The organism is Sphingomonas phyllosphaerae FA2 (assembly GCF_000427645.1).
Lineage (GTDB): Bacteria > Pseudomonadota > Alphaproteobacteria > Sphingomonadales > Sphingomonadaceae > Sphingomonas > Sphingomonas phyllosphaerae.
Window position 1 is genome coordinate 2,734,782 of sequence record NZ_KE386571.1, and the last position, 113,687, is coordinate 2,848,468.

Below are 113,687 nucleotides of genomic sequence, written 5' to 3' on the forward strand. Positions count from 1 at the left end.
ACGTGGCGACATCGCGACCGGCGATCGCGAGACAGCGGAGGGCATTGGTCTGGCAAAGGCGATCGATGCGCTGATCGGCGGACAGCAGGAAACGCTCGCCAGCTGGATCGGCGATGCGCGCGCCTATGGCGATACGCCTGCCGAACAGCGCCGTTTCGAGGAGGATGCCAAGGCGCAGGTCACGATCTGGGGCGGCGCCGGGCATCTCGGTGATTATGCCTCCAAGGCTTGGGCGGGGCTGTACGCCGATTACTACCTGCCGCGCTGGAGGATGTATCTCGACGACGCGCGCGCCGCGGCGCTCGCCAAGCGGCCGGTCGACGATGCGGCGTTCCTCAAGCGCTTGCGCGCGTGGGAGGATCGCTGGGTCGCCGATGGTCGCCGCTACCGCGCCAGCGCGCCTGCCGACACGATCGGCGCGGCGCGCGCGGTGATGGCGCAGGTGTCGCAGCCATGATCGCCCCGCCGCGTCCCGAGCGGTTCGCCTCGCTCGACATGTTCCGCGGCGCGACGATCTTCCTGATGATCGTCGTCAATACCGCGGGCGCGGGCCAGCCGTTCACGCAGCTCGTCCATGCCCCGTGGATCGGCTTCACGCTCGCCGATCTCGTCTACCCATCGTTCCTGTTCGCGGTCGGCAATGCGATGAGCTTCGCGCTGACCCGGCCGATGCCGGATGGTGTGTTCCTGCGGCGGATCTTCAAGCGGGCGGCGCTGATCTTCCTGCTCGGCTTCCTGATGTACTGGTACCCGTTCGTCACGCATGCGGCGGACGGCACGTGGTCGGTGAAGCCGTTCGCACAGACGCGCGTCACCGGCGTGCTGCAACGGATCGCGCTCTGCTATCTGCTCGCCGGATTGCTCGCACGGTACCTGTCGCCACGCTGGCTGCTGGTTGCCGCGGTCGCACTGGTCGGCGCGCACTGGGCGATCCTCGCCGGCTTCAGCCCGCCGGGCGAGGCGTTCGGGCGTTATCGCAATGCCGGCACCCTGCTCGACCTGTGGCTGATCGGCCCCGAACATCTGTATCGGAAGGATCACGGGTTCGATCCCGAGGGGCTGCTCGGCACCCTGCCCGCCACTGCCAATGTCATCGCGGGGTACCTGGCGGGCGTGGCGATCCAGCGCTGGGGGAAGCATGCCGCGACGGTCGTGCGGATGGCGGCGATCGGCGCCGGTCTCGTCATCGCTGCGGTGCTGCTCGCGCCCGTGCTGCCAATCGCGAAGAAATTGTGGACCGGGCCGTTCGTCCTGCTGACCGTCGGGCTCGACATGATCCTGCTCGGCGGCGTGATCGGCGCGGTCGAGGTGAAGGGCGCGCGCATCGGGCGCGCGTTCCTGCAAATGCTCGGGCGCAATCCGCTGGCGATCTATCTGTTCTCGGAGCTGCTGGTCGTCACGATCGAGCTGATCCATGTCCGGCCCGGCGTCGGCCTGTATCGCTGGATCGGCGAGACATGGTTCCAGACGCTGGCGCCCGGGCCGGTGGGATCCTTGCTGTGCGCACTAGCCTATACTTTGGTGTGTTGCTGGTTCGGCCGCGCGCTCGATCGCAGGGGAATCATCCTGAAGGTGTGAGCGCGCCAAAACGAGCGACGCTCGCCCCGGTCGAAAACCGGGACGGGCGTCGCGACGTCTGTCAGGCGATGCGTCAGAACTTGATTGCACCCTCCAGCCCGATCGTGCGCGGCGGGTTGAAGTTGGCGTAATCGCCGAGCACGCCGCCGTAGTTGAGCGACCCGTTGTTGTTCAACGACGGCGAAGAGTTGGCCGCGGAGCGACGATAGATGTGCGTCTCGTCGAACAGGTTGCGCACCCACAGCGACAGCGTCACCTTGGTGCCGGCATCGTTCAGCGGCAGATCGGCCAGTGCCAATCGGCCGTTGACGATGAAGCTGCTGTCGGTTTTCGTCGGCTCGTTCTGGAAGCTGTACATCGCATCCGAATAATTGCCGTCGATGTGGAAGCGTGCCTTCGCTTCGCCGATCGCCACCGGCAGCTCGTAGTCGAGCGACGCCGAAGCGGCATTGCGCGGCGTGAACACCACGAACACCTTGGTCAGCGCGTTGTTCTTGAACGGGTTCGCCGTCGCCGGCACGTCGGTGTAGGTATAGGCGTACGACCCGGTGAGCGTCAGCCCGTCGACCGGATTGATGGTCACGTCGGCTTCGACGCCGCGGATCTTCGACTTGCCCGGCGCATTGCGCGTTTCCTCGGTGTGGTTGCCGAAGGTCGGGCTGGCGGAGTTGGTGTCGACGTTGTCGAAGTCGATCTGCGTCCCGGTGCGATCCATAATGTAGCCGGCCAGGTTCAACCGGACATGCCGGTCGAGCAGGTCCATCTTCGACCCGACCTCGTACGACTTCACCACTTCCGGCCCGAACGACGCGAACGTCTGCGAGCGCGAGTTGGCGCCGCCGGCGCGATAGCCGGTCGCATATTTGGCGTAGAGGTGGATGGTATCGCTGGCGTCGACCGCCGCGGTGACCATCGGATCGAAGCGGCTCTTGTCGAACGTGAACGGGAAGTTCGTCGTCTTGCCCTGCACCAAGAACAGCGTGCCCTCGCGCTTGTCCTTGGTGTAGCGGCCGCCGACCGTCAGGTGGAAGGCGTCGAACGCGTCAGGCGTGAAGGTGGCCTGTGCGAAGGCGGCATAGCTGTGCGCGTTGGCGCGGCTGCCGCGTTGCAGGAAGCGCGAACCGGGCGCCCAGCCCTGATTGCCGCTGGCGATCGTGCCGGTGACGATCGGGCTGAGGATGGTGTAGGCGGTGCCATCCGCATTCCACTGGTTGCTGCTGGGCGTCGCTGCCGTCTCTTCCGCCTTTTCGGTGTAGTAATAGAGGCCGGCGGTGTAATCGAGCTGCGGCACGCTGCCGACCGCCTGGAATTCCTGGCTGAACTGGTGCTGGTCCATCCACGACAGGCTGTAGCGGCTGAACTTTGCGTTCGGCAGGAACACGGTGCGGTGGCCGCCGCCCGAATTGTCCCACTGATCGGTGCTGACGCCGCGCCATGCGGTGATCGAGCGCAGCTCCAGCGACGGCGCCACTTCCCACTTGATCGTCGACGACACGCCATGCGTGCGGTCGGTGCTCAGCTGCTGCGGCACGCCGATGTCGGCGCGCGTCATGCGACGATCACCCGCCACGACCACCAGCGGCGACAGCGGGGCGATCGTGTTCGCGGGCAGCTTGCCGGCGTTGGCGTTGATCTGCGCCAGCGTGGCGACCGTGTACTTGTTGGGATTGTAATTGACCAGCTGGCTGTAGAACGGCGTGTTCTCGTCCTTCGCCTGGTCATAGGCGACGGTCACCGACAAGCCCGGCGCCGGCTTCCACAGCGCAGTCGCGCGACCACCGACGCGGTTGTAATAGTTCCAGCCGTAGCTGCCCGGCAGCGGGTTGCTGACGGTTGCGTCCTGGTGCTGGCTGACGCCGTCGAACTTCAGCGAGATGTTCGCGAATTCGGGCAGGTTGACGTGGAACTGGCCGTTATAGGCGCCGAAGTTGCCGAAGCCGGCGGTCAACGTGCCGTCGAACTTGCCGGTCGGGGCGGCGGTGACGATCGACAGTGCGCCGCCTTCGGTGTTGCGACCGAACAGCGTGCCCTGCGGCCCGCGCAGCACCTCGATCCGCGCGACGTCGAACAGCGCGGCGTTCAGGCCCTGCGAACGGCCGAGATACACGCCGTCGACATAAACGCCGACGCCGGTGTCGCGCGCGGTCTGGTTCTGGTCGAACGGCACGATGCCGCGGATGCCGATCGTCAGCGCCGACTGGCGCGCCTCGAAGGTGGCGACGCGCAGCGACGGGATCGCGCCGTCACCCAGATCGAGCAGGCTCTGGACGTGGCGGTCCTTGATGATGACGGGATCGATCACCGAGATGGCGATCGGGGTCTTCTGGAGGTTCGTCTCGCGGCGGGTGGCGGTGACGACGATGTCGGTCAGACCCTGCCCTTCCGAGGTGTCGGTCGCATCGGTCGCGGGATCGGCGGCGGCCGCGGGGGTGGCGGCCGGGGTTTCGGCGTGCGCGGCCAAAGGCAGCGTCAGTGCGGCAATTCCGGTGAGCAGACGCAGGCGCATCCGCGAAGCATTCGACATGTTGATTATCCCCTTTCGGCCAATCGGCCTGACGGGGCGCGTCTAATTTGATTCCACTGCAAGATCGTGACGCAACGATGACAGCGAAATCCGATGCAATTTCACGCTGTTTTCATCTTCGCATCTTTACCAATATTGCCGCCCTAAACACGGAAAAGCAATCCACCGGCGGGTAAACCGATGAATTGCTTTGTCGTTTGAATGATCCAGGCAGATTATTGGGGCGGACTGATCCGACCGCCGACCGCCGCGAACAGTGCTACGGTGTCGGTCAGCCGCGCGGCGCGGGCCTGCACCAGTTGCGCACGCGCTTCGGCGTCGGCGGCGCTGGCGTTGAGGAGCGTCAGCGTGTCGATATCGCCCAGCGCCAGCCGCCGCCGCGCGAAGGTCAGCGCCTGGTTCGCGGCATTCGCGGCACGGGTCGCGGCGTCGAGCGCGACCGCGTCGGTGGACAGGCCGGTGAGCGCGTCGGACACGTCACCGAAGGCGGTCAGCACCGCGGTGCGATAGCCGGCCTTGGCACCGTCGAGCGCCGCCTCCGCTGCGCGCTGTTGATGGCGTAGCTGTCCGGCGTGGAACAGCGGCTGCGTCATCCCGCCGATCAGCGTCCAAAATGGGTTACCATTCTTGAACATATCGCCAAAGCGCTGCGCCGAGCCGCCGGCATTGGCGCTGAGCGTGATCGACGGCAGGCGCGCGGCGATCGCGGTCTGGACGTCGGCGCCAGCGCCTTCGAGCTGGGCGCGTGCCGCCTGCACGTCGGGGCGCTGCGCGACGAGGTCGGACGGGAGCACCGCTGGCAGTTGCGTCGGCAACGTCAACTGCGCGAGCGTCGGCAAGTCGGGCAAGGCATCGCCAGCCGCGCGACCGAGAAGCGTTGCAATCACAACGCGTTGATGCGCTTCCTGACGCACCAGCGCGGGGAGCGCGCCCTCGGCGGCGGCGAGCGCGGTCTGTTGGGTGACCACATCGGCGGCACCGACCGCGCCCAATTTCTGGCGGAGTTGCAGGCGGTTGAGGATGTCGCGGTTGACCGTTACCGCCGTTCGCGCGGCGTCGAGCTGGTCGGCGAGCGCCGCGCGCTGGATCACCGCCTGCACCAAGTTACTGACAACGCTGGTTCTTGCCGCATCCAATCGGCTGCGCTGGACGGCGGCCTGGGCGCGGGCGGAGCGGAGGCGGCTGCGGGTGCCGCCGAAGGCGTCGAGGGTGTAGCTAACGTTCACCTGCGCGGTGTGCAGCGTGTACAATTGCTGGTTCTGGTTCGCGATTACCGGCGAGATCGCGTTCGATACCCTCGTCCTTTCAGCCTGATAGCTGGCATCGGCCTGTGGCAGCAGCGCACCGCCGGCGGCGCGCGCCTGCTCCGCGGCCTGCCGCAGGGAGGCGTCGGCGGTGGCGATGTCGTTGTTGTGGCGGAGCGCTTCGGTGACGAGACCATCGAGTTGCGGACTGGCAAATGCGGCCCACCATCCCGCCGGGGACGCGGACGACCCCGAAAATACCTGCCCCGGGCCGCTGTCGGGCGCAATCGGGGCGGGCGTGGTGGCGGCCGGTAGCGCGATATGCGCATCCAGATCACGCGGGCCGACGGTGCACGCCGAAATCGCGGTGCAGCCAAGCAGCAGGGCGAGCGTGCGGGTCATGCGATCACCTCCGATCCGCCGTCATGGTGGTGGCCGACGTCGCGGCCATGCGCGCCGCGATCAGCGGGGGCGACGCGTTTCGAGAAGCGGTCGATCAGCACCGGCAGGATCAGCAGGATAAGCACCGGCGCCAGCGTCATCCCGCCGACCACGACCAGCGCGAGCGGCTTCTGCACCTGGCTGCCGATCCCGTGCGACATCGCGGCGGGGAGCAGACCGATCGCCGCGACCAGGCAGGTCATCACCACCGGGCGCAGCGAGTGGCGGACGGTCGTCGCGATCGCCCCCGCCCGGTCGACGCCTTCATCGATCGCATTGTTGAAGGTGGTGACGACGAGAATGCCGTCCATCACCGCGATCCCGAACAGCGCCACGAAGCCGATCGCCGCCGAGATGCTGAACGCGGTGCCGGTCAGCGCCAGCGCCAGCACCCCGCCGACCACCGCGAGCGGGATCGCGGCGAAAGCGAGCAGGCTGTCGCGGATCGACCCGAAATTGGCGTAGAGCAAGAGCAGCATCAGCAGCAAGCTGATCGGCACGACGATCTCAAGCCGCGCGATCGCATTGTTGAGATTGTCCAGCTCCCCCGCCCATTCGAGATGATAGCCAGCGGGCAGATGCACCTCGCGCTGGATCCGCGCGCGCGCCTCATCGACCGCGCCGCCCAGATCGCGGCCGCGGACCGAGAATTTGATCGGGATGTAGCGTTCCTGATGCTCGCGATAGATGAACGACGCACCCGAGGTCAGGCGGACGTTCGCCACCTCGGCCAGCGGCACCTGAATCGTCTGCGCGCTGCCGTCGAGCGCGGGTGCGCCGATCGTGATCCGGCGCAACGCCTCCAGCGAGTCACGCTGTTCGGATTTCAGCCGCACGACGATCGGGAAGTGGCGGTCGGTGCCGGCCTCATAGAGATCGGCGGCGGTGCTGCCGCCGATCGCCGCGGCAACGACGCCGTTCACGTCGTCGGGCGTCAGCCCGTAGCGCGCGGCGCGGGCGCGATCGACGTCGATGCGGACGGTCGGCTGGCCGAGCGACTGGAAGACGCCGAGATCCTCGATCCCGCGCACCTTGCCCATCTGATCCTTGATCTGGTTGGCGTATTTTTCGAGCGTCGGCAGATCGGGGCCGAACAGCTTGATCGAGTTCGCGCCCTTCACCCCCGAGGCGGCTTCCTCGACGTTATCCTCGATGATCTGCGAGAAGGAGAAATCGACGCCGGGATATTTGGCGCTGAGCCGCTTCGACAACTCGTCGATCAGCTTCTCTTTGGTCATGCCCGACGGCCATTCGTCGGCGGGCTTGAGCGGCACGAAGAATTCGGCGTTGAAGAAGCCGGTCGCGTCGGTGCCGTCGTCGGGGCGGCCATGCGCGGAGAGCACCGCGGTCGCCTCGGGATATTGCGCGATGATCCGCCGGATGCCGTTGACGGTCGGCTCGCCCGCCTCGAGGCTGATCGACGCCGGCAAGGTGGCGCGAATGTACATATTGCCTTCCTCCAGATGCGGGAGGAATTCGATGCCGAGCGAACGCACCCCGACCATCGCGACCAGCAGCAGCAGCACGCCGCCGCCGAGCGCGAGCACGCGGTTGCCGAGCGCGAAGGCGGCGGCGGGTTCGTAGACGCGGCGCAGCTTGCCGACGATGAACGTCTCCACCTCCGACAATTTGTCCGGCAGCAGCAAGGTCGCCAGCACGGGCGCGACCGTGAAGGTCGCGAGCAGCCCGCCGGTGATCGCATAGGCATAGGTCTTGGCCATCGGGCCGAAGATGTGCCCCTCGACCCCGGTCAGCGTGAACAGCGGCAGGAAGCTGGCGATGATGATCGCGGCGGCGAAGAAGATGCCGCGGCTGACCTCGCTCGACGCACCCAGCACCGCCGAGAAGCGGCTGGCGAGCGAATAATGCCCCTTGCCGCTTTCGACGTTCGCCGATCGCTCGACCATGTGGCGGAAGATATTCTCGACCATGATCACGCAGGCGTCGACGACGAGGCCGAAGTCGAGCGCGCCGACCGACAACAGGTTCGCGCTTTCGCCCTGCAACACGAGGATCAGGATCGCGAAGGCGAGCGCGAACGGGATCGTCGCCGCGACGATGATCGCGCTGCGCAAATTGCCGAGGAACAGCCATTGCAGCGCAAAGATCAGCAGGATGCCGACCACCATGTTTTCGAGCACGGTGTGGATCGTCAGCTTGATGAGATCCGAACGGTCGTAGATCCGCTCAAGGTGGACGCCCGGGGGCAGGACGCCCGAATCGTTGATCTCGGCGACTTCCTTCTGGACGCGCTCGATCGTCGGCATCGACTGCGCCCCGCGCTGCATCAGCACGATGCCCTGCACGATATCGTCCTGATCGTTGTAACCGGCGATGCCGAGCCGCGGCGTGTTGCCGATCGTGACCTTCGCCACGTCCTTCAGCAGCACTGGCTGCCCGCCGGCGGTGCCGACCAGCACGTTCTCGATCCCTGACGGCGACTGGATCAGCCCGACGCCGCGGACGATCGCGGCCTGTGCGCCGAAGTTGATCGTCTGCCCGCCGACGTTGCCGTCGCTCTTGGCGATCGCCTGCAACACCTGGTTGACGGTGACGCCGTGCGCGGAGAGGCGGTCGTTGTCGATCACCACGTCATAGGCGCGCAGCTTGCCGCCCCAGCCGGTGACGTCGATCACGCCGGGGATGCGCTTGAAGCGGCGTTGCAGCACCCAATCCTGCAACGTCTTGAGGTCCATGACCGAATAGCCCTTGGGCGCGGCGATCCGGTAGCGATAGATTTCCCCGACCGGGCTGGTCGGCGACAGCGTCGGCTGCGCGCCGCCGGTCAGCGGCGGCAGCTGCGACAGGCGGTTGATGACCTGCTGCCGCGCCTGTTCGTTGGTGTAATCGTAGCTGAACTGGATCTTGATGTCCGACAGGCCGAACAGGCTGATCGCGCGGATCGCGGTCAGATGCGGGATGCCCGCCATCTGCACCTCGATCGGGATGGTGACGTTGCGCTCCATCTCCTCGGCGGACAGGCCCTGCGTCTGGGTGATGACCTCCACCATCGGTGGGACGGGATCGGGATAGGCCTCGATATTAAGGTTCAGGAAGCCGATGACGCCCGCCACCAGCATGGTGACGAAGACGCCGACGATCAGCAGCCGCTGACGCAGCGCGAATCCTACGATGCGGTTCACTCGCCCAGCCCCGCTTCGTTGACGAACAGCGCACCGGCGGTGACGATCCGCTCGCCGGGGGCGAGCCCCTTGACGATCGCGACCTGCCCGTCCTGGCTGTCGCCGGTGACGACGTCGCGCGAGGCGAGCACGCCGTGCGGCTGGACGACCCAGACGCGTGCCTGTTCGCCCTCGTGGATCACCGCGGCGGCGGGGACGCGCATCTCGGCGCCCGCGCTGGCGCGGCGGATCGCGAAGCTGGCGAACATCTGCGGCTTGAGCGCGCCGCCGGGATTGGCGATCGCGGCGCGCACCGGCAGGCGGTGCGTGACCGGATCGAGCGCTGCGCCGACCAGATCGATCCGTGCGCTGAACGTGCGGCCCGGCAGCGCCGGGGTGGTGACGGTGGCGGCATCGCCGACATGGATCGATTCCGCATCGCCCTCCGCGACCTGCGCGACCAGCCAGACGCGCGACGGATCGGTGATCGTCATCACCGGCTTGTCGCCGCCCTGCCCGACATATTGCCCGGCGGACACGTCGCGCGAGGCGATCAGCCCGCTGATCGGCGCGTGGAGTGTGGTGACGTCGTGGATGCCCGCAACTTCGCTGACATTTTCCAGCCGGCGGATTTCGGCGGGCGACTTGCCGAGCACCGCCAGCTTGTCGCGCGCCGCGCCCAGCGAGGCGGCGGCGGTGCGCGCGCTGGCCTGTGCGGCGGCGAGATCGACCTGCGCCTGCTGATAATCCTTCAGCGCACCACCGGCGGTTTCGTAGATCTGCTTCTGCCGATCCGCCGCGCGCTGCGCCGCGACCAGCTGCGCCTGCGCGTTCTGATAGGCGGCGCGCGCGGCGAACAGCCCGCTGCGCGCGTCGACGAAATCGCCGGTGCGCACCAGCATCAGCGGCTGGCCCTGCGCGACGCGCTCGCCGGCCTCGACCAACACCTTCACGACCTGACCCGCATAGGGCATCAGGACGGGCGTGCTGCGGTCGCCGTCGACGGTGATCGCGCCGCTCGCCAGCAATTGCTCGGCCGACGACCCTTCGCCGACGCGCATCGTCTGCAGCCCGGCGAGCTGCGTCGGCGTCGGGCGGAAGGTGCCGGGCGGCGGCGGGGGCGGCGGCGCCTCTTCCTTGTGCGTCCATTTGCCGATCAGCGTGACGAGCAGCACCACGCCGACCAAGGCGGCGGCGGCGATCGCCAGCCAGCGCCACTGCGCCGGGCGCGACAGGCGGTTCGCGGGGGGAAGCGGAACGGATTCGTCGGCTGCGTGCATGATCGACTCTGCGTACGGTGAACCGTAAGGCGCGTAGCGAGGCCGGCTTACATGTACCTGACGATTGCTGCGCTGCGGGGGAATCTTGCGCATATTATTGATCGAGGATGACAGGGCGTTGGCGGAGGCGCTGACCGCGGCGCTGCTGCAACGCGGGCTGACCGTGGATCATGCCGCGTCGCTGGACGAGGCGGAGGCGTATATGGCGGCGGTCGACCATGCCGCGATCCTGCTCGACCTGGGGCTGCCCGACGGTGACGGGCTGGCGTGGCTGCGGCGCCGACGCGCGAGCGGCGAGACGCGGCCGGTGCTGGCGCTGACCGCACGCGGCAGCGTCGAGGCGCGGGTCCGCGGGCTGCACGACGGGGCGGACGATTATATCGTGAAGCCGTTCGATGCCGACGAGTTGCATGCGCGGTTGCTGGCGGTGCTGCGGCGACAGGGCGGGTATCTGGGCGTGTCGCTGACCTGTGCGCGGCTGACCTTCGATGTCGAGACGCGGACGGTGCGGGTCGGCGAGACGGTGCTGACGCTGTCGACGCGCGAGACCGAGTTGCTGGAGTTGCTGCTGCGGCGCGCGGGCAATGTCGTGCCCAAGCGCGTCGTGGAGGACCAGTTGTTCGGCGCGGGTGGCGATCAGGGATCGAAGAACGCGGTCGAGGTCTATGTCCATCGGCTGCGCAAGCGGCTCGACGAGGCGGGGACCGGCGCGCGGATCGATACCGTGCGCGGGGTCGGCTATCTGCTGCGCAACGCGGCATGAGGCGGTGGTGGCCGCGGTCGCTGTTCGGGCAGCTGGCGCTGCTCCACATCGCGATCGCGCTGGCCGCCGCGGTGACGTTGCCGCTGGCGGTGGGGGCGCTGCTCCACCGCGTCGCGCGGCATTACCAGCATGAGGTGCTTCATCAGCAGGCGCAGCGGGTCGCCGACCGGCTGAACGCCGATCACGGCGATGCGCGGCGCGCGATGGCCAGCGTCGACTTGCTGGCGGGCGGGCTGTCGCTGGCGATCGTCGATGCCGGGCGGCAGGTGATCGCCGCGCGCGGGGTGACGGTGCCGGCGGCGGTGCCGCTGGCGCAGCAGCCGGAACTGGTGCGGCGCGGGCGGATCGCAGTGCTCAGCCGGCCGGCGGGCGCGCGGTGGATCGTCGTGGCGCAGGACAGCACCGCGCCCGAGGTGGTGACCGACGATATCGTCACGACCTTCCTCAAGCGCTTCGTGCTGTTGCTGCTGCCGTTCGTGATGCTGGGGCCGTTGATGGCGGCGTGGCTGACGCGCGGGATCCGGCGGCGGATGCGGCGCGCGGCGCAGACGGCCGCCGCGATCGGGCCGGCGACGCTCGACCGGCGGCTACCGCGGGGGACGCTCCCCGCCGAGATCGAGCCGCTGGCGGTGGCGACCAATGCCGCGCTCGACCGGCTGGAGCAGGCGTTCGCGGCACAGGCGGCGTTCGCGGCAGATGTCGCGCATGAGCTGCGCACGCCGCTGGCGACAATCCGACTGCGCGCGGATGCGGTGGCGGACGTGGCGGCGCGCGCGGCCTTGTTGCAGCAGGTCGACCGCGCGGCGCGGGTGATCGCGCAGTTGCTGAGCCTCGCCGATCTGGAGCGGCCGGTGCAGGACGATGGCGCGGTGGTCGATCTCGGTGCGCTGGCCGGGGAGGTGGTGGCGGAGCGCGCGCCGGCGGTGCTCGCCTCGGGGCGGACGATCGAATTGCGTGTCGACCGAGCTGCGGCGATCCCCGGCCAGCCGGCGGCGATCGTGCTGGCGCTGGAGAATCTGATCGACAATGCGGTGCGGCACACGCCGGCGGGGGCGCGGATCGCGGTTTCAGCCGGGCCGGGCGCGCGGCTGTGCGTGTGCGACGACGGCGCGCCGATCCCGCCCGAGCGGCTGGTGAAGATGCGCGAGCGGTTCTGGAAGGGCGAGGCGCGCAGCGGCGGATCGGGGCTGGGGCTGTCGATCGTCGCGCGGATCGCCGCGGCGCATGGCGGGGGGTTGACGCTTGCGCCGGGCGAGGACGGGCGCGGGTTGCGGGCGTCTCTGGTGTTGGGCGGCGCTTCATCGTCATTGCGAGCGTAGCGAAGCAATCCAGTGTCGGACCAGGACGCCCTGGATTGCTTCGCTACGCTCGCAATGACGGCCTCTTACTGCGCCACCGGAACGATCGGGAGCAGCACCGCGCTGGGGCTCGCGCCGCCGCGTTCGATCGTGACCGTCGCCTTCTTGTAGTCGCCCGGCTGCGCGAAGAAGATGTTCTTCACATAGGTCTGCGGGTTGCGGTCGTAGAGCGGGAACAGGCTCGACTGGACCTGCACCATCACGCGGTGCCCCGGCTGGAAGACGTGGTTCACGGTCGGCAGCCGGAAGCGATAGCGCTGCACCTTGCCGGCCGGGATCGCGCTGGGCTTCGCGAAGCTGTCGCGGTAGCGGCCGCGGAAGATGTCGAGGCTGATCGGCAGCTGATAGCCGCCCATCTTCGCGTCGGCGACGTTCGGCGGGAGCACGTCGATGATCTTGACCACGAAGTCGCCGTCGGTGCCGGTCGTCTTCGCGTAGAGGTCGGCGATCGGCGCGCCCGAGACGCGCATCGGCTGGGTCAGCACCGGCGTCATATAGGTCATCACGTCGGTGCGGCCATCGGCGGGACGCTGGTCGCTGACCAGCCAGTCGCCCCAACGGCCGTCGTCGAAATTGACCGGGCGCGGCAGATGCGGGACCGGCTTGGCGGGGTCCGAGACATAAGCGTCGCCGCCGGCCGCGCCCTTCGCCAGCGACAGCCCGCCGTCCGCTTGCAGATACATCGGGGTCAGCGGCGCAGCGCAGCCCTGTTCGCACGCCAGCGGCCAGGTGGCGAAGCGGTCCCAATGGTTCTCGCCGGTGTTGTAGATCGCGGCGGTCGGCAGGTTCGCAGGCGCGCCGTCCTTGAGATACTGGTCGAACAGCGGGCGCACCATCTGTTCGCGGAATTGCGCGGCGGTGTCGCCGTTCCACTGGAACGGGCCGAGGCTGCGCCCCTCGCGGTTGACCTGGCTGTGCCGCCACGGCCCCATCACGAGGAAGTTGTTGCCGGTCTTGCCCTTGGCCTTCAGCGCCTCCCATGCGGTGATCGCGCCGTACATGTCCTCCTGATCCCAAAGCCCCTGTTCCCAGAGCGTCGGGACGTTCGAGGGGTTCGCGGCGAGCAACTTGTCGAGCGCCTGCCCCTGCCAGAAGGCGTCATAGGCAGGGTGCTGCGACATGCGCGTCCAGTACGGAAGCTGGTCGTAGCTCGACTGCTTCGCCCAGTCGCCCGCCGACTTGTCGCGGAAATTGTCGTAATCGTCATAGCCGCCGGTCGGCGGGAGCGGGCCACCGCTCTTGTAGCCGGTCTGCCCGCCCAGCCATGCGATATTGGCGAGCCGGAACGCGCCGTAATGGAACCAGTCGTCGCCCATCCAGCCGTCGATCATCGGACTTTCGGGCGCGGCGACCTTCAACGCGGGATGCGGCGCGAGCAGCGCCATCACGACGGTGAAGCCCTCGTAGGACGAACCGATCATCCCGACGCGGCCGTTCGACTGCGGCAGATTGGCCTTGTTCACCAGCCAGTCGATCGTGTCGTACGCGTCGGTGACGTGATCGACCCCAATCTTGCCAGGGGGGGTCGGGTTGAGCGGGCCGATGACGGGACGCGTCACGACATAATCGCCCTCCGAGCCATATTTGCCGCGCACGTCCTGATAGACGCGGATGTAGCCGCCCTTCACGAAGATCTCGTCGGCGAGCGGCAAGGCGTTCAGCATCGACGGGCTGTCGCTGCGGTTCGCGCGCGCCGAGGCGTTATAGGGCGTGCGCGTCAGCACGATCGGCGCGTTGGTCGCGTCCTTCGGGATGACGATGACGGTGTGGAGCTTCACCCCGTCGCGCATCGGGATCATCACCTCCTGCTTGATATAGTCGCGCGCGACCGTCGGCAGGCGGAAGTTCGCGGGGATGTCGCCCCCGGCGGGCGGCTGGGTCTTTGTTCCGGTCTGAGGCGCCTGCGCCGCGACGGTGGCAAGAGCGATGAGCGGCAGCGACAGCACGGAACGACGCATGGAAAACTCCGGCAGGATTGTTGTCGCGATCTGTGCGGCAGGACGCGGGCCACCGCAAGCGTGTCGAAAGGGGGTGGCCATGCACCGGGTCACGCGGCATGATCGTGAAAACCAGTTCTCAAAACAACGAATTATCGTGAGAGGAGCAGCCCCATGAAGGTGACACGCAGGCAGGCGCTGGGCGCGGGTGCGACCGCAGGAGCGCTGGCGGCGGTGCCCGCGGGTGCAGCGAGCGCGGGCACATGCGCCTATAGCACCCGGCCCGGCGGCAAGCGCGCGGTGCGCGTCCCCGCCCCGCGCGCCTTCACCGGCGACTGGCGATCGTTGACCGACGGCTACAGCGTGCCCAACTGGTTCCGCGACGCCAAGTTCGGGATCTGGGCGCACTGGACCGCGCAATGCGTGCCCGCCGCAGGCGACTGGTATGCGCGCAACATGTACCTGCAGGGGTCGTCGCAATATGCGCACCACCTGAAGAATTACGGCCACCCCGCCGACACCGGCTTCATGGAAATCCAGAACCGCTGGAAGGCCGAGAAGTGGGACCCGGTGCGGTTGATCGACCTCTATCAAAAGGCCGGTGCGCGCTATTTCATGGCGCTCGCCAACCATCACGACAATCTCGATTGCTATGCCTCGACGCATCACGCGTGGAACAGCACGCGCGTCGGGCCGAAACGCGACATCGTCGGGACATGGGAGAAACTGGCGCGCGAGCGCGGGTTGCGTTTCGGTGTATCGAACCATTCGGCGCACGCCTGGCACTGGAATCAGGCCGCCTATGGCTATGACCCGGAGGGGCCGCGGCGTGGGCAGCGCTATGACGCGTTCCGGCTGACCGTCGCCGACGGCAAGGGCAAATGGTGGGAGGGGCTCGACCCGCAACAGCTGTACACCGGGCGCGACGACATCATGCCCGACGGGATCGAGACGCTGCTGGAGGCCGATGCGTGGCACGAGGCGCACGACCGGATGTGGAACGAGGGCACGCCCGCCAATCCGGCGTTCGTGCGCAACTGGTATCTGCGCTGTCAGGAGCTGATCGACCGCTATCGCCCCGATCTGGTCTATTTCGACAATTTCGACCTGCCGCTCGAACAGGCCGGGCTCGACATCACCGCCTATTTCTACAACCGCAGCATGGCGTGGAACCGCGGGCAGGTGCAGGCGGTGGTGACGGGCAAGAACATCCCGCCGCAGCGGCGGATGGGGATCGTCGACGACGTCGAGCGCGGCGGCAAGACCTATATCGAGCGCTTCCCGTGGCAGACCGATACCTGCATCGGCGAATGGCATTACGATCAGGCGGTCTACGATCAGGACCGCTACAAGTCCGCCGCGACCGTCATCCACACGCTGTGCGACGTAGTGTCGAAGAACGGCAATCTGATGGTCAACGTGCCGCTGCGCGGCGACGGGACGATCGACGACAAGGAAGAGCGGATCGTCGAGGGGATCGCGGCGTGGATGCAGCGCTATGGCGAGGCGATCTATGCCACCCGCCCGTGGCGCGTGCATGGCGAGGGGCCACGCAACGGTGGCGGCGGGTTGTTCTCCGAGGGCGGGCCGAAGTCGCTCTATGGCGCCAAGGACATTCGTTACGTGACGAAGGGCGAGCGGTTGCACGCGCTGGTGCTCGGCTGGCCCGACGACGGCGTCGCGCGGCTGACGTTGCTCGCGAAGGACAATCGCGTCGGGCGCGGGACGGTGCAGCGCGTGACGGTGCCGGGCAGCGCTGCGCCGCTGCGCTTCGTGCGCACCGGCGACGCGCTGGAGGTGACGCTGCCGCCCGCGCTGCGCAACGACATCGGCGTCGCGCTGATCCTCAGCGGGTCGGGGCTGACCGAGGGATCGGTGGTGTAGTCCTTCTTCCGTCGCCCCGGCCTTGAGCCGGGGCCCCGCTTCTTCCCGCGCCCCAGGAAGAAAAAGAAGAAGCGGGATCCCGGATCAAGTCCGGGATGACGGAAAGAGGAAGGTGGCGGTTTCAACATCGACCTTAACGCAGGATAACGGACGCATTCAGTCTCCGCTCAATCGCGCGAGTCTATCCCCGTCATTGTCGCAGCCGCTTCGGCCTGCGTCGGTGATGCGTGAGGGGAGCTGGATCATGCTCAAGAAGATGTCGATGGGTCTCGGTTCTGCGGCGCTGGCGATCGTGGCACTGACCCCGGTCGCGGCGCAGGCGCAGCGGTGGGAGCAGCGTGAGTATTACGAGCGCGACTATCGCGGTTATGACGACGACGGGTATCGCGACCACGACCGCGCCTATCGCAGCGCGTATCGTGAAGGCTGGAACCGTGGTCCGCGCTATGCCGAATACGATCGTGGCGGCTACGACCGCGACGATCGCTACCGCGGCTACGATCGCGACGACCGTCGCTATCGCTATCGTTCGCGCTGCCAGAGCGGGACGACCGGCACGGTGCTGGGCGCGATCGCCGGCGGGCTGCTCGGCCGCACGATCGATCGCGGCGGTGACCGAACTTTGGGCACCGTGATCGGTGCGGGCGCGGGTGCGCTGGCCGGCAACGCGGTCGAGCGTTCGGACAACCCGCGTTATTGCCAGCGCTGACCGTCTTTCCTTTCCTGTCGGAGGTCGATCGCCCTGCGGTCCCTTCGCCCCCCTGAGCCCTCTTCCCGACGGAAGGGGGCTCTTTCGTATTGCGCCGCAACATGTTTAAGGACAAGCGCATGGCGGCCGCGCCACAAATCCGGCATGGCGCGCGGCGTTTCGTCGAAGAGGAAGATCGTGGCGCGTCCAGCGGTTCTCAACACGCTCAGTCTGGCGATCTCCAGCGGGCTGAACTTCATCTCCCTGCTGCTCTGGGTGCGGCTGCTGCCGCCGGTCGAATTCGGGCAGTTCACGCTCATCACCACGACCGCGCTGCTCATTAACGCGATCCTGTTCGAATGGGCGCGGATCGTCAGCGCACGGACGCTCTATTCGCCGACCGCCGCGACCCGCATCGATCCGGCGCGGGCCGATGCGCTGTTCACGATCGTCTTCGGGCTGATCCTGTTGCTCGGAATCCTGACCGCGGTGCTGTCGATCTCGGGGCACACGATCTTCGGGCTGGGGCCGCGGTGGATGTGGGTGCTGTTCGTCTTCCTCGTCAGCGAGGTCGCGTTGACGCAGCTCAACGTCATCAGCCGTGCGCGCCACGCGGCGTGGCACACCTTCTGGGTGATCGTCACGCGCTCGGCGCTGTCGCTGGTCATCGGGCTGGCGCTGGTGCTGGGGTATGGGCTGGGCCTGTCGGGGGTGCTGCTCGGGCTGGTGATCGGACAGGCGGTCGCGGTGATCGGCGGGATCGCCACCGATGCGGTCTGGCGGCGGCTGCGCATCGCCGGGGCGCGCGCCGAGGATCGCGAAGTGATGGGCGGGATGCTGAAGCTGGGCGCGCCGCTGATGCTCAGTTCGGGGCTGTCGTACGGCGTCGGGGTGCTCGACCGCTATCAGGTCGAACACATTCTCGGCACGTCCAGCGTCGCTTATTACGCGGCGCCGTCCGACCTGCTGCAGAAGACGCTGGGCTTCGCGATGCTGGCGGTCAACATCACCATGTATCCCGCGATGGTGCGCGCCTATGAGGACGAGGGGCCCGACAAGGCGCGCGTGCTGCTGGAGGGCAACGCCGTCATGTACGTCGCGATGTGCCTGCCGGTGCTGGTCGCCGCGACGGTGCTGGCCGGGCCAGTCAGCCACCTGTTGCTCGGCGCGCGGCTCGCGCCGCAGAGTGCTCCGCTGCTGCCGCTCGTCACCGCGGCGGCGCTGTTACGGTTGCTGACCATCTATCACTTGCAGGTCGCGTTCCAGCTGACGCGGCACATGCGGCTGCTGATGATCGCGCCGGCGCTGGCGATCGCGACGTTCGTGGCGCTGGGGCCGCTGGCGCTCCACCGCTACGGGCTGATCGGGATCGCGGGCGTGTCGCTGCTGGCGCAGGCCGGCGGCTATACGGTCAGCGCGGTCATGGCGCGGCGGACCTTCGGCATCCGGCTGCTGGGGCGCGACAATGCCAAGGTGCTGGTGGCCGGCGCGGCGATGGCGGCGGCGCTGCTGCCGTTCGCGCATGTCACCGGCGTGCCGATGACATTGGTCGCGCTCGCCGCCGGGGGGCTGGTCTATGCCGCCGCGATCCTGCTGCTGCGGCTGGATCAGGTGCGCACGATCAAGGCGAAGTTCGTGCGCCGCTGACCACCGCGATCAGACCGCAATCGACAGGTCGCCCGGTCGCGACGACGACAGCCGCTGCTCGCTTTCCGCCCACCAGTCGCCCATCATGCGATCGGCCGAGCTCGGCGAGAAGCGCTCCAGCCCCGCCCCCGGTGCGAAGGTGATCTCGCCGAACATCGGCCCGGCCTCCAGATCGTAGAAGTCGATCCGCGCGAACGCGAAGCCCGACGACAGTTCCTCGACCAGTTCGATCATGCGCGCCAGATGTCGCGGCGCGGGCATCTCGCCCTCGATCTGGTCGTGCGCCAGGCTGAACGGCATCTGCTGCCAGTCGCGATCGTAGAAGCTGCGGCGGTGATCGGTGAAGCGCCCGGCGTCGACCTGGACAGCGCGGACCTGCCCGTTGAAGCAGAAGAACTTATAATCGTTCAGGTTTTCGCCGATCATCGGCTCGATCAGCAACAGCCGGTCGATCTCGTTGTACCACCATTCGTGCAGGAACGGATACCAGTCGTTCTCCAGCCACGTCTTGCTGGTGACGCGAAGCTGTTGCCACGTCGCATCGTCATAGGTGCGGATGAACGCGTTCCAGCCCGACGAATGGTTGGCCTTCACCACGAACGGCGCCGCACACGGCACCTGCGCGGGCAGCACCTTGCCCGACCACAGCGTCGGGATCACCACGTCGCGGCCGACGCGTTCCGCCACCCAGTCCTTCACCCGCACCTTGTCGGCGAGCAGCGGGAGCAACGGATTGCGCGGCGCGAGCTTCAGCGCCTGCACCCGCTCGTTGAAAGTCTTCGGCTGGTCGAGGTCGGGCCATTCGCCGAGCGCCTTGAGGTACTGCGCCTGCAAGGATTGCTTGGCGGGCAGCGCGGTAAAAACCGCCCGCATCACGGACTGCAGCAGGTTCGCCAACGTACCTCTCCCACCGAGCCATTGCATCTCGGCTGCCCCTCGAGCCCCTGCCCGCAGACGGCAGCGCCATAGACGCTTGTCGACGGCGGCGGAATGTCGGTTTTTTACAATTCTTCAGGCCTGCGTCACAGCGACACCTACACCTTGGGCAGCACCGGCACGCACGACCGGCCGCGCACCGTCTGCGGCAGCGGCAACAGCTTTGCGACCGGCGACCCGAAATTGACCGTCAGGGTAACCAGCAACGCGCCGCTCACGCCGTTACAGGTCGCCGCGGGATCGATGACGACGTTGGCGGGATTGACCGTGATGCCGTTCGCCTTCGCGCGCTGCACCGCATAGGTCACTTGCTTGGCCGCGCTGTCGCACGCGACGCTGGCGATCGTGCGGCAGCGCGCGGTGCTGTAGGCGGCCTGATCGAGCGCCTGATCCATCCACACGAGCCGCGCGCCCTCGATCAGCCCGAACAGCGCCATCAGCAACAGCGGCAGGATCAGCGCGAACTCGATCACAGTCGCGCCGCGTTCGTCGCGGATCATTGCAGCCGTACCGTCGTGCTCTGCGACACCACGCCATTCCCCAGCATCCCCCGTGGCAGCAGCGCCGGGCGGAAGGGATAGGAGGCGGTCATCTTCATATAATAGCCCGACTGGCTGTTCGCCGACGCGCCGCTGCCGCACGGCGCGCCGCAACTGCCCGCGGCCACCAACGTCGCGGTCGAGGTGAGGCACGAGCAGGTGCGCGAGGTGTTGACGCAATTGTCCTGCCCGCCGTTGCAACCGATCGTCACTGTCAGCGCGCCCGGCGTCGTGACCCCGGCGGCGCTGCGCAGGTAGGCGGGCAAGGCGGTGAAGTTCACCGTATCGCGCGACTTGAACGCGGCGATCGACGCGCCGCTCATCGCCTGCGCCAGCCGCGCGCGCTCGACCGAGAACGACCCGATGTCGAGCGCGGCGAGCATCGTGATGAAGAACAGCACCATCCACAGCGCGAATTCCGCCGCGGCGATGCCGCGACGATCGCACGACAGGCGACGGAAAGGCGTGATGCGCAGGCTCATGAGATCAAATCCACCGTTCCGCTGCCCCCGGCGCCGGTGCCGAGCCCCGTGCAGGTCGACCCCGCCGTCGCGCCGCCGGTCAGCGTCACCCGATAGGCGACCAGCATGAAGCACCGCGCGCTCGAACTCGTACTGTTGCCGCCGCTGCTGGTCAGCGCCGAATTGGGGAGATGCACCGCGCCGCTGAACACATTGGTCGCCCCTGCGCTCCAGCTGGTGTCGGCCGAGGTCAGGCTGTCGATCAGGATGTCGGCGATCGCGCCGCCACTGGTCGTCGCGGCGGGCGCGAGCAGCATCGTCTTCGCGCCGCCGCCCAGATTGATCGTCCCCGACAGGATGAAGCTGACGTTGACCCCGGCCATGTCAGCGTCGCCGACGCTGACGCCTTCGAGACTGCTCCCCCACGTCTGGTTGGTGATCGGCGAGGTATAAGGCCAGGACGGCGTGCCATTGTTCGCGCCGCCAGTGCCGTTCGCGAAGCCGCCCTTGATCGTATAGCGGCCGGCACCGAACAACACCGCGCCGGATGCCAACAGATCGCCGTTGATGAGGTGATTGGCGGTCTTGCCGAACGCCAGCCGGCTGCCCCCGCCCGTCACGATCGATCCATTGGCGCTGAACAGGCCGTCGCCCATGAAGAAGTAGGCGCCGCCGTCCACGAAGATCGCGCGGTCGCCGGGATTGGAGATCGTCACGTTGCCCGCGCCCGCGATGATCGTCGACCCGCCGCCGACCGACACTCCGCCGGCCACGTCGAGCGACCCGTCGCCCATCGTCAGCCAGCTGCCGCCGCCAACCGATATGCCGCCGAAGGCATGCGCCCCCGCGCCGATCGCCAGCGTGGTCCCGCCGCTGAGCGACAGCGGCGCGTTGATCGTTACCGGCCCGGTGCCGATCCGGTTGGTGCCGCCGAAGCTGACGGTCCCCTGCCCAATTGACAGTTCCCCGTCACCAAACGTCACGCCGCTTCCCGTGAAGCCACCATTGATCCGGTAGGTACCGTTGCCGAAGACGACCGTCGCCCCGCCGGTGATCGACACGCCGCGCGCCACCGTCACCGTCGAGCCCGCGCTGAAGGTCACACTGACCCCGCCGGAAGCGTCCATCGAGTCGATCGTGTAATTGCCCGACGGCACGGTGAAGTTGCTGCTGTTGCCCTTGCGGAACCCGGCGACCGCCAGCGACGGCGAGCTGCTGAACGACCACACCGCCCCGCCGCCAGGCGTCGTCGGATTGGCGAGCGTGACGGGCGCGCGCCAGTTGCCGATCAACGAGCGCGCGCTGCTGAGATCGAGATTGTCGGCCAGCGGATCGCCGACGGTGGAGCCTTGCTTCACCCGCTTGTCGGCGCTGGGAACGTTGGCGTTCCAGTCCGGGTTCGTGAAATTCCCGGCGTAGCGCAGCAGATCGGCGGCGAGCGTGCCGTAATTGTTCACGATGTCGCCCGCGCCCGAGATGATGTTCTTCGCGGTGATCGCATTGCCGTTGTTCGCGACCGTGCCGACCCCCGCCACCGCGCAGGCCGGTGCGTTGATCGACGCCCCGCCCTGCGTTTCGATTGCATTGCCCGAACTGGCCAGCCCGACGATGCACCCCGCGGTGGATTGCGTCGCGAGGCTCGCGGTCGCGACCGTCTTGACCGGATAGCTCGCGCCGAGCCCGAGCACGCGGCCGAGCGTGACGGTCATCGGCACGGTGATCGTCACCTGCACCGCCTTCGCCCCCGGCGTCGGCACGTCGGTGACCAGTTGCGCGACGACGGTGCCGGTGGTGATGCCGTTGATCCTGGCGAGATCCTGCGCGGTCGGCTGAAGGATCGTCTCGTTCTTCGCCGCGCTATAGGCGACGCCCGCGGCGAGCGCCGCCATGTCGGCGACGCGCTGGTTGGCGACCATCGTCTCGTAGCCGCGATTGAGATCGACCGCGAAGCTCGCCATCCCGATCACGCTGACCGCGGACAGCGCCGCAAGCACGCTGACGCCGCCGCCACGATGGTGGAGGAGGGTCTTCAGCCACGAGGGCAAGCGTAGGCTTCGTTTCCGCACGCTCCGTTTGCTAACGTGGTTTCGTAAATAAATTCGGATCGGAACCTACTGAAAGCAGGTCCTAAAGCGCAGGGGCATCACGCTGACGGTCGATCTCACGTCGCCATGATGGACCGGTAGGAGCGGCGACCGCCGCGATCAAAGCCGCTCGACGACGCCCGCTGCGACGACCGGCCCGGTCGGCTGCCCGGTCGGGGAGCCGCCGCGCCGTTCGATCGAGATCGCCAGCGTGCTGCCGGTCGCGGGCAGGTTTGCCTGCGCCACGCGGATCGCGGGCGCGGCGTCGCGGGGCAACAGCCCGAGCGACACCGGCTTTCCGCCGACCGGGATCCGCCACAATTCGCCGACGCGACCCGCCGGCGTGTCGACCCCGCGGGTGAGCCGCAGCGCGCCGCTGGCCGGATCGACGACCGCCACCGGCGCGGGCGCCGTCGCCTTGTCGGTCCACGCCAGTTGCGCGATCAGCAGCCGCGCCGGTGCGGTCGGCGCGCTGACCGGTGGCACCGGCGTGGTCACGGTCGCCGGCGTCAGGAGCCAGGCGGCGATCAAGGCCGCCAGCGCGCCTACCGCCGCCCCGAGCGAAAGCGAGCGCCACGGGAGGCGCGCGGCGCGCGGCGCGACATGCGGCACGTCCAGCAACGCCTCGATCCGCGCCGCGATATAGGGCGGCGGCGTGACCTCGCGGTAGCGATCGAGCAGCGGCGCGAGGCGCGTCTCCCACCATTCGACCTCCGCAGCGAACGCGGGCTCGTCCGTGCGGCGCTGTTCGGCGCGTGCGGCCTCTTCGGCGGTCAGCAGACCGACGACCAGCTCGGCCGCGAGGATGCGGTCGTCAGGCGTCATCGTTCAGGCACTCCCGCAAACGGATCAGCGCACGGCGGATGATGCTCTTCATCGTCGGCAGCGGCACCCCGACGCGCAGCGCGACATCGGCATAGGTGAGCCCGTCGAGGAAGGCGGAACGAATCGCATGGCGCGGGCGCTCGTCGAGCCGGTCCATGCAATCGTCCAGCCGGCGTCCGTCCTCTCCCGCCACGATTCGCTGATCGGCGAGCGGCGCGTCGTCGACCGTTTCTTCGGCCTCGACAGGATCGGCCACCGCGCCGCGCGCGCGCGGCGAACGCCGCCAGTCGAGCGAGCGGTTGCGCGCGATCGTCGCCAGCCACGTCACGGGATGGCTGCGCTCCGGCCGGTAGGTAGCGGCGCGGCGCCAGACGATCAGATACACCTCCTGCAACACGTCCTCCGCGGCCTGTCGCTCGCCACAGATACGCAGGCAGATGCCGAATAGCTTCGCGGCGGTCAGTTCGTACACGCGCCGGAACGCCTCCCGATCGCCGGTCGCGCTCAGCGTCAGCGCGGCGGCGAGCGCGGCGCGCGGCCCGTCCGCCTGTGTCCCGTTGCCCGTCACCGCATCACTCCGCCGGCAGGATCAATTATTTATCGTCGCGCGCGACCGACCCTGCATCCTGATTCAAGTTCATCCCGTATCTGTTTAGCCCACGTCGAGGAAGATGCTTCCGTGTCACCCCCGTGGGTTGGGAGGTGCAAAGTGACGATGCAAGACGCCCGAACCGAGCAGGATCTGCTGATCGAAACCTTCGACGGCCGCGCGAGGCGGCGCGAGAACCGCCGCGCCTTCTTCACCGCCGCGCTGGGGGTCGCCGCCGTCGGCGGCGCCTTTGCCTATGCCGATCCGGCGCTGGCGCAGACGACGGTCACCGACAGCGACGTTCTGAACTTCGCCCTCAACCTCGAATATCTCGAGGCGCAATTCTACCTCTATGCCGTCAACGGCAGCGGTTTGACCAGCGACCTGACCGCGAGCGGCAGCGGCGCGGCCGGCGGCACCGTCACCGGCGGCGCCCCGGTGAGGTTCGTGGACGATCCACTGGTCGGCGCCTATGCGCGCGAGATCGCCGCCGACGAGCTGGCGCACGTCAAGTTCCTCCGCACGGCGCTCGGCACTGCCGCGGTCGCGATGCCGAACATCAATATCAGCGGTGCCGCGGACGGGCCGTTCACCGCCGCCGCGCGTGCCGCCGGGGTGGTCGACAAGGATACCGGCATATTCAACCCGTATGAATCGCCGACCAATTTCCTGCTCGGCGCCTTCATCTTCGAGGACGTCGGGGTGACCGCCTACAAGGGCGCGGCACCACTGCTCAGCAACAAGACCTTCCTTGAGGCCGCTGCGGGCATTCTCGCCGTCGAGGCATATCACGCCGCGATCGTGCGGACGACGCTCTATTCGAAGGGCGTACAGGGATTGATCGACGCCACCGAGAAGATCGCCGCGGCGCGTGATTCGCTGGACGGTGCGCCGGCCGAGGACAAGGTGCGCGGCATCGGCCCGGTCGACGACCAGGGCATCGCGCCGTCCGGGACGGGCGACGCGCTGACCGCCAATCTGTCGCCGCTCAACACCAATGGCCTCGCGTTCAGCCGCACGCCGGGACAGGTGCTCAACATCGTCTATCTCAACGCCGGCACCGCGACGATGGGCGGCTTCTTCCCCAACGGCGTCAACGGAAACATCAAGTCGACGACCTGAGCGAAGCGGCGCTTCCGATGATGTTCCCCTGACGCTTTCAAGGACTCTTCCCCATGATCGATCCGTTCAAGGCTCTCGAAATCCTGTCCGCCGCCGACGCGCGGCGCGCGGCCCGTCGCGGCTTCCTCAAGGCTGCCGGTGGCGGCGCGGTGCTGCTGGGTGGCGCGTCGCTGTTGTCGGGCTGCTACGGCGATTACGGCGATTCGGTGGACCCGACACCGACGCCCTCGCCCACCCCGACCCCGACACCGACCGCGATCACCGACAGCGACGTGCTGAACCTGGCGCTCAACCTCGAATATCTGGAGGCGCAATTCTATCTTTACGCGGTCAACGGCACCGGCCTGTCCGCCGCACAGACCGCCAGCGGCAGCGGCACTGCCGGTGGCACCGTGACCGGCGGGTCGAAGGTCGATTTCACCAAGGATCCGATGGTCGGCGCTTATGCCCGCGAGATCGCCGCGGACGAAGCGGCGCACGTCGCGTTCCTTCGCGCCGCGCTCGGCTCGGCGGCGGTGGCGATGCCGAACATCAACATCGCCGGCGGCGCAAACGGCGCTTTCACCGCCGCGGCGCGCGCGGCCGGCGTCATTACGATGACCGACACGTTCGATCCCTATTCCTCGCCGGAGAACTTCCTGCTGGGGGCGTTCCTGTTCGAGGACGTCGGCGTCACCGCCTACAAGGGCGCGGCACCGCTGCTGACGAACAAGACCTATCTGGAGGCGGCGGCCGGGATCCTCGCGGCCGAGGCGTATCACGCCGGGATCGTGCGCACCGTCCTCTACGCCAAGGGCATGTCGACCGCCGCGTTGATCGACGCGACCACCAAGATCTCCGACGCGCGCGACCTGCTGGACGGCAAGCCGACCGACGATACCACGCGCGGCATCGGCTCCGACGACGATCAGGGGCTGCTCGACGACAACAAGGCCGCCAATCTGGTGCCGGCGAACGTCAACGGCCTCGCCTACAGCCGCAGCAGCGAGCAGGTGCACAACATCGTGTACCTGAACGCGACCGGCGCGAACCGCACCGGCGGCGGGTTCTTCCCGAACGGGACGAACAACCCCAACGCCGCGCTGCGCGTCGGGCTGTCGTCGTAACGCACGCGCGCCGTCCGGGTGGCATCACCCGGGCGGCCGCCTGCTACGGCAACAGCAGGCTCGCGTCGCCGTAGGAATAGAAGCGATAATCGTGCGCGATCGCATAAGCGTACGCGGCCTGCATCCTGTCGAGCCCCATCAGCGCCGACACCAGCATGAACAATGTCGAGCGCGGCAGATGGAAGTTGGTCACCAGCCCGTCGATCCCGCGAAAGCGGTAGCCGGGGGTGATGAAGATCGCGGTATCGCCCTCGAACGGCCGGATACGGCCATCCTGATCGGTTGCGCTCTCGATCAGACGTAACGACGTGGTGCCGACTGCGATCACCCGCCCGCCGCCATCGCGCACCGCGTTCAGCCGATCCGCCGTGACGGCGTCGATCCGCCCCCATTCGGCGTGCATCCGGTGGTCGGCGGTATCCTCGGCCTTGACCGGCAGGAAGGTGCCCGCGCCGACATGGAGCGTCAGCGTCGCGTGTTCGATCCCGGCCGCTGCCAACGCGTCCAGCAGCGCGGGGGTGAAGTGCAGCGCCGCCGTCGGTGCCGCGACCGCGCCGGGTTCGGCGGCGAACATCGTCTGGTAATCCTGCGCGTCGCGCGCGTCGGTGTCGCGCTTGCCCGCGATATAGGGCGGCAGCGGCATCCGTCCGGCACGTTCGAGCAGCAGCTCGACCGGTTCGTCGCCCGCGAAGACCAGCGCCCAGCTGCCGTCCTCGGCGCGATCGTGCGCGGTCGCGGTCACGTCGTGGCCGAAGTCGATCGCGTCGCCGTCGCGCAGCCGCCGCGCGTTGCGGACGAACGCGCGCCAGCGGCGCGGCCCCTCGCGCTTGTGGAGCGTCGCGCCGATCCGCGCCGATCCGCGCGTGCCTTCGAGCTGCGCGGGGATCACGCGGGTGTCGTTGAAGACCAGCAGGTCGCCCGCGCGCAGCTGACCCGGCAAGTCGGCGACGATGCGGTCGGCCAGCCCCTCGGGCGTCACCACCAGCATCCGCGCCGCATCGCGCGGCGCGACGGGACGCAATGCGATCCGCTCCGGCGGGAGCGTGAAGTCGAACAGATCGACGTTCATCGTCTCAGCGGCGGGTAGCGGACTTCTTCGGCGCAGGCTTCGCCGCGGCCCGCGTGGTGCCGGGCAGCGTCGGGAGCGTCGCCGGCAGCGTTGGCGCGGCCGCGGCGGGCAGCGGCTGATAGGCCGGGGGATTGTCCGACGCGATATAGGCGTGGACGATCCGCGACGGATTCTGCGGCGGCTCGCCCTTCTCGATCGCGTCGACATAGTTCATGCCGGTCAGCACGCGGCCGAACACGGTGTACTTCTTGTCGAGCTGGAAGCGCGGTTGCAGCACGATGTAGAACTGGCTGTTCGCGCTGTCTTCCTTCTCGGCGCGCGCCGCCGCCACCGCGCCGCGGACGTGCGGCAGATAGTTGAACTCAGCGGGCAGGTCGGGAAGCGTGCTGCCGCCGGTGCCGTCGCCCTTGGGATCGCCGCCCTGCGCCATGAAGCCGTCGATGACGCGGTGGAAGACGAGCCCGTCGTAGAAATGCTGGCGGGTCAGCGTCTTGATCCGGTCGACCATCTTGGGCGCGACATCGGGGCGCAGCGCCACCTCGACCCGGCCGCCGGTCGAGAGATCGAGCACCCAGATGTTGGTCTTGTCGCCCAGCGGCGGGGCGGGAAGCCGGTCCTGCGCGGCGACGGGGGTAGCGACAGACACGGTCGCGGCGAGCGCGGCGGCGAAAAGGGCGAACGGGCGCATCGGGTCTTTCGGATCGGATCAGTGGGTTCTGTGTCGCCCTAGACCAGAAACGCGCTTGCGCCAAACTGAACGCGCGCGGGCGTGAGACAGGAATCCGCGCCTGTCATCCCCGCGCAGGCGGGGATCCAGACGCGCAGGTCCTTCGATAGAGTCGCAGGCTTCAGAGGTTCTGGATTCCCGCCTGCGCGGGAATGACGAAGAAGGCTGGATCGACCCTTACGCCACCCTGCTCTCCGTCCGTCATCCCGGACTTGATCGAGACCTCTGCGAAAATGTGCTGACGTTTCGGCATGGATATGATTCGATGCTGTGGGAGGATCGGCGTCGATGGAACAGCGGGGATTTGCGGAGGCGTTTTTGCCGGCGGGGTTTGGCCGGAATGCGCGGTTGGAGCGGATCGCGGCGCTGATCGACTGGGCGCCGGTGGAGGCGCTGGTGCGGCGGGTGCGGCCCGGGACGACGGGACGTCCGCCGTACCGGGCGCTGGCGATGGTGCGGGCGCTGCTGCTGCAGCAATGGTATGGCTTGTCAGACCCGGGGCTGGAGGAGGCGCTATCCGACCGGGTATCGTTCCGGCGGTTCTGCGGCCTGGCGCTGGAGGAGCCGACGCCGGATGAGACGACCTTGTGCCGCTTCCGGCTGGCGCTGGTCGAGGCGGGGCTGGGCGAGGCGCTGTTCGTCGAGGTGCAGCGTCAGCTCGATGCGGCAGGCTTCCTGGTCAAGTCCGGTACGTTGATCGACGCCACGCTGGTGGAGGCGGCGGTCCGTTGTCCGCCGCGCAGTGCCCGGCCGGCGGAAGGCGGGGAGAGCCGTTCGGCCAACGACCCCGACGCCAGCTGGACGCGCGTCGACCGGGGACGCCGGCTGTTCTTCGGCTATAAGGTGCATGTCGGTGTCGACCAGGGTTCGGGGTTGATCCGCAACCGGCGGGTGACGCCGGCCAAGACCTATGAGAGCGAAGTGGCCGACGACCTCATCCTGGGCGACGAGCGCGCCGTCTATGCCGACAAGGCGTACGAGAAGCGCGCCCGGCGCGAGGCGCTCAAGGCGCGCGGCATCAAGGACCGCATCCAGCATCGCCGCGTGCGCGGGCAACCGACGCTTCCCCCTTGGCAGGCGGTGCGCAACAAGCTGATCGGACGGATACGCGGCGCCGTCGAGCGGACCTTTTCCGAACTCAANCGCGGTTCCTACGGCCTGGTCAGAATGCGCTACCGCGGCCTCGAACGATGCCGCCTCCAGGTCGACCTTGCCGCCATCGCCTATAATCTGCGGCGGGCTGCTGCTTGAACGACCCGTTCGAGGCTTCTCGGCAGGGGACATACACCCACCTACCTGCACGCTTGACGGCTCCCCCCATCGGCCAGAAAAGCCTTACCCGCCTTCTCGGGCGCCTTTCGCAGAGGTCTCGGCTTGACCCGGGGTCCCGCTGTCTCAACCCGCCGGGCAAGAAGAAGCGGGGCCCCGGATCAAGTCCGGGGCGACGAGCGAATGGAATGTCCGCATCGAAAATAACGACGGCTCGGGGCGGAAGCCCGGAGGATTGATCCCGGCGGCTCAGCTTCCCCGCCGACCGTCTCGCTCGACGCGCGCCACCACGTCGTCGCAGACCGCCGGGCTGACGAACTTGCCGATATGTCCGCCGAAGATCGCGATTTCCTTCACCAGCCGCGACGCGATCGGTTGCAGGCAGACGTCGGCCATCAGGAAGACCGTCTCAATCCGGTCGTTCAGCTGCTGGTTCATCCCCGCCATCTGATATTCGTATTCGAAGTCGGCAACGGCGCGTAAGCCCCGGACGATCATCGTCGCGCGTTCACGCTCGGCGAAGTCCATCAGCAGCGAATCGAAGGAGACGACGCGAATGTCGCCCCCGATGTCGGCGACCTCGCGCTCGACCATCGCCATCCGCTCGTCGAGCGCGAACATCGGCGACTTGCCGGGATTGGTGGTGACGCCGACCACCAATCGGTCGACCAGCTTCGCGCCGCGCCGGATAATGTCCATATGTCCCAGCGTGATCGGATCGAAGGTGCCGGGGTAGACGCCGATACGCATGGAAAAGCCTTCCGGTCAGCCGCGACGATCGATGACGAAACGAGCGATCGCGCGGAGCAATTCGGCTTCCTCGCCATAGCTGCGCAAATGGTCGATCGCCTGATCGACCAGCATCCGCGATTGCTGGCGCGCCCGCTCCACGCCGAGCAGCGAGACGAAAGTCTCCTTGCCCTGTTCGCCGTCCTTGCGCAGCTTCTTGCCCGCGAGTTCCTCGTCACCCTCGACGTCGAGCAGGTCGTCGACGATCTGGAAGGCGAGCCCAAGGTCGTGGGCGTAGCCGCGCAGGTGGCGGCGCCCCTCCGGCGGGATCCGCCCGAGGATCGCACCGCCCTCGACCGCCGCACCGATCAGCGCGCCGGTCTTCATCTGCTGAAGCCGGGTGACGGTGTTCAGGTCGAAGCGCGTGCCATCGGCCTTGAGGTCCATCGCCTGCCCGCCCGCCATCCCCGACGGACCCGAGGCGCGCGCGAGATCGGCGATCAACTCGGCGCGGACGAACGGATCGGCGTGCGTCGCCGGATCGGCGAGCACCTCGAACGCCAAGGCGTGGAGGCAGTCGCCGGCCAGGATCGCGGTCGCCTCGTCGAACGCCTTGTGGACGGTCGCCTTGCCGTGGCGCAGGTCGTCGTCATCCATCGCGGGCAGATCGTCGTGGATCAGCGAATAGACGTGGATCGCCTCCAGCGCGACCGCGACGCGCGCCGCGGCATCGCGCGCGACGTCGAACAGCCGCGCGGTCGCGAACACCAGCAACGGGCGCAGCCGCTTGCCGCCGCCGATCGTGGCGTGGCGCATCGCGCGGTACAGGTCCGCGCGCGGATCGTTCGGGATCGGCAGCAGCGCGTCAAAGCGCCGGTCCATCTCCGCCGACACTTCCTTGAGCGCCGCTTTCAGCTGCGGCGAGGCGTTGGCGGCGACGCTCATCCGGCGGCGAACGGCTCGACCGCAGCGGGGCGCCCGTCGGCACCGGTACGGATCGCCTCGATCCGCGCCTGTGCGGCATCCAGCCGGTCGGCGCAGCGTTGCCGCAGCACGCTGCCGCGCTCGTACAGGCGGATCGCCTCCTCCAGCGGGGTATCCCCGGATTCGAGCCGCGCGACGATCTCCTCGAGTTCGCGCAGACCGGCTTCGAAGGACAGCGTCTCGGTCGAATTCTCCATGACCGGGCTATGCGCCGCGCAAGCGCGACGGGTCAAGGAGATGCCGCAGGTTAGGCCGCGCGGCGCTGCATCCCGCCCAGGACGTCGCGCGCGGCGCGCTGCGCATTGGCGATCTCGCGGGCGGTCATGTCCTCGGCGATTTCCGAGCGCGCGGCGGCGGCGGCATCGTTGCCCCAGGCGGCGGCCAGGTTGAACCACTTGTGCGCTTCGATCAGGTCGAGCGTGGCACCCACGGTGCCGGTCGAATAGGCGACGCCCAGATCATAGGCGGCGTCGGAATCGCCGCGGGTCGCTTCGTTGGTGCGGCGCGCTAACAGCGCGATGTCGAATTCGGTTACCATCGGATCACCCCTCCATCCTTCAATGTAAGAGGGGTTGTGCACCGATTCGGCTCACCAAATGGTTAAGGCCGCGATCACTCAAGTCGCTGATCGTAAACGCGCCGGAAGGTCAGCCCGGATCGACCGCGAGATTGTCGATCAGCCGCGTGTTGCCCAGCCGCGCTGCCGCCAGCAACTGGCGTCTGCGGCCCGGGGCGGGGTCGCTTTGCAGCGTCTCTGCATCGACCAGCGCGACATAATCGACCGCAAAGCCCGCTGCGACGAGCATGGCGGTCGCATCCGCCAGCGCCTTGTCGACATCGCCGCCGCCGAGCACCGCGCGCGCCGCGACGCCCAGCGCGCGGGGCAGCGCCACCGCCTTCTGGCGTTCCTCGGGCAAGAGGTAGACGTTGCGCGAGGACAGCGCGAGCCCGTCGTCCTCGCGCTGCGTCGGCACGCCGGTGATCTCGATATCGAAATCGAGGTCGGCGACCATCCGGCGGATCACCGCCAGCTGCTGGAAATCCTTCTCGCCGAAATAGGCGCGGGTCGGGCGGACCTGGTTGAACAATTTGGCGACGACGGTCGCGACCCCGTCGAAATGCCCCGGCCGCGCCGCGCCGTCCCAGCCGTCGCTGACGCCCGAGACCGACACGTTGGTGGCGAAGCCGGCCGGATACATCTGCTCGACCGGGGGCAGCCACAGCACGTCGCAGCCCGCATCGGTCAGCATCGCGATGTCGCTGACTTCCTTGCGCGGATAGCGCGACAGGTCCTCGTTCGCCCCGAATTGCTTCGGGTTCACGAAGATCGACGCGACGACCAGCGCACCGGGACGCCGCGCCGCCTCGACCAGCGCGATGTGGCCGGCATGGAGCGCGCCCATCGTCGGCACCAGCGCCACCTCACGCCCGCCGACGCGCGCCGTTTCCAGCGCGGCGCGCAGGCCGGCGAGATCACGATACACTTCCACCCGTTACCCCTCGAAACTCGCGGTCGGGGGTTCTATGGTCGGGGCAGGACGCAATCAATCGAGGATGCGACGAATTGTCCGAAACGGGGACGGAAGCGCAACACGTTCGCACGGATGTGCCACGCACGCATGTGATCGTGTTCGCCAACGAAAAGGGTGGCACGGGCAAGTCGACGACGGCGGTTCACGTCGCGATCGCCTTGGCCGCGAAAGGCGCGCGGGTGGCGTGCATCGACCTCGACCATCGCCAGCGGACGCTGGGGCGCTATCTCGACAATCGCGAGGCGACGGTGAAGCGCGCCGGGATCGACCTGGCGCTGCCCGTTCACGCCACCGGGGACGGGCGCGCCGACGGCAATTTCCCGGAAATGTACCGCGCCTTCACCGACGGCTACGACTTCCTCGTCATCGACACGCCGGGGCGTGACGACCCGGCGGCGCGGATCGCGGCGGCGCTGGCGGATACGCTGGTGACGCCGATGAACGACAGTTTCGTCGATTTCGACCTGATCGGGCAGGTCGATCCCGAAACCTACAAGGTGGTGCGCCCCAGCTTCTATTCGGAGCTGATCTGGGACGCGCGCAAGGCCCGTGCGCGGGAGGACGGGACGACGATCGACTGGGTCGTGCTGCGCAACCGCCTGCAATATCTGGAGGCGCGCAACATGCGCCGCGTGTCCGAGGCGCTCGACCAGCTGGCGCGGCGCGTCGGCTTCCGCATCATCCCCGGTCTGGGCGAGCGCGTGATCTATCGCGAACTATTCCCCAAGGGGCTGACGCTGCTCGACGCCAAGGAATTCGGCGGAATGGGGCTGAGCCATGTCGCCGCGCGGCAGGAGCTGCGCGAGATGATGGCGGCGCTGGCGCTGCCAGAGGTCGGCGCGACGCAGGCGGCCTGACGATGCTGATGAAATGGATCGTCGCGGCGCTGATCGTGTGGGGCGTATGGGTGCTGCTGCGCAAGCCGGCGAAGAAGCGCCCCTCCCCGCTCGGCGAGGCGCGGCGGGTGCTGGGGGTCGACGCGCGGGCCGATGCGGGCGAGATCCGCGCCGCGCACCGCCGGCTGATGACCGAGCTGCACCCCGATCGCGGCGGCTCCGAACAGCGCGCCCGGCGCGTCAATGCGGCGCGCGACACGCTGCTGGCGGCGCTCAAGGACCCGCTATGACGCACCGGCTCTCGCCCGAGATCCTGCGCGCCTACGACATTCGCGGGCGCGTCGGCGACACGCTGACCGAGGCGGATGCCTGGGCGGTCGGGCGCGGCTTCGCGACGCGCATCCGGCGCGCGGGCGGGGCGCGCGTCGCGGTCGGCTATGACGGGCGAACGCATTCGCCGATGCTGGAGGCGGCGCTGGTCGCGGGGTTGACCGCCTCGGGCGTCGACGTCGTCCGCATCGGCGTCGGCCCGTCGCCGATGCTCTATTATGCCGCTGCGACGCTAGAGGTGGATGGCGGCGTACAGGTAACCGGCAGCCATAATCCCCGCGAGGACAATGGCTTCAAGCTGGTGATGCAGGGGAACAGCTTCTGCGGGCCGGACGTGCGCGATCTCGCGCGGCTCGCCGAGGCTGGCGATTGGGAGAGCGGCACCGGCATCGTCACCCAGGCCGACGTGCTCGACCTGTACGTCGGCCGGCTGCTCGCCGGTTATGCGGGCGGCACGTACCGGATCGCGTGGGACGCCGGCAACGGCGCGGCGGGGCCGGCGATCCGTGCGCTCACCGCGCAGCTTCCGGGCGAACATCATCTGCTGTTCTGCGACATCGACGGCACCTTCCCCAACCACCATCCCGATCCGACGGTGGAGGCCAATCTCGCACAGCTTCAGGCGCTGGTGGCGGAGAAGAAGCTCAATTTCGGACTGGCTTTCGATGGCGACGGCGACCGGATCGGCGCGGTCGATGCGCACGGCCGCGTGCTGTGGGGCGACGAGATCCTGTCGATACTGGTCGGGCCGATCCTCGCCGCACTGCCGGGCAGCACGATCGTCGCCGACGTGAAATCGAGCGATGCGCTGTTCGAGCGGATCGCCGCGCTGGGCGGCACGCCGGTGATGTGGCGGACCGGGCACAGCGAGATCAAGACGAAGATGAAGGCGCTGGGCGCGCCGCTGGCCGGCGAGCTGTCCGGCCATATCTTCTTCGCGCATGAATATTACGGGTTCGACGACGCGCTCTATGCCGCGGTGCGGCTGATCCACGCCGTGCATCTGTCCGGGCGCTCGCTGACCGAGCTGCGCGAGGGCACGTCCGCACGCGTCGCAACCCCCGAATGGCGCGTGCCGGTCGCGGAGGCACGCAAGATGGCGGTGGTCGAAGAGGTCGCCACGCGACTGTCCGAGCAGGGCGCGCGCGTGACGATGACCGACGGCGTGCGCGTCTCGACCGACGACGGCTGGTGGCTGCTGCGCGCCTCGAACACGCAGGCCGCGCTGACGCTGCGCGCCGAGGGACGCGACGCCGACGCGCTGGCGCGGCTGGTCGCGGCGATCGACGCGCAACTGGCGGTGTGCGGTCTGTCGCGCAGCGGCAACTGACAGTCCGACCAACCCCATCGTCGCCCCGGACTTGATCCGGGGCCCCGCTTCTTCTTTACGGACGAGGCAAGAAGACAGCGGGATCCCGGATCAAGTCCGGGATGACGGTCGAGTGGTGTTCTGGCTACGCCTGCTGCACCTCGGGCAACCACGACAGGTCGCCTCCCTCGCCGCGATCGTTGCGCCCGGCGGCGCGGCGCAGCCCCGCTTCGTCGAGGATCGTCACCCGCCCGCCCGTACGCGCGATCAGCGCCTGATCCTCGAGCTGGCGGAGCATCCGGTTGACGTGCACCGCCGTCAGCCCGACCGCGTCGCCGATCTCCTCCTGCGTCAGACCCGGCGTGAAGCTGTCGCCGATCGCGGGATCGCCACGCCGCATCCGTCCGCGGATTTCGATCAACATTCCCGCCACCCGCGCGCGCGCAGGCAATTTCGCCACGGCCGCCAGCCGGTCCGCCAGCGACGCGCTTTCGATCTGCTCCAGCGCCGTCAGCGCCAGCGCCAGCCGCGGATGGCGCAGCGCCGCATTCGCCAGGGCAGCGCGATCGATCGGCGAGACGACGCTGTCGGCCGCCGCCACCAGCGTCTGTTGCGCCTTGCCGAATACCATCACCTGCGTCCCGAACAGATCGCCCGGAAAGATCAGCCGCAGGATCTGGCGGCTGCCGTCGCCGAGCAGGACGTAGCCCATCATCATCCCGCTTTTCAGCGCGAACAGATCGGTCCCGCGTTCGTTCTGACGCACGAGCGTTGCGCCGCGGCGCAGCGGGCGTTCCCGCTCCGCAAGCCCGGCGAGCACCCCACGCTCCACCGCGGAAAGAGAGAGAAAGTCGCCGACCCGATCGGCGAAACTAAGCGCTGGCACCCAATGTTGATCCTCAAATTCTTTGGATCGTTACGCGGCCGTGGGCAGTAGCCGCATTAAAACCGATCAACCGCGCGGATGCGTTCGCTCGCTTGGCGTGGGCACGCGGCTTCGATAGAGCGTGGCTGATGGACCGTATCATCATCCGCGGCGGCCGCCGCCTGACCGGCAAGCTCCCCGTTTCCGGCGCCAAGAACGCTGCGCTGACCCTGATGCCCTGCGCGTTGCTCACCGACGAGCCGCTGACGCTGCGCAACCTGCCGCGGCTCGCCGACGTCGACGGCTTCGGGCATCTGCTCAACCAACTGGGTGCGTCGACCCGGATCGAGGGCAGCAAGCCCGACGAATTCGGCCGCGTGATGACGATCCGCGCCGGGCAACTGACCTCAACCGAGGCCCCCTATGACATCGTGCGCAAGATGCGCGCGTCGATCCTCGTCCTTGGCCCGATCCTCGCGCGCGCCGGGCAGGCACGCGTCTCGCTGCCGGGCGGGTGCGCGATCGGCAACCGCCCGATCGACCTTCATCTGAAGGCATTGGAGGCGATCGGCGCGACGCTGGAGATGAGCGCGGGCTATGTCACCGCCACCGCGCCCGGCGGGCGGCTCTCGGGCGGCAGCTATACGTTTCCCGTCGTCTCCGTCGGCGCGACCGAGAACGTCATCATGGCCGCAGTGACTGCGAAGGGCAGCAGCCGTATCGACAATGCCGCACGCGAGCCCGAGATCGTCGACCTGTGCCGCTGCCTGATCGCGATGGGGGCGCGGATCGAGGGGGTCGGCACCGGCACGCTGGAGATCGAGGGCGTCGATGAGCTGCACGGCGCGACCTATGCCGTGATGCCCGACCGGATCGAGGCGGGCAGCTATGCCTGCGCGGTCGCCGTCACCGGCGGTGCGGTCGAGCTGACCAACGTCAACGCTGCCGACATGGGCGCAACGCTCGACGCGCTGCGCGAGGCCGGGGTCGGGATCGAGGAGCGGCGCGGGTCGATCATGGTCACGTCCGAGGCGGAGTTGAAGCCGCTGTCGCTGTCGACCGCGCCCTACCCGGGCTTCGCCACCGACATGCAGGCGCAGTTCATGGCGATGCTGTGCAAGGCGCCGGGCACCAGCACGCTGACCGAGACGATTTTCGAGAACCGCTACATGCACGTTCCCGAACTGGCGCGGATGGGCGCGGACATCAGCGTGCGCGGGCGCACCGCCGAGGTGACCGGGGTCGACCGGCTGGTCGGCGCACCGGTGATGGCGACCGACCTGCGCGCGTCGATGAGCCTGATCATCGCCGGGCTGGTCGCGGATGGCGAGACGACCGTCTCGCGCGTCTATCACCTCGATCGCGGGTACGAGCGGCTGGAGGAGAAACTGCAGGCGGTCGGCGCGGACATCGAGCGCGACGGCGGCGGCTGACCGGGCGCTTCGCCGTGCGGCGTTAACGGTTCGTCAACCAATTTCGATCAAGATCACGGCGGGGCGTTGACGAACCGGCGCGCAGTCGTTCCTGTCTCGGCCCTGCGGCGACACGAGTCGCCCGCACGCCCGAGGGTGGGAAACGATGGACGCGATGATGGGCGGTGCGCCGTCCGAGCAACTGGCAACGATCCTGTGGAGCGCCCGCAGCGCCGGCGCGACTCTCATCATCTCGCGCGGTCAGGACCCGGCGACGATCCGGCTGCTGCTCGACGAAGGCTTGGTGCGCGAGCGGCTGGGGCATCTGGTGCTGACGCTGAAGGGCTTGCAACGCCGACGGGCGTGCGCGCCGTATTGAAGGCGACGGTCGGCCCCACACGCCCCGCCATTCCCGCGAAGGCGGGAATCCAGAACGTCTGACGTTTATGGCTCGCGCGAAGACCTGCGCGTCTGGATTACCGCCGGCTTGGGGATCACGGGACGTGGTGGGCAGCGGACCGACCGCTTCCGGGAAGGCGAGTGGCGATAGTCGATCCTGGGCAGCTGCCGCCTTTCCCGAAAAGGATCGAGCTTCGGGAAAGGTGGCTAGATCGCCAGCGACAGGATCGGACGGCTCCACGTTGCCTTCATTGTCGGTGGTTTCGTGCCGACGACGACCGCGCCCATCGCCTCATAGAAACCGACCGAGGGTGGATGGGAAACGATCTTGATCGAGGCGATGCCCCGCCACCTCGCTTCCGCCATCATGTGCCGGAACAGCATAGACCCCACGCCGCTACCCTGAACGCCATCTGCTACGAACATCAGGTCCAGTTCGGGTTCACCGTCGAGGGTCAGACTGTAAAATCCGCACAAGGTATCGCCACGTTCAGCGATATGGAAAACATCTTTCTCGATCTGCGAGGGTGTGACCGCATAACCGTCGAGGATGCTTGCGTAATTACCGCTGTAAGCGGCTGAACCCTGCATCAGGTCGGTAAGTGCTTCCGCATCATCGGGCACGGCAGGGCGGATTGTAATCACGCCTGCTCCCTATCACCGGCTAGCCGTCCCCCACAATCGAGCGCGATGCAGGCAAGGCCACTTTCCCGTTTGGGAACCCGTAGCGGGGGAGGCCGCCCTGCCAGTCGCGCCTACAGGCGTCCGGAGCAGCCGCTTTCCCAAAATCTGTTCTGGATTGCTTTTTCCCGAAATGACCTGTCGGAGATGGAGAAACGAGAAAGATCGCGCTTAAAGGATGGCCGCTATTGGGAGCCCGGATTGCGCGCCTGAACGACCGGCTTTGGGCGGCTTCAGCGGTCCCTACAAAGCATCGAAATCAATTACCCCATACCGGTCCAGCCGCTGCTCCGCCGCCGGCATCGGATACTTCAACCCCGTCGCGCAATTGAACAGCACGACCTCTTCCTCCTCGTCGACCAGCCCGTCACGCAGCGCCTGCCGATACGCCGCCAGCGTCGCGCCGCCCTCCGGGCACAGCAACAACCCGTCCTTGCGCGCGCACTCGTCAACCGCCTTCAGGATCGCGGGATCGCCGACCGCCACCGCCCTGCCGCCGCTCTCGCGCACCGCGCGCAGGATCAGGAAGTCGCCGACCGCGCGCGGCACGCGGATGCCCGCGGCGACGGTATGCGCATCCTCCCAACGCTCGGCATGTTCCTCGCCCGCCTCATAGGCGCGTACGATCGGCGCACATCCCGCGGCCTGTACCGCAAACATCCGCGGCCGTTCCGCACCGATCCAGCCCAGCTTCTCCAGCTCGTCGAACGCCTTCCACATCCCGATCAATCCGGTTCCACCGCCGGTCGGATAGAAGATCGCTTTGGGCAGCCGCCAGCCGAGCTGCGCGGCCAGTTCCAGCCCCATCGTCTTCTTGCCCTCGACCCGGTACGGCTCCTTCAGGGTCGAAAAGTCGAACCACCGCCCCTCTGCGGCACCTTTGCCAACAATCGCGCCGCAATCGTCGATCAACCCGTTGACGCGCCACACCTTTGCGCCCTGTGCGGCGATCTCGCGGACATTCACCTCGGGTGTGTCCTCCGGGCAGAAGACGATCGTCTCGATCCCGACCCGCGTGGCATAGGCGGCGAGCGCGGCGCCGGCATTGCCGTTGGTCGGCATCGCGATCCGGGTGACGCCCAGTTCCTTCGCCATCGCCACCGCCATCACCAGCCCGCGCGCCTTGAAGCTGCCGGTCGGCAAGCGGCCCTCGTCCTTGACCCAGACGTTGGGGCCGGCGCTGGCAGGGATCGGGATCAGCGGCGTTTCGATTTCGCCGAGGCTGACGACATTGCGCGTCGCGCGCACGGGCAGCAGCTCGCGCCAGCGCCACAGATCGGTGGCGCGCCCGGCGAGCGTCTCGCGCGGGAGCGCGGCGCGGACCGCGTCGAGGTCGTAGCGCACGAGCAACGGCCGCCCGGCGCGGGAGAGATTGTGGAGCTGGTCCGCCACATACCGCTCGCCGGTCAGCGAGCATTCGAGATGCGTGATGAACGTCGGGCGGTCGGCGGAGAGGTTTTCGTTCATGCCGGTGGGTTTAACGGACGGGTGCGCGGGCGTCACCCTGCACGCACGCCGGTCACTCCCGCCTTTGCGACCTCACCCCAAAATATGCATCCACAGCGGTTCGCCGGTCAGGCTCTGCGATCCGCGGAGCCGTTCAAGCGCAGCAGCGACGCAGCGTTCCGGGCCGTCGTGCGTGACGATCGCGACCAGCACGCTGCCATCGGCGTGCGCGCCACGCTGGATCAGGCTTTCGATCGACACGCCCGCGTCGCGCATCGCCGCCGCGATCTCCGCGAGCACGCCGACGCGGTCCGCGACCGCGAAGCGCAGATAGGCGCGGCCGCGCCGCTCGCCGCTGTCCGCCGCCGCGGCCGTCGCCAGCGCATCGGCAGGCATCGCAAACGGCGGGCCGGACTCGCCGCGTGCGATGTCGATCAGGTCGGCGACCACCGCGCTGGCGGTCGGCCCCTCGCCCGCACCCGCGCCCTGGAAAAGCAGCCGGCCGACGAAATTGCCTTCGGCTACCACCGCATTGGTCGCGCCGGTGACGTGCGCGAGGGGATGGTCGTTGGGGACGAGGTGCGCGTGGACGCGCTGGAACAGCTTCTCGCCGTCCGCCTCGGCGACCCCGACCAGCCGCACGCGGTAGCCGAGCGCAGCCGCCTCCGCGATATCGGCGGCAAGCAAGTGGCGAATGCCGCTGATCGCGACGTCGCCGAACGCCGGCGCAGTGCCGAAGGCGAGGCTGGCAAGGATCGACAATTTGTGCGCCGCGTCGACGCCGTCGATGTCGAATGACGGATCGGCCTCGGCGAAGCCGAGCGCCTGCGCCTCGGCGAGCACCTCGGCGAAGTCGCGCCCCTCGGCCTCCATTTTGGAGACGATGAAATTGCACGTCCCGTTGAGGATGCCATAGACACGCGCGATCGCATTCGCCGCCGCGCCCTCGCGCAGCCCCTTGATGACCGGGATGCCGCCCGCGACCGCGGCCTCGAACTTCAGCGGCACGCCCGCGCCTTCCGCGACGCGCGCCAGTTCGAGCCCGTGATGCGCGAGCATCGCCTTGTTGGCGGTGACGAATCCCTTGCCCGCCGCCAGCGTGCGGCGCGCGAGGGCGAGCGCCGGGCCATCCGAGCCGCCGATCAGCTCGACCACGACATCGGCGTCCGCCTCGGCGAGCGACGCGGTGTCATCGACCCACGAAAAGCGCGACAGGTCGACCCCGCGATCCTTGGATCGATCACGCGCGGACACCGCCACGACCTCGATCGGGCGACCGGCACGGCGGGTAATCAGCGCGCGGTTCTCGTCAAGCACGCGGATCACGCCGCCCCCGACCGTCCCCAGCCCCGCCAATGCCACCCGCAACGCCTGCGCCATGTTCGCCTCCGTATCTGTAGCCCGCGCTGCTAGGCGGTGCGGCTGATGCTGTCGAGCGCGTTGAAATCAGGCGGGTTGCAATTCCTGCAATCAAGATGGGAATTATTGCACTTGCGTCCTAGCGTGTTGCGGCGCAAAAAAGGTGTGCCTTTCAGGCATCCTCTCCTAAAAACTTTTACAGCCGGGCCTTGCCCGGCTTTTTTTTGGCCCCGACGTCCGCTAGGCAGCGACTCGCCGCACCGAAGAGCGCGGACGAACAGGAAAAAACAGGACAGGATGCGCCGGTCGAACCGGCAGCGGAGCGGGGGACGGTCGGCGGGCCGTTCCCCGGGCGGGGCGCTTCACAGCGAGCGGAACATTACCAAAGCGTCCACCGGCCCCAGCGTCGGATGCCGGAACGCACCGGGTAGCCGCCCGACGATCGCAAATCCAAGCGACTGCCACAGATCGACCGCGCGGCGATTGCTCGACACCACGAAATTGAATTGCATCGCGGTGAAGCCGGCGGCTCGCGCGCGATCGAACGAATCGTGCGCCATCGCGCGCGCGACGCCGCGGCCCTGCGCGGCGCGGTCGACCATATAGCCGGCATTGGCGACGTGATCACCGCCGCCCGCCTGGTTGGCGCGAAGAAAATAGCTGCCGAGCAGCCGCCCTTCCTCTTCGAGAACAAAGGTTTGGCGATCCGCGCCACACCAATAGGCCACGGCCGCCGCCGCATCCATGTCGCACGGCAAGGCATAGGTTTCGCCGGCTGCGATTTCAGGAAGGATCAGCGTGGCGATCGCCGCCGCATCATCGGGCGAGGCAGGACGGATCATCATCGGCAGCGTCTTTAGAACGACGCGGGACGCTCATCAAATCGCAACGCAACTTGCGCGCTGCTGACACGAAGCGCGGGCATGGGCGTCGCAGGCAAGCTGCGGGGTCCGGCCATGAACCGTCGATGGATGCGATCGGGAACGACCCTCGCCCTGTTGTTGCTGTCGAGCCTGTCGGTCGCCGCCGCGCCGCAGACCGCCGAGGACGAGGTAGAGGGGGCGCGGTTTCGCGGCGCCACGGCGCTGGATGGCGAGGTCTTCCACATTCAGGGTCTGGCCTTGCAGGGGCAGCGCGTGTGGGTGACCTCGGTCGATCGCTTCACCCGGCGCGGCTTCCTGCATCTGTTCGACCGAGGGACGGGGCGGTTCGTGCGTCGGGTCGAGCTGACCGATGGTGCGCGCTATCATCCCGGCGGAATTTCGGTCGACGGGCACTCGCTGTGGGTGCCGGTCGCCGAGTTGCGCGCGGACAGCTCCGCGGTGCTGGTCGAGCTGGATACAGAGACCCTCCGGGTACGGCGGCGCATCCGGGTCGCCGATCATCTCGGCTGCGTTGCGGCGCAGGGGCGCTGGCTGGTGGCGGGCAATTGGAACAGCCGCTTGCTGTACGTCATCGACCGCGATGCGCCGTCTCGGATGCGGGTCGTCCCCAATCCCTCGCCGACGCGCTATCAGGACATCAAGTTCGCGGGCGGGCAATTGGTCGCGGGTGGCCCGCGATCATGGTGGAGCGGGACGGTCGACTGGCTCGACTGGCCGAAAATGACGCTGCGGCGCTCGATCGACGCGGGGGCCTATACCGCCGAGGGCATGGCGATCGAGGGCCGCGACCTGTATTTTGCGCCGGAGGACGGGCCGGGTCGCCTGTACCGCTTCCGACTGAAGGACGGCGCGTCGGCGTAACGGCTCAATCGAGCGGGATCAGACCGGCGACATCGTGCTGGTCCGCCGCACGCAGCCCGTCGGCGACACCGACGCGGTCCTCTCGACTGCGGTTCTGGCTGACCTTCCATTTGCCTTCAAGACGATCGACAGCGATCTCCACCCCGACAATACCTTTCAGCTGCGCCCGGATGAAGTCCGCCGGCGCATCCGCGACCGTCCACGGATCGGCTTGATCTTTCTCCGCCGCGGCCGTCAGCGTGGCGGTCTGCTCCAGCAACCATGCGGGATCGTCGACGGTTCGCGCCCTGCCCCGCGCTTGCACGATCACGTAATTCCACGTGGGCACGACCTTTCCGTGAACGCGCTTGCTCGGATACCATGACGGACTGACATAGGCTTGCGGCCCCTGGAACACGACGAGCGCCGGCGCACCCGCGCGAAGGTCGGCCACCTGCTCGTTCGCCCGGGCGAGATGCGCGCGGAGCACGTCACCTTGTGCCGTAACCTCGAGGCTGAAAGGAACGACGTTCGCGACGATGCCGTTGCAGCTCGCCGTCACGAGCGTCGCCAGCGGATGCGCGTGGATCGCCGCCCGGAGCACCTCCGGCCGATCTTCGCGGAAAGCAGGGGGCCGGTACATGGACCGGTTGTACGGAAGCGCATCGGCGTTGACCATCGTGGGTGTGCCCGCCCTGTAACAGGCCGCGGACTTGTGGCACGGAGGCGGCATGGCTTCCGCTCCCCTCCGCTCCCCCGTCGAACTCACGCTGCGTGGCGTGCTGCTCGGCGGCGTCATCACGCTGCTGTTCACCGCCGCCAACGTTTATCTGGGGCTCAAGATCGGGCTGACCTTTGCCACCTCGATCCCCGCCGCGGTGATCTCGATGGCGGTGCTGCGCGCATTTCGCGATTCGACGATCCTCGAAAACAATATCGTCCAGACCGTCGCCTCGGCGGCGGGGACGCTGGCGGCGATCATCTTCGTGCTGCCGGGACTGGTGATGATCGGCTGGTGGCAGGGTTTTCCCTTCGTCACGACCGCGACGATCACCGCGACCGGCGGCATCCTGGGCGTGATGTTCTCGGTCCCGCTGCGGCGGGCGCTGGTGGTCGATACCGTGCTGCCGTTCCCCGAGGGCCGTGCCGCGGCCGAGGTGCTGAAGGTCGGTGAGGAGAGCCGCCACGGCGGGGCGGAGAGCGCCAAGGGGCTGTCTGCGATCGTCGCCAGCACGCTCGCCGCTGCGGGCTTCTCCATCCTGACGCAGACGCGGTTAATCGCGGGCGAGGCCGCGCAATTCTTCCGCGTCGGCGCAGGCGCGACGGGCGTGAGCGCCGGGCTGTCGTTCGCGCTGCTGGGCGCGGGGCATCTGATCGGGCTGTCGGCCGGGCTTGCGATCCTGCTCGGCGTCGTGGTCGGCTGGTGGGTCGTGTTGCCGATCCTGACCGCCGCCGCCCCGCAGGCCGGCGACGTCGCGGCCTGGGCGAACGCCGTGTTTCGCAGCGACGTGCGCTTTTTCGGCGCGGGCGTGATTGGAGTCGCAGCGATCTGGACGTTGTTGCGCATCGCCAAGCCGGTGATCGGCGGGCTGCGCGCCTCGCTGACCGCCGCGCGCGGTGACAGCGTCGCCATCGAGGAACGCGACCTGCCGATCGGGATCGTCGCGGCGGTGAGCCTCGTGACGCTGGTGCCGATCGCGGTGCTGCTCCACTCAGTGGTGAGCGGCGGGCCGCTCGCCGGGCACGAATGGGCGCTGGTGGTGGGCAGCCTGTTGTTCGTGGCGGTCATCGGACTCGTGATCGCGGCGGTGTGCGGCTATATGGCCGGGCTGATCGGCGCGTCGAACTCGCCGGTGTCGGGGATTGGAATCCTGTCGGTGATCGCGGCGGCGACCTTGCTGGTCGGTCTGTTCGGACGCGGTGGCGAGGTGGCGCAGACGCAGGCGTTGGTCGCTTATGCGCTGATCGTGACCGGGATCGTATTCGGCGTGGCGACGATCTCGAACGACAATCTGCAGGATCTAAAGACCGGACAACTGGTCGGCGCAACGCCGTGGAGGCAGCAGGTCGCGCTGGTGATCGGCGTGTGCTTCGGCTCGGTGGTGGTGCCGCCGGTGATGCAGTTGCTTTATACGTCGTTCGGCTTTGCGGGGATGCCGGGCGCGGGGCCGAATGCGCTGGCCGCGCCGCAGGCGGCGCTGATCTCGGCGCTGGCGCAGGGCGTGCTGGGCGGCAATCTCAACTGGATGATGATCGGCTGGGGCGCGCTGGCCGGGGTCGCCGCGATCGCGCTCGACGAAGCGCTGGGGCGCGCTGGGCGGCTGCGACTGCCACCGCTGGGTGTCGGGCTCGGCATCTATCTGCCGATGAGTGCGACGCTGACGGTGGTGGTCGGCGCGGTGATCGGGCACTTCTATGACAAGCGCGCCGACACGCTGCCCGATGCCGAGGCGGCGAAGCGGCTCGGTGTGCTGACTGCCACCGGGATGATCGTCGGCGAGAGCCTGTGGAATGTCGTCTTCGCCGGGATCGTCTACGAGACCGGCACCGAGACGCCGCTCGCGCTGGTCGACGGGTTCGAGGGACCGGCGCTGATCGCGGGGACATTGCTGTTCGCGCTGGTCGCGTGGTGGCTCTATCGCCGCACGCGAAAACTGCACGCGGCGTGACGCGCGTCCGGCTGCGCTGGACCGGCAATCGCGGCGTAGGCACCGCCGGCTATACTACCTATGCGCGCGACCATGAGATTGCGGCGGACGGCAAGCCGGTGATCGCCGGCTCGTCGGACCCGCGCTTCCGCGGCGACGCGACACGCTGGAACCCCGAGGAACTGCTGCTCGGTGCAATCAGCGCCTGCCATCAATTATGGTATCTGCACCTGTGCGCCGATGCCGGCATCGTCGTCACCGCCTATCATGACGAGGCGGACGCGGTGCTGACACTCGACGCGGACGGCAATGGGCAGGTGACCGAGGCGACCTTGCGCCCGCACGTCACGATCGCCGCGGGCGGCAATGCCGCGCTGGCCGGGACGCTTCATGCGGAGGCGCAGCGGCGCTGCTTCATCGCGCGATCGGTCGCCTTCCCGGTGCGCCATGTGGCGGTGATCGCAGTCGCCGCGGTATGTTCTGGTTAACCATCTCCCGATAAGATGCGGGGCATGGTCATTGTTGTTCGTCATTGCGAGCGCAGCGAAGCAATCCAGGGCGTCCTGATCCGGCACTGGATTGCTTCGCTGCGCTCGCAATGACGGAGCTGCTGTGGTGAGCGGGATCCGCGCACGATCGACGTTGTTCGCGGTCGTGGCCGCGCTGGCATTGCTGGTGCGGTTGCTGGTGCCGGCCGGGTTCATGCCGCAGGTCGCGCACGGACAGGTCGCGATCGTCGCCTGCCCGGGCATGGCGATGGCGAGCACCGCGCATCACCACGGGCATGACACGCCCGCCCATAACGGTTTCGAGCGGCCGTGCGCCTTCGCCGCGGTCGCCGCGCCGGCTACGTTGCTCGCGATCGTGCTCTTGCTGGTACTGCCCTTGGCGGCAGTGGCCCGACGCCTTCTACTTCCAGAAAGCCAGCCTGCCTCGCGCATCGCGCTGCGCTGGCGTCCCCCACTCCGCGCCCCACCGACGATCCTCCCGACCCGCTGACCTGCTGTCGCGGCGCCCATCACGCGCGCCGAACCCGAGGACCCGTCATGACCCCTTCCCGTCCGGCTGCGATCGCGGCCGAACTCCAGCGCGCGGTGTGGCGCTGGCACTTTTTCGCCGGCCTACTCGTGCTGCCGTTCCTGCTGTGGCTGGCCGTTACCGGCGCACTGTATCTCTACAAGCCCGAGATCGAGCGGCAGGTCTATGCCGACTGGATTCACGTCACGCCAGGGCGCGGGACGCTCCCGCTCGAGACGCTCGCCGCGCGCGTCGGGGCCTCGGTCGGCGGCACGGTGATGCAGGTGCAGAAGCCCGCGCTTCTCGACGAAAGCTGGCGCGTCACGATCCGGCGCAGCAACGGCGAACTGCGAATGGCGTTCGTCGATCCGCATGACGCGCGGGTGTTCGGCACCACCAACCCCGGCGGCGTGATGCAGACCGTCAAGCATCTCCACAGCCTCGCGATCACTGGATGGATCGGCAATTGGCTGATCGAGATCGCCGCCGGCTGGTCGATCATCCTCGTCGTCAGCGGGCTGTACCTGTGGTGGGGGCGCGGGCGGACGGTGACGGTGCGCGGGCGCGCGAGCGGGCGGTTGTTCTGGCGCGACCTCCATGCGATGACCGGGCTGTTCGCGGGCGGGCTGATCCTGTTCCTCGCGCTCAGCGGAATGCCGTGGAGCGCGGTGTGGGGGCATAATGTGCAGGCGGGGGTCGCCGGCGCGGGCTGGGGTCGCCCCGCCGCACCCGGCGGCGAGGGCCATGCCGGGCACGACCTGCCGTGGTCGCTCCAGCAACATGCGATGCCGATGGGGCATGACGAGCCGCGTGTCTCCGCCGACCGCGCGCTGGCGGCGGCGCAGGCGCGCGGCATGGCGCCCGACTGGACGCTGACGTGGCCGGAGAGACCGGGCGCCCCGTATCTGGTCAGCGCGACGCTCGGGCCTTCGGAAGCGGCGCATGTCGTCTATGTCGATGCTGGGTCCGGGCGCGTGTTGCAGGACGCCGGGTTCAGCGACTTCGGCCGCCCCGGTCAGGTGATCGAGTGGAGCGCCGCGGTCCACCAGGGCAAGGAATATGGCGAGGCCAATCGGCTCATCATGCTCTTTGCCTGCACCGCGCTAGCGCTGCTGACGATCACCGCGCCGGTGATGTGGTGGAAGCGGGGTCCGCGCGGGCGAACGACGCTCCCCGACGCACGCACCGGCACCGGGTTGCTGGCGATCATGGGCGTCGCGGGGCTGCTGTTTCCGCTGACCGGGCTGACGATGCTCGCCGCGCTCGGCTATGGTCGGGTCAAGGCGGTGCTGGCCGCGGCTCAGGCGAGCCGGGCACGGAAGAGCTGGCCCTCCTCCACGACATAGACGATCACGAACGCCGCGACACCGATCGCGAGATAGCCAATCGTCAGCGGCAGCGTGGTGCCGGCATAGGATTGGCCGATCGCCGATCCGACCAGCACCGCGCCGACGCTGGTGATGAAGCCCTGCACCGAGGAGGCGGTGCCCGCGATCCGCCCGACCGGCTCCATCGCCATCGCGCCGAAGTTCGACCCGCACAGGCCGATGCAGGTCATGCTCAGCGACTGGAAAACCATGTAGCTGGCGAGCGTCTCCCAGCCCATCCACACCACCGACAGGTGCAGCACCGACAGCACGATCAGCGCCAGCACCGCGGTCTGCGAGATCAGCCGCGTGCCGAGCCGCTCGACCAGCCGGCTGTTCATGAACGACGCCACCCCCATCGCGCCCGCGCAGATCGCGAACAGGACGGTAAAGCGGTCGCCCGCGCCGAATTCGTCGACAAACACCTGCTGCGCCGAGGAGACGAACGCGATGATCCCGCCGAAGGTCAGCGACGCGGCAAGCGCATAGCCGAGCGAATAGCGGTTGGTGAGCGTCAGCCGGTAGCTGCTGGAAAGATTGGCGAGCGAGATCGCGGTGCGGCGCTCGACCGGCAGTGTCTCGGGCAGCCGGGTCAGCGTCCAGATTAGCACCAGCCCCGCAAAGCCGCCGAGTGCGTAGAAGACGAACCGCCACGGCCCGATCACCAGCAATCCCTGCCCGATCGTCGGCGCGAGGATCGGCACGAGGAAGAAGATCATCTGCGCCACCGACATCGTGCGCGCCATCGCGCGGCCCGAGGCATTGTCGCGCACCACCGCGACCGCGATCACGCGCGTCGAGGCGGACATCAGCCCCTGCAACACCCGCGCGCCGAGCAGGGCCGCGAACGTCGCCGAGGCGGCGGCGAAGACGCTCGCCCCGACGAACCCGATCAAGGTCGCGACCAGCACCGGCTTGCGCCCGTAGCGATCGGCGAGCGGGCCGTAGAGCAGCTGCCCGACGCCGAAGCCAAGCACATAGGCGGTCACCACCCATTGCCGGTGGTTGGCCTGATCGATCGCGAGATCGCGCCCGATATCGGCGAGCGCGGGGAGCATCAGGTCAACCCCCAGCGCGTTGACCGCCATGACCGCCGCGACGAAGATGACGAACTCGGTCGCGTGCATGCCCGGAGGCGCGGCGTGGGGCTTCATGTAAATTGTGTCCGTTTTCAATCGAATGGGCGGTCGATACTCGGTTGTGGCTCGGTAAACCACGCCGCTCCAGCGTCCGTGACGTAGAAATGATCCTCCAGACGGATCCCGAATCGCTCGGGCACCACGATCATCGGCTCGTTCGAGAAGCACATGCCCGGCGCGAGCGGGGTCCTGTCGCCGCGCACCAGATAGGCAGGCTCGTGAATCGACAGCCCGATCCCGTGTCCGGTGCGATGCGGCAGGCCAGGCAGGCGATAGTCCGGCCCCAGCCCCTCGCGCACCAGCACCGCGCGCGCCGCGTCGTCGATCTCCTCGCACGGCACGCCCGGCGCGACCGCAGCGAAGGCGGCGGCCTGTGCAGCATGTTCGATGTCCCAGATCGCCCGCATTTCGTCGGCGACTTTGCCAAAGGCATAGGTGCGGGTGATGTCGGAATGATAGCCGTGGACGCGGCAACCAGCGTCGACCAGCACCAGATCGCCCTCTGCCAAGGCACGATCGCCTGGCAGACCGTGCGGATAGGCGGTCGCCTGCCCGAATTGCACCGCGCAAAAATAGGACGGCCCGCCGCCGATCGCGCGATGCGCATCGTCGATGAACCGCACCACCTCGCTCTCGCGGATGCCGGGGCGCAGGATGCGCGCGGCGGCGGCGTGGACCGCCAGCGTCATCCGCATCGCCTGCGTCATCAGCGCGATCTCGGCGGGCGACTTGACCATCCGGCAGCCGTCGATCGCAGGCGCGCCGTCGACGGTGGTCAGCCCCGCCCCCACCAGCCGACGTGCCCAGCTGTAGAAAAGCATCGGATCGAGCGCGAGCGTCGCACCGGCCGGCAGCGCGTCGGCGACCAGCGCGACCGGGTCCTCATCCTCTTCCCACAGCGCCAGATCGGCGCTGATGGCGAGTTCCGCCTCCAGCGATCCGCGCTCGAACGCCGGGCAGATCAGCCGCGGGGTGCCCGCGACGGGCAACAGCAGCGCGACCAGCCGCTCGCTCGGGTTCCACGGCACGCCGGTGAAATAATGGAGCGACGGGCCGGCCTGCACCAGCAGCGCATCGGCGCCCAGTCCGGCGGTCAGCGCGCGGGCACGCTCCAGCCGCGCGTTGCGCTCGGCCGCGTCGATCGGCGGGGCCTTGTTCGCCCAGGGAGTGATAGCGGCAAGTTCCGCCGCCGCGCTGGATCCGCCGATCGTCATGCCATGCTCCGTATCATTGGGTCATGTCGCCGCATCGGCGGCGGACAATAACATAGGTGGTTACCGCTTGTTTACTCCTGCCCCCCTAGACCAAGCACAGGGATAAGAAGTGAGAAGGGGCCATGGCATCCAAACCGCTGATCGACAACCGTCGGGAGCCACGCATTCCGGCCGAGTGCCGCGGCCTCGCGCGGCTGGCCGTATCGATCGAGATCCTCGACGCTTCGGCGGCCGGGTTGCGCGCGCGCGCCGGCATGTCGCTGGCAGCGGGGGCGCTGTTGAAGCTGACGCTGCCGGGCGGCGCTGAGCGCCATGCACGCATCGCATGGGTGGACGATCACGTCTTCGGCTGCGAGTTCATGAAGCCGTTGAACAGCAAGGAGTTGCGCGATCTCGTCGATGCGACCGCCAACGCCGCGCCTTATGCGATCTGCGCGTGACCGGTCAGCGTGACGCGGCGCGCGGCGCGATCGACGGTGATCGTCGCATCGCGTAGCCGCAGGACGAAGCCGGGCGCGTCGCGCCAATCGTCGTCGCGCATCGGCTGACCGTCGAGCCGTAGCCACGTCGCATCATGCGCGATCGCCGGGTCGGCGAGCGACGCGCACGCCGCGCGCTGCTGCGCGAGATCGGCGACGAACGACTCGAGTGCGCGGTCGCGGCCCTCCCAGTCGAGCCACAACAGTTCGTCCTGCGCGTAACCGTTGTTGTTGCCGGCCTGCGTGCGCCCGAACTCGTCACCGGCGGTCAGCATGATCGTGCCGCGCGTCGCAAACAATGTCGCGAGCAGCGCGCGCACGTCGGCGTCGCGCGCATCGCGGATCGCGGGGTCATCGCTGTCGCCCTCGGCACCATTGTTCCACGCGATCTCGCCGGCATGGCCATCGCGATTGTCCTCGCCATTGGCGTGATTGTGGCGCGTGGCGAAGGCGACGGTATCGGCGAGCGTGAAGCCGTCATGCGCGGCGACGAAGCCGACCCCGCGCGTGCGGTTGCCGAACACATCGCTGGAACCCATCATCCGCGTCGCCAGCGCACCGGCACTGCCGTCCCCGCGCCAGAAGCGACGCACATCGTCGCGATAACGGTCGTTCCATTCCAGCCAGTCGGCCGGGAAGCTGCCGAATTGATAGCCGCCGGGGCCGATGTCCCACGGCTCGGCGATCAGCACGCGGTCCCGCAGCACCGGGTCGGCGGAGATTTCAGCGAAGATCGGGGCGGCGGGGTCGAAGCCGGGACCGCGCGCCATCACGGTTGCGAGGTCGAAGCGGAAGCCGTCGATCCCGGCTTGGCGGACGAAGTGCCGCAGTGTGTCGAGCGCCAGCGCGCGCACCGCGGGATCGGCGAAGTCGAGCGTGTTGCCGGTGCCCGCGTCGTTGATGAGCGACCCGTCGGGCGCGCGCGCGTAAGCGGCATCGTCGAGCCCGCGCAGCGACAGCGTCGGGCCGAGCAGGTCGCTCTCGCCGGTGTGGTTGAGCACGAGGTCGAGGATCGTCCCGATCCCCGCCGCGCGCAAGGCCAGGACGGTGGCGCGCAGTTCGGCGATGCCGCCGGGGACGAGCCGCGGGTCGAGCGCCATCGGCACGACCGGGTTATAGCCCCATCCATTGCCCAACCCGAGCGGGGGCAAGTGGCGCTCGTCGATCCACGCCACGATCGGCATCAGCTCGACCGCCCCGACGCCGATGCGGCGAAGATGCGCGATCACCGCCGGGTGCGCGAGCGCAGCGATCGTCCCGCGCTGCGCTTCCGGCACGTCGGGGTGGCGCATCGTGAAGGCGCGAACGTTGACCTCGTAGATCAGCTCGCCGGGACGGAACAGCGTGGGCAAGTCGAGCGGCGCAAGCGGCGCGGTGACGATCGCCTTCGGAACCAGCGCCGCGGTATCGATCCGCGGTTCGCGCAGATGCGGGTCGTAGACGAAGTGCCCGTCGAGCGTCACCGCATGCGGATCGACCAGCAGCTTGGCCGAATCCGCATCGGTGCGGAAACCGTAGCGCGTTCCCTCCGCCGCCCCGGCGACATAAGCGTGCCAGTCCTCGCCGCTGCGCCCCATCGCGACGCGTCGCTCGGTATCGCCGTCAAAGAGGGACAGCCAGACCGCCTCCGCGCGCGGCGCGCGGACGGTGAAGTCGACGCCGCCCGCGACGATCGTCGCGGTCACGTCACGACGTCGGGCTGCTCGCGTCCGGTATGCGCGCGGATGCCGGCGATCTCCTCCGCCGCGGCAACGATATCCGCCAGCATTGCGCCCGTCTCGGCATCGAGATCACCACCGATCGGCTCATAGCGTTCGAGGTACACGCGCAAGGTCGCGCCGCTCGTGCCGGTGCCCGACAGGCGGAAGACGACGCGGCTGCCGCCCTCGAACAGGACGCGCACGCCCTGGTTGCGGCTCACCGAACCGTCGGTCGGGTCCTCATAGGCGAAGTCGTCCGCCGCCGCGACGGTCAGCGCGCCGAACGACGTGCCCGGCAGCGTGGCGAGCTTGCCGCGCAACTCCGCCATCAGCGTGTCGGCGGCGGCGCTGTCGACGCCCTCGTAATCGTGGCGGGCGTAGTAGTTGCGGCCATATTCCGCCCAGTGATCGCGCGCGATCCGGTCGACGCTCTTGCCGGTCGCCGCGAGGATGTTGAGCCACAGCAGCACCGCCCACAGCCCGTCCTTCTCGCGGACATGGTCGCTGCCGGTCCCAGCGCTTTCCTCGCCGCAGATCGTCGCCATCCCGGCGTCGAGCAGATTGCCGAAGAACTTCCAGCCGGTCGGCGTCTCGTACGACGGGATGCCGAGCTTCTCCGCCACGCGATCCGCCGCGGCGCTGGTCGGCATCGAGCGCGCGATCCCCTTCAGCCCGGCGGCATAGCCGGGCGCGAGATGCGCGTTGGCGGCGAGCATCGCGAGGCTGTCCGACGGGGTCACGAAGCGCCCGCGCCCGATGATGAGGTTGCGGTCGCCGTCACCGTCCGACGCCGCGCCGAAATCGGGCGCGTCGGCCGCCATCATCGTCTCGTAGAGTTCGTGCGCGTGGACCAGATTGGGGTCGGGGTGATGCCCGCCGAAGTCCTCCAGCGGCGTGCCGTTGCGCACGGTGCCCGGCGCGAAGCCGAGCCTTTTCTCAAGGATCTCGGTCGCATACGGGCCGGTCACCGCGCTCATCGCGTCGAACGCCATCGTCAGCTTCGCGGCGCGGATTGCGTCAAAGTCGAACAGCGTCTCCATCAGTTCGGCGTAATCGGCGACCGGATCGATCACCTCGACCGTCAATCCCTCGACCTGCGTCTCGCCGGGCGTGTCGAGATCGATATCGGCGGTGTCGGCGGCGTGCCATTCCGCGATCGACAGCGTGCGCGCGTGGATCGCCTCGGTCACTTTCTCGGGCGCGGGGCCGCCGTTCGACACATTGTACTTGATCCCAAAATCCTCGTCGGGCCCGCCGGGATTGTGGCTTGCCGACAGCACCAGCCCGCCAAGCGCGCCGCGCTTGCGGATCACGTTCGAGGCGGCGGGGGTCGACAGGATGCCGCCCTGCCCGACCACGACGCGCGCGAAGCCCGCCGCCGCCGCCATGCGGATCGCGGTCTGGATGACCTCGCGGTTGAGATACCGGCCGTCACCGCCGATCACCAGCGTCGCGCCCTCCTTGCCCTCGACCACGTCGAAGACCGACTGGATGAAATTCTCGGCATAGTTGGGCTGCTGGAACACCTTCACCTTCTTGCGCAGCCCGGATGTGCCGGGCTTCTGGTCGGTGAAGGGCGAGGTCGAAACGGTACGGATCATGCGGACAGCAGCTCCCGGTAAAGATCGGCATAGCGGCGCCCGCTGGTCGCCCAGGAGAAGTCCGCCGCCATGCCCGCGCGCTGGATCGAGGCCCAGCGATCGGGCGTGGCAAATAGCCGTAACGCAAGCGCAATGGCCTGCGCCAGTGACTCGTGCGTGACGGCATCGAACTGGATGCCGGTCGCCACGCCGGCGTCGAGCGCCGCATCATTGGCGTGGATCACGGTGTCGGCCAACCCGCCGGTGCGCGCGACGACCGGCACGCAGCCATAGGCAAGGCCATAGAGCTGGGTCAGCCCGCACGGCTCGAACCGCGACGGGATCAGGATGGCGTCGGCGCCGCCCTGCATCAGATGCGACAGCGCCTCGTCATAGCCGATCCGCACCCCGATCCGGCCGGGGTGCCGCGCCGCCGCCTCCTGAAAGGCATGTTCGAGCCACGCATCGCCCGAGCCGAGCAACGCCAGCCGTCCGCCGCCCGCGACCAGCGCGTCGAGCGTGTCGGCGAGCACGTCCATGCCCTTCTGCCACGTCAGTCGCGACACGACGCAGAACAGCGGCCCGTCGCCCGGTTCGAGCGCAAATGCCTGTTCCAGCGCGTCTTTGTTGATCGAGCGCAGCGCCAGGTTGCTGGCGTCGTAGCGCTCGGGAAGCGCCGCGTCCGCCGCCGGGTTCCACACCGCCGGGTCGATGCCGTTGACGATCCCCGACACGCGGTCGCGGCGCGCGCGGATAAGTCCTTCGAGTCCCATGCCGAAATCGGAGTGCAGGATCTCGGCGGCGTAAGTGGGGCTGACGGTGGTGATCGCGTCGGCGGCCTCCAGCCCGGCCTTCAGATAGCCGACCCCACCATAATATTCGACGCCATCGACCGCGAAAGCACGGTCCGGGAGCGCAAGTGACCCGAAAATACCGGCGTCGTAGCGCCCCTGGAACGCGATATTGTGGATCGTCATCACCGATTTCGCAGCCCGGGCGCGGGCGGGCGCAAAACGGAGATAAGCCGGCGCCAGCCCCGACTGCCAATCGTGCGCGTGAAGCACGTCGAAGCGGAAGCCCTTGACCGCGCCCGAGGCGAGATCGGCCGCCGCGCGCCCGAACGCGGCGAAGCGTCGCCAATTGTCGTCCCAGTCGCGCCCCGACGGATCGCCATAGGGCCCGCCCTCGCGCGCGAAATAGCCGGGCGCATCAAGCACCAGCAATTTGTGTCCGCCGATCGCGCCCGACAGCAGCCGCGCCGGCGCGCCGATCAGGTCCGGCCAGTCGTGGAGCGCCGCCGATCCCTGGATCGCTGCCATCACGCGCGGATAGCCGGGGACGAGCGTGACGACGTTCACGTCATGCGGCATCAACGCCGCGGGCAGCGCGCCGACCACGTCGCCGAGCCCACCGGTCTTGACGAGCGGATAGGCTTCGGAGGCGACCGACAGGACCGAGATCGTCATGCCGTCACAGCTCCAGCCGGTCGATCATCGGCTGGGTGACGAGGCACACGCCCTTGTCGGTGCGGCGGAAGCGGTGCCCGTCGAGCACCGGGTCCTCACCGACCACCAGCCCGTCGGGAATGATGACGCCGCGGTCGAGCACCACCTTGCTCAACCGGGCGTTGCGGCCGATCTTGCAATAGGGCAGCACCACCGCCTCATCGAGCGACGAGTAACTGTGCGTGCGCACGCCCGTCGAGATCAGGCTGCGGTGCACGTTCGACCCGGAGATGATCGTGTCGCCCGCCACGAGGCTCGACACCGCCTGCCCCCGCCGCCCCTCGATATCATGGACGAATTTGGCGGGCGGGGTCAGCTCCGAATAGGTCCACAGCGGCCACTCGCGATCGTAGAGGTCGAGCTGCGGGACGACATCGGTCAGGTCGATATTCGCCTCCCAATACGCGTCGACCGTTCCGACGTCGCGCCAATAGGCGGCGGGCTCTTCGGGCGAGCGGACGCAGCTCGCCGAGAAGCGGTGCGCATGGGCATGGCCGTGCTTGACCAGATACGGAATGATATCCTTGCCGAAATCGCGCGATGACCCTTCGGTCGCGGCATCACGGCGCAATTCCTCGATCAGCAGCTTCGTGTTGAAGACATAGATGCCGAGGCTGGCGAGCGCGATATCGGGCTGACCGGGGATCGACGGCGGATCGGCAGGCTTTTCGACGAAGTCGACGATCCGGTCGTTGCCGTCGACGTGCATGACGCCGAACGCGACCGCCTCCATCCGCGGGACTTCCATGCACGCGACCGTGACATCGGCACCGCTGTCGCAGTGCTGTCGCAGCATGATCTCATAGTCCATCTTGTAGATATGGTCGCCGGCGAGGATGACCATGAATTCCGGCGCGCTCTCGGCAATGATGTCGATGTTCTGGTAGACCGCGTCGGCAGTGCCCTCATACCATTGAAATTCGCTGATCCGCTGTGAAGCGGGCAGGATGTCGAAGCTCTCGTTCCGCTCGGGCCGCAAGAAGTTCCACCCGCGCTGCAGATGGCGGATCAATGAATGCGCCTTGTACTGCGTCGCAACGCCGATACGGCGAATACCCGAGTTGATCGCGTTCGACAAAGCGAAGTCAATAATCCGGCTCTTACCACCGAAGTAGACAGCTGGTTTCGCACGCGTATCGGTTAGTTCCTTTAACCGGCTGCCCCTGCCCCCGGCGAGGACATAGGCCATTGCATCGCGCGCCAGCGGCTGACCTTTGCGTTCGTCCACGTCAGGCTCTCCTTCCCTGCATCTTTACTTGTCGTTCATCAGGCGTTAACCATGTTGTCACGGTCTTGACGCCAAAAGGCGCGGGTAACGTGAGTGTGTGCGTAGCCAGAACACGACGACTATCGAGAGGATCGCCGATGCACCCCGCCTGCCAACCCCGTTCCGCCGACGGTTTGATCCGCGGCGTCGCCTGTGCGCTCGTCCCGTCGCTGCTTGCCTGGGGCGCGATCTTCGCGCTCGTCGGCCGGATCGTCTGAACCGGGGTCACGCCTCCGGTTCCCATTCGAGCATCACCGTCGCCAGCGGCGGCAGCGTCACTTCCGCATGACCGCCGCTCGCGACCACGCCACCGAGATTGCCCAGCCCCGAGCCCCAGTAATCGTGCGCGTCGGAATTGAGCACCTCGCGCCAGCGGCCGTCGTGCGGCAGCGGGACGCGATACGGCATCCGCGCCACCGGAGTCATGTTGACGATCACCGCGATCGGTGCCGCGCCCGGTGCCGAGCGTAGCCAGACGAACACCGAATTGGCGGCATCGTCCCGCACCAGCCAGCGGAAGCCGTCGCGCTCGCAATCGCGGGCATGGAGCGCGCGCTTCTCGCGGTAGAGGCGGTTGAGATCGCGGACCAGCTTTCGGACGCCATCATGCGCGTGCGAGTGGAGCAGATCCCAGTCGAGCGACCGCTCCTCGCTCCATTCGGCGCGCTGCGCGAACTCCTGCCCCATGAACAGCAGCTTCTTGCCGGGATAGCCCCACATCATCGCATAATAGGTGCGGAGATTGGCGAACTTCTGCCAATCGTCGCCGGGCATCTTGGTCAGCATCGAGCCCTTGCCGTGCACGACCTCGTCATGGCTGATCGGCAGCACGAAATTCTCGTCGAAGGCATAGACCAGCCCGAAGGTGATCGCGTCGTGGTGATGCTTCCGGTGGACCGGCTCACGCGCCATGTACTTCAGCGTGTCGTGCATCCAGCCCATGTTCCACTTGAACCCAAAGCCGAGCGCGGTGCGCGGGGCCTCGTCATAGGCGGGGGCGGAGACGCCGGGCCAGCTGGTCGATTCCTCGGCGACGGTGAACACGCCGGGCTCGCGGGCGTAGAGCGCGCGATTGGCGGCGCGCATGAAGTCGACCGCCTCCCAATTCTCGCGCCCGCCCTCGCGATTGGCGATCCACTCGCCATCCTTGCGCGAATAATCGCGGTACAGCATCGAGGCGACCGCATCGACGCGCAGGCCGTCGACATGATAGCGCTCGGCCCAGAAGAGCGCGTTGTTGACGAGGAACGCCGACACCTCGCGCCGCCCGAAATTGTAGATCGCGGTGTTCCAGTCGGGGTGGTAGCCGAGCCGCGGGTCCTCATGTTCGTACAGCGCGGTGCCGTCGAAGCGAGACAGGCCATGCGCGTCGGTCGGGAAATGCGCCGGCACCCAATCGAGCAGGACGCCGATCCCGGCGCGATGCGCGCCGTCGACGAAGCGCGCGAAGCCCTCGTGATCGCCGAACCGCGCGCTGGGGGCATAGAGGCCGGTGGTCTGATAGCCCCAGCTCGGATCATAGGGATGCTCCGAGATCGGCATGAACTCGATGTGCGTAAAGCCCATCGACGCCGCATACGGGATCAAGCGTTCGGCCAACTGGTCCCACGTCAGGAACCAGCCGTTCTCGTCGCGCTGCCAGCTGCCGGGATGGACCTCGTAGATGCTGATCGGCGCGCGACGCGGATCGACCGACGCCCAAGCCTCGCGATGCGCGGCGTCGCCCCATTCATGGTGCATCGGCGCGGTGGTCAGCGAGGCGGTCTTGGGGCGCAGCTCGGCGGCGAAGGCATAAGGATCGGCCTTGAGCGGCTGGAGCGTGCCATCGGGACCGGTAATCGCATATTTATAGGCACGGCCCGCGCCGATGTCGGGCAGGAACAGCTCCCAGACGCCGGTGTCGCTGCGCCGGCGCATCCCGTGGCGGCGCAGATCCCAGTCGTTGAAGTCACCGACCACCGCCACGCGCCGGGCATTGGGCGCCCAGACCGCGAAATGGACGCCCTCCGCACCCTCGTGCACGATCAGGTGCGCGCCCATCTTGTCGTGAAGGCGGAAATGCGTGCCTTCGTTCATCAGGAAATCGTCGGTCGGCCCGAGCACCGGGCCGAAACTATACGGGTCGGTCACCCACCATTCCGCGCCACCGCCCTGCGCGACATAGCGCAGCGGTTGCGGATCGCCGTCGATCACCCCCTCGAACAGTCCGCGATCGTCGACCCGCGTCAGCGTCCCAAGCGCCTCGCCCGCCAGTGTATGCGCGACCGCGACATCCGCCCCCGGTATCCAGACGCGCGCGAACGTGCCCTCCGGCCCGTGATGCGGGCCGAGCAGCGCAAAGGGATCCTCGTTGGTGCCGTCCAGCAGCGCATCGATCGCGGCGGCGGGCGGCTTCACTTCACGCCCCAGATCTCGTGTGCATATTCGCCGATCGTGCGATCCGACGAGAACCAGCCCATGTTCGCGACGTTGCGGATCGCACTGCGGCTCCACCCGTCACGATCCGCCCAGCGCGCATCGACGTCGCGCTGCGCAGCGGCATAGGCGTCGAAATCGGCCGCCACCATGAACCAGTCATGGTCGTACAGGCCGTTCATGAGATCGCGGTAGCGGTCGTGGTCATCTGGTGAAAACACACCGGACGCGATCGCGTTCACCGCCTGCGCGAGTTCCGCCGAATTTTCGATGACCTCACGCGGGTTGTAGCCACCGGCACGCTTTGCCGCGACCTCGTCGGCGGTCAGGCCGAAGATCACGATATTGTCGGCACCGACATGATCGCGAATCTCGACGTTCGCGCCGTCGAGCGTGCCGATCGTCAGCGCGCCGTTGAGCGCGAATTTCATGTTGCCAGTGCCCGATGCCTCCATGCCGGCGGTCGAGATTTGCTCGGACAGGTCGGCGGCCGGCACCATCCGCTCGGCGAGGCTGACGTTGTAATTGGGGACGAACGCGACCTTGAGCAGCCCGCCGATCGACGGATCGGCGTTGACGCGCCGCGCGACGTCGCCGGCCAGCTTGATGATGAGCTTGGCCTGATGATAGCTCGACGCCGCCTTGCCCGCGAACAGCTTGACGCGCGGCGTCCAGTCGCGTTCCGGGTGGCTGCGGATCTGATCGTAGAGCGCCACCGTTTCGATGATGTTGAGCAACTGGCGCTTGTATTCGTGGATGCGCTTGATCTGCACGTCGAAGATCGCCGACGGATCGAGCCGCACGCCCATCTCGGTGCGCAGATAGTCCGATAGTGCGGCCTTGTTCGCGCGCTTCACCGCCGCGAAGCGTTCGCGGAACGACGCATCCTCGGCGAACGGCGCGAGTGCGGTCAGCCGCTGCGCATCGTCCATGAAGCCGTCACCGATCGCCTCGCGGATCAGCGACGTCAGCCCCGGATTGCATTCCTGCAACCAGCGGCGCGGGGTGATGCCGTTGGTCTTGTTGTTGATCCGTTCGGGGTAAAGGTGATGGAGGTCGGCGAAGACCGTCGTCTTCATCAGGCCCGTATGCAGCGCCGCCACGCCGTTGACGCTGTGCGAACCGGCAAAGGCGAGATTGGCCATGCGGACGCGCCGCTCGCCGCCCTCGTCGATCAGGCTGATCGCGGCGATCGCGCGGTCGTCCAGCCCGTCCGCTTGCCGCGCGGCGCGAAGCAATCGGGCGTTGATCGCATAGACCAATTGCATGTGGCGCGGCAGCAGCCGTTCGAACAGCGGCAGCGGCCAGCTCTCCAGCGCCTCGGGCAAGAGCGTGTGGTTGGTGTAGCCGAACGTCGCCTGCGTGATCTCCCACGCCTCGTCGAAGGCGAGGCCGTGCTCGTCGAGCAGCAGCCGCATCAGCTCGGCGACCGATACCGCCGGATGCGTGTCGTTGAGCTGGATCGCGGCGCGGGTCGGCAGCGTGCGGATGTCGCCGAAATACTGGACGTGGCGGCGGACGATGTCCTGGATCGAGGCGGAGGAGAAGAAATATTCCTGCCGCAGCCGCAGCTCCTGCCCCGCCGCGGTCGTATCATTGGGGTAGAGGACGCGCACCAGGGTTTCGGCGCGCAGCTGGTCGGCCATTGCGCCCGCGAAATCGCCCTGGTTGAACGCGTCGAGCTTGAACGGATCGAGGCTGCGCGCGGTCCACAGCCGCAGTGTGTTGACGCGCCGCCCGCGCCAGCCGACCACCGGCGTGTCGACCGCCATCGCCTCGACGATTTCGCCCGGCTTCCACGTCACCGCGCCGCTTTCGTCGCCGTGCACCTCGCCGCCGAAGCCGATCACGTACGCGCTTTCGCGGCGGCGGAATTCCCACGGGTTGCCGTATTGCAGCCACGTCTCGGGCAGTTCGACCTGCCAGCCGTCATCAATCCGCTGGCGGAACATGCCGTTCACGTAGCGGATGCCGTAGCCGTAGGCGGGCAGGTCGAGCGTGGCGAGGCTCTCCATGAAGCACGCCGCCAGCCGGCCGAGGCCACCGTTGCCGAGTGCGGCGTCAGGCTCAATTTCCTCCAGCGCGGCGAGATCGACGCCCAGTTCGCGCAGCGCTGCCGCCACCTCCTCGCGCGCCGACAGATTAGCGAGCGTGTCGCGCAGCAGTCGTCCGATCAGGAATTCGAGGCTGAGATAATAGACGCGCTTCGCCCCCGCGGCATGCGCGGCCTTCGTGGAGACCATCCAGCGTTCGATGATCTCGTTACGGACGGTGAGGATCGTCGCCGCCAGCCAGTCATGCGGACGCGCGGCCTGCTCGTCCTTGCCGATGCGATGCACCAGCGTGTCGAGGATATTGAGCGCCAGCGGACCCCGCTGCTGCACGGTTTCGGTCTCGATCACCCCTACCCCCTTGTTCGTACGTGCAATGCCTAGGCGGTCGCCGGTGTCCCAGCAACGCTTTCCGCCGACCGGCCGCGATACGCCTGCACGTCGAGCGCGGCGCCGAGCAGGAAGGCGTAGACGCTGAGCCACAGCCACGTCAGCGCGACGATGATCGCCCCGAGCGACCCATAGGTCGCGCCGTAATTGCCGAAGTTCGCGACGTAGAGGCTGAAACCGGTGGTCGCGAGCAGCCAGACGAGCGTCGCGGTCACCGTCCCCGGCGTCGCCCAGCGGAGTCGCGCGCCGTGGCGGTACGGGCCGAAGCGGAAGAGCAGCGACGCGCCGGTGATGACGATCGTCGCGAGCAGCGCATAGGTGGCAATGCGGATCAGCGCGAGGACGATGCCCGGGAACCACGGGATCAGCGTACCGATTAACGCCACCACCGCGCTGGCGGCGATGCCAAGAAAGATCAGCACGATCCCGCCGAGCACGATTGCGAACGAGGTCAGTGTCCAGACGATGAAGTTGCGCTTCTCCTTCACCTCATAGGCGACGTTGAGCGCGGTCATCATCGCGGTCGCCGCCTTGCTGCCGCCGTAGAGCGCGATCAGCAGCGCGACGATCAATCCCAGGCCCTTGCGTCCCTGCGACCCGGAGGTGACGATATCGAGCTGTTCCCCGATCAACGTCGCGACATCGCCGGGGAGCGAGACGAACAGCGCCCGAATGTCCTCCTGCACCGTCGAAGGATCGGCGAACAGGCCGTAGGTGAAGACCGTCACCGCCAGGATCGGGGCGATCGACGAGATGATGTAGAAGGCAGCACCGGCCGCGATCAGCCCGAGATTGTCGTCGTTCGACGCGGCGTAGGCGGCTTTCATCTGGCCCCACCAGTCACGCCGGAAGGATCGCCAGAGATCGGTCGAGGATAGATCGATGTTCATTACGGGGGCGAACGCAGCGGCGCGGCGTAGGCTCCCGGTGGACGGGTTGTTTTGGGTTAGTCTGTCCTTCGTCAGTCCCGCGCACGCGGGAATCCAGAACCTCTGGCGTTTCGCTTCTATCGACAGGCCTGCGCGTCTGGATTCCCGCCTTCGCGGGAATGACGGAGATGAGGGTCGTGATCGCCGCCCCAGCCTCCGTCGCCCCTGCGGAGGCAGGGGCCTATGGCCGTATCGTATGCCGGTCGGCCTGACACAGGATCGCCGTGCCATGTGTCAGATGTTATTCGACATTCCACAGACATGGGCCCCTGCCTACGCAGGGGCGACGGCTATACCGTGAAGCTCTCGCCGCAGCCGCAGGCGCCCTTGGCGTTGGGGTTGTTGAAGACGAAGCCGGCGGTGAAATCGTCCTCGACCCAGTTCATCGTCGAGCCGATCAGATACAGGATCGACCCGCCGTCGACGAACAGGGTGCCGCCCGGCGTCTCGATCCGTTCGTCCATCGGCGTGGCCTGGGTGACGTAATCGACCGAATAGGCGAGCCCCGAACAGCCGCGGCGCGGGGTCGACAGCTTGACGCCGATCGCCCCCTCGGGTGCCTTGGCCATCAGATCGGCGATGCGCGCCTCGGCGGTCGGCGTCAGCAGCAGCGGCGCGGGGCGCGCGCGGAGCGTGGTGGCCATCACAACATCCCCAGTTCGAGCCGCGCGTCGTCGGACATCTTCTGCGGGTCCCACGGCGGATCCCAGACGAGGTTGACGTCGGCAAACGCAATGCCCGGCACCGCGGCGACGCGCATCTCGACCTCGCCGGGCATCGACTCAGCAACCGGGCAGTGCGGCGTGGTTAGCGTCATCGTCACCGCGGCATGGCCGTCCTCGGTGACGTCGACGCCGTAGATCAGCCCGAGGTCGTAGATATTAACCGGGATTTCGGGGTCGAAAATGTCCTTGAGCGCATCGATCACCGCCTCGTACAGCGCGCCGCCGGGTTCGTGCGCGGCCTCCCCGCTCGGCTTCTGCGCAAGGAATCCCGACAGATAGTCGCGCTGCCGTTCCGCCCCCGTATCGACTGCGTCGGACACCTGCGCGCGCGGCGGCTTGTCGACCGCCTCGACCGTTTCGCTCCTCACCGAGTCGCTCATCCGAAAATCCTCTTCACTCGCTCGATTCCGGCCGCCAGCGCCGCCACGTCCTCGGGGCCGTTGTAGACCGCGAAGCTGGCGCGCGCGGTCGCCTCGACGCCCAGCGCCGCCATCAGCGGCTGGGCGCAATGATGCCCGGCGCGGATCGCGACCCGGCTCTCGTCCAAGATGGTGCCGATGTCGTGCGGATGCACCCCCTCCATCACGAAGGAGACGATCCCGGCGCTGTCGTCCGGCCCGAGCACGCGGATCGAGTTGACGTGCGACAGCGCCGCACGCGCTTCGCGCACCAGCGCGGTTTCGTGCGCGTGGATGCGGTCGAGTCCGATCGCGCGGACGTAATCGACCGCCGCCGACAGACCGAGCGCGCCGACGATATGCGGCGTCCCCGCCTCGAAGCGCGTCGGCGCGGGAGCGTAGGTGGTGCGCTCGAACGAGACGCGGTCGATCATCGACCCGCCGCCCTGATAGGGTGGCATCGCGTCGAGCAGCTCGGCGCGCGCCCACAGCACGCCGATGCCAGTCGGGCCGTAGAGCTTGTGCCCGGAGAAGACGTAGAAATCGCAGCCGAGCGCGGCGACGTCTACGCGCACGCGCGGCACCGCCTGACAGCCGTCGATCAGGATCTTCGCACCGACCGCATGCGCGATCGCGCTGGCCTTCGCCACGTCGAGAATCGAGCCGAGCACGTTCGAGACATGCGCCAGCGCGACGAGCTTGTGTTCGGGGCGGATCATCGCCGCCATCGCGTCGAGGTCGATGCGATGATCGTGCGTGAGCGGGATCACGTCGATCGCGGCGCCGACGCGCTCGGCGACCATCTGCCACGGCACGATGTTACTGTGATGCTCGAGCATCGACAGCAGGATGCGGTCGCCGGCCTTGAGATTCTGTGCCGCCCATGACTGCGCGACGAGGTTGATCGCCTCGGTCGCGCCGCGCACGAACACGATCTCGTTCGCGGGCGCGCCGATCAGGTCGGCGATGTTGGCGCGCGCGGCCTCATAGGCCAGCGTCATGTCCGCCGAACGCTGGTACACGCCGCGGTGGACGGTGGCGTAGGTGGTGTCGTAGCCGCGGGTGATCGCGTCGATCACGGGCTTCGGCTTCTGCGCGGTCGCGGCGGTGTCGAGATACGCCCAACCCTCCGGGATCGCGGGAAAATCTGTGACCAGATCGAGCGGGGCGTCGAGCGTGGTCATACTCCCCTCCCTGCAAGGGAGGGGCTGGGGGTGGGTTGCGTGCTCATGCTACGGCTCCGACGGGGTGAGGCGACCGTATCTCCCGGACGCCACCCACCCCCGGCCCCTCCCTTGCAGGGAGGGGAGATCACAACGCGCTCTCCAGCCATGCATCAGCATCGGCGGCGAAGGCGTCGCGGACCGTCTCGTCGCCGATCCGGTCGAGCGCATCGGCGACGAAGGCGCGGGTCAGCAGCGCCTTGGCGCGCGGTGCGGGGATGCCGCGGCTTTCCATGTAGAACAGCGCGCGCGCGTCGAGTTCACCGACCGTCGCGCCGTGCGCGCACTTCACGTCGTCGGCGAAGATCTCCAGCTCGGGCTTGAGGTTGACGGTCGCGGTGCGGTGCAGGAGCAGCCCGCGCAACGATTGCTCGCCGTCGGTCTTCTGCGCGTGACGCGCGACCTCGACCGCGGCGGCGAGGCTCGCCTGCGACTGGTCGGCGGCGACCGCGCGCCACAATTGATGCGACTGGCCGTTGGGCTCGGCGTGGCGGACCCGCACCGCGCATTCCTGCTTGAGCCGGTCGCGGGTCAGCAGCGCGCCGCCGTACTCGGCATAGCCGCCCTCGCCCGCCAGCGTGATCGCGGCGTCGATGCGGACGCCCTGATCGCCCGCCGCGAGCATCGTGCCGATCAGGCTTGCGCCCTCGCCCAGCTCCGCCTCGTCGCGGAGCGTGACGAAGCCCGCACCCTGCGTCATGCGGACCGCGCGCATCAGCCGCGCCGCCTTGCCGAGCCGGATGCGGGTGTTGCGGTTCGACCAGCCCGCGCCGACGAACGTCTCGACGACCTGCGCCGAGGTGTCGGTGTCGAGCACGATCTCGGCGGCGACGTGGTTGTCGCCGCCGGTCGCGACATGCACGACCTGCACCGGGTGCGCGACCGCCTGCGCATCGAGGTGGAGCGACCAGCCGCGCGTGGCGCGCTTGCCGAGCGCGTGCGCGCCGGGGGCGAGGTCGCCGACGCGGACGCGGTGGAGGTCGCTGGCGGCGTCATCGAGGACGCCGTCGACGAACAGCAATTTCGCGCCGGGCAGGTCGAGGAACTGCGCTTGCGGACGCGTGATCGGCGTGAGCGCGGCGGCGGCGGCGATCCCGCCGAGATCCGCCCAGCGCCACGCTTCCTCACGGTTGGAGGGGAGATCGAGGGTCATGCGATGGGGCCTTGGATGTCGTGCGACGCAGTGAGGGCGCGGATCGGGGTGGTTCGCGCAGAGCACGCAGAGGGCGCAGAGTGGTGCCGCGCTGCCGCGTCAGCGGCTCTCATCACTACCAGCCGCGACGATGCAAGCGCGCCGCCGCGCGCGGAACCGCTCTGCGCCCTTGGCGTGCTCTGCGCGAACCACTTCACGCCGCCACCTCGGCATAACCCTGCCGCTCTAGCTCGTGCGCCAGCTCCGGGCCACCCGAGCGCGTGATGCGGCCGTCGGCGAGGACGTGGACGCGGTCGGGCTGCACGTAATCGAGCAGGCGCTGATAGTGGGTGATGAGCAGCACCGCCTTGGTCGGCTGGCGCATGATGCGGTTGATGCCGTCGCCGACGATCCGCAGCGCGTCGATGTCGAGCCCCGAGTCGGTCTCGTCGAGGATGGCGAAGGCGGGGTCGATGATGCCCATCTGCACCATCTCGTTGCGCTTCTTCTCGCCGCCCGAGAAGCCGACGTTGACCGGGCGCTTGAGCATGTCCTGCTGGAGCCCGAGCGCGTCGGCCTGTGCGCGCGCGAGCTTGAGGAATTCGGCGCCCGACAGCGGCTTCTCGCCGCGGCTGGTGCGCTGCGCGTTGAGCGATTCGCGCAGGAACTGGACGTTCGAGACGCCGGGGATCTCGACCGGATACTGGAAGCCTAGGAACACGCCGGCGGCGGCGCGCTCGTGGGGTTCCTTCTCCAGCAGGTCTTCGCCGTTGAAGGTGATCGAGCCTTCGGTCACCTCGTAGCCGGGGCGGCCGCCGAGGACATAGCCGAGCGTCGACTTGCCCGCGCCGTTCGGCCCCATGATCGCGTGGATCTCGCCCGCGTTCACCTCGAGCGACAGGCCCTTGAGGATTTCCTTGCCGTCGATTTCGGCGTGGAGGTTTTCAATCTTTAACATCGTCATCCCGGCGTAGGCCGGGATCCAGTCCCGACCGGTGTAACTGGACCCCGGCCTTCGCCGGGGTGACGGAAGGGATTAGCCTACCGAACCCTCAAGGCTGATCCCGAGCAGCTTCTGCGCCTCGACCGCGAACTCCATCGGGAGTTGTTGCAGCACCTCGCGCGCGAAGCCGTTGACGATCAGCGCGACCGCCGCCTCGGCATCCAGCCCGCGCGACATCGCGTAGAACAATTGGTCCTCGCTGATCTTGCTGGTCGTCGCCTCATGCTCGATCTGCGCGCTGGGGTTCTTCACCTCGATATACGGCACGGTGTGTGCGCCGCACTGGTCGCTGAGCAGCAGCGAGTCGCATTGCGTGAAGTTGCGGACGTTCTCCGCGCTCGCCGCCACGCGCACCAGCCCGCGATAGGTGTTGTCCGAACGCCCGGCGCTGATCCCCTTCGACACGATCGTCGACTTGGTGTTCTTGCCGAGGTGGATCATCTTGGTGCCGGTGTCGGCCTGCTGGCGGTTGTTCGTGACCGCCACCGAATAGAATTCGCCGACCGAGCCGTCGCCGGCCAGCACGCACGACGGATACTTCCAGGTGATCGCGCTGCCGGTTTCGACCTGCGTCCAGCTGACCTTGCTATTGCGGCCCTGACACAGCGCGCGCTTGGTGACGAAATTGTAGATGCCGCCGACGCCGTTCTCGTCGCCGGGGTACCAGTTCTGGACGGTCGAATATTTGATCTCGGCATCGTCCATCGCGACCAGCTCGACCACCGCGGCGTGGAGCTGGTTCTCGTCGCGCATCGGCGCGGTGCAGCCTTCGAGATAGGAGACATACGCGCCCTCGTCGGCGACGATCAGCGTGCGTTCGAATTGGCCGGTGTTCTCGGCGTTGATGCGGAAATAGGTGCTCAGCTCCATCGGGCAGCGCACGCCCTTCGGCACATAGACGAACGTTCCGTCGGAGAAGACCGCCGAGTTGAGCGTCGCGAAATAATTGTCGCGCTGCGGGACGACCTTGCCGAGCCACTTCTTCACCAGCTCGGGATATTCGCGGATCGCCTCGCTGATCGACAGAAAAATCACCCCCGCCGCCTTCAGCTCGGCGCGGAAGGTGGTGGCGACCGAGACGCTGTCGAACACCGCGTCGACCGCGACCTTGCGCGCGCCCTCGACGCCCGCCAGCACTTCCTGCTCGGCGATCGGGATGCCGAGCTTCTCATAGGTGCGGCGGATTTCGGGATCGAGCTCGTCGAGCGAGGCGATCGTCTTCTTCACCTTCGGCTCGGCGTAATAATACGCATCCTGATAGTCGATCGGCGGCACGTTGAGCTTCGCCCAGTCGGGCGCCTCAAGCGTCTGCCAGACGCGAAACGCCTTCAGTCGCCAGTCGAGCATCCATTCGGGCTCGTTCTTCTTCGCCGAGATGTAGCGGACGGTGTCTTCGTTCAGCCCCTTGGGCGCGAAGTCCTGCTCGATATCGGTCGCGAAGCCCCATTCGTACTTCTTGGCGACGGCGGCGTGTGCCTCGGCGTTCTTGGTGGCCATGATTATGCCTCAACCTTCATCTGCTGCTGCGCCGTCGCCGGCGCGTCTGCGGCGAGTTGCGCCAGCGTGATCCCCGCCAGCGCCCCGCGCACCGCCCGGTTGACCGCACCCCAGTGCGGCTTCACCCGGCAATTTCCCTCGATCGCGCAATCGTGATTCTCGGCGTCGACGCACGAGGTCATCGCGATCGGCCCCTCGACCGCCTCGACGATGTCGGCGAGCGTGATCGACGCCGGCGGGCGCGACAGACGGAAACCGCCGCCCTGCCCGCGCGCGCTGTCGATCAGCCCCGCCGCCGCCAGCTTGCTGACCAGCTTCTGCGCGGTCGGCAGCGGCACGCCCGTCTCCTCGGCGAGCGAGGTCGCATTCTGCCGCGCCATCCCGCCGCAATGCCGCGCGGCGGCGCCGAGCAGCACCACGGCATAGTCGGTCAGGCTGGAAAGACGCATCAGTTGCGAACCACTCTCAAATCGGATCGAATTGTTCCGATTGGCAGATGGTCGTTTGCGCGCGCGAAATCAACCGTTGCGTGCGGATCAAAAAAAGGGCCCGGCATCGCTGCCGGGCCCTCCAGGAAAGAGACTTCCCTGAGGAAGCCCTTCGGGTCGCAGGGATCTTATGCCGCTGATTCGGCCGCAAAGATTGGATGGATGCGACGCCGCGTCCGGCAAAACTTACAATTGCTGCGCGCTTGATCTCCCCGCGCGGGAAGGCGAAACGACGCTTTATGGCCGATCTGCTCTCCCGCCTCGCGCATGCGCTCGACCCCGAAACCGCGCATGTCTGGGCGATTCGCGCGCTCGGCGGCTGGGGGCGGAGCGGCGCGCCGCTGGCGGGCGCGATGCCGCGGCTGGAGACGACGGTCGCGGGCGTCCGCTTTCCCAACCCGGTCGGGCTGGCGGCGGGGCTCGACAAGGATGCGCGCGCGATCACCGGGCTGATGGCGCTGGGGTTCGGGTCGATCGAGGTCGGGACGCTGACGCCGCGCGCGCAGGCGGGCAATCCGAAGCCGCGGCTGTTCCGGCTGGTCGAGGATCGCGCGGTCATCAACCGGATGGGGTTCAACAACGGCGGACTAACGGACGGCGTCGCGCGCGCCAAGGCGGCGAACCGGCGCGGCGGGGTGCTGGGGATCAACGTCGGCGCGAACAAGGACGCGACCGATCGCGTCGCCGATTATGTCGCGGGCGTGCGCGCGGCGGCACCGGTCGCCGATTATGTGACGATCAACATCAGCTCGCCCAACACGCCGGGGCTGCGCGACCTTCAGGAAGGCACGGCGCTCGACGAATTGCTCGCGGCGTGCGTCGCGGAGCGCGGGGCGACGCCGCTGTTCCTGAAGATCGCGCCCGATCTCGACGCAGGCGGGATCGACGGCGTCGCAAAGGCAGCGATCGCGCGCGGGGTCGATGCTTTGGTGATCGGCAACACGACGATCTCGCGGCCGCCGCTGCGCAGTGTTCATGGCGGAGAGACGGGTGGGCTGTCGGGCGCGCCGCTGCGCACGCTGGCGGCGGCGAAGCTGGCTGAGGTGCGCGCGGCGACCGGCGGACAGATCGCGCTGGTCGCGGCCGGCGGAATCGACAGCGGCGCGGAGGCTTATGCGCGGATCAGAGCGGGGGCGAGCCTGGTGCAGCTATATTCGGCGCTGGTGTATGAAGGTGCCGGGTTGCCGCGGCGGGTGGTGAGCGAGCTGGCGACGTGCCTGGCGCGCGACGGGTTCAAGAGCGTGGCGGAGGCGGTAGGGGCCTAGCAGACCCGTCATCCCGGACTTGATCCGGGATCCCGCTCTCTGCCCGGTCGACAGGAAGAAGCGGGGCCCCGGATCAAGTCCGGGGCGACGAAGTAGTGGGGGTGTCGCCTCTTACGGTCGCCCCGGCGCCGGCTCGATCGCGACCTTGCCCTCGCGGCGCGGGTCGTAGCCGCCGTCGAGGCGACCGTCGCGCAGGATGATGCCGTGGAGGCCCGAATCCTCGCCCTGCCCGGGCCGCACGACGATGCCGCGCGCCGCCAGTCCATCGCGTACCGCCGGGGGAAAGCGCGACGCCTCGCCCTGATAGGCGTCGCCCTTCGCGATCAGGTTCGGCAGCGCCAATGCGTCCTGCATCGGCAGTTTCCAGTCGATCGCCGCCACCGCCGCCTTGCCGACATAGGCGAGGATCGCATTGCCCCCCGCCGAGCCGAGCGCGCCGACGAAGCCGCGCGCGCCGTCGAGCAGCACCAGCGGCGTCATCGACGAGCGCGGGCGCTTGCCCGCCGCGACCGCATTGGCGGCGGGGCGGCCAGCGGCGTCGCGCGGGCTGAACGAGAAATCGGTCATCTGGTTGTTGAGGAAGAAGCCGTCGACCATCCGGCCCGAGCCGAAGATCGATTCGACCGTGGTGGTGATCGACACGACATTGCCGCCCGCATCGCCGATGACGAAATGCGAGGTGCCGGTCGGCTCGAGCGTGCGGTCGGCGGCGGCGGCCGGCGCGCCGGCGGGTGTGCCGGGCGCGGGCGCCGGGCCGGCGCGGGTGCCGATCAGTTGCGCGCGCTTCGCGAGATAGTCGGGGGCGAGCAGCCCGGCGACCGGCACGTCGACGAACGCGGGATCGCCGACGTAGCGGTCACGGTCGGCGTACATCAACCGGCTCGCCTCGGCGAACAGGAACCATGCCTGCGGGTCGTTCGGCCCGCGCGTCGCGATGTCGGTGCGCTCGAGCAGCCCGAGCAATTCGAGCAGCCCGACCCCGCTGGCGGGCGGCGGCGGCGCGCAGACCAGCAGCACCCGGTACGGCGCGCAGACCGGCTCGCGCACCACCGGGCGATAGGCGGCGAGATCGGCGAGCGTCATCGTGCCGGCGAGCGGCCCCTGCATGGTGCGCGCGACGATCCGCCGCGCGGTTTCGCCGGTGTAGAGCGCGTCGGGGCCTTGCTGGGCCAGCCGCGTCAGGAAGGCGGCATAAGCGGGGTTGCGGAGCCGGTCGCCCGCGTGCAGCAGCCCGCCGCCGGGCCGCGCGAAATAGGCGCGCACGTCGGGCGCGCCCAGTTCGGCGTAATTACCCCCGAGAAAGCGCGCGAGCCGCGGCGAGACGGTGAACCCGTCCTTCGCGGTACGGCGGGCATCGCCGAACAACTCGTTCCACTGCAGCCGGCCATGTTCGGCCTGCACCATCGCCAGCATCTTCACCGCGCCGGGCACGCCGGTCGCGCGGCCGCTGAGCACCGCCTGCGCAAAGGGCAGCGGCTGGCCGTTATCGTCGAGGAACATGTCGGGTGTCGCACCCGCCGGGGCGGTTTCGCGCCCGTCGTAGATGCGGACCTGCCGTGCGGCGGCGTCGTAATACGTCAGGAACGCCCCGCCCCCGACGCCGGAGCTTTGCGGCTCGACCAGCGACAGCATCGCCTGCACCGCCACCGCCGCATCCGCCGCCGAGCCGCCGCGGCGCAGCACCGCCATGCCAGCGTCGGTGGCGAGCGGGTTGGCCGAGACGACGAACATCTGCGCGGCGTGCGGCGCGGCCGTCGATGCCGAAGGCGCGACCGCGCGCTGCGGCGTGGCGCACGCACCGAGCAACAAGGTCGCCCCGAACAGGATCAGGCGGCGGCACAGGGGAGCGGTTCTCGGATCGATCATCGGCCCGGCGATAGCCCCGCGCCGGGACAGCGTCCATGCTGGCGCGGCGTGGAAATCCTTGGCATGACGCAAGGGAAAGGGCGACACGCCCGCAAGGAGAGGAGCGGCATCATTATCCGTCGGCTGGAACCATTCCCCAATCTGGTGACGATGTTCTTCACCCGCGCCGCGGAGAAGGGCGACGCGCCGTTCCTGTGGCAGAAGCGCGACGGCAAATGGGTGTCGACGAGCTGGCGACAGGCCGCCGAGACGGTCGCTCGGCTGGCGACCGGGCTTCGCGCGGTCGGGCTGGAGCGCGGCGACCGCGTGATGCTGGTCAGCGAGAACCGCCCGGAATGGTGCCTGTCCGATCTGGCGATCATGGCCGCGGGCTGCGTGACCGTGCCGACCTATACCACCAATACGGAGCGCGACCACGCGCATATCATCGAGAATTCGGGCGCAAAGGCGGTGATCGTCTCGACCGCGAAGCTCGCCAAGGCGTTGATGCCCGCGATCCTGCGCTCGATCCGGCCGCAGATGCTGATCGGGATCGACGCGATGCGGCTGGGGCAGACCGCGATCGACGTCCACGACTGGCGGACGCTGATCGACCGGCATCCCGCGGACGTGGCGACCGTCGCGGCGCAGGCCGATTTCGCGCGCGGCGATCTGGCGTGCATCATCTACACCAGCGGCACCGGCGGCGCGCCGCGCGGGGTGATGCAGCATCACGGCGCGATCCTGCACAATGTCGCGGGCTGCTCGGCGGTGGTCGCGGAGGATTTCGGCTGGGGCGACGAGGTGTTCCTGTCGTTCCTGCCGCTCAGCCACGCTTATGAACATACCGGCGGACAGTTCTTCCCGATCGGGATGGGCGGGCAGATCTATTACGCCGAGGGGATCGACAAGCTCGCCGCCAATATCGAGGAGGTGCGGCCGACGATCATGTTCGTCGTGCCGCGGCTGTTCGAGGTGCTGCGCACGCGGATCAGCAAGGCGATCGAGCGGCAGGGCGGCGTGCCCGCCAAATTGCTCGCCGCCGCGCTGGATATCGGAGCGAAGCGCGATGCCGGGCGGCTGCGGCTTACCGACCGGCCCAAGGCGTTGTTGGTCGACACGCTGTTCAAGCCCAAGATCGCGCGCAAGTTCGGCGGGCGGATGAAGGCGATGATCTCGGGCGGCGCGCCGCTGACCCCGGAGGTGGGGGTGTTCTTCCAGTCGCTGGGGGTCACCTTCCTGCAGGGCTATGGCCAGACCGAGGCGGCGCCGGTGATCTCGTGCAACCGCCCCAGCGCCGGGGTGACGATGGACTCGGTCGGACCGCCGCTGGATGCGACCGAAGTGAGGATCGCCGAGGATGGCGAGATTCTCGTCAAGGGCGAGCTGGTGATGCACGGCTATTGGCGCAACGAGGCTGAGACCGCGCGGGTGCTGAAGGACGGGTGGCTGCACACCGGCGATATCGGCGAGATCGATCCTGCCGGGCGCATCCGCATCACCGATCGCAAGAAAGACCTGATCATCAACGACAAGGGCGAGAATGTCGCGCCGCAGAAGGTCGAGGGGCTGCTGACGCTCCAGCCCGAGATCGGGCAGGCGATGATCGCGGGCGACCGCAAGCCGCATATGGTGGCGGTGCTGGTGCCGGATGCCGAGTGGAGCGCGGAATGGGCGGCGGCGCACGGCAAGCGCGACGCGGTGCTGGCGGAGGATTCGGCGTATCGGTCTGCGGTGCAGGCGGCGGTGGATCGGACGAACGCGATGCTGTCGGTGACCGAGCGGGTGCGTCGGTGGATTTTGGCGGACGCACCGTTCTCGATCGAGAACGAGCAGCTGACGCCGAGTTTGAAGATCCGCCGGCATGTGTTGCGGCAGGTGTATGGGAAACGGCTGGATGCGCTTTATGGGGCGGGGTGAGGGTTTAGCCTAGCGCCGTCGCCCCTGCGGAGGCAGGGGCCTATGGCTGTTCAGTCGGCGTGTGCGGGTTCGGACACATGGGTCGATCGTGTGTCTAAACGGTCCCGCGTGACGCGACAGACATGGGCCCCTGCCTTCGCAGGGGCGACGGTGGGTGGGTTACATGTTGATCTTTTCCCACAGGTCTTCCCAATCGGGGTTCATCTTACCGATCAGGTTGAGCTTCCACGCGCGCTTCCATTTCTTCAGCGCCTTCTCACGGGCGATCGCGTTGATCATCGTGTCGTGATGTTCAACGTAGACAAGCCGTGTCAGGCCGTGCTCGCGACAGAAGTCGGAACCCTACCCTCGCGGTGTTGCTGGACGCGCGCCGCGAGGTTGCCCGTCACACCGGTGTAGAGCGTGCCGCTGGGTTCATCGGTCATGATGTACACCCACGGCATCAGGCGGCAGCGTTCCGGGAGAGAGACATGGGCCCCTGCCTGCGCAGGGGCGACGGTCAGTTGCCCGCGCTGACCCGCCAGATCGTGTTGCCGACGTCGTCCGCGACCAGCAGCGCGCCCGCCTTGTCGGTGATGACGCCGACCGGGCGGCCGTGCGCCTCGTCGTCCTTGTTGAGGAAGCCGGTCAGCACGTCGACGGGCTTGGCGCCCTTCACCGGCCAACCGTTCGCGTCGAAGGGCACGAAGACCACCTTGTAACCCGACAGCGGCTTGCGGTTCCACGAGCCATGCTCGCCGATGAACGCCCCGCGCGCGAAGCGGTCGCCGAGCCTGGCGTCCGCCGCGAAGGTCAGCCCGAGCGCGGCGACGTGCGGGCCCAGCGCATAATCGGGACGCTTCACATATTGCTGCAATTGCGGGTTCTTCGGCTCGACGCGCGTGTCGATATAGCCGCCCCAGTAATACCACGGCCAACCGAAGTTGTCGCCGAGTTCGACCGCGGTCAGATAGTCGGGGACGAGGTCGGAGCCGAGCATGTCGCGCTCGTTGACGACGGACCACAACCGGTTGGTGCCGGGCACCAGCGCCATGCCGTTGGCGTTGCGGATGCCGGCGGCGAAGACGCGGTATTTCTTGTTGTCGGGATAGACCTGCAGGATCGCGGCGCGGTCGTGCTCGGCGTCTAGCCCGTCCTCGGCGACGTTGGTGGCCGAGCCGACCGAGACGTAGAGCGTCTTGCCGTCCTCGGCGACGATCACATTGCGCGACCAGTGATTGCCGCCGCCGGGATAGCGGACGACCGTCTCGGGGCGGGCGGTGATCTTCGTTTCGCCGTCGCGATAGGGTACGCGGACCAGCGCGTCGGTGTTGGCGATATAGAGCTGGCCGTTCAGCAGCGCCATGCCCGAGGGCGAATTGAGCCCGGTGAGGAACGGGGTCTTCACCTCCGCGACGCCATCGCCGTTCGCGTCGCGCAGCAGCGTGATACGGTTGGCGGACGGCACGCCCGCGCCGACCTTGCCGAGCAGGTGACGCATCACCCAACCCTTGATCCCGCCGCCCGAGCGCGGCGGCGAATTGGTTTCGGCGACCAGCACGTCGCCGTTGGGCAGGCGGTAGAGCCAGCGCGGATGATCGAGCCCCGTCGCGAACGCGGCGGTCTTGAGCCCGGCGGCGGCGGTCGGCGCCTCGCCGGCCTTCCAGCCGATCGGGTCGGCGGTCTTGACGGTGGGGAGCACCTGTTCGCGCGGCGGGGTGATGTCAGGGCGGGCGCCGGTCACCGCCGCCACGTCGCGGCGGGCGGTGTCAGGCCACGACAGATAGAGGAAGATCGCGACGCCGAGGGCGATCAGCAGGCCGATGACGGCGAGGACGTGTTTGCGCATGACGCGAATGTAGGCGCGCAGGCCGGGGGACGCTACCGGGTTCGTTGTCGGCGTGCCTTAGGCTGCGTCGGCGAAAAGAAGAAGCGGGGCCCCGGATCAAGTCCGGGACGACGGGGGTTATTCGTCGACCCCCTCGGGCACCGGCACCGGCGGGTGGAGGCGCAGGCGGTTGATGCGGCGTTCGTCGGCGTCGGTCACCTCGATTCGCCAGCCGCTGGGATGGTCGATGCACGTCCCCGCCTCGGGCACGTGCCCGGCGAGCACCGCGGTGAGCCCGCCGATCGTATCGACGTCGCTTTCCGCCTCGGCCAGCCGCGCGTCGACGGTGGTGCCGACGTCCTCCAGCTCGACGCGCGCATCGACATCCCATGCGCCGCCGTCGAGCGGCACGAGCAGCACCTCGGGGGCGTCGTCATGCTCGTCCTCGATCTCGCCGACGATCTCCTCGATCAGGTCCTCGATCGTCACCAGCCCCTCGGTGCCCGAATATTCGTCGAGCACGATCGCGAGATGGCTGCGCGACTGGCGCATGTCGGCGAGCAGGTCGAGCGTGCCGCGGCTCATGGGGACGTAGAGCGGCTGGCGGATCAACGCGTGGATGTCGGTCGGGCGTTCGCCGCCCGCCGCGAGGATCGCGAACACGTCCTTGAGGTGCACCATCCCGACGACATGGTCGAGATTGCCGCGATAGACCGGCAGGCGGCTGACCCCGGCTTCGTGGAAGACGTGCACCAGATGATCGAAGGTCGTCGCTTCCTCGACCGCGATCACGTCGGCGCGCGGCACGCCGACATCGCCGGCGTCGCGCTCGCTGAAATGCAGCAGGTTGCGGACCATCTGCCGCTCGAGCTGAGTCAGGTCGCCCTTGATCTCGGGCGCGGGATCTTCCTCGTAACGGTCGATCGCCTTCTCCAGCAATTCGCGCAAGGTCGCCTCGCGCGGCTCGCCGAAGATCATGTTGCGCAGGCCGGTCCACAGCCCGCCTTCATGGTGCTCGCCGCCGTTCGCGGCGCTACTTCGGTCGTCGGCCATGGCCGTGGTGTTCAATCCTCGCGAATCAGATAGGGGTCGGCGATGCCCAGATCGGCCAGGGCGTCGCGCTCGATCTGCTCCATCGCGTCACCCTCGTCGTCGGTCATGTGATCATAGCCTAGCAGATGCAGGCAGCCATGCACCACCAGATGCGTGAAATGATCCGCGGGCGTGATGTTCCGCTCCGCCGCCTCGCGTTCGCAGACGCCGTGCGCGAGGACGATGTCGCCGAGCAGCACCTCGCCGTCGTCGCTGTTCTGGCTGACGGTGTCGATCAGGTCGGCCTGCACCATCGGGAAGGACAGGACGTTGGTCGGCTTGTCCTTCTGCCGGTACTGGCGGTTGAGCCCCTGCACCTCGTCGTCGGTGGCGAGGCGGACGCTGATCTCGACATGCGCGGGGGTGGTGATGAGGTCGCCATAGGGCGTCCGCGCGATCGCGGCGCGCGCGGCGGCGAGCGCGCGCGCCTCCCAGTCGATGTCGGACCACGGGTCTTCGCGGGTGAGTTCGATGTGGATCATGTCAGCCGAGGTCCGTCTGGGAGAAGTCGTCGCCCTTGTAGAGCAATATGGCATCGTTGGTCTTCGCGCAGGCATAGGCGAAGCAATCACCCATGTTGAGCTTGGCGGGATGTTTCGACAGCTTGCCATAACGCGCAGCAGCGTCGATCGCGATGCTGCGCTCTGCGTCGTCGACGGGCACCAGCCGCAGCCCGGCCTGGTGCGCGAAGTCGGTGACGATCGCGGCAGCGGTCATCAGGTCGATCTTCCGGACGCGTGCCACTGCGTGCGCCGCCTCCCACGCCCCGACGGCACAATAGCAACGATCGTTGTGCTCTTCGATCGCGTCGGCGAAATCGTCCGCCTCCGGTTCGCCCGCGATGATCGCAACGATCGCCGACGCATCGACGAAGATGGTCAATCGCCGTCCTCGTCGCTGAGCGAGTCGTAAAAAGCCTTATCTGCTACGAGTCCGGTCGGTTCGCCGAGCGGCTGGGTCTTGCGCCACGCCGCCAGCCGCTCGCGGAGCGGGATATGCACCTCGTCGCGCGCCAGTTCATGCTGGAGCGCCAGCTTCACGGCCATCGTCTTGGAAATGCCGCGACGATTGGCCAGCCGGGCGGCCAGCGCATTCGCTTCCTCATCCTTGATGTACAGCGATGCCATCTCGCGCTCCAGAATATCCCGGTAAGCTATGAAGGATATACCACCGCGTCAACCAGACACCCCCTCATACGCCTCGACGATCCGCCCGACGATCGGATGGCGCACCACGTCGGCGGCGGTGAAGCGGCACAGCGAGATGCCTTCCACCCCCTCCAGCCGCGTCGTAGCATCGGCGAGCCCGCTCGCACCGACGCCGCCGGGAAGATCGGTCTGATTGGGATCGCCGCAGATCACCATCCGGCTGTTCTGCCCAAAGCGGGTCAGGAACATCTTCATTTGCGCCGGCGTGGTGTTCTGCGCCTCGTCGAGGATCACGAACGCGTCGCCGAGCGTCCGTCCGCGCATGAAGGCGATCGGCGCGATTTCGATCTCGCCGCTCGCGATCCGCCGCTCGACCTGCTCGGCGGGCAGGCAGTCGTAGAGCGCGTCGTAGAGCGGGCGGAGATAGGGATCGACCTTCTCCTTCATGTCGCCGGGCAGGAAGCCGAGCCGCTCGCCCGCCTCGACCGCAGGACGCGACAGGATCAGCCGCTGGACGCTGCCCGAAATCAGCTGCGCCACCGCCTGCGCGACCGCGATATAGGTCTTGCCGGTGCCCGCCGGCCCCAGCGCGAAGATCATGTCGTGGGTGGTCAGCTCGCGCATGTAATGCGCCTGTGCGGGCGTGCGCGGGACGATCGTCTTCTTGCGCGTGCGGATCATCACCGACGGGGTCGGGCTGCGCTCGGCCGAGATGATCCCGTCGAGCACCGGCTCGGCCGCCATCGCGATCGACGCGTCGACGAGGCCGGTGTCGACCTCCTCGCCGCGCTGGATGCGGGCATAGAGATCGTGGAGCACGTCGCGCGCCAGCGCCACCTGCTCGGCGGTCCCCTCCAGCCCAACGCGGTTGCCGCGCGCGGTGATATAGACCCCCAGCCGGTTCTCCAGCGCCACCAGATGCTGGTCGTACTGGCCGAACAGCCGGCTCAGCAATTGCGGGCGGTCGAAGACGACCTCGACGCGCGAACGCTCGCCCGCCTGGGCGGGGACGGGTTTACGGCTCATGCGGCTCCTGTGGCGATGGGCGACACGCGGCAGATCGCCGCAAGGGGCGAGATAGGTGCAGCGCGTGACGGCACAATGGCATCGCAGGCGAATGTGGCAGGCGATGCCCGCAGGGGGAAGGTGGAATCGTCATGATGTTCGTCACCCCCGGACCTGGTCTGGGGGGGACGCAGGGTTACGCCGCCGCCAGCGCACGCACCTCGCCGGTCAGCGATAGCGGGCCGGCCTGCGTCAGCGTCACGTCGAGCACGTCACCGATCGCGTGTGGGCCGACGACGTGGACCGATTGCAGCCACGGCGACTTGCCAAGCCATTGCCCGTCGCGCTTGCCGCGGCGCTCGATCAGCACGCTGCACTCCCGACCGACCGAGGCGGCGTTGAACGCGGCCTGATCGCGGTTGAGCGCCGCCTGCAAGCGCTGGAGGCGCTCGTCCATGACCTCGGCGGCGATCTGCTCGCCAAGCGTCGCGGCCGGGGTGCCGGGGCGCGGCGAGTATTTGAAGCTGTACGCCTGCGCATAGCCGACCGCGTCGACGAGGCTGAGCGTCTCGGCGAACTCGGCCTCGGTCTCGCCGGGGAAGCCGACGATGAAGTCGCCCGACAGCGCGATGTCGGGGCGCGCGGCGCGGATGCGGTCGAGCAGCCGCAGGTAGCCGTCACGGGTGTGTTGGCGGTTCATCGCGCGCAGCACGCGGTCGCTGCCCGCCTGGACCGGCAGATGGAGGAACGGCATGAGGCTCTCGACATCGCGGTGCGCGTCGATCAATCCCTGCGCCATGTCATTGGGATGGCTGGTCGTGTAGCGAATTCGCGCCAGCCCGTGGATGCGGTCGAGCGCGCGGATCAGGTCGTGGAGCCCCCGCCCGTCCCCATCGGTCCAGGCGTTGACGTTCTGCCCGAGCAACGTGATCTCGCGCGCGCCAGCATCGACCAGCGCCTTCGCCTCGTCGACGATCGCCGCGAACGGACGGCTAATCTCCGCCCCGCGCGTATAAGGGACGACGCAATAGGTGCAGAATTTGTCGCAGCCTTCCTGCACGGTCAGGAACGCGCCGGGTGCGACCTTCCGCCGCGCCGGGAGCGCCGCGAACTTGGAGGCGAGCGGCATGTCGGTGTCGAGCGCGGCGGTGCCGCTGACCGCATCCGCCACCAGCTTCGGCAGATTGTGGTACGCCTGCGGGCCGACCACGACGTCGACCTTGGCGCGGCGGACGATCTCCTCGCCCTCGGCCTGCGCGACGCAGCCAGCGACCGCGATCATCGGCGTGCGGCCCTCCGCGCCCGCGACCTTGCGGACGCGGCCGATGTCCGAGTAGACCTTCTCGGTCGCCTTCTCGCGGATGTGGCAGGTGTTGAGCACGACGAGATCGGCGGTATGGGCATCGTCGGTGGCGACCATCCCCTCCGCCGCCATCAATTCGGCCATCCGCTCGCCATCATAGACGTTCATCTGGCAACCGAACGATTTGACGTGGAAGGTTTTCGGCGAAGTCTTCTGGGGCGGAGTCTTGGCGGGCACGGACATGCCGCGCGCCTTAGCGGAAACGGGTCAGGCTGGCCAGCGCGCCGCTCAGCGCTGCGTCTTGAGATAGGCGATCAGATCGGCGCGCGCGAGCGGATCATGGACGCCGGCGAACGTCATCGTCGTGCCCGGCACATTGTCGCGCGGATCGGTGAGCCAGGCGTTTAGCCGCTGGTCGTCCCACACGCCACGTTGCGCCTGAAGCGCATCAGTATAGCCGAAGCGCGGGCGGTTCTGCGCGATCGGCGCGCCATAGACGCCGTGCAGGTTCGGTCCGTTGCGATCCGCCCCGCCCGCCGCGATCGAATGGCAGGCGGCGCATTGCCCGAAGCGGCGCGCGCCTTCCTGTGCATCGGCGACCTGCATGAACTGCGCGAAGGTCGGGTTCGGCCCGAGCCGCGCGCGCCGCTCGGCGCTATCGTCGCGCGAACAGGCGGCAAGCGCGAAGCCAAGGAACCCGAACAATCGCTCAACTCGAACCATGACCCGTGCTAACCGAGCCGCAGCGCATGTTCCAGCGTCACCGGTTTAGCGTGACGCCGTCTGGGACAGAGGTTTGTCCTGCTTCTTCTGCACCCACTCCAGAAAGCCTTTACGATAGGCTTCGCGGAGCCCGGACTGCGCGGCAGCGACCATGTCGGGGGTTTTCGGCGGGAAATCACGGGCCGAATTCTTCACCTGCCCTTTCGAAACCACTGGCCTTGTCGCGCCATTCCGACCGAAATCGCGCAGGGTCCAGCCAGTGTACAACTGACTGCCGTAGATCGGGTCCTTCTGGTAATAGATACGGGTGCCGATCAACTCGGCGTAACAAGGCGCCGCCGCATCGCTCAATCGACCGGAGCCATTGAGCGACGCTTTCATTGCGTCGCGACGTTGCTTGAGCGACGGATCCGCCTTTGCCGCTTCTTTGGAGGAGATCGGTTGCTCGACGACGATCCGATAGTCCGGCAAGCCGAGTGCGCGGGCAGCGTCAGCAGCGCGTAGTTCCTCGATTTGCGCCTCTGGAGACAAATAGTCCCGCAGCGACGCTTTGATGGTCCGGTTCTTTCCGTCGTGCATTGACACATCGGCAGCGGCACCGATCAAACCGAACCCCGTAAGCAAGCCGCGTTGCGCGCCATCGTGATCGTCGGACGGCCAGATGTGTAGCTCGCAAGAACCCGCTGACGGCATATCTTGGGCCTGGGCGGCGGAACAACACGATAATGCCATGCCCGCCATGATGATCTTCGTTGTCTTCATCAAGCTTCTCCCCTGTTTGGCGTTCAAACGGGGAAAGTGCGAATTGGCAGCACCACTTTGGGTCAGTTCAAACCAAATTGGAGATTTTAGCAGACGCCTTCGCAGCTAAATCGAACGGCGTCCGTCATTTGCGCGCTTCTCCGCTACGGGCGAGAATGCGTGCGCGAGCTTCGGCGGCGATCGCCTTGCGGTCACCTGCGGGCACGAACGGCGCGAGGAAGTGCAACGTCACCGCGAACGTGCCGCGGCGGTTGAGGACGCGTCTGGCATGGTCCGCGCCGTCCTCGGCGCCGACCCACGCCACGTCTGGGGTCGCCGCGCCATAGTCGATCCGCACCGGCTGGACGCGCACGCCGGGCGGCGGCGGGGCGAGCGCGGCGAGCAGCCCGGCCTTGAACGGCCCCAGTGTCACGCCGTCGCCGGTCGTGCCCTCGGGGAAGATCGCGATCGGCTGCGGCCCGGCGAGCTGGTCGCGGAGTGCGGCGACCTGCGCGTCGATCCCCATCCGGTCCCCGCGTCGAACGAACAGCGTGTTGTTGAGCGTGCACAGCCAGCCGACCAGCGGCGCATCGCGCAGCTCGGCCTTGGCGACGAACGCCGCCCCGCTCGCCCCGGCCAGCGCGAGGATGTCGATCCAGGTTACGTGGTTGGCAAGCAATACCGCGTCGCGGCGCAGCGGCGTGCCGATCACGCGCACCCGCGCCCCGACGATCCGCGCCACCCAGCCGAGGAAACGCCGCGGCCACGGCGAGCGGAGCCGGAACAGTCGCCACGTCCCGTGCAGGACGAGCGCGACGATCAGCGCCGCGATGAGCGTGACGAGCCGTGCCCAGCCTCGCGCGTTCAGCCGCACCTCAGTCCTTGCGGAGCGCGACGCCGTACAATTCCATGCGGTGGTCGACCAGCCGGAAGCCGAGCCGCTCGGCGATCGCCTTTTGCAGCAATTCCAGCTCAGGATCGACGAACTCGATTACCTTGCCGGTCTCGACGTCGATCAGATGGTCGTGATGCGCCTCGGGCGAGGGTTCGTAGCGGGCGCGGCCATCGCCGAAATCGTGACGGTCGAGGATACCTGCCTCCTCGAACAACCGCACGGTGCGGTAGACCGTCGCGATCGAGATGCCGGGATCGATCGCGGAGGCACGCGCATAGACCTTCTCGACGTCAGGATGGTCTTCCGCCTCCGACAGAACGCGCGCGATGACGCGGCGCTGTTCGGTAATACGCAGGCCCTTTTCGTGACACAGCGCTTCGAGATCGATCTTGCGAGCCATGCCTGCCATGTAATGGATCGCGCTTGTTGCGAAAAGCGCTACCGACTCGCAAAAACCGATTATCGATGGATTTCGAGCGCGCGCGCATAGGTGTGCGCGTCGAATGCCTGCCCATCGCGCCCGCGGTAATAGTTGCGGCGTACGCCGGCGTGGCGGAACCCGTGCGCGGCGTAGAGCGAGACCGCCGGGTTGTTGGCGCGCACTTCCAGATGCAGCTTCGCCACCCCGCGTCCCTCGCATTCGGCGATCACCCCGCGCAGCAGCGCCGCGCCGACGCCGCTGCGGCGCGCGGGCGGGTCAACCGCGATCAGCAGCAGCTCGGCCTCGTCCATGATCGCGCGGACCAGCGCGAAGCCGACCACCACGTCGTCGACGCGCGCCAGCGTCAGCCAGACGCCGGGCATCGCGAGGATGCCGATGCACTGGCTGCGCGTCCATGCCTCGCCATAGCGCGGATCGAAGGCGGCGAGCATGATGCGGTCGACCACCTCGGCATCGCCTGCGCCGCCCGGTACCAGCTCGATCAGCCGCACCCGCGTGCTCATGCGGCGGGCGCGGCCGCGGCGGCCGGCAGCTTCGCGTCGGGGGCGCGGCCGTAGAAGGGCACTGGCGGCAGCGCCCGCGACGCCGGCGGAAGCAGCAGCGCGTAACGCGCGTCGGGCAAGGTGTCGTCGACGGGCACCTCGGCATCGAGCGCTGCGAGCCAGCGCGTGCCGCTGCCGATCGCGCGGCGACCGTCCAACGCCGCCAGCGCCGCCGCCGGGGTGAGCGAGCGGGGCGCGTCGAGCGCGGCGAAGGGAGCGGTGAAGCCCTGCATGAAGACCTCACCGTGCCCGCCTTCCATCACCACCGCAAGCGGGCGCGGATCGTCAGCGAGCGCGGCAACCGCGACCAGCGACGGCGCGCCATAGCCGGCGACCTCCGCGCCCCAGCCAAAGGCGAGCGCGCGCGCGGCGGCAATTCCGACGCGGATGCCGGTGAAGCTGCCCGGTCCGACATCGACCAACACGCGGTCGGCGCGTCCGCCGTCGGGCAAAGCGGCGATCATCGGCACCAGCCGCTCGGCATGGCCGCGCCCGACCACGTCATGCGTGTGCGCGATCAGTTGCTCATCCTCGAACAGCGCGACCGAGCAGGCGGCGGTCGCAGTGTCGATCACCAACGTGCGCATCAGGCGATTCGGTTGAACGTCTCGAACGTTGGGCGCGGGTTGCGCGGGTGGAGCGTCGCCGGATCGCCATAGCCGAGCGTCGCGATGAAATTGGTGCGCACCGCCGGCGTGTCGGCGAAGAACGCCTTGTCGACCGCGCCGGCGTCGAAGCCGGACATCGGCCCGACGTCGAGCCCGAGCGCGCGTGCGGCGAGGATCAGATAGCCGCCTTGCAGCGACGAGTTACGGAACGCAGACGCCTCGCGCAGCTCGCGATTGCCGTCGAACCAACTCTTGGCATCGACGTGCGGGAACAGCTCCGGCAGATGTTCGTGAAACTCGACATCCATGCCGAGGATGACGCTGACCGGCGCCTTCAGCACCTTGTCGCGATTGGTGTCCGAGCAGGCGGCGGCGAGTGTCGCCTTGGCCTCATCGGTCACGCACCACACCAGCCGCGCGGGCAGCTGGTTGGCCGAGGTCGGCCCCATCTTCACCAGCTCCCACAGCGCGCGGAGCGTGTCCTCGCCGACCGGTTCGTCGCGATAATGGTTGAAGGTGCGCGCGGTGCGGAACAGCTGGTCGAGCGCCTGGTCGTCGAGCGGGGTGGCCATCGGAAACTCCAGTTATCGGGAAGGTTGGCGCGCGATCAGACCGCGCGTACCTCGGTCACCTCGGGGACGTAATAACGCAGCAGCTGCTCGATGCCGTTCTTGAGCGTCGCGCTCGACGATGGGCAGCCGGCGCACGCACCCTGCATCCGCAGGAACACCTTGCCCTTGTCGAAACCGCGATAGACGATGTCGCCGCCGTCGTTGGCAACCGCCGGGCGGACGCGCGTCTCGATCAATTCCTTGATCTGCGCGACGATGTCCGCGTCCTCCGGGTTGTCGGCGAAGTTTTCTTCCTCGGCCGGGACGCTGAACCCGGCGCCGCCGGTGCGGAACAGCGGCATCTGCGCGGTGAAATGGTCCATCAGAATCGCGAGGACGTCGGGCTTGAGCGTGTGCCACTCGACGCCGGGCGCGGCGGTAACCGAGACGAAGTCGCGCCCGAAGAACACGCCCGTCACGTCGCCGAGCCCGAACAGCGCGTCGGCAAGCGGGCTGGCCTCCGCCTCTTCGGGAGTGGCGAAGTCGCGCGTGCCGGCATCCATGACGGTGCGGCCGGGCAGGAACTTGAGCGTCGCCGGGTTGGGCGTGGCTTCGGTTTCGATCAACATCGCGGCGATGTGGCGCGTGCGGCGCGCCGGATCAAGCGCACAGGGCGAAAGCGATCGTTTCGGGGGGGATAGGCGGAGAGTGCGCGCTCCGACTCGTCATTCCCGCGGAGGCGGGAATCCAGAACCTCTGACGTTTCGCTTCTATCGCCGGACCTGCGCGTCTGGATCCCCGCCTTCGCGGGGATGACGATGGGCACTAGGAGAACGGGGCGACCCCGTCAGCCGTCCATCTGCTCCACCGCCGCGTTCCATTTCGCGACATTGGCCCGCGCCTCCTGGACGAAGGCAGAGCGCCGGACCGCGCCGAGGAACAGGTCCGCGATCCATTTGCCGGGACGGCGCAGCGGGCGTTCGAACTGGATCAGCAACACCACGCGTGTGCCGCCAGTGTCGTTCCACACCTCATGATCGTAGGTGTCGTCGAACACGAGCGTCTCGCCTTCCGACCACCGGACGATCCGGTCGCCGACGCGCATCCGCACGTCGCCGTCGCGCGGCACAATCAGCGCGAGATGGCAGGTGATCAGCCCCTTCGACACACCGCGGTGCGGCGGGATGTGCGTTCCCGGCGCGAGGATCGAGAAAAAGGCGGTGGTCAGCCCCGGCACGCGCGCCAGCACGTCGCGGGTCCGCGGGCAGCGGGTGAGATTGTCGTCGATGCGATAGCCATAGCCCCACAGGAAATAGGATCGCCACTTGCCGACCTCGGCAATCGCGCGGTGATCGGGGGAGATGGTGGCGAGGCTGGGCGAGGCATTGCAGACCAGCGCGACCGCACGCGCCTCGGCGAGAATGTCATGCCAATGATCGCGGAGCAGCGCGGTCCAGGCGAAGTCGCGCACGTCGAGCACCGGCGCATTGGCGACCAGCGACGACCCCGCGATCAGCCGGTCGAACGTCCCGCGCAGCCGCTTGCCGACGCGCACCGGCCAGGGGCGACCGGGCTGCGCGGTCAGCGCCGACGACGACCGGGCGGCCAGCGATCCCGCCGGGGAAAGTGTCAGATCCAACCTCGTCATCTGCTTTTCGATCAACCCGTTGCCCGCCCCCGAACGACTGGAAAGCGGCGGCAAGTACACGCGCATCGCGGCCAGAACGTGGCGCAGAACGGCAAAGGAAAGGCGCGCGGGCGTTGCCGCGGGTCGCGACGCACCCTACAATCGCCGAATGCATCCTTATTCGCGCGTGCTCGCGAAGCCGCTCGTCGCCCTCCTGCTCGTCTCCGTCGCGCTGCCGCTTCCCGCGCAGCAGCGCGCGCGGCGCGCTCCGGTCGCGGCCTCCACCGTCCCAACGCAGGCGGCCGCGCCGATCACGGTCGATACCCGGCCGTGGCTGTTCGCCGATTCGGATATTCCGCCCGATACCAACTGGCATTTCGGCGCGCTGCCCAGCGGATTGCGCTATGCGGTGCGGCGCAATTCGGTGCCGCCGGGGCAGGTGGCGGTGCGCGTGCGGATCGACGCCGGCTCGCTGTACGAAACCGACGCCGAACAGGGCTTCGCGCATTTGATCGAGCATCTGTCGTTCCGCGGCTCGAAATACGTGCCCGACGGCGAGGCCAAGCGCGTGTGGCAGCGGTTCGGCGCGACCTTTGGCAGCGATTCGAACGCCTCGACCACGCCGACGCAGACCGTCTACAAGCTCGACCTGCCCGGCGCGACCGACGTGAAGCTGGACGAGAGCCTCAAGATCTTTTCGGGCATGATGGCTGCGCCAGCGATCAGCGACGCCGGGCTTGCCGCCGAGCGCCCCGCGGTGCTCGCCGAGCAGCGCGAGGCGCCGGGGCCGCAGGTCCGCTACGGCGACGCGCTCCGCCAGACGTTCTTCGCCGGGCAACCGCTCGCCAGCCGCTCGCCGATCGGCACGATCAAGACGCTGGAGGCGGCGAATCCGGCGAGCGTGCAGGCGTTCCACGACAAATGGTATCGCCCGTCGCGCGCGGTGGTCATCATCTCGGGCGACATCGATCCCGATGTCGCCGCCAAGCTGGTGGTGAAGAATTTCGGCGGCTGGCAGGGCAAGGGCGCCAATCCCGCGGACCCCGATTTCGGTACGCCGCAGACCGGCGACCCGATCGCCAAGACGATCGCCGAGCCGTCGCTGCCGCCGATCGTCGCCACCGCGGTGCTGCGCCCGTGGAAATATCAAAGCGATACGATCGTCTTCAACCAGAAGCGGATGGTCGACCAGCTCGCGATGCGGCTGATCAACCGCCGGCTGGAGACGCGCGCGCGCGCCGGGGGCAGCTTCCTGCAGGCGTCGGTCAACCTCGACGACGTGTCGCGCTCCGCCAACGGCACCTTCACCAACGTCATTCCGATCGGAACCGACTGGGAAGGCGCGCTGAAGGACGTGCGCGCAGTGATCGCCGACGCCATGGCCACCCCGCCAACGCAGGGCGAGATCGATCGCGAGCTGGCCGAGTTCGACGCCGCGATGAAGAACGACGTCGACACCTCGCGGGTCGAGGCCGGTGCGAAACAGGCCGACGACATGGTCAGCGCGCTCGACATCCGCGAGACGGTCGCGGGGCCGCAGACCAGCTATGACATCCTCAAGCAGGCGCGCGCGAAGGGCATGTTCACGCCCGCCGCGATGGTCGAATCGACCAATCGGCTGTTCAAGGGCGACGCCAACCGCGCGCTGGTCAACACTCGCACCCCGGACGAGGGCGCGGCGGCGAAGCTGGCGGCGGCGATGAAGGCCGACGTGTCGAAGCTGGCCGGCAAGCGCACCCAGCAGGCGGCGGTCGATTTCTCGCGGGTCCCGAAACTCGGCCAGCCAGGCAAGACCGTTGCGCAGGCGCGGGTCGGCGACCCGCCGATGGAGCAGGTGACGTTCGCCAACGGCGTACGCGCGCTGATCTATTCCAACGCCTCCGAGACGGGCCGGGTCTATCTGCGTGTGCGGTTCGGGCGCGGCTATCAGGCGCTGCCGTCCGACCGACCGACTCCGGCCTGGGCGGGCGACACCGCGCTGATCGCCAGCGGGATCGGATCGCTCGACCAGAGCGACCTCGACCAGCTGACCACCGGGCGGCGCATGGGGCTGGACTTCGACATCGGCGATGATGCGTTCCTGTTCGGCGCGCAGACGACGCCCGGTGATTATGCCGACAATCTGACGTTGATGGCCGCCAAGCTGGCCGCGCCGCGCTGGGACAAGGCGCCGGTGGCGCGTGCGCGTGCCGCGATGCTGGCGGGCTATGCCGGGCTGTCGTCGTCACCGGACGGCGTGCTGGCGCGCGATCTGGAAGGCTTGCTGCGTGACGGCGACCCGCGCTGGGGCGTGCCGACGCTGGAGCAGATCGAGAAGCTCGACGCCGCGTCGTTCAAGAAGCTGTGGCAGCCGCTGCTCGCGACGGGGCCGATCGAGGTCGATATCTTCGGCGACGTGAAGGGTGACGAGGCGATCGCGGCGGTGGCCAAGAGCTTCGGCGCGCTCAAGACGCGGCGCGCGGACGATCCGCGCTCCCCGACGGTGCGTTTCCCCGCGCATGTCGCGCAGCCGGTAATGCGCACGCACGACGGCGACGACAATCAGGCGGCGGCGGTGATCGCGTGGCCGACCGGCGGCGGATCGGCGGATCATGCCGAGCAACGGCGGTTGGACGTGCTGGCGGCGGTGTTCAACGACCGGCTGTTCGACCGGCTGCGTTCGGTGGCGGGGGCGAGCTATTCGCCGAGCGCGCAGAGCCAGTGGCCGGTGGGGCAGCCCGGCGGCGGGCGGCTGATCGCGATCGGCAAGGTCGCACCCGACAAGGTGCCGCTGTTCTTCCAGCTCTCGCGCCAGATCGCGAGCGAGCTGGTGTCGACCCCGGTCAGCGAGGACGAGCTGCGCCGCACGATCGTGCCGATGCTGCAATATATGGCACGTGCCTCATCGGGGAACCAGTTCTGGCTGCTCCAGACCAGCGGCGGGACGTTCGATCCCAAGCGGATCGAGGCGAGCCAGAGCCTGGTGAGCGACTTTACGACGATCACCCCCGCGCTGTTGCAGGCAACGGCGGCGAAGTATCTGAAGCCGGAGAAAGACTGGACGATGGCGGTGGTGCCGAAGGGAGCCGCGGCGGCGAAGTGAGGGCGTGGAGGGTAGGTTCGTCCCCTGCCCCACACGCCGTCGCCCCTGCGCAGGCAGGGGCCTATCGCTGTCTGGTGGGTCGATCAGGCTGACACATGGAGCAACGCCCGTGTGTCAGATGACGCGCGGCACGATACAGGCATGGGCCCCTGCCTCCGCAGGGGCGACGGTGGGTTTGGCGGCGGCTACGCCAGCAGTTTCGGGCCGTCCTTCTGCAGCTTCGCACGTAATTGCTCGCCGAACATCCCGAGCAGACCCGGCAGCTCGAACAAGGCGTGGACGTTGCGCTCGGTAACGTCGAGCTGGACCGCGACGCGCTGGCCCATGCCCTCGATCACGAAATGCAGCGTGTCGCCATCCCAGCGATGCTCGCTGACGTGCCCGCCGGGGATGTAGCCGGCGAGTTTGTCGAACCCGCCCTCGATCCGCGCGCGGGCACCGGCAACGCCGAGCTGGTGCGGCAGGTCCACTTCGATCGGCTTGCTCATGCGCTCCATCCATGACGTGTCATGCTGCACTGATACGCCTCGCAACCGTCATCGTCACGCCCTACCTCGTGCGGATGGCTTGCGATGACGCGCGGGGCGTCGCAGGAGGCGTCGACACCTGCGCGAAGGAAGCCCTGCCCTGTCCTATCGTTCATCGATCGAAGCGTTTCCGCGGCGCTATCCGGCGCTGGCCGCCTTGCTGCTGGGCGTCGCCGCGGCGTGCGGGTTCGCGCCGCTGGAATATTGGTGGCTGGCGATCGCCGCCTTCGCGGGCTGGATCGCGCTGGTCCATGCCGCGCCGACACGCCGGCAGGCGTTGTGGCGCAGCTGGGCGTTTGGGGTCGGGCATTTCACGATCAACGACAATTGGTTCCAGCACGCCTTCACCTTCCAGGACCAGATGCCGCACTGGCTGGGCTATGCCGCGCCGCTGGCGCTGGCGCTGTATCTGGCGGTGTTTCCGGCACTGTGCGCGGGGCTGGCGTGGCGCGGACGGGCCGTGCGGGTCGATGCCGGGTTCGTGCTGCTGTTCGGCGCTTGCTGGATCCTGACCGAGTGGATGCGGAGCTGGCTGTTCACCGGTTACGCGTGGGACCCGCTGGCCGTGATGTGGGTGCCGGTGCAGCCGGTGGCGTGGCTGGCGACCCTCGTGGGCACCTATGCGCTGTCCGGGCTTACCGTTTCGGCGGCCGGCGGGCTGTTGTTGCTGCCCGCGGGTCGCAAGCAGATCGGCATCGGCGTGGTCGCGTTCGCGATCCTGACCGTGGCCGAGTTGCTGAGTTATCGGTCGGGACCGGCGCCCGCCGCCGCGGACGCGCCGAAACTGGTGGTCGTGCAGCCGAACGTGCCACAGGACCAGCGCGGCGAGAGCGATCAGGCGATGATGCTCGCGCGGCTGTTGCGGCTGTCCGGGACGCCCGGCGCCACGCCGCGGCTGGTGATGTGGCCCGAGGGCGTGATCCGCGACTTCATCGAGGACGATTATCCCTTTTGGGTCTACGGCAATACCAGTCCGTGGCTGACACGGACGCGGATGGCATCGGTGCTCGGGCCGCGCGACATGCTGCTGACCGGGGGCACCGCGCTCCAGTTCGACGGCAAGGGCGACGTGACGACCGCGAGCAATTCGGTGTTCGCGCTCGACGCGCGTGGGCGGATCCGCGGGCGGTACGACAAGGCACATCTGGTGCCCTATGGCGAGTATCTGCCGATGCCGTGGCTGCTCAAGCCGCTGGGTTTGTCGCGGCTGGTACCTGGCGACATGGATTTCGCGCCGGGGCCGGGGCCGCAGACCATGATGGTGCCGGGGTTCGGCGCGATTGGGATGCAATTGTGCTACGAGATCATCTTCTCGGGGCAGGTGGTCGATCCGGCGCAGCGCCCGCGGCTGATCTTCAATCCGTCGAACGACGCATGGTTCGGCAATTGGGGATCACCGCAATTCCTCGCCCAGGCGCGGCTGCGCGCGATCGAGGAAGGGCTGCCGGTGATTCGCGACACGCCGACCGGCATTTCCGCCGTGATCGCCGCCGACGGTGCGGTGATGGCGACCGTGCCGCGCGATGTCAGCGGCGCGATCGTCGTACCGATCCCGCCTGCGTTTGCCCCCACCCTCTTCTCGCGCCTTGGGAATTGGGCGGCGTTGCTGGTCGGGACACTTCTCACACTCGTCGCATTTGCGTTGCGGCGTCGATCGCGGTAACGACATAAAGCTATCTTTATATCGTTATCTCCCGGAGCCTCCATGCGTCAGTCGTTCATCTTCACGTCCGAGTCGGTGTCCGAAGGCCATCCCGACAAGGTCGCGGATCAGATTTCGGATTCGATCGTCGATCTGTTCCTCTCCAAGGACCCCGAGGCGCGCGTTGCGTGCGAAACGCTGACCACCACGCAGCTGGTGGTGCTGGCTGGCGAGATCCGCGGCAAGGGCGTGTACGAGAACGATCAGTGGGCGCCGGGGATCGAGGATGAGATCGAGGCGACCGTCCGCGCGACCGTGAAGCGCATCGGCTATGAGCAGTCGGGCTTCCACTGGAACGAGTTCCGCTTCCTCAACGAGCTGCACGGCCAGTCGGCGCATATCGCGATGGGCGTCGACGAGAGCGGCAACAAGGACGAGGGCGCGGGCGACCAGGGCATCATGTTCGGTTACGCGACCGACGAGACCCCGGGCCTGATGCCGGCGACGCTGTATTACAGCCACAAGATCCTCGAGCGGCTCGCCGCCGACCGCCATTCGGGCGCGGCGCCGTTCCTCGAGCCCGACGCCAAGAGCCAGGTGACGTTGCAGTACGAGAACGGCGTCCCGGTCAAGGCGACCGCGCTGGTCGTCTCGACGCAGCATGCGCCGGGCTATTGCGAGAAGGGCGACAATGCCGACGCCGCCAAGTACAAGGTCCTGCACGATTACGTGATGGGCGCGTTCAAGGACGTGCTGCCCGACGGCTTCATCGACGACGCGACCAAGATCTACATCAATCCGACCGGCCAGTTCGAGATCGGCGGCCCGGACGGCGACGCCGGGGTGACCGGGCGCAAGATCATCGTCGACACCTACGGCGGCGCGGCGCCGCACGGCGGTGGCGCGTTCAGCGGCAAGGACCCGACCAAGGTCGACCGTTCGGCGGCCTATGTCGCGCGCTATCTGGCGAAGAACGTCGTCGCGGCCGGGCTGGCCAAGCGCTGCACGATCCAGCTGTCCTATGCGATCGGCATCGCCGAGCCGCTGTCGGTCTATGTCGACCTGCACGGCACCGGGACCGTCGAAGAAGCGAAGCTGGAGGCGGCGCTGCCGCAGCTCGTTCGCCTGACCCCGAAGGGCATTCGCGAGCATCTGGCGCTCAACAAGCCGATCTATTCGAAGACCGCGGCGTACGGGCATTTCGGCCGTGACGCCGAGGGTGACTTGTTCACCTGGGAAAAGACCGATCTGGTGGACGCGCTGAAGCAGGCCGTCGCCTGATTGTTCGGGGGGCGGTTCGGTTGAGCGGCCCCCGTCTTTCGTCACTGCGAGCGGAGCGAAGCAGTCCCGGGCCGGACCATAACGCCCCGAGCGCGATCGACAGTCAGCGCTCCAAGGCTGATCGCGATCTTTGTCGATCTTCGTCGCCCCGGACTTGATCCGGGGCCCCGCTTGTTCTTGGCGATCGAGGAAAAAGCGGGATCCCGGATCAAGTCCGGGATGACGGATGTGGCAGGCGGCCGGCGAATAAAGATCCGTCCTCGATCGCGTCACCCCGCTCGCAGTGACGAGGCTGATGACGCAGCCCCCGCTTTGTTCTACCGACCTCGCCCATGATCGCGCATCTCAAGGGCATCCTGACCTCGACCGGCACCGACCATGCGGTGATCGACGTGCACGGCGTCGGCTATCTGGTCGGCGCGTCGGCGCGGACGCTGGCGGCGATCGGGCCGGTCGGCGAGGCCGCCACCCTGTTTACCGAGATGCTGGTCGCCGAGGAATTCATCCGGCTGGTCGGCTTTGCAAGCGCCGCCGAACGCGACTGGTTCCGGTTGCTGACCGGCGTGCAGGGCGTCGGCGCGCGGGTGGCGCTGGCGATCCTGTCGGCGCTGGAGCCCGCCGACATCAGCCGGGCGGTGATGGCGCAGGACAAGGCTACCGTCGCGCGCGCCAACGGCGTCGGGCCGAAGCTGGCCGAGCGGATCGTCCGCGAGTTGAAGGACAAGGTCGGCGGGGTGGCGCTGGGGCCGTCGGCGGCGGCGCAGGTGGTGCCGGTCGGTGCCGGGTCGGACGCGGTGTCGGCGTTGCTCAATCTCGGGTTCCGGCCGGCGGAGGCCGCTAGCGCGGTCGCGGCGGCGGAGGAGGAACTGGGCGACGGCGCGTCGCTGGACGCGCTGGTGCGGCTGGCGTTGCGCAAGGCGGCAAAGTAGCGCGGATTACCGTCCGTGCTGCGTTCGGGTCAACGAACGTGCCTGATCACGACGTTCTCGAACCATTCCCCGGCAGAGGCCGGAGATCGGAGCGCCGTTTCGCAGAGGTCTCGCGGAGGCGAGAGTACGACCCGCTGGCGCTTGCAAGAGTCGCTAACCTCAGAGGTTCTGGATTCCCGCCTGCGCGGGAATGACGATGGTTCGAGGCGTCACCTCCCTCGCTGTCCGTCCGTGTTGAGCTTGTCGAAGCACGTGCGCCAGACGGAACGCCCGGAGCACGCACTTCGACAGGCCCAGTGCGAACGGTTCAGCGTTCGCCCCACTGACTTGGAGGTCAGCCCCGGGGGCGAACCCGGGGCGACGAAGATTACGCGCCCGCCGATGCGCCGCTGCCGCCGCGACCACGCCCACGTCCGCCGCGGCTGCGGCGGGCACCGCCGCCACCGGCGCTGGCGTTCGCATAGTTGCGCCCGCCCTGTGCCGAACCCGGCGTCGCGCGCGGCGCATGGCTGGCCTTCGGACGCGCCGGGCCGCGCTGACCGCGCGGGCGATCCTCGCGCGGGGCGGGATCGGCACCGATCGTCTTGACGCGCTGTGCCTTCAATTGCTCGGCCTGCTTGAGGAAATCCTCGGGCAAGTCGCTGACCGGGATCTTCTGCCGCGTCACCTTCTCGATGTCCTTCAGGTACGGACGCTCGTCGTCCGCGCAGAAAGCAATCGCCTCGCCGCTGCGCCCGGCGCGGGCGGTACGGCCGATGCGGTGGACATATTGCTCGGCGACATTCGGCAGCTCGAAGTTGAAGACGTGGCTGACGCCCGACACGTCGATGCCGCGCGCGGCAATGTCGGTCGCGACGAGGATCGGCACCTCGCCCGACTTGAACAGCGCCAGCGCACGCTCGCGCTGCGGCTGGCTCTTGTTGCCGTGGATCGCGTTGGCGGCGATGCCGTTGCCGGCGAGCAGCTTCACGACGCGGTCCGCACCATGCTTGGTGCGGGTGAACACCAAAGCGCGGTCGATCGGCATTTCACGCAGCAGGATCGTCAGCAGCGCCTGCTTCTCGGTCTGGTTGCAGAAGATCACCGACTGATCGACGCGCTCGGCGGTGGTCGACGCCGGCTTGATCGACACCGTTGCCGGATCGTTGAGGAATTGCGAGGCCAGATCGCGAATCGCGGTCGGCATCGTCGCCGAGAAGAACAGCGTCTGGCGCTTGCGCGGGACCATCCGCACGATCTTCTTGAGCGCGTGGATGAAGCCGAGGTCGAGCATCTGATCGGCCTCGTCGAGCACCAGGATCTCGATCATCGACAGGTTGATATAGCCCTGCTCGACGCAATCGATCAGCCGGCCCGGCGTCGCGACGAGGATGTCGACGCCGCGCGCGACGTCATTGCGATTCTTGTTGATGCTGGTGCCGCCGAACACGGTCGCAACCGACATCTTGCTGAACTGGCCGTAGGCACGCGCCGAATCGGCGATCTGGCTGGCCAGCTCGCGGGTCGGGGCGAGCACGAGCATCCGGCAATGCGTCGGCAGCACCTTCTTGCCCTCGCTCAGCCGCTGGATCGACGGCAGCACGAAGGCGGCGGTCTTGCCGGTGCCGGTCTGCGCGATGCCGAGCAGGTCGCGGCCTTCGAGCAGCTGCGGGATCGAGTCGCGCTGAATCGGGGTGGGTTCGGTATAGCCCTTGGCTTCGAGCGCGCGGACGAGCGGCTCGGCAAGGCCGAGAGTGGCGAATGACATGGAAATACAGTCCTAAATACAGGCGCTACCCGGACGCCCGAACAGGCACACGAGTGGCGGGGAAGATTGACACCCCGCGTGACTTGGGAAGCCCGTGAAAAACGACCGAGGCGGAGCCGGGACCAATTGGTCCGATCACGCTGCCAACGCCTCGATGCTGCGTCACATGGCGAATTAGCCCATCGAAGTCAAGGTCGGACCTTTCGCACCTTGATTGCGCAACCGTTGCGAACGTATCGCGTTCGCACCCCGCCATGACCGACCACCCCACCACCATTTTGCGTCATGCGCCCGATTCACGGCCACTAGGTCGCTGGGATTGGGACATTATCGCCGATCGCGTCACATCCGATGCCGGCTTTGCCAAATTATACGGGGTGGCGGCGGACACCGCAGCGGCGGGGGCGCCGATCGCCGAATTTTTTCACGGCATCGCGCCGCAGGACCTGCCGCGGGTGCAGGCAGCAATCGCGCGCAGCATCGACGAGGGCGTGCCCTTCGAGGAAGAATACCGTATCGCCGGCCCTGGTGGCCGCTGGCGCTGGGTCGCGGCGCAAGGCCGCGTCGACCGCGATGCGGACGGGCGGGTCACACACCTGCCGGGGATCAGCTTCGACATCGATTCCCGCAAGCGGGCGGAATTGCGGCTGTCGGCGCTGGTCGAGCTGGGCGACCGCTTGCGCGATCCAGGCGACGCGGGTGATCTGGCGCTGGCGGCGGCGCGCGTGCTGGGCACTGCGCTGGACGTCAGCCGGGTCGGTTACGGCACGGTCGACCCGGTGGCGGAGACGATCACCACCGAACGCGCCTTTTGCGCCGAGGGGATCAGCGCGCTGCCTGCGATCCTGCATTTTCGCGATTACGGCAGCTATATCGAGGACCTGAAGCGCGGCGTAACCGTCGCGATCGCGGACGTGCGCGAGGACGACCGCACCCGCGACACGGCCGAGGGGCTTCGCCAATTGGCCGCGATGTCGTTCATCAACATGCCGGTCACCGAACAGGGCGGTTTCGTCGCCTTGCTCTACCTCAACCATGCCGAGCCGCGCGAATGGCCGGAGGATGAACTGGCGCTGGTCCGCGAGGTGGCGGAGCGCACCCGCGACGCCGTCGAGCGCCGCCGCGCCGAACAGGAACTGGCGACGCTCAACGAACGACTGGAGCAGGAGGTCGAGGCGCGCACCGCCGCGTTGATGGCAGTCGAGGAACAGCTGCGTCAGGCGCACAAGATGGAGGCGGTCGGGCAGCTGACGGGTGGTCTGGCGCATGACTTCAACAATCTGCTGACGGGCATATCCGGCGCTCTGGAGATGATGCAGGTCCGCGTCGCGCAGGGGCGGATCGGCGAGCTGGACCGCTATGTCGCGGCGGCGCAGGGCGCGGCCCGGCGGGCGGCGGCGCTGACGCACCGGCTGCTCGCCTTCTCGCGCCGCCAGACGCTCGACCCGCGGCCGACCGACGTCAACCGGCTGGTCGCGGGGATGCAGGAGCTGATCCACCGTACGCTCGGACCCGCAATCACGCTGGAAGTGGTGGGCGCGGCCGGGTTGTGGAACACGCTTGTCGATCCCAACCAGCTCGAGAATGCGCTGCTCAACCTGTGCATCAACGCGCGGGACGCGATGCCCGATGGCGGGCGGGTGACAATCGAAACCGCCAACAAATGGCTCGACGAGCGCGCGGCGCGCCCGCGCGACCTGCCGCCCGGCCAGTATCTGTCGCTATGCGTCAGCGACACCGGCACCGGCATGACCCCCGAGGTGCAGGCGCGCGCCTTCGACCCGTTCTATACGACGAAGCCGATGGGCGAAGGCACCGGGCTGGGGCTGTCGATGATCTATGGCTTCGCGCGCCAGTCGGGCGGGCAGGTGCGGATCTATAGCGAGCCGGGCGACGGCACGACGGTGTGCATCTATCTGCCGCGTCACCACGGCAGCGTCGACGATGAGAGCGAGGCGACGCTGCCGCTCGATCAAGCGAAGCAGGTAGAAGGGATGCCCACGGTGCTGGTCGTCGACGACGAGCCGACGGTGCGTATGCTGGTGATCGAGGTGCTCGACGGGCTCGGCTATACCGTGCTGGAGGCGGGCGATGGCGCGGGGGCGCTGCGGATGCTGGACAGCGGGATCAAACCCGACCTGCTGGTCACCGATGTCGGCTTGCCCGGGCAGATGAACGGGCGGCAGGTCGCCGACGCGGCGCTAGCGCGCTTCCCGACGCTGCGCGTGCTGTTCATCACCGGCTATGCCGAAAATGCGGTGATCGGCAGCGGGCAGCTCGACCCGCATGTCGCGCTGCTCACCAAGCCGTTCACGATGGAAGGACTGGCCGCCAAGGTCCGCGCGCTGCTGGCCGAGGCGTGAGGGCTTAGCTCAAGGGCTCCTCGACATCGGTCAGGAAGGCGGTGACGCCCGCATCCGCCGCGGCGGCGATCGCCGCGAGCCGCCCGGCCAGCGCGCGCATCGCCATCGCGTCGTCCCCGGCCTCGCGCGCGCGGGCGAGCACGTCGCTTACTCCCGCGTCGATCTGGATCGCCGCGACGCTTGCCTGGCCGACATTCTCGCTGATCGCGCGTCCGGCGACGCCTTGTTCGCGCACCGCGGCGATCACGCTGGCGGACAGTTCCTCGATCGCATCAACCGCGCGCACGATCCCGGCGTGCCCATCCGATACCGCGCCGATCGCGGTCCTGACGCGCGCGACATGCGCGGCGATGCCGCCCGCCGCAGCCCGGGTTTGCGTCGCCAGCGATTTGACCTCGCCAGCCACCGCGGTGAAGCCGCGCCCGGCGTCTCCCGCCCGCGCGCACTCGATCGCGGCGTTGAGCGCCAGCATCCCGGTTTGCTGCGCGATCGTGTCGATCAACTCGCTGACGGTGGCGATCGCCTCGGCCGCGTCGCCGAGCGCGCGAATCTGGTCCGCGCCGGAATGGGTGCGCGCCACCGCGCGCTGCGTCGCCGCCTCTGCCGCGCGCATGCGCTGTTCGACCGCGTCGAGCGCGCCGGCAAAATCCTGCGCGCGCGTGGCGATCCGTTGCAGATTGATCGCCGCGCCGCCGGCGGCGGTGGCGACATCCCCGACGCGCGTGTCGATGGTCTGCGCGCGATCGGCGATGCGACGCGACGCCGTGCCGACCGCCTGCGACACTTCGCCGAGCCCTTGCGCCAGGTCGCGCGCGTCGCCGCGGAAGCGCCGTGCCGCCTCCTCAATCCGCACGGCACGGCGGCGTTCGGCCAGATGCGTGCGACCTGCCCGCTCGGCGGCGATCCGTAACAGGCTGGGCTGGTCGACGATCCCGGCGAACCGCCCGCCGCGCGTCAGGATCAGCCCCTCCGCCGCGTCCGCCGCCCGCCACGCCGCGAGTGCGGCGACCGCGGGCGCACCGATCTCGATCGTCGGACACGCGCGCAACTTGCCCGCAACGCCCATCGGCAGGCCGCGATTGCTGAGCAAGGCGTGGCCGAACGGGCTGAACAGCAATGGGCGTAGATCACGCTCCATCAAGGCACCGCGCGGCCGATCGTGCGAGTCGACGATCGCGATCATCCGCAGATGCGGCGCGGCGCGCAACAGCGTGACCGCATCGAGCAGGGCGGCACCGTCCGCCAAGACACTGAAATCGGTGGCCCATCCCGCCTCGACCACATCATCGCCCGGATCGGCGAGAGGCGCGGGCGTCAGCGGCGGCAGCAGGCGGAGGACCGAGGGCATGACCACAGGGTTAGCCGGCTTTGGTAAAAGCCGCCTTTCCCGCGTGTGACCGTATGATGAAACCCTTCGCCGCACGGAACCGCAACGCGCGCCGTACCTTTGATCCACGACACCTGCGCGTCCTTGCGTGCGGGAGGAATGAGGATCGTCCATGACCGACATCAAGACCCGCCCGGCCGGCAACGGTGGCGAGACGCACCAGACGACCGACGCCGATCACCCGGTGCTGACCACCAATCACGGGACGCCGGTGTCGGACAATCAGAACCAGTTGAAGGTCGGTCCGCGCGGCCCGGTGCTGCTGGAAGACGAAGTCTATCGCGAGAAGATGAACCATTTCGACCATGAGCGCATCCCGGAGCGGATCGTCCATGCGCGCGGTTCGGCCGCGCACGGCTATTTCGAATGCACCGACAGCCTTGCCGACATCACCCGCGCCGACCTGTTTCAGAAGAAGGGTCAGCGCACCAAGGTGTTCGCGCGCTTCTCGACCGTCGCGGGCGGCGCCGGATCGGTCGACACGCCGCGCGACGTGCGCGGTTTCGCGGTGAAATTCTACACGCGCGAGGGCAATTGGGACCTCGTCGGCAACAACATCCCGGTGTTCTTCATCCAGGACGCGATGAAGTTCCCCGACCTGATCCACGCCGCCAAGATGGAAGCCGATCGCGGCTATCCGCAGGCGGCGACCGCGCACGATACCTTCTGGGACTTCATCAGTCTGATGCCGGAGGCCACCCACATGATCATGTGGGCGATGTCGGACCGCACGCTGCCGCGCAGCTTCGCGACGATGGAGGGCTTCGGCATCCACACCTTCCGCTTCGTCAATGCCGAAGGGAAGAGCACGTTCGTCAAGTTCCACTGGAAGCCGCGCGCGGGGCTTGCCTCGACGATCTGGGACGAAACGGTCAAGATCGCCGGCGCCGATCCCGACTTCCAGCGCCGCGACCTGTTCGAGCGTATTAATCGCGGCGACTATCCGGAATGGGATCTGGGCGTGCAATTGTTCGACGAGGAGTTCGCGAACAGCCAGCCCTATGACGTGCTCGACGCGACCAAGATCATCCCCGAGGAAGTGCTACCCGTCCGCATCGTCGGCAAGATGGTGCTCGATCGCTATCCCGATAATTTCTTCGCCGAAACCGAGCAGGTCGCCTTCTGCCCCAGCCATATGGTGCCGGGGATCGACCATTCGAACGATCCGCTGCTGCAAGGGCGGCTGTTCAGCTATCAGGATACGCAGATCAAGCGACTGGGGTCGACCAACTGGCACCAGCTGCCGATCAACCAGGCGAAGGGCCGCGCCGATGCGGCGGGCTGTCCGTTCCTGAACATGCAGCGCGACGGGCATATGCAGATGCAGGTTCCGAAGGGCCGCGCCAATTACGAGCCGAACAGCCTGCACCTCGCCGGCGAGCCCGGCGGCCCGCGCGAGGACCCGAACGGCTTCAAGAGCTATCCCGCCGAGGAGAGCGGCCAGAAGCTGCGCATCCGCGCCGAGACGTTCGCCGACCATTATTCGCAGGCGCGGCTGTTCTGGCGCTCGATGGACCCGGCCGAACAGGCGCATATCGCGTCGGCATTTGTCTTCGAGCTGAGCAAGGTCTCGATCCCGCACATCCGCGTCGCGCAGCTCGCCAATCTGCGCAACGTCGACGAGGAACTGGCGCAGCGCGTTGCCGATGGGCTGGCGATCGATCTGCCGGAGGCGTCGCCGACCAGTGCCCCGGTGCTCGACATGGATCCGTCGCCGGCGCTGCGCATCGTGCGCGGGCCGCTGGAGAAGCATACGCTGGAGGGACGCACCATCGGCATCCTGTTCGCCGACGGCACCGATCGCGAGGAGTTCGAAACGACGGTGGCAGCGGTGAAAGCGGCGGGTGGCCATCCGCTGACGATCGCGCCGAAGGTCGGCGCGGTGCCGTTGTCGGACGGCACGACCGTTGCCGCCGACGCCCAGTTGTTCGGCCAGCCATCGGTGACGGTGGACGCCTGCGCAGTGATCCTGTCCGCGGAGGCGTGCGCCAAGCTGGTCAAGGAAGGCGCGGCGGTGCAATGGGTGATGGATGCCTTCGGGCACCTGAAGGCGATCGGGCATAACGATGCGGCCAAGCCGTTGCTCGACAAGGCGGGGGTCGAGCCCGATGCCGGCGTAACCGACCTCGAGGCGTTCGTCGATGCCGCCAAGCAGCGCTATTGGGACCGCGAGCCCAACGTCCGCACGCTGGCCTGAGGGAGCGAGGATCATGCTCGAACATGTCCCGCACTGGCTCGGCAGCCTGATGCACAATGTCCGTGCCGGCCATGCCAAGCTGGCGATCGTGCAGGACGGCATCGTCACCGGCGACGCGCGGCTGGAACTGTCCAGCCTCGCGTTCGCCGATGGCGCGCGCTTGCCGGAGCGGTTCACCGCCGATGGCGAAGGCGTGTCGCCGCCGCTGACGTGGCGCGGCGTGCCGGCGGGTACCGCGGCGCTGGCGTTGCTTGTCGAGGACCCCGACGCCCCTGCCCCCAACCCGCTGGTCCATGCGGTGGTGTGGAACCTGCCGCCAGAGGACGGCTCGCTCCCGGAGGGTGCGATTGCGCCGGACGGGCGTGGCGCGGACGACGGGTCGGACGTCGGGCGCAACAGCTATGCGCAGGAAGGGTGGTTGCCGCCCGATCCCCCGACCGGGCATGGCAGCCACGATTATGTCTTCCAGCTCTTCGCGCTCGACAGCGCCGCGGCGGTCGACATCAATCCGGGGCGTAGCGAGCTGCTCGAGGCGATCCGCGGGCACGTGATCGCAGCGGGGATGCTGGTCGGCACCTATTCGCGCGGCGAGGAAGCGCCGGTCGGCCCGGCCTCGGCATCGACGCAAGTCGCCTGAGCGATGACCCCGTTGCCGCAGCTCCGCACGCCGCCGGTGGCGCTGGGTGCAGCGGGGCTGTTGCCGCAGATGGCGTGCGTGGCGATCGCGCTGGCCGAACCCGGCTCGCGGATGGCGGCAGGGGTGATCGGCGGCGGCTATGCCGCGCTGATCCTGTCGTTTCTGGGCGGGATGTGGTGGATGCAGGCGCTGCTGCGGAGTGACGAGCGCTGGTGGCCGTATCTGCTGGCGGTCGCGCCGAGCCTGATCGGCTGGGCGGCGCTGCTCGCCGTGATCGGCCGGGTCGCGCCGCCCGCTGCGGCACTGATGACGCTGGCGTTGGCGTTGCTCGCCAGTCCGTTGGGCGATCGCGAGATCGGCCCGTTGTTGCGCGGCGTGCCGGCGTGGCGGCACTTGCGGCTGACGCTGTCGGGCGGGCTCGGCGTGCTGGCGCTGGTCAGCGGGCGGGGCTGACCCCCGCCCCTCTGCCTCAGTGCTTGCGCGCGGCGGCGGCCTTCTTGGCATAATGATGGTGCGCGATCGCGCAGCCCGCTGCGGCACCCATCACGCCATGCCCCTTGCCGACCATATGCCCGGCAAGACCACCGGCCGCGGCGCCGCGCAGACAGCCCTTGGCAGATGCCGGCGAGGCGGCGAGCACCGTAGCGGCGACGGCAGCGATGAGAACGGAACGCATCTCTTTCTCTCCTTGATCGATGGAGCAAAGATAAGCGTTCCTAAGGCGTTGTCCCGTTACAAACAGGACAGGCGCCGGACAGGGAATGACAAGGCGGCACGGATGCGAAGACCCGTGCCGCCGAAACGATCTCAGGCGAACAGCGGGTGGATCGTCGCGGTCTTGCGACGGCGGATCGCAGCGCCGACCAGACCGAAGCCGAGGATCATCATCGCCCAGGTCGCAGGCTCGGGCACCGCATCGGTCGGCGGCGTGGTGCCGCGATCGAACCGAACCTGCAACGAGCTGTCAGGCGCAAAATAGGTGTTCGACAGATTGATGGTAACGAAACCGCCGTCGAAGCTGATGTTGTTGGGATCGAAGGCAAACTCATTGAGGTCCGCGTCGAAGTTGACGACCTTGTTCACGTCGCCGAGCTCGGCATAGGTGAACGGGTCAGTTTTGTTGGTGAAGACCAGCGAATGGGTCCCATCCATCCCGGCGCCATCGGGCAGACTCAGGTTGCCACTGAAGCTGATCGTCAACAGCCCGGCCGAGAAATCCGCGTTCAGCGTCGTGCCGTAGATGTCGAACCCGATGCCGAATTCATTGCCGCCGCTGACAACCGCGTTGTCAGTGGAGCATTCCAGGTTGACCCCGCCGCAGGTCACGGCGTCTCCCACCGACACCGTCGCGGAGGCAGGAGCGGTAATGAACGCGCCGATCAGCGCGAGGCTGCCCAAAATGTGCTTCTTCATGTCACTCCCCTGTCTGGTCGGCAGGGGCCGACCTTTAACGGCGTCTTACAGCAATTCGTTAACAGATCGTTAACGATACTGCCGAGGGGATCATATGCGCGTGTAACGAAAATACCAGACCTCATGCCCCTGTCTGCGCGCCTTGCGTTCGTAGCGGGTTTCCGGCCAATCCTGCGGGCGTTCGAGGAAGTCGCGGGCGGTTTGCGCCTGCCACACGAAGTCGCGGCGCTGGTTCATCACCATCATCGACCAGCGGCAATAGGTCGGATCGTCGGTGCCGAGCCGGAACTCCGCACCCGGCTTCAGCTTGGCGGCGATCAGATCGAGCGGGCCGTGGTTCATCATCCGCCGCTTGGCATGGCGCGCCTTCGGCCACGGATCGGGATGGAGCAGATAGACGCGCTCCAACGACTCGTCGGGCAGGCGTTCGATCACCTCCAGCGCATCGCCCATATGGAGGCGGACATTGTCGAGCGCGCCGTCACGAATATGGCCGAGTGCGCCGACCACACCGTTTAGGAACGGCTCGCAGCCGATGAACCCGGTGCCCGGCGCGGCCATCGCTTGTCCGGCGAGATGCTCACCCGCGCCGAAGCCGATCTCGACCTGCAACGGACGCTCGTCGCCGAACAGCCGCCGGGCATCGAGCGCGCCGTCGGTGGGGACTGCGATGCGCGGCAGCAGTTCCTCGACCAGAGCGGCCTGTCCGGCGCGCAACGCATGGCCCTGACGCCGGCCATAGAGGCGGCGGATCGTTGTGGGATCGTTCATGCAGGCGCGCCTACCGCACGGGCGCGCGAAACGGAACGGAGGAAGCGATGCGTGCGTGGTGGAGCGGTGTGGCGGTGCTTGTCGCGGCAGCGGCGGTGCCGGCGTGGTCGCAACTGTCGAGTCCGAAATCGATCTCGATGCTGAACGGCGACGGCGGCTGGACGCAGGCGGTGTTCGTCTGCGATTCGACCGATCGCGATCGCGTGCTGGTGCTGTCCGCGCCCGATGCGCAGCGCAGCGCGACGCTGACCAGCCTGTCGAAGCCGGGGCTGGTGCGCCATCAGGTCGCGGTCCGCGTCGGCGTGGGCGATCCGGGGATGGGGCAGGTCTATTATCCGCTCACCAACGCCGCGGGGCGCGCGGTCGGCAACGTCCACGCAATCAACCCCGGGATGGTCGAGCCCGGCGCAACGACGCCGACCGTCACTTCGGTCACCTACGGCCGCGACACGACGTCGTGCCGGTTCGCGCCGCAGACGCGCGTGCTGGGGGTGACCGCAAAACGCTCGATCCAGTTGACGCGCAGCGAGCGCGACGGGTTCGTCTATCGCAGCTACAATCACGACACCGATCTGCCCGCGATCGAACAGCCGTGGGGCGGGCGCGACACCCGCGCCTCGCTGACGATCACCGGCGGCCGGTTGGTCGAGGAGCGCGGCGGTCGGCGCATCTATCAGTTTGCGAACGGCGGCTATGTCTATCGCGTGCTCGTCTCGGTCGATCCGGCGAAGGGCGGCGGCGGGGTGCAGGTGTGGCGCGACGGGCGGATGCTGCTTGCCGAACCGTTCGTCGCCTATACCGCCGCCTCCTGAGCGGGACCGAAACCGCATGCGGCTCGTTGGCAGGCGGACATTCAAGCGGAGCCGATATGGGCAAGAAGAAGAAGAAGGCGCTGCGCATTGCCGCCGAACGCGAGCACGACGCCACCGCGCCGCTACGCGCGCTGGCGGCAGCAGGGGCGATGCGGGCGCTTGCGCCGATCGCCAAGGCCACCGACGAACCGCCCCTGCTCGCGTTAGGCCTTGGCACACTGGCGATCGGTGCGGTGCTACGTCGTCCGGCGCTGGCACGCAGCGGGGCGCGGATGGTCGCCAGCCATCTGCTGGCGACAGGCCTCAAGACGGTGTTGAAGGCCGGGGTAGACCGTGCCCGTCCGAATGTTCCGGGCACCGACGCGGTGCCGCGCAAGGGGCATGGCACCGACGACACCAACTTCAACGCTTTTCCGTCAGGGCATACAGCCGGCGCGGTAGCGGTGGCGCAGTCGGTCGCGCATGAGGTGCCCGGGATCGGCGGCGTCGCTAAGCTGGCGGCGGGCACCGCGGGCGTGGCGCAGGTCGCTCGCGGCGCGCATTATGGCAGCGACGTGGTTGCGGGCGCCGTGATCGGATGGCTGGCCGAGCGCGTTGCCGGCTGGGCGATCGAGGCCGGCGAACGCTTCGCCGACACCCGCCGCGAGGTGAAGGCCGAAGCCGAAGCTGAGGCGCATCCGAGCTGACCGGATCGACAGCCTAAGTACGTCATTACAATGGCATCGCGTACAAGGCGTGGTGCGCGAGAATGTAGAGCGTCCGCCGGTCCGCGCCGCCGAGCAGCAGTTGCAGCGGGCGTTCGGGAACGTCGATGCGCCGGGTCAGCGAACCGTCGGGGGCGTAGACGAACACCTGTCCGTTCGCGACGTACAGGTTGCCCGCTTCGTCGCGCGCCACGCTTTCGCCGCCGCGGGGGGCGACGACCTTGAGGTCGGTCACCTGCCCGCTCGCCCCGACCAGACCGCTATAGGTGAGGTTCTCCGAGGCGTTGGTCAGCGTGATGCGACTGCCCGGCACCGCGCCGACAAAGCCATAGGAATCAAGCGTATCCGACCAGCGCCAACCGAGGTGATCGTCGGGGCCCTGGTTCCAGACGCGGAACGCCGGCAGCGCCACCGATCCGTCGGGTGAGCGATATTCCTGCGGCTTCGCCTCGCCGAGCTTGGTGGTGAAGAAGGACGCGATCGGCGGATAATCATAGGTCGCCGGATCGATACGGTCGGCGAATTCACCATTCGCCCAGACGTTTACCGGCAGGAGCGTCGTCGCCTTGCCGCCTGCGCGCACCGCGGTCGGTTCGATCGGACGGATATCGTCGGGCTTGGCGGGGTCGAGGCTGTAGACGCTGCCGTCGCGGCCGGCGGAGGATTGCACCAGCAGGCGGCCGGAGCGGTCGACCGCGAGGTTGACCGGGTCGAGCGGGGCGTCCGACACGGTGGTCAACCCCTCCCCCGGCGTAAAGCCATGAATTCGCTGAAAGAAGCGGTCGACGAAATATAGCTTGCCCTTGGCGTCCACCGCACCGCCGGAGATGGAATAGAAGCCGTCTGCGAGCTTGGTCACGCCGGAAGTTACTGGGATCGCTAGCTCAGCGGTGGCGGGAGTTGGAGGGATGTCGAGGCTGGCGAACTCGCGTTCGCGGACTTCCTGACGGTGGGTCATGTCCTTGATGCTGTTTTCAAACGGAAATTTGCTGGCGCGCAGATAGGTGCCGCAGCCCTTGGCGTCGCAGCTCGCAAAGCCGCTTTCGGCGTTCACATGGACGTTGCGGAAGCGGATACCGCCTGAATTGAACAGCTTGACCGCTGCATCCATCGGCTTGATCGTCCGCGTCACGCGATAGCCGTGGTAATTGGCGAAGAGGATGTCGCTCGAATTGTGGAACTCGGTCGAGACCGCGTTGACGCCGTCGCGTACCTCCTGTTCGGTCTGTGGTGCCAGAAACTCCCAGTTTTTAACCCGGTCCAGCACGATCTCGGCACGATAATGATGCTCGGCGGAGAGCTGATAGACGTGTCCGGGCGTGCTGGTGTCGGAAACGTGAAAACCTGCGGACGCGAGCGTGTTGGGTGACCAGATCGCCGAGAAGGTTCCGCCGCCGCCGTCGGCGACCATGATGCTGGGGTACTGGCCGTCGGGACGCGCGCGCGGGTCGTTCTGGTTGATCGGGCTGCCCTTGGTCAGCACCGTGCCGCCGCCGCCCTGGATCTTGACGTCGTTGACCTCCGACGCCGCGCCGGCTTTCCACAGCAAGGCGGTGGCGCGGCGGTTGATCGCGCCGGTCCAGAGCCCGAGGCCGTGGACGATCGCGTTGCCGCCCTTCGCGCTCTCGATCATCGCCTTCGCGCCGCCGACCCCGGTGAAGGCGGGGGTTTCGTCGGGCAGATAGACGTGCGTCAGGCTGGGGTGGAGCGAGATCAGGACGGTGTCGGGACGCAAGCGGATCGTATCGGTGACGCGGTAGCGGCCGAGCGGGAGATAGACGACGCGGTGCGTGTCGATCGCGCGCTGCAACGCGACGGTGTCGTCGGTGGCGTCGTCACCCTTCACGCCGAGATCGTGCGCATTCGCCCAGTCGCGGACCGGCGGGAGCGCGCGGATCGCATTGGCCGGACGCTTCGGCGCGCGCGCCAGCGGGGTCATCGAAACGTCGGTCGCGGTTTCGCCGATCGTGCCGAGCCCGGCGAGCTTCAGCCCATGCGAGAAGTCGGCGACGCGGTAGCGCGCGCCCTTGCCCGCGATCGTCTTGCCGGAATCGCGGAAGCGCGCGAAGGTCGGCGTCTCGATCGCGACCGCATCGTCGAAGCCGATCTGCGTGAAGACGCTGTTCTCTTCCGAGATCACCACCGCGGCCTGCGAGACGTTCTCGAAGCGGACCTGCTTGCCCCACAGCGAATCCGAATAGCCGCGGTCGATCTCGATCCCGACGGGCGTGTCGCGGATCGCGACGTTGACGAGGGTCAGGTCGACCTCATGCTCGCGGATCGCCGCGTCGCGCTGCCCGGAGAATTCGCTGTCGATCAGCGTGAACTGCCACGCGGGCGAGGTCTTTTCGGACATGATGCCGTATCGGCCGCCGAAGAAGCGCAGGTCCTCGAACTCGTTGCCGGCCTGATAGACCCCCGCCAGCCCCGAGCCGATGTGGAAGTCGACGTGGCGCAGATAGCCGTGCTGCGCCACGCGGAAGCGCACCGCGACCGCACCGGCATTGCCGTCGCCGATGCGGAAATCGATGTTCGACAGCGCGGAATAGAAGGTGCTGGACGTGGCGTCGTAGATCGCAGGATCGAACGGCACGCTGGTGCGCGGCGGCACCGGCGCCTTGCCGACGCGATACTGGTCCTCGCCGGTGAAGGCGACCATTGCCGCGACGCCGCTGCCGAAGCCGGGGGTGGCGTCGCCGAGCACGATCTGCGGGCGGGTCTTGCCGATGCCGAACAGCCGCACCGCCGAGCGGACGAAGATCGTGCGCGAGATGCGGTAGGTGCCCGAAGGGACGAAAACGACACCACCGTGTCCGCCCGCCGCCGCCGCGTCGATCGCCTGTTGCAGTGCGACGCTGTCGTCGGCGCGGCCATCGCCGACCGCCTTGAGGACGACCGCGCGCGGATCGTCGGGCATGGTCTGGTAGACCGACGTGCCGGGCCTGATGCCAGGTGCCGCGAGGGCCGGGGTCGCGAGCACCGCTGTCAGTGCCGCCCCGATCCGCCATCCTGCCCGCATCGCCCGTCTCCCGTCTGTTTTCGCGCTTTTGCTAGCGATACCAGCGGGATGCTTCATGCGCGACGATGGTCGTAGGTGGCAGGCGATGGGGTGACACAGGTCAAGCCGTCGCCCCGGACTTGATCCGGGGCCCCGCTTCTTTCGTGCTGTTGAAGAAGAAGCGGGATCCCGGATCAAGTCCGGGATGACGGGTATATTCCGCAGCGGCTTCGCTTGTGGCGGGATGACGCCGGCTGAAACCGTTCATCCGTCATTGCGAGCGGAGCGAAGCAATCCAGAGTCGGACCAGGACACCCTGGATTGCTTCGCTCCGCTCGCAATGACGGACCGATTCAACGCCATTCGCCGTCAGGCGTAGCTTGTGTCGCCGCTGAGCGCTTGTGCGGCGATCGCGACTTGCGTGCGGTTGCGGACGTTCAGCTTGCGCATCAGCGCGGTCATGTGCGCCTTCACGGTCGCCTCGGCGATGCCAAGGTCGTAGGCGATCTGTTTGTTGAGCAGCCCGGAATGGACGCCGCGCATCACCTTGAGCTGTGTCGGGGTGAGTTGCGCCAGCATCGCGCCGCTGACCGGCGCGGGCATCTCCTGAGCGATGGCTTCCATTCCTTCCTCCCGTAGCACCGCCGTCCCGTCGCGCTTTCGAGCGGATTCGGTTGGACAGCTTTGCGTGTTATGCGCTGCGATGTTAGCGCTTTTCAAGTAACATGCGATAGATTGAACGGCGAAGTTGTCGGACAGCCGGCGCAGCCTCTCGCCACATCGGCGGCCGTCCGCTAGGTTCGGCGGACATCGCACGGGAGGGGAGCGCCGGTGAGCGAGGGACGACTGGCCGACCGCGCCTATGCCGCGATCGTGCGGATCATCAACGACGAAGGGCTGACGACCGGCGACCGGCTGCCGTCCGAGGCGCGGCTGGCCGAGACGTTCGGCATGTCGCGCACGATCGTCCGCGAGGCGCTGGCGCGGCTCGCCTCCGACGGGATCACCGAGGCGCGGCGCGGCGCTGGAAGCTATGTGAAGCGGCGGCCCTCGGAGCGGTTGGGGACGCATCTGCCGCTCGACGCGCTGGCGGCGACGCTCGGCACCTATGAGGTGCGGTTCGTGCTGGAGGCGGAGGCGGCACGGCTGGCGGCGCTGCGGCGGTCGCAGGCGCAGCTCGACGCGATCGAGGCGGCGCTGGAGGCCTTGCGCGCGGCGTTGTTCTCGAACGCGCCGGCGCATGACGAGGATTGGGCGCTGCACCTCGCGATCGTCGCGGCGACCGGCAATGCCGCGTTCGCGCCGGTGTTCGACCATCTGCGCGACAGCGTGATGCACATCCTGCGCGCGGGGGTCGATATTTCACGGTCGCGGCCGCCGCAGGTGATCGGGGCGATGATGGAGGAGCATGACGCGATCGTCGACGCGATCCGCACGCGCGACGCCGATGGCGCGGCGCTGGCGATGCGCTGGCATTTGTCGCAGGGGCGCAAGCGGTTGATGCCGTAATATGATCGTCATTGCGAGCGTAGCGAAGCAATCCAGAGCCGGACCAGGACGCCCTGGATTGCTTCGCTACGCTCGCAATGACGGGTGACTTAACCCCCGGCGGCCTGCTCCCGCACGCTCGCGCCGCAAAGAAGCGGGGTGGCGGGTCGAGCCCGGGACGACCGTTGGATTACGCCCGTCCCTTCTCAACCCACGCCTGCACTTCGCGGCACAGCGCCTCCGGCGCGTGGCCGGCGTCGAGGCGGAGCGCGCGTTCGGCGGCGGCGGGGGGTTCGAGCGTCGCGAGCTGGCTGTCGAGCAGGCTGGGTGGCATGTAATGGCCGATGCGCGCGCCCATGCGGCGGGCGATCTCGCCGCGATCAGTGTCGAGGAATGCGAAGTGCAGCGGCAGCCCCGCCGCCGCCTCCAGCCGCGCGCGATAGGCATGGCGCAGCGCGGAGCAGGCCGCCACCGCCACGCCGCCGCTACGCGCCGCCTCGCCCAAGGCCGCGCCGAGCCGGTCGAGCCACGGCCAGCGATCCGCGTCGGTCAACGGCGCGCCGGCCTCCATCTTCGCGACGTTCGCCGCCGAATGGTAGGTGTCGCCTTCGAGGAACGGCGCGTGCCAGCGATCGGCGAGCAAGCGGCCGAGCGTCGACTTGCCCGTCCCGCTGACCCCCATCACCACCACCGCCAGCGGCGTGCCGTTCATTCCGCCTGCCACCATCGTTCCTCCCGCCGCACGGCCTGCGCTATCGGCCGCGCGGTCGCCTTCTGACCATTACGACCTTTGTCGGCGCGCCGCGCGACTTTGGTCGTAGATGCCCGTGCCCGCCCCCTCGCGTATGACTTGCATCACACAAACGCGTGCCCGCAACGGCGGAGGCGCGCCGCCATTTAGGGGATGGAAACATGGTCGAGGCACGTCGGCGTTCGCTGAAATATGATACCGCTACCAGCGTTGCGGCGCTGGCATTGATGCTGCTGGCGAGCCCGGCGGTCGCGCAGCAACAGGCGGGGGAGCTTCCCGATTCGACGCGCAGCGCGGCGCCAGCGACCCCCGACCAACTCGTCACGCCGAACGCGCCGGCCGCGCAGGATGCGGCGCCCGCCGCCGCCTCCGACATCGTCGTCACCGGCACGCGCATCACCGCGAGCGGGTTCAACGCTCCCACTCCCACGACGGTGATCGGCGAGGCGCAGATCCAGGCGAATGCGCAGCCCAACATCTTCAATACGATCGCGCAATTACCGTCGCTGCAAGGCTCGACCGGGGCGGCGACGGGCACGTTCAGCACGTCGAGCGGGCAGCAGGGGCTCAGCTCCTTCTCGCTGCGCGGGCTGGGGACGATCCGCACGCTGACGTTGCTCGACGGGCAGCGCGTGGTCGGCGCGAACGTGACCGGCGTGCCCGACATCAGCCAGTTCCCGCAATTGCTGATCAAGCGCGTCGACGTCGTGACCGGCGGCGCGTCGGCGTCGTACGGCTCGGACGCGGTTGGCGGCGTCATCAACTTCATCACCGACACGCGCTTCCAAGGCGCGAAGTTCAACGCGCAGACCGGTGTTTCCACCTATGGCGACGGCGGGCAGGCGCTGGTGCAGGCGGCGCTGGGCAAGAGCTTCGCGAACGACCGGCTGCACATCGTGCTGAGCGGCGAATATGCCAAGGATCAGGGCGTCGGCCCGGGCAATTTCGGCGAGGATCTGGCGAGCGGGCGCGACTGGTATCGCGCGACGACCTTCGTCGACACCAACATCCGCAACAGCAACAACCCGCAGTTCCTCGTCCGCGATCACGGGCAGGCATTCAAATATACGAAGTGGGGGCTCATCAACAACGGGCCGTTGCAGGGGATCGCGTTCGACGGCGACGGGCGGCCGTTCGCGTTCAACTACGGCTCGAACGGCGTGCCGGCCAAGAACGCCAATGGCGATGTGATCGGCTGTTATGTCGGCTTCTGCGTCGGCGGCGACCAGTCGGGGCATGTCGGCTCGGGCACGTCGCTGCAATCGGCGCTGGAGCGGATCAACGGCTATACGCGGATCGGCTATGACGTCGCGCCCGACACCGAATTGTACCTGACCGCGAACATCGCGCAGGTGAAGACCAGCAACCAGCCCAATCCGGGCGCGTCGAAGGACAATGTCACTGTCCAGTGCGCCAATCCGTACCTGCCCGCCTCGATCCAGGCGCAGTGCGCGACCGCGGGGATCACGCAATTCCGCTATGGCCTGAGCAACGCGATCCTGCCGAATATCAAGGTCAACACCGATCGCCGGCAATATCGCTTCGTCGGCGGGCTGAAGGGCAAGGCGGAGATCTTCGGCGACAGCTGGACCTACGATCTCTATTACGAACACGGCATCAACGTCACCGACATCAACGTCGACAATATCAGCCTCAACGGCCGGTACACGCAGGCGGTGAATGCGGTGCGGCTGAATGGCGAGATCGTCTGCGCCGATGCCGCGGCGCGCGCGAGCGGGTGCCAGCCGATCAACATCTTCGGCAACAACAAGCCCTCCGCCGCGGCGCTGGCGTATATCGTGCCCGACAACGGGCCGTTCCAGCATACGCGCCAGACGCAGGATGCGGCGGCGGCGAGCATCTCGGGCACGCCGATCGACCTGTGGGCCGGGCCGCTCGCGATCGCGGCGGGCATCGAGTGGCGGCAGGAGGCGTATCGCGTGCGGGCCGACGCTTACGGCGCGGGCGTGTCGGACCTGAGCCCGAACAATGCCGACTATCCCGCCGATCCGTCGCTGCTGGCCACCGGCAACAACTGGTATGCAGGCAATTACAAGAACGGCTCGGGCAAATATAACGTCGTCGAAAGCTTCCTCGAACTCAACCTGCCGCTGATCGACTCGCCCGTGGTCGGGCGCGCCAATCTGAACGGTGCCGGGCGCGCAACGCGTTATTCGACGTCGGGCGTCGTCTATGCGTGGAAGGTCGGCGGCACATGGGAGACGCCGATCAGCGGGTTCCGCCTGCGCGCGGTCACCTCGCGCGACGTGCGCGCGCCCAACCTGTCGGAGCTGTTCGCCGCGCCGACGACCACGACCGTCCCGAACTTCACCGATCCGTTCAACAACACGCAGGTGCTGATCATCCAGAACACGATCGGCAACACCGCACTGCGCCCCGAAATCGCGCGCAGCACCGAATTGGGCGCGGTGCTCGCACAACCCTCGTGGTTGCCGGGGCTGAGCCTGTCGTTCGATT

The 113,687-nt window shown here is 68.0% G+C and carries 103 protein-coding genes (2 of these 103 cut by a window edge); 35 read left to right on the plus strand and 68 right to left on the minus strand.

Annotated features, from left to right (window positions below; all coding sequences use genetic code 11):
• Together SPHPH_RS0113285 and SPHPH_RS0113290 are read left to right on the plus strand one after the other, a co-directional pair.
• Positions 1–457, plus strand: the end of a protein-coding gene (locus SPHPH_RS0113285; RefSeq protein ID WP_028967124.1) for an alpha-N-acetylglucosaminidase. The gene continues 1,811 nt to the left of window position 1, outside the view; 457 of the gene's 2,268 nt are visible here — the last part of the coding sequence; its start codon lies off the left edge, out of view; it ends in the stop codon at positions 455–457.
• Positions 454–1,578: an acyltransferase family protein gene (locus SPHPH_RS0113290; RefSeq protein ID WP_028967125.1), complete on the plus strand. Its 1,125-nt coding sequence runs from the start codon at positions 454–456 to the stop codon at positions 1,576–1,578. Before SPHPH_RS0113285 ends, SPHPH_RS0113290 begins: the two co-directional genes overlap by 4 nt.
• Before the next feature lie 73 nt (positions 1,579–1,651).
• Here the strand turns inward: SPHPH_RS0113290 and SPHPH_RS0113295 are convergent, their stop codons facing one another.
• From SPHPH_RS0113295 to SPHPH_RS0113310, 4 genes are all read right to left on the minus strand, one after another.
• On the minus strand, positions 1,652–4,102 hold the full coding sequence (locus SPHPH_RS0113295; protein ID WP_028967126.1) for a TonB-dependent receptor: 2,451 nt from the start codon (positions 4,100–4,102) through the stop codon (positions 1,652–1,654).
• Between the two features lie 215 nt (positions 4,103–4,317).
• Positions 4,318–5,748: an efflux transporter outer membrane subunit gene (locus SPHPH_RS0113300; RefSeq protein WP_028967127.1), complete on the minus strand. Its 1,431-nt coding sequence runs from the start codon at positions 5,746–5,748 to the stop codon at positions 4,318–4,320.
• A complete protein-coding gene (locus SPHPH_RS0113305; RefSeq protein WP_028967128.1) occupies positions 5,745–8,930 on the minus strand; it encodes an efflux RND transporter permease subunit in 3,186 nt (1,061 codons plus the stop codon). The genes SPHPH_RS0113300 and SPHPH_RS0113305 overlap by 4 nt, the downstream gene beginning before the upstream one ends.
• Positions 8,927–10,189, minus strand: a complete 1,263-nt coding sequence (locus SPHPH_RS0113310) for an efflux RND transporter periplasmic adaptor subunit (protein WP_028967129.1) — start codon at positions 10,187–10,189, stop codon at positions 8,927–8,929. Before SPHPH_RS0113310 ends, SPHPH_RS0113305 begins: the two co-directional genes overlap by 4 nt.
• 85 nt (positions 10,190–10,274) lie before the next feature.
• Here SPHPH_RS0113310 and SPHPH_RS0113315 point away from each other — a divergent pair, with 85 nt between their 5' ends.
• A complete protein-coding gene (locus SPHPH_RS0113315; protein WP_028967130.1) occupies positions 10,275–10,952 on the plus strand; it encodes a response regulator in 678 nt (225 codons plus the stop codon).
• Positions 10,949–12,271, plus strand: coding sequence for a sensor histidine kinase (locus SPHPH_RS0113320; RefSeq protein ID WP_028967131.1), 1,323 nt, complete (start codon positions 10,949–10,951; stop codon positions 12,269–12,271). Before SPHPH_RS0113315 ends, SPHPH_RS0113320 begins: the two co-directional genes overlap by 4 nt.
• A gap of 65 nt (positions 12,272–12,336) precedes the next feature.
• Here the strand turns inward: SPHPH_RS0113320 and SPHPH_RS0113325 are convergent, their stop codons facing one another.
• Positions 12,337–14,268, minus strand: a complete 1,932-nt coding sequence (locus SPHPH_RS0113325; protein WP_028967132.1) for a CocE/NonD family hydrolase — start codon at positions 14,266–14,268, stop codon at positions 12,337–12,339.
• 153 nt (positions 14,269–14,421) lie between these two features.
• Between SPHPH_RS0113325 and SPHPH_RS0113330 the strand changes: the two genes are divergently transcribed.
• The 3 genes from SPHPH_RS0113330 (at position 14,422) to SPHPH_RS0113340 (ending at position 18,466) form a co-directional block, all read left to right on the plus strand.
• Positions 14,422–16,131: an alpha-L-fucosidase gene (locus SPHPH_RS0113330; protein ID WP_028967133.1), complete on the plus strand. Its 1,710-nt coding sequence runs from the start codon at positions 14,422–14,424 to the stop codon at positions 16,129–16,131.
• 244 nt (positions 16,132–16,375) lie between these two features.
• Positions 16,376–16,840 carry a glycine zipper 2TM domain-containing protein gene (locus SPHPH_RS0113335; protein WP_028967134.1) on the plus strand — a complete coding sequence of 155 codons (465 nt, stop codon included), beginning with the start codon at positions 16,376–16,378 and terminating at the stop codon, positions 16,838–16,840.
• A gap of 177 nt (positions 16,841–17,017) precedes the next feature.
• Complete coding sequence (locus SPHPH_RS0113340; protein ID WP_162143930.1) at positions 17,018–18,466, plus strand: lipopolysaccharide biosynthesis protein; 1,449 nt, start codon at positions 17,018–17,020, stop codon at positions 18,464–18,466.
• 9 nt (positions 18,467–18,475) lie between these two features.
• On the opposite strand, the gene SPHPH_RS19795 is transcribed toward SPHPH_RS0113340, so the two are convergent.
• The 6 genes from SPHPH_RS19795 to SPHPH_RS0113370 form a co-directional block, all read right to left on the minus strand.
• Complete coding sequence (locus SPHPH_RS19795; RefSeq protein ID WP_162143931.1) at positions 18,476–19,339, minus strand: ATP-grasp fold amidoligase family protein; 864 nt, start codon at positions 19,337–19,339, stop codon at positions 18,476–18,478.
• A gap of 161 nt (positions 19,340–19,500) precedes the next feature.
• Positions 19,501–19,902 carry a TadE/TadG family type IV pilus assembly protein gene (locus SPHPH_RS0113350; RefSeq protein ID WP_028967136.1) on the minus strand — a complete coding sequence of 134 codons (402 nt, stop codon included), beginning with the start codon at positions 19,900–19,902 and terminating at the stop codon, positions 19,501–19,503.
• Positions 19,899–20,423: a TadE/TadG family type IV pilus assembly protein gene (locus SPHPH_RS0113355; RefSeq protein WP_051273014.1), complete on the minus strand. Its 525-nt coding sequence runs from the start codon at positions 20,421–20,423 to the stop codon at positions 19,899–19,901. Before SPHPH_RS0113355 ends, SPHPH_RS0113350 begins: the two co-directional genes overlap by 4 nt.
• Entirely contained in the window at positions 20,420–22,447 is a 2,028-nt protein-coding gene (locus tag SPHPH_RS0113360) for a hypothetical protein (protein ID WP_238303092.1), read from the minus strand. Before SPHPH_RS0113360 ends, SPHPH_RS0113355 begins: the two co-directional genes overlap by 4 nt.
• A 159-nt stretch (positions 22,448–22,606) precedes the next feature.
• Entirely contained in the window at positions 22,607–23,311 is a 705-nt protein-coding gene (locus SPHPH_RS0113365) for an anti-sigma factor (RefSeq protein ID WP_028967139.1), read from the minus strand.
• Positions 23,301–23,879, minus strand: a complete 579-nt coding sequence (locus SPHPH_RS0113370; RefSeq protein WP_028967140.1) for a sigma-70 family RNA polymerase sigma factor — start codon at positions 23,877–23,879, stop codon at positions 23,301–23,303. Before SPHPH_RS0113370 ends, SPHPH_RS0113365 begins: the two co-directional genes overlap by 11 nt.
• A gap of 147 nt (positions 23,880–24,026) precedes the next feature.
• Here SPHPH_RS0113370 and SPHPH_RS0113375 point away from each other — a divergent pair, with 147 nt between their 5' ends.
• Both SPHPH_RS0113375 and SPHPH_RS0113380 read left to right on the plus strand, forming a co-directional pair.
• Positions 24,027–25,022 (plus strand): ferritin-like domain-containing protein, encoded by a 996-nt coding sequence (locus SPHPH_RS0113375; protein ID WP_037489658.1) that lies wholly within the window; start codon positions 24,027–24,029, stop codon positions 25,020–25,022.
• Between the two features lie 53 nt (positions 25,023–25,075).
• On the plus strand, positions 25,076–26,128 hold the full coding sequence (locus SPHPH_RS0113380) for a ferritin-like domain-containing protein (protein WP_028967142.1): 1,053 nt from the start codon (positions 25,076–25,078) through the stop codon (positions 26,126–26,128).
• Positions 26,129–26,171: 43 nt separating this feature from the next.
• Here SPHPH_RS0113380 and queA read toward each other — a convergent pair whose 3' ends face one another.
• Together queA and SPHPH_RS19800 are read right to left on the minus strand one after the other, a co-directional pair.
• The gene (gene queA, locus SPHPH_RS0113385; RefSeq protein WP_028967143.1) at positions 26,172–27,197 is read right to left on the minus strand and encodes a tRNA preQ1(34) S-adenosylmethionine ribosyltransferase-isomerase QueA; all 1,026 of its coding nucleotides are present in this window, start codon (positions 27,195–27,197) and stop codon (positions 26,172–26,174) included.
• 4 nt (positions 27,198–27,201) lie between these two features.
• Positions 27,202–27,885 carry a peptidylprolyl isomerase gene (locus SPHPH_RS19800; RefSeq protein WP_051273015.1) on the minus strand — a complete coding sequence of 228 codons (684 nt, stop codon included), beginning with the start codon at positions 27,883–27,885 and terminating at the stop codon, positions 27,202–27,204.
• Between the two features lie 327 nt (positions 27,886–28,212).
• On the opposite strand from SPHPH_RS19800, the gene SPHPH_RS0113400 reads away from it, so the two are divergent.
• A complete protein-coding gene (locus SPHPH_RS0113400) occupies positions 28,213–29,175 on the plus strand; it encodes an IS5 family transposase (protein WP_028967144.1) in 963 nt (320 codons plus the stop codon).
• A gap of 267 nt (positions 29,176–29,442) precedes the next feature.
• Here the strand turns inward: SPHPH_RS0113400 and coaD are convergent, their stop codons facing one another.
• The 5 genes from coaD to panC form a co-directional block, all read right to left on the minus strand.
• Positions 29,443–29,943: a pantetheine-phosphate adenylyltransferase gene (coaD, locus tag SPHPH_RS0113405; protein WP_028967145.1), complete on the minus strand. Its 501-nt coding sequence runs from the start codon at positions 29,941–29,943 to the stop codon at positions 29,443–29,445.
• Between the two features lie 15 nt (positions 29,944–29,958).
• Positions 29,959–30,867 (minus strand): polyprenyl synthetase family protein, encoded by a 909-nt coding sequence (locus SPHPH_RS0113410; RefSeq protein ID WP_028967146.1) that lies wholly within the window; start codon positions 30,865–30,867, stop codon positions 29,959–29,961.
• Entirely contained in the window at positions 30,864–31,103 is a 240-nt protein-coding gene (locus SPHPH_RS0113415; RefSeq protein ID WP_028967147.1) for an exodeoxyribonuclease VII small subunit, read from the minus strand. Before SPHPH_RS0113415 ends, SPHPH_RS0113410 begins: the two co-directional genes overlap by 4 nt.
• A gap of 50 nt (positions 31,104–31,153) precedes the next feature.
• A complete protein-coding gene (locus SPHPH_RS0113420; RefSeq protein WP_028967148.1) occupies positions 31,154–31,444 on the minus strand; it encodes a hypothetical protein in 291 nt (96 codons plus the stop codon).
• Between the two features lie 109 nt (positions 31,445–31,553).
• A complete protein-coding gene (gene panC, locus SPHPH_RS0113425) occupies positions 31,554–32,396 on the minus strand; it encodes a pantoate--beta-alanine ligase (protein WP_028967149.1) in 843 nt (280 codons plus the stop codon).
• A gap of 116 nt (positions 32,397–32,512) precedes the next feature.
• On the opposite strand from panC, the gene SPHPH_RS0113430 reads away from it, so the two are divergent.
• From SPHPH_RS0113430 to pgmG, 3 genes are read left to right on the plus strand one after another with little or no spacing between them, the layout of a single operon-like run.
• Positions 32,513–33,295, plus strand: a complete 783-nt coding sequence (locus tag SPHPH_RS0113430; RefSeq protein ID WP_028967150.1) for a division plane positioning ATPase MipZ — start codon at positions 32,513–32,515, stop codon at positions 33,293–33,295.
• Between the two features lie 2 nt (positions 33,296–33,297).
• On the plus strand, positions 33,298–33,564 hold the full coding sequence (locus SPHPH_RS0113435; RefSeq protein WP_337587825.1) for a J domain-containing protein: 267 nt from the start codon (positions 33,298–33,300) through the stop codon (positions 33,562–33,564).
• Positions 33,561–34,934 (plus strand): phosphoglucomutase/phosphomannomutase PgmG, encoded by a 1,374-nt coding sequence (gene pgmG / locus SPHPH_RS0113440; protein ID WP_028967152.1) that lies wholly within the window; start codon positions 33,561–33,563, stop codon positions 34,932–34,934. The genes SPHPH_RS0113435 and pgmG overlap by 4 nt, the downstream gene beginning before the upstream one ends.
• 124 nt (positions 34,935–35,058) lie before the next feature.
• On the opposite strand, the gene SPHPH_RS0113445 is transcribed toward pgmG, so the two are convergent.
• A complete protein-coding gene (locus SPHPH_RS0113445) occupies positions 35,059–35,799 on the minus strand; it encodes a Crp/Fnr family transcriptional regulator (RefSeq protein WP_028967153.1) in 741 nt (246 codons plus the stop codon).
• A gap of 128 nt (positions 35,800–35,927) precedes the next feature.
• Between SPHPH_RS0113445 and murA the strand changes: the two genes are divergently transcribed.
• Together murA and SPHPH_RS0113455 are read left to right on the plus strand one after the other, a co-directional pair.
• Positions 35,928–37,211, plus strand: a complete 1,284-nt coding sequence (gene murA, locus SPHPH_RS0113450; protein ID WP_028967154.1) for a UDP-N-acetylglucosamine 1-carboxyvinyltransferase — start codon at positions 35,928–35,930, stop codon at positions 37,209–37,211.
• 145 nt (positions 37,212–37,356) lie between these two features.
• Entirely contained in the window at positions 37,357–37,569 is a 213-nt protein-coding gene (locus tag SPHPH_RS0113455) for a hypothetical protein (protein WP_156026025.1), read from the plus strand.
• 227 nt (positions 37,570–37,796) lie between these two features.
• Here the strand turns inward: SPHPH_RS0113455 and SPHPH_RS0113460 are convergent, their stop codons facing one another.
• From SPHPH_RS0113460 to SPHPH_RS0113475, 4 genes are all read right to left on the minus strand, one after another.
• Complete coding sequence (locus SPHPH_RS0113460) at positions 37,797–38,234, minus strand: GNAT family N-acetyltransferase (protein WP_028967156.1); 438 nt, start codon at positions 38,232–38,234, stop codon at positions 37,797–37,799.
• A gap of 279 nt (positions 38,235–38,513) precedes the next feature.
• A complete protein-coding gene (locus SPHPH_RS0113465; protein ID WP_028967157.1) occupies positions 38,514–39,737 on the minus strand; it encodes a threonine synthase in 1,224 nt (407 codons plus the stop codon).
• Positions 39,738–39,809: 72 nt separating this feature from the next.
• On the minus strand, positions 39,810–41,096 hold the full coding sequence (locus SPHPH_RS0113470) for a homoserine dehydrogenase (protein WP_028967158.1): 1,287 nt from the start codon (positions 41,094–41,096) through the stop codon (positions 39,810–39,812).
• 341 nt (positions 41,097–41,437) lie between these two features.
• A complete protein-coding gene (locus SPHPH_RS0113475) occupies positions 41,438–41,920 on the minus strand; it encodes a GNAT family N-acetyltransferase (protein ID WP_028967159.1) in 483 nt (160 codons plus the stop codon).
• 111 nt (positions 41,921–42,031) lie between these two features.
• On the opposite strand from SPHPH_RS0113475, the gene SPHPH_RS20540 reads away from it, so the two are divergent.
• Positions 42,032–42,820, plus strand: coding sequence for a DUF6454 family protein (locus tag SPHPH_RS20540; protein ID WP_156026027.1), 789 nt, complete (start codon positions 42,032–42,034; stop codon positions 42,818–42,820).
• Positions 42,821–42,824: 4 nt separating this feature from the next.
• Here SPHPH_RS20540 and SPHPH_RS0113485 read toward each other — a convergent pair whose 3' ends face one another.
• Positions 42,825–43,478, minus strand: a complete 654-nt coding sequence (locus tag SPHPH_RS0113485) for an FMN-binding negative transcriptional regulator (protein ID WP_238303094.1) — start codon at positions 43,476–43,478, stop codon at positions 42,825–42,827.
• 52 nt (positions 43,479–43,530) lie between these two features.
• Between SPHPH_RS0113485 and SPHPH_RS0113490 the strand changes: the two genes are divergently transcribed.
• The 4 genes from SPHPH_RS0113490 (at position 43,531) to SPHPH_RS19815 (ending at position 47,810) form a co-directional block, all read left to right on the plus strand.
• Positions 43,531–45,468, plus strand: coding sequence for an OPT family oligopeptide transporter (locus SPHPH_RS0113490; protein ID WP_028967162.1), 1,938 nt, complete (start codon positions 43,531–43,533; stop codon positions 45,466–45,468).
• Complete coding sequence (locus SPHPH_RS0113495; protein ID WP_028967163.1) at positions 45,465–45,935, plus strand: OsmC family protein; 471 nt, start codon at positions 45,465–45,467, stop codon at positions 45,933–45,935. Before SPHPH_RS0113490 ends, SPHPH_RS0113495 begins: the two co-directional genes overlap by 4 nt.
• Before the next feature lie 127 nt (positions 45,936–46,062).
• A complete protein-coding gene (locus SPHPH_RS19810) occupies positions 46,063–46,446 on the plus strand; it encodes a DUF2946 family protein (protein WP_156026029.1) in 384 nt (127 codons plus the stop codon).
• Positions 46,447–46,493: 47 nt separating this feature from the next.
• The gene (locus SPHPH_RS19815; protein WP_081668633.1) at positions 46,494–47,810 is read left to right on the plus strand and encodes a PepSY-associated TM helix domain-containing protein; all 1,317 of its coding nucleotides are present in this window, start codon (positions 46,494–46,496) and stop codon (positions 47,808–47,810) included.
• Here SPHPH_RS19815 and SPHPH_RS0113510 read toward each other — a convergent pair.
• A complete protein-coding gene (locus SPHPH_RS0113510; RefSeq protein WP_238303097.1) occupies positions 47,765–48,985 on the minus strand; it encodes a multidrug effflux MFS transporter in 1,221 nt (406 codons plus the stop codon). The genes SPHPH_RS19815 and SPHPH_RS0113510 overlap by 46 nt on opposite strands.
• Before the next feature lie 17 nt (positions 48,986–49,002).
• Positions 49,003–50,184 (minus strand): M24 family metallopeptidase, encoded by a 1,182-nt coding sequence (locus SPHPH_RS0113515; protein ID WP_028967165.1) that lies wholly within the window; start codon positions 50,182–50,184, stop codon positions 49,003–49,005.
• A gap of 122 nt (positions 50,185–50,306) precedes the next feature.
• On the opposite strand from SPHPH_RS0113515, the gene SPHPH_RS19820 reads away from it, so the two are divergent.
• On the plus strand, positions 50,307–50,624 hold the full coding sequence (locus tag SPHPH_RS19820) for a PilZ domain-containing protein (RefSeq protein ID WP_037488589.1): 318 nt from the start codon (positions 50,307–50,309) through the stop codon (positions 50,622–50,624).
• On the opposite strand, the gene SPHPH_RS0113525 is transcribed toward SPHPH_RS19820, so the two are convergent.
• The 14 genes from SPHPH_RS0113525 to SPHPH_RS0113595 all read right to left on the minus strand — a co-directional run bounded on the left by SPHPH_RS0113525 (position 50,606) and on the right by SPHPH_RS0113595 (position 68,927).
• Positions 50,606–52,348 carry a glycogen debranching protein gene (locus SPHPH_RS0113525; protein WP_028967166.1) on the minus strand — a complete coding sequence of 581 codons (1,743 nt, stop codon included), beginning with the start codon at positions 52,346–52,348 and terminating at the stop codon, positions 50,606–50,608. The genes SPHPH_RS19820 and SPHPH_RS0113525 overlap by 19 nt on opposite strands.
• Complete coding sequence (locus SPHPH_RS0113530; protein ID WP_028967167.1) at positions 52,345–53,964, minus strand: alpha-D-glucose phosphate-specific phosphoglucomutase; 1,620 nt, start codon at positions 53,962–53,964, stop codon at positions 52,345–52,347. Before SPHPH_RS0113530 ends, SPHPH_RS0113525 begins: the two co-directional genes overlap by 4 nt.
• Positions 53,961–55,409: a glycogen synthase GlgA gene (glgA, locus tag SPHPH_RS0113535; RefSeq protein WP_028967168.1), complete on the minus strand. Its 1,449-nt coding sequence runs from the start codon at positions 55,407–55,409 to the stop codon at positions 53,961–53,963. Before glgA ends, SPHPH_RS0113530 begins: the two co-directional genes overlap by 4 nt.
• 4 nt (positions 55,410–55,413) lie before the next feature.
• Positions 55,414–56,676, minus strand: coding sequence for a glucose-1-phosphate adenylyltransferase (glgC, locus tag SPHPH_RS0113540; RefSeq protein WP_037488591.1), 1,263 nt, complete (start codon positions 56,674–56,676; stop codon positions 55,414–55,416).
• A gap of 264 nt (positions 56,677–56,940) precedes the next feature.
• Positions 56,941–59,112: a 1,4-alpha-glucan branching protein GlgB gene (gene glgB / locus SPHPH_RS0113550; protein ID WP_028967170.1), complete on the minus strand. Its 2,172-nt coding sequence runs from the start codon at positions 59,110–59,112 to the stop codon at positions 56,941–56,943.
• Positions 59,109–61,514 carry a glycogen/starch/alpha-glucan phosphorylase gene (locus SPHPH_RS0113555; RefSeq protein ID WP_028967171.1) on the minus strand — a complete coding sequence of 802 codons (2,406 nt, stop codon included), beginning with the start codon at positions 61,512–61,514 and terminating at the stop codon, positions 59,109–59,111. The genes glgB and SPHPH_RS0113555 overlap by 4 nt, the downstream gene beginning before the upstream one ends.
• Positions 61,515–61,561: 47 nt before the next feature.
• Positions 61,562–62,398: a YihY/virulence factor BrkB family protein gene (locus tag SPHPH_RS0113560; RefSeq protein ID WP_238303099.1), complete on the minus strand. Its 837-nt coding sequence runs from the start codon at positions 62,396–62,398 to the stop codon at positions 61,562–61,564.
• Between the two features lie 392 nt (positions 62,399–62,790).
• Complete coding sequence (locus SPHPH_RS0113565) at positions 62,791–63,144, minus strand: HesB/IscA family protein (protein WP_028967173.1); 354 nt, start codon at positions 63,142–63,144, stop codon at positions 62,791–62,793.
• The gene (locus SPHPH_RS0113570) at positions 63,144–63,605 is read right to left on the minus strand and encodes an SUF system Fe-S cluster assembly protein (protein ID WP_028967174.1); all 462 of its coding nucleotides are present in this window, start codon (positions 63,603–63,605) and stop codon (positions 63,144–63,146) included. The genes SPHPH_RS0113565 and SPHPH_RS0113570 overlap by 1 nt, the downstream gene beginning before the upstream one ends.
• Positions 63,602–64,807: an aminotransferase class V-fold PLP-dependent enzyme gene (locus tag SPHPH_RS0113575; RefSeq protein WP_028967175.1), complete on the minus strand. Its 1,206-nt coding sequence runs from the start codon at positions 64,805–64,807 to the stop codon at positions 63,602–63,604. The genes SPHPH_RS0113570 and SPHPH_RS0113575 overlap by 4 nt, the downstream gene beginning before the upstream one ends.
• Before the next feature lie 127 nt (positions 64,808–64,934).
• Entirely contained in the window at positions 64,935–65,999 is a 1,065-nt protein-coding gene (locus SPHPH_RS0113580; protein ID WP_028967176.1) for a SufD family Fe-S cluster assembly protein, read from the minus strand.
• 193 nt (positions 66,000–66,192) lie between these two features.
• Positions 66,193–66,936 carry a Fe-S cluster assembly ATPase SufC gene (gene sufC, locus SPHPH_RS0113585; RefSeq protein ID WP_028967177.1) on the minus strand — a complete coding sequence of 248 codons (744 nt, stop codon included), beginning with the start codon at positions 66,934–66,936 and terminating at the stop codon, positions 66,193–66,195.
• Between the two features lie 78 nt (positions 66,937–67,014).
• Positions 67,015–68,478: a Fe-S cluster assembly protein SufB gene (gene sufB, locus SPHPH_RS0113590; protein ID WP_028967178.1), complete on the minus strand. Its 1,464-nt coding sequence runs from the start codon at positions 68,476–68,478 to the stop codon at positions 67,015–67,017.
• Positions 68,479–68,480: 2 nt separating this feature from the next.
• A complete protein-coding gene (locus SPHPH_RS0113595) occupies positions 68,481–68,927 on the minus strand; it encodes an SUF system Fe-S cluster assembly regulator (protein WP_028967179.1) in 447 nt (148 codons plus the stop codon).
• Between the two features lie 278 nt (positions 68,928–69,205).
• On the opposite strand from SPHPH_RS0113595, the gene SPHPH_RS0113600 reads away from it, so the two are divergent.
• Positions 69,206–70,231, plus strand: a complete 1,026-nt coding sequence (locus tag SPHPH_RS0113600) for a quinone-dependent dihydroorotate dehydrogenase (protein WP_028967180.1) — start codon at positions 69,206–69,208, stop codon at positions 70,229–70,231.
• A gap of 111 nt (positions 70,232–70,342) precedes the next feature.
• Here the strand turns inward: SPHPH_RS0113600 and ggt are convergent, their stop codons facing one another.
• Complete coding sequence (ggt, locus tag SPHPH_RS0113605) at positions 70,343–72,097, minus strand: gamma-glutamyltransferase (RefSeq protein ID WP_051273018.1); 1,755 nt, start codon at positions 72,095–72,097, stop codon at positions 70,343–70,345.
• A 114-nt stretch (positions 72,098–72,211) separates the two neighbouring features.
• Between ggt and SPHPH_RS0113610 the strand changes: the two genes are divergently transcribed.
• On the plus strand, positions 72,212–73,996 hold the full coding sequence (locus tag SPHPH_RS0113610) for an AMP-dependent synthetase/ligase (RefSeq protein WP_028967182.1): 1,785 nt from the start codon (positions 72,212–72,214) through the stop codon (positions 73,994–73,996).
• A gap of 159 nt (positions 73,997–74,155) precedes the next feature.
• On the opposite strand, the gene SPHPH_RS21815 is transcribed toward SPHPH_RS0113610, so the two are convergent.
• The 18 genes from SPHPH_RS21815 to SPHPH_RS0113695 form a co-directional block, all read right to left on the minus strand.
• Positions 74,156–74,275, minus strand: coding sequence for a GIY-YIG nuclease family protein (locus tag SPHPH_RS21815; protein ID WP_475297018.1), 120 nt, complete (start codon positions 74,273–74,275; stop codon positions 74,156–74,158).
• Positions 74,276–74,307: 32 nt separating this feature from the next.
• Complete coding sequence (locus tag SPHPH_RS21790; protein ID WP_420329292.1) at positions 74,308–74,421, minus strand: GIY-YIG nuclease family protein; 114 nt, start codon at positions 74,419–74,421, stop codon at positions 74,308–74,310.
• 74 nt (positions 74,422–74,495) lie between these two features.
• Complete coding sequence (locus SPHPH_RS0113620) at positions 74,496–75,824, minus strand: PQQ-dependent sugar dehydrogenase (RefSeq protein WP_028967183.1); 1,329 nt, start codon at positions 75,822–75,824, stop codon at positions 74,496–74,498.
• Between the two features lie 117 nt (positions 75,825–75,941).
• On the minus strand, positions 75,942–76,856 hold the full coding sequence (locus SPHPH_RS0113625; RefSeq protein WP_028967184.1) for a hemolysin family protein: 915 nt from the start codon (positions 76,854–76,856) through the stop codon (positions 75,942–75,944).
• Between the two features lie 11 nt (positions 76,857–76,867).
• Positions 76,868–77,377 carry an rRNA maturation RNase YbeY gene (gene ybeY, locus SPHPH_RS0113630; RefSeq protein ID WP_028967185.1) on the minus strand — a complete coding sequence of 170 codons (510 nt, stop codon included), beginning with the start codon at positions 77,375–77,377 and terminating at the stop codon, positions 76,868–76,870.
• 1 nt (position 77,378) lies between these two features.
• The gene (locus SPHPH_RS0113635) at positions 77,379–77,777 is read right to left on the minus strand and encodes a type II toxin-antitoxin system VapC family toxin (protein ID WP_028967186.1); all 399 of its coding nucleotides are present in this window, start codon (positions 77,775–77,777) and stop codon (positions 77,379–77,381) included.
• The gene (locus SPHPH_RS0113640) at positions 77,774–78,022 is read right to left on the minus strand and encodes a type II toxin-antitoxin system VapB family antitoxin (RefSeq protein WP_028967187.1); all 249 of its coding nucleotides are present in this window, start codon (positions 78,020–78,022) and stop codon (positions 77,774–77,776) included. Before SPHPH_RS0113640 ends, SPHPH_RS0113635 begins: the two co-directional genes overlap by 4 nt.
• A 48-nt stretch (positions 78,023–78,070) precedes the next feature.
• Positions 78,071–79,069 (minus strand): PhoH family protein, encoded by a 999-nt coding sequence (locus tag SPHPH_RS0113645; protein ID WP_028967188.1) that lies wholly within the window; start codon positions 79,067–79,069, stop codon positions 78,071–78,073.
• 175 nt (positions 79,070–79,244) lie between these two features.
• Positions 79,245–80,594, minus strand: a complete 1,350-nt coding sequence (gene miaB, locus SPHPH_RS0113650) for a tRNA (N6-isopentenyl adenosine(37)-C2)-methylthiotransferase MiaB (RefSeq protein WP_081668635.1) — start codon at positions 80,592–80,594, stop codon at positions 79,245–79,247.
• Positions 80,595–80,639: 45 nt separating this feature from the next.
• On the minus strand, positions 80,640–81,074 hold the full coding sequence (locus SPHPH_RS0113655; RefSeq protein ID WP_037488595.1) for a c-type cytochrome: 435 nt from the start codon (positions 81,072–81,074) through the stop codon (positions 80,640–80,642).
• Positions 81,075–81,119: 45 nt separating this feature from the next.
• Positions 81,120–81,836, minus strand: coding sequence for a hypothetical protein (locus SPHPH_RS0113660; RefSeq protein WP_028967191.1), 717 nt, complete (start codon positions 81,834–81,836; stop codon positions 81,120–81,122).
• 124 nt (positions 81,837–81,960) lie between these two features.
• Entirely contained in the window at positions 81,961–82,689 is a 729-nt protein-coding gene (locus SPHPH_RS0113665) for a lysophospholipid acyltransferase family protein (RefSeq protein ID WP_028967192.1), read from the minus strand.
• Position 82,690: 1 nt separating this feature from the next.
• Positions 82,691–83,110 (minus strand): Fur family transcriptional regulator, encoded by a 420-nt coding sequence (locus SPHPH_RS0113670; protein WP_028967193.1) that lies wholly within the window; start codon positions 83,108–83,110, stop codon positions 82,691–82,693.
• Between the two features lie 59 nt (positions 83,111–83,169).
• Positions 83,170–83,655: a ribosomal protein S18-alanine N-acetyltransferase gene (gene rimI / locus SPHPH_RS0113675; RefSeq protein WP_028967194.1), complete on the minus strand. Its 486-nt coding sequence runs from the start codon at positions 83,653–83,655 to the stop codon at positions 83,170–83,172.
• The gene (tsaB, locus tag SPHPH_RS0113680) at positions 83,652–84,281 is read right to left on the minus strand and encodes a tRNA (adenosine(37)-N6)-threonylcarbamoyltransferase complex dimerization subunit type 1 TsaB (RefSeq protein WP_028967195.1); all 630 of its coding nucleotides are present in this window, start codon (positions 84,279–84,281) and stop codon (positions 83,652–83,654) included. Before tsaB ends, rimI begins: the two co-directional genes overlap by 4 nt.
• Positions 84,281–84,874, minus strand: a complete 594-nt coding sequence (locus tag SPHPH_RS0113685) for a malonic semialdehyde reductase (protein WP_028967196.1) — start codon at positions 84,872–84,874, stop codon at positions 84,281–84,283. The genes tsaB and SPHPH_RS0113685 overlap by 1 nt, the downstream gene beginning before the upstream one ends.
• A gap of 35 nt (positions 84,875–84,909) precedes the next feature.
• Positions 84,910–85,482: a NifU family protein gene (locus SPHPH_RS0113690; RefSeq protein WP_028967197.1), complete on the minus strand. Its 573-nt coding sequence runs from the start codon at positions 85,480–85,482 to the stop codon at positions 84,910–84,912.
• A gap of 218 nt (positions 85,483–85,700) precedes the next feature.
• Positions 85,701–86,501, minus strand: a complete 801-nt coding sequence (locus SPHPH_RS0113695; RefSeq protein WP_081668756.1) for an aspartyl/asparaginyl beta-hydroxylase domain-containing protein — start codon at positions 86,499–86,501, stop codon at positions 85,701–85,703.
• 148 nt (positions 86,502–86,649) lie between these two features.
• Between SPHPH_RS0113695 and SPHPH_RS0113700 the strand changes: the two genes are divergently transcribed.
• Positions 86,650–89,562: a M16 family metallopeptidase gene (locus SPHPH_RS0113700; protein ID WP_028967199.1), complete on the plus strand. Its 2,913-nt coding sequence runs from the start codon at positions 86,650–86,652 to the stop codon at positions 89,560–89,562.
• Between the two features lie 185 nt (positions 89,563–89,747).
• On the opposite strand, the gene SPHPH_RS0113705 is transcribed toward SPHPH_RS0113700, so the two are convergent.
• Positions 89,748–90,050, minus strand: a complete 303-nt coding sequence (locus SPHPH_RS0113705) for a polyhydroxyalkanoic acid system family protein (RefSeq protein WP_028967200.1) — start codon at positions 90,048–90,050, stop codon at positions 89,748–89,750.
• A 196-nt stretch (positions 90,051–90,246) separates the two neighbouring features.
• Here SPHPH_RS0113705 and lnt point away from each other — a divergent pair, with 196 nt between their 5' ends.
• The 3 genes from lnt to ruvA all read left to right on the plus strand — a co-directional run bounded on the left by lnt (position 90,247) and on the right by ruvA (position 93,941).
• A complete protein-coding gene (gene lnt / locus SPHPH_RS0113710; protein WP_238303101.1) occupies positions 90,247–91,752 on the plus strand; it encodes an apolipoprotein N-acyltransferase in 1,506 nt (501 codons plus the stop codon).
• A 42-nt stretch (positions 91,753–91,794) separates the two neighbouring features.
• Positions 91,795–93,012 (plus strand): methionine adenosyltransferase, encoded by a 1,218-nt coding sequence (gene metK, locus SPHPH_RS0113715; protein WP_028967202.1) that lies wholly within the window; start codon positions 91,795–91,797, stop codon positions 93,010–93,012.
• Between the two features lie 332 nt (positions 93,013–93,344).
• The gene (ruvA, locus tag SPHPH_RS0113720; protein WP_028967203.1) at positions 93,345–93,941 is read left to right on the plus strand and encodes a Holliday junction branch migration protein RuvA; all 597 of its coding nucleotides are present in this window, start codon (positions 93,345–93,347) and stop codon (positions 93,939–93,941) included.
• A 367-nt stretch (positions 93,942–94,308) separates the two neighbouring features.
• On the opposite strand, the gene SPHPH_RS0113725 is transcribed toward ruvA, so the two are convergent.
• Complete coding sequence (locus SPHPH_RS0113725; RefSeq protein ID WP_028967204.1) at positions 94,309–95,688, minus strand: DEAD/DEAH box helicase; 1,380 nt, start codon at positions 95,686–95,688, stop codon at positions 94,309–94,311.
• 254 nt (positions 95,689–95,942) lie between these two features.
• Between SPHPH_RS0113725 and SPHPH_RS0113730 the strand changes: the two genes are divergently transcribed.
• Positions 95,943–98,051 (plus strand): ATP-binding protein, encoded by a 2,109-nt coding sequence (locus SPHPH_RS0113730; RefSeq protein WP_051273019.1) that lies wholly within the window; start codon positions 95,943–95,945, stop codon positions 98,049–98,051.
• A gap of 4 nt (positions 98,052–98,055) precedes the next feature.
• Here SPHPH_RS0113730 and SPHPH_RS21685 read toward each other — a convergent pair whose 3' ends face one another.
• Complete coding sequence (locus tag SPHPH_RS21685; protein ID WP_051273020.1) at positions 98,056–99,399, minus strand: methyl-accepting chemotaxis protein; 1,344 nt, start codon at positions 99,397–99,399, stop codon at positions 98,056–98,058.
• Positions 99,400–99,550: 151 nt separating this feature from the next.
• Between SPHPH_RS21685 and SPHPH_RS0113740 the strand changes: the two genes are divergently transcribed.
• From SPHPH_RS0113740 to SPHPH_RS0113750, 3 genes are read left to right on the plus strand one after another with little or no spacing between them, the layout of a single operon-like run.
• Positions 99,551–101,635: a catalase gene (locus SPHPH_RS0113740; protein ID WP_028967206.1), complete on the plus strand. Its 2,085-nt coding sequence runs from the start codon at positions 99,551–99,553 to the stop codon at positions 101,633–101,635.
• 13 nt (positions 101,636–101,648) lie between these two features.
• Entirely contained in the window at positions 101,649–102,272 is a 624-nt protein-coding gene (locus tag SPHPH_RS0113745) for a YbhB/YbcL family Raf kinase inhibitor-like protein (RefSeq protein ID WP_028967207.1), read from the plus strand.
• Positions 102,273–102,275: 3 nt separating this feature from the next.
• On the plus strand, positions 102,276–102,725 hold the full coding sequence (locus SPHPH_RS0113750; protein ID WP_028967208.1) for a DUF3429 domain-containing protein: 450 nt from the start codon (positions 102,276–102,278) through the stop codon (positions 102,723–102,725).
• 16 nt (positions 102,726–102,741) lie between these two features.
• Here the strand turns inward: SPHPH_RS0113750 and SPHPH_RS0113755 are convergent, their stop codons facing one another.
• From SPHPH_RS0113755 to trmB, 3 genes are all read right to left on the minus strand, one after another.
• Positions 102,742–102,948 (minus strand): hypothetical protein, encoded by a 207-nt coding sequence (locus SPHPH_RS0113755; protein WP_028967209.1) that lies wholly within the window; start codon positions 102,946–102,948, stop codon positions 102,742–102,744.
• Positions 102,949–103,079: 131 nt separating this feature from the next.
• Positions 103,080–103,685 (minus strand): PEPxxWA-CTERM sorting domain-containing protein, encoded by a 606-nt coding sequence (locus SPHPH_RS0113760; RefSeq protein ID WP_028967210.1) that lies wholly within the window; start codon positions 103,683–103,685, stop codon positions 103,080–103,082.
• 90 nt (positions 103,686–103,775) lie between these two features.
• Positions 103,776–104,456, minus strand: coding sequence for a tRNA (guanine(46)-N(7))-methyltransferase TrmB (trmB, locus tag SPHPH_RS0113765; RefSeq protein WP_028967211.1), 681 nt, complete (start codon positions 104,454–104,456; stop codon positions 103,776–103,778).
• Positions 104,457–104,503: 47 nt separating this feature from the next.
• Between trmB and SPHPH_RS21215 the strand changes: the two genes are divergently transcribed.
• Together SPHPH_RS21215 and SPHPH_RS21220 are read left to right on the plus strand one after the other, a co-directional pair.
• On the plus strand, positions 104,504–105,268 hold the full coding sequence (locus tag SPHPH_RS21215; RefSeq protein ID WP_028967212.1) for a hypothetical protein: 765 nt from the start codon (positions 104,504–104,506) through the stop codon (positions 105,266–105,268).
• Positions 105,269–105,324: 56 nt separating this feature from the next.
• Entirely contained in the window at positions 105,325–105,954 is a 630-nt protein-coding gene (locus SPHPH_RS21220; protein ID WP_051273021.1) for a phosphatase PAP2 family protein, read from the plus strand.
• A gap of 25 nt (positions 105,955–105,979) precedes the next feature.
• Here the strand turns inward: SPHPH_RS21220 and SPHPH_RS0113780 are convergent, their stop codons facing one another.
• Together SPHPH_RS0113780 and SPHPH_RS19840 are read right to left on the minus strand one after the other, a co-directional pair.
• Positions 105,980–108,991: a glycosyl hydrolase family 28-related protein gene (locus SPHPH_RS0113780; protein WP_051273022.1), complete on the minus strand. Its 3,012-nt coding sequence runs from the start codon at positions 108,989–108,991 to the stop codon at positions 105,980–105,982.
• A 348-nt stretch (positions 108,992–109,339) separates the two neighbouring features.
• Positions 109,340–109,594 (minus strand): helix-turn-helix domain-containing protein, encoded by a 255-nt coding sequence (locus SPHPH_RS19840; RefSeq protein ID WP_051273023.1) that lies wholly within the window; start codon positions 109,592–109,594, stop codon positions 109,340–109,342.
• Between the two features lie 207 nt (positions 109,595–109,801).
• On the opposite strand from SPHPH_RS19840, the gene SPHPH_RS0113790 reads away from it, so the two are divergent.
• A complete protein-coding gene (locus SPHPH_RS0113790; RefSeq protein ID WP_028967214.1) occupies positions 109,802–110,479 on the plus strand; it encodes a FadR/GntR family transcriptional regulator in 678 nt (225 codons plus the stop codon).
• Between the two features lie 169 nt (positions 110,480–110,648).
• Here the strand turns inward: SPHPH_RS0113790 and SPHPH_RS0113795 are convergent, their stop codons facing one another.
• A complete protein-coding gene (locus tag SPHPH_RS0113795; RefSeq protein ID WP_037488599.1) occupies positions 110,649–111,185 on the minus strand; it encodes a gluconokinase in 537 nt (178 codons plus the stop codon).
• A 185-nt stretch (positions 111,186–111,370) separates the two neighbouring features.
• Here SPHPH_RS0113795 and SPHPH_RS0113800 point away from each other — a divergent pair, with 185 nt between their 5' ends.
• Positions 111,371–113,687 carry the 5' portion of a TonB-dependent receptor plug domain-containing protein gene (locus SPHPH_RS0113800; protein ID WP_051273024.1) on the plus strand. It continues 710 nt past the right edge of the window, so only the first 2,317 of its 3,027 coding nucleotides appear in the window; the start codon lies at positions 111,371–111,373; its stop codon lies beyond the right edge, outside the window.

Excerpts from the sequence above, each read along its gene's own strand:
- SPHPH_RS0113515 (WP_028967165.1), bottom strand. The coding sequence starts at position 50,184 with ATGACGATCGGCGGATCCAGCGCGGCGGCGGAACTTGCCGCTATCACT.
- SPHPH_RS0113420 (WP_028967148.1), bottom strand. The coding sequence starts at position 31,444 with ATGGTAACCGAATTCGACATCGCGCTGTTAGCGCGCCGCACCAACGAA.
- SPHPH_RS0113700 (WP_028967199.1), top strand. The coding sequence starts at position 86,650 with ATGCATCCTTATTCGCGCGTGCTCGCGAAGCCGCTCGTCGCCCTCCTG.
- SPHPH_RS0113620 (WP_028967183.1), bottom strand. The coding sequence starts at position 75,824 with ATGCGCAAACACGTCCTCGCCGTCATCGGCCTGCTGATCGCCCTCGGC.
- coaD (WP_028967145.1), bottom strand. The coding sequence starts at position 29,943 with ATGCGTATCGGCGTCTACCCCGGCACCTTCGATCCGATCACGCTGGGA.
- SPHPH_RS0113655 (WP_037488595.1), bottom strand. The coding sequence starts at position 81,074 with ATGGTTCGAGTTGAGCGATTGTTCGGGTTCCTTGGCTTCGCGCTTGCC.
- SPHPH_RS0113375 (WP_037489658.1), top strand. The coding sequence starts at position 24,027 with ATGCAAGACGCCCGAACCGAGCAGGATCTGCTGATCGAAACCTTCGAC.
- SPHPH_RS0113300 (WP_028967127.1), bottom strand. The coding sequence starts at position 5,748 with ATGACCCGCACGCTCGCCCTGCTGCTTGGCTGCACCGCGATTTCGGCG.
- SPHPH_RS0113565 (WP_028967173.1), bottom strand. The coding sequence starts at position 63,144 with ATGGCCACCACGCTCCGCGCGCGCCCCGCGCCGCTGCTGCTGACGCCG.
- SPHPH_RS0113600 (WP_028967180.1), top strand. The coding sequence starts at position 69,206 with ATGGCCGATCTGCTCTCCCGCCTCGCGCATGCGCTCGACCCCGAAACC.
- SPHPH_RS21215 (WP_028967212.1), top strand. The coding sequence starts at position 104,504 with ATGCGTGCGTGGTGGAGCGGTGTGGCGGTGCTTGTCGCGGCAGCGGCG.
- SPHPH_RS0113435 (WP_337587825.1), top strand. The coding sequence starts at position 33,298 with ATGCTGATGAAATGGATCGTCGCGGCGCTGATCGTGTGGGGCGTATGG.
- SPHPH_RS0113485 (WP_238303094.1), bottom strand. The coding sequence starts at position 43,478 with ATGGTCAACGCCGATGCGCTTCCGTACAACCGGTCCATGTACCGGCCC.
- SPHPH_RS19820 (WP_037488589.1), top strand. The coding sequence starts at position 50,307 with ATGGCATCCAAACCGCTGATCGACAACCGTCGGGAGCCACGCATTCCG.
- SPHPH_RS0113760 (WP_028967210.1), bottom strand. The coding sequence starts at position 103,685 with ATGAAGAAGCACATTTTGGGCAGCCTCGCGCTGATCGGCGCGTTCATT.
- SPHPH_RS0113510 (WP_238303097.1), bottom strand. The coding sequence starts at position 48,985 with ATGAAGCCCCACGCCGCGCCTCCGGGCATGCACGCGACCGAGTTCGTC.
- SPHPH_RS0113625 (WP_028967184.1), bottom strand. The coding sequence starts at position 76,856 with ATGGCCGACGACCGAAGTAGCGCCGCGAACGGCGGCGAGCACCATGAA.
- SPHPH_RS21790 (WP_420329292.1), bottom strand. The coding sequence starts at position 74,421 with ATGACCGATGAACCCAGCGGCACGCTCTACACCGGTGTGACGGGCAAC.
- SPHPH_RS0113330 (WP_028967133.1), top strand. The coding sequence starts at position 14,422 with ATGAAGGTGACACGCAGGCAGGCGCTGGGCGCGGGTGCGACCGCAGGA.
- SPHPH_RS0113310 (WP_028967129.1), bottom strand. The coding sequence starts at position 10,189 with ATGCACGCAGCCGACGAATCCGTTCCGCTTCCCCCCGCGAACCGCCTG.
- SPHPH_RS19840 (WP_051273023.1), bottom strand. The coding sequence starts at position 109,594 with ATGGAAGCCATCGCTCAGGAGATGCCCGCGCCGGTCAGCGGCGCGATG.
- queA (WP_028967143.1), bottom strand. The coding sequence starts at position 27,197 with ATGAACGTCGATCTGTTCGACTTCACGCTCCCGCCGGAGCGGATCGCA.
- SPHPH_RS0113290 (WP_028967125.1), top strand. The coding sequence starts at position 454 with ATGATCGCCCCGCCGCGTCCCGAGCGGTTCGCCTCGCTCGACATGTTC.
- SPHPH_RS0113455 (WP_156026025.1), top strand. The coding sequence starts at position 37,357 with ATGGACGCGATGATGGGCGGTGCGCCGTCCGAGCAACTGGCAACGATC.
- ggt (WP_051273018.1), bottom strand. The coding sequence starts at position 72,097 with ATGATCGATCCGAGAACCGCTCCCCTGTGCCGCCGCCTGATCCTGTTC.
- trmB (WP_028967211.1), bottom strand. The coding sequence starts at position 104,456 with ATGAACGATCCCACAACGATCCGCCGCCTCTATGGCCGGCGTCAGGGC.
- SPHPH_RS0113475 (WP_028967159.1), bottom strand. The coding sequence starts at position 41,920 with ATGATGATCCGTCCTGCCTCGCCCGATGATGCGGCGGCGATCGCCACG.
- SPHPH_RS0113530 (WP_028967167.1), bottom strand. The coding sequence starts at position 53,964 with ATGATCCGTACCGTTTCGACCTCGCCCTTCACCGACCAGAAGCCCGGC.
- sufB (WP_028967178.1), bottom strand. The coding sequence starts at position 68,478 with ATGGCCACCAAGAACGCCGAGGCACACGCCGCCGTCGCCAAGAAGTAC.
- SPHPH_RS21685 (WP_051273020.1), bottom strand. The coding sequence starts at position 99,399 with ATGCCCTCGGTCCTCCGCCTGCTGCCGCCGCTGACGCCCGCGCCTCTC.
- SPHPH_RS0113695 (WP_081668756.1), bottom strand. The coding sequence starts at position 86,501 with ATGACGAGGTTGGATCTGACACTTTCCCCGGCGGGATCGCTGGCCGCC.
- metK (WP_028967202.1), top strand. The coding sequence starts at position 91,795 with ATGCGTCAGTCGTTCATCTTCACGTCCGAGTCGGTGTCCGAAGGCCAT.
- murA (WP_028967154.1), top strand. The coding sequence starts at position 35,928 with ATGGACCGTATCATCATCCGCGGCGGCCGCCGCCTGACCGGCAAGCTC.
- SPHPH_RS0113745 (WP_028967207.1), top strand. The coding sequence starts at position 101,649 with ATGCTCGAACATGTCCCGCACTGGCTCGGCAGCCTGATGCACAATGTC.
- SPHPH_RS21220 (WP_051273021.1), top strand. The coding sequence starts at position 105,325 with ATGGGCAAGAAGAAGAAGAAGGCGCTGCGCATTGCCGCCGAACGCGAG.
- SPHPH_RS0113580 (WP_028967176.1), bottom strand. The coding sequence starts at position 65,999 with ATGACCCTCGATCTCCCCTCCAACCGTGAGGAAGCGTGGCGCTGGGCG.
- SPHPH_RS0113415 (WP_028967147.1), bottom strand. The coding sequence starts at position 31,103 with ATGGAGAATTCGACCGAGACGCTGTCCTTCGAAGCCGGTCTGCGCGAA.
- SPHPH_RS0113355 (WP_051273014.1), bottom strand. The coding sequence starts at position 20,423 with ATGAGCCTGCGCATCACGCCTTTCCGTCGCCTGTCGTGCGATCGTCGC.
- SPHPH_RS0113750 (WP_028967208.1), top strand. The coding sequence starts at position 102,276 with ATGACCCCGTTGCCGCAGCTCCGCACGCCGCCGGTGGCGCTGGGTGCA.
- SPHPH_RS19795 (WP_162143931.1), bottom strand. The coding sequence starts at position 19,339 with ATGCGGGCGGTTTTTACCGCGCTGCCCGCCAAGCAATCCTTGCAGGCG.
- SPHPH_RS0113685 (WP_028967196.1), bottom strand. The coding sequence starts at position 84,874 with ATGGCCACCCCGCTCGACGACCAGGCGCTCGACCAGCTGTTCCGCACC.
- SPHPH_RS0113320 (WP_028967131.1), top strand. The coding sequence starts at position 10,949 with ATGAGGCGGTGGTGGCCGCGGTCGCTGTTCGGGCAGCTGGCGCTGCTC.
- SPHPH_RS0113560 (WP_238303099.1), bottom strand. The coding sequence starts at position 62,398 with ATGAAAGCCGCCTACGCCGCGTCGAACGACGACAATCTCGGGCTGATC.
- SPHPH_RS0113755 (WP_028967209.1), bottom strand. The coding sequence starts at position 102,948 with ATGCGTTCCGTTCTCATCGCTGCCGTCGCCGCTACGGTGCTCGCCGCC.
- SPHPH_RS0113325 (WP_028967132.1), bottom strand. The coding sequence starts at position 14,268 with ATGCGTCGTTCCGTGCTGTCGCTGCCGCTCATCGCTCTTGCCACCGTC.
- SPHPH_RS19800 (WP_051273015.1), bottom strand. The coding sequence starts at position 27,885 with ATGCGCCCGTTCGCCCTTTTCGCCGCCGCGCTCGCCGCGACCGTGTCT.
- SPHPH_RS0113365 (WP_028967139.1), bottom strand. The coding sequence starts at position 23,311 with ATGACGCCTGACGACCGCATCCTCGCGGCCGAGCTGGTCGTCGGTCTG.
- SPHPH_RS0113595 (WP_028967179.1), bottom strand. The coding sequence starts at position 68,927 with ATGCGTCTTTCCAGCCTGACCGACTATGCCGTGGTGCTGCTCGGCGCC.
- tsaB (WP_028967195.1), bottom strand. The coding sequence starts at position 84,281 with ATGCGCACGTTGGTGATCGACACTGCGACCGCCGCCTGCTCGGTCGCG.
- SPHPH_RS0113730 (WP_051273019.1), top strand. The coding sequence starts at position 95,943 with ATGACCGACCACCCCACCACCATTTTGCGTCATGCGCCCGATTCACGG.
- SPHPH_RS20540 (WP_156026027.1), top strand. The coding sequence starts at position 42,032 with ATGAACCGTCGATGGATGCGATCGGGAACGACCCTCGCCCTGTTGTTG.
- SPHPH_RS0113335 (WP_028967134.1), top strand. The coding sequence starts at position 16,376 with ATGCTCAAGAAGATGTCGATGGGTCTCGGTTCTGCGGCGCTGGCGATC.
- SPHPH_RS0113725 (WP_028967204.1), bottom strand. The coding sequence starts at position 95,688 with ATGTCATTCGCCACTCTCGGCCTTGCCGAGCCGCTCGTCCGCGCGCTC.
- pgmG (WP_028967152.1), top strand. The coding sequence starts at position 33,561 with ATGACGCACCGGCTCTCGCCCGAGATCCTGCGCGCCTACGACATTCGC.
- SPHPH_RS0113670 (WP_028967193.1), bottom strand. The coding sequence starts at position 83,110 with ATGGCTCGCAAGATCGATCTCGAAGCGCTGTGTCACGAAAAGGGCCTG.
- SPHPH_RS0113490 (WP_028967162.1), top strand. The coding sequence starts at position 43,531 with ATGGCTTCCGCTCCCCTCCGCTCCCCCGTCGAACTCACGCTGCGTGGC.
- SPHPH_RS0113575 (WP_028967175.1), bottom strand. The coding sequence starts at position 64,807 with ATGACCACGCTCGACGCCCCGCTCGATCTGGTCACAGATTTTCCCGCG.
- SPHPH_RS0113410 (WP_028967146.1), bottom strand. The coding sequence starts at position 30,867 with ATGAGCGTCGCCGCCAACGCCTCGCCGCAGCTGAAAGCGGCGCTCAAG.
- SPHPH_RS0113465 (WP_028967157.1), bottom strand. The coding sequence starts at position 39,737 with ATGAACGAAAACCTCTCCGCCGACCGCCCGACGTTCATCACGCATCTC.
- ybeY (WP_028967185.1), bottom strand. The coding sequence starts at position 77,377 with ATGATCCACATCGAACTCACCCGCGAAGACCCGTGGTCCGACATCGAC.
- SPHPH_RS0113795 (WP_037488599.1), bottom strand. The coding sequence starts at position 111,185 with ATGGTGGCAGGCGGAATGAACGGCACGCCGCTGGCGGTGGTGGTGATG.
- miaB (WP_081668635.1), bottom strand. The coding sequence starts at position 80,594 with ATGTCCGTGCCCGCCAAGACTCCGCCCCAGAAGACTTCGCCGAAAACC.
- sufC (WP_028967177.1), bottom strand. The coding sequence starts at position 66,936 with ATGTTAAAGATTGAAAACCTCCACGCCGAAATCGACGGCAAGGAAATC.
- SPHPH_RS0113350 (WP_028967136.1), bottom strand. The coding sequence starts at position 19,902 with ATGATCCGCGACGAACGCGGCGCGACTGTGATCGAGTTCGCGCTGATC.
- SPHPH_RS0113570 (WP_028967174.1), bottom strand. The coding sequence starts at position 63,605 with ATGAGCGACTCGGTGAGGAGCGAAACGGTCGAGGCGGTCGACAAGCCG.
- glgA (WP_028967168.1), bottom strand. The coding sequence starts at position 55,409 with ATGACGATCTCGGTCCTGTCGGTCGCCTCCGAAGCCTATCCGCTCGTC.
- ruvA (WP_028967203.1), top strand. The coding sequence starts at position 93,345 with ATGATCGCGCATCTCAAGGGCATCCTGACCTCGACCGGCACCGACCAT.
- rimI (WP_028967194.1), bottom strand. The coding sequence starts at position 83,655 with ATGAGCACGCGGGTGCGGCTGATCGAGCTGGTACCGGGCGGCGCAGGC.
- SPHPH_RS0113640 (WP_028967187.1), bottom strand. The coding sequence starts at position 78,022 with ATGGCATCGCTGTACATCAAGGATGAGGAAGCGAATGCGCTGGCCGCC.
- SPHPH_RS21815 (WP_475297018.1), bottom strand. The coding sequence starts at position 74,275 with ATGATCAACGCGATCGCCCGTGAGAAGGCGCTGAAGAAATGGAAGCGC.
- SPHPH_RS0113690 (WP_028967197.1), bottom strand. The coding sequence starts at position 85,482 with ATGTTGATCGAAACCGAAGCCACGCCCAACCCGGCGACGCTCAAGTTC.
- SPHPH_RS0113740 (WP_028967206.1), top strand. The coding sequence starts at position 99,551 with ATGACCGACATCAAGACCCGCCCGGCCGGCAACGGTGGCGAGACGCAC.
- SPHPH_RS0113660 (WP_028967191.1), bottom strand. The coding sequence starts at position 81,836 with ATGAAGACAACGAAGATCATCATGGCGGGCATGGCATTATCGTGTTGT.
- SPHPH_RS0113780 (WP_051273022.1), bottom strand. The coding sequence starts at position 108,991 with ATGCGGGCAGGATGGCGGATCGGGGCGGCACTGACAGCGGTGCTCGCG.
- SPHPH_RS0113705 (WP_028967200.1), bottom strand. The coding sequence starts at position 90,050 with ATGAGCAAGCCGATCGAAGTGGACCTGCCGCACCAGCTCGGCGTTGCC.
- SPHPH_RS19815 (WP_081668633.1), top strand. The coding sequence starts at position 46,494 with ATGACCCCTTCCCGTCCGGCTGCGATCGCGGCCGAACTCCAGCGCGCG.
- SPHPH_RS0113470 (WP_028967158.1), bottom strand. The coding sequence starts at position 41,096 with ATGGCGCAGGCGTTGCGGGTGGCATTGGCGGGGCTGGGGACGGTCGGG.
- SPHPH_RS0113295 (WP_028967126.1), bottom strand. The coding sequence starts at position 4,102 with ATGTCGAATGCTTCGCGGATGCGCCTGCGTCTGCTCACCGGAATTGCC.
- SPHPH_RS0113380 (WP_028967142.1), top strand. The coding sequence starts at position 25,076 with ATGATCGATCCGTTCAAGGCTCTCGAAATCCTGTCCGCCGCCGACGCG.
- SPHPH_RS0113645 (WP_028967188.1), bottom strand. The coding sequence starts at position 79,069 with ATGAGCCGTAAACCCGTCCCCGCCCAGGCGGGCGAGCGTTCGCGCGTC.